The organism is Peribacillus phoenicis (assembly GCF_047238085.1).
Lineage (GTDB): Bacteria > Bacillota > Bacilli > Bacillales > DSM-1321 > Peribacillus.
The window spans coordinates 1,280,372-1,395,714 of record NZ_JBDFMF010000001.1; the positions used below are offsets into that span (position 1 = coordinate 1,280,372).

The 115,343-nt window shown below is 42.6% G+C and carries 117 protein-coding genes (2 of these 117 running past the window's edge); 109 read left to right on the plus strand and 8 right to left on the minus strand.

Annotated elements, in window-relative coordinates; genetic code table 11:
* The 5 genes from ctaD to ABC374_RS06215 form a co-directional block, all read left to right on the plus strand.
* A protein-coding gene (gene ctaD, locus ABC374_RS06195; protein WP_054396968.1) for a cytochrome c oxidase subunit I crosses the window boundary here: on the plus strand, positions 1-1,868 show its 3' portion. 4 nt of this gene lie to the left of the window's left edge; only the last 1,868 of its 1,872 coding nucleotides appear in the window; its start codon lies beyond the left edge, outside the window; the stop codon is at positions 1,866-1,868.
* Entirely contained in the window at positions 1,868-2,497 is a 630-nt protein-coding gene (locus tag ABC374_RS06200) for a cytochrome (ubi)quinol oxidase subunit III (RefSeq protein WP_048684533.1), read from the plus strand. The genes ctaD and ABC374_RS06200 overlap by 1 nt, the downstream gene beginning before the upstream one ends.
* Positions 2,498-2,500: 3 nt before the next feature.
* Complete coding sequence (gene ctaF, locus ABC374_RS06205) at positions 2,501-2,836, plus strand: cytochrome c oxidase subunit IVB (protein ID WP_048684534.1); 336 nt, start codon at positions 2,501-2,503, stop codon at positions 2,834-2,836.
* A 150-nt stretch (positions 2,837-2,986) separates the two neighbouring features.
* Positions 2,987-3,889 carry a cytochrome c oxidase assembly factor CtaG gene (ctaG, locus tag ABC374_RS06210; protein ID WP_413016513.1) on the plus strand — a complete coding sequence of 301 codons (903 nt, stop codon included), beginning with the start codon at positions 2,987-2,989 and terminating at the stop codon, positions 3,887-3,889.
* Between the two features lie 207 nt (positions 3,890-4,096).
* Entirely contained in the window at positions 4,097-4,558 is a 462-nt protein-coding gene (locus tag ABC374_RS06215) for a DUF420 domain-containing protein (protein ID WP_413016515.1), read from the plus strand.
* A 113-nt stretch (positions 4,559-4,671) separates the two neighbouring features.
* Here ABC374_RS06215 and ABC374_RS06220 read toward each other — a convergent pair whose 3' ends face one another.
* Positions 4,672-5,034 (minus strand): YugN family protein, encoded by a 363-nt coding sequence (locus ABC374_RS06220; RefSeq protein ID WP_350301931.1) that lies wholly within the window; start codon positions 5,032-5,034, stop codon positions 4,672-4,674.
* Positions 5,035-5,380: 346 nt separating this feature from the next.
* On the opposite strand from ABC374_RS06220, the gene ABC374_RS06225 reads away from it, so the two are divergent.
* The 5 genes from ABC374_RS06225 to ABC374_RS06245 all read left to right on the plus strand — a co-directional run bounded on the left by ABC374_RS06225 (position 5,381) and on the right by ABC374_RS06245 (position 8,598).
* Positions 5,381-6,415 carry a CAP domain-containing protein gene (locus tag ABC374_RS06225; protein ID WP_413016517.1) on the plus strand — a complete coding sequence of 345 codons (1,035 nt, stop codon included), beginning with the start codon at positions 5,381-5,383 and terminating at the stop codon, positions 6,413-6,415.
* Positions 6,416-6,915: 500 nt separating this feature from the next.
* Entirely contained in the window at positions 6,916-7,347 is a 432-nt protein-coding gene (locus tag ABC374_RS06230; protein WP_350301934.1) for a YlbD family protein, read from the plus strand.
* A gap of 12 nt (positions 7,348-7,359) precedes the next feature.
* Positions 7,360-7,602 (plus strand): YlbE-like family protein, encoded by a 243-nt coding sequence (locus ABC374_RS06235; protein WP_350301935.1) that lies wholly within the window; start codon positions 7,360-7,362, stop codon positions 7,600-7,602.
* A 60-nt stretch (positions 7,603-7,662) separates the two neighbouring features.
* On the plus strand, positions 7,663-8,088 hold the full coding sequence (locus ABC374_RS06240; protein ID WP_413016520.1) for a hypothetical protein: 426 nt from the start codon (positions 7,663-7,665) through the stop codon (positions 8,086-8,088).
* A gap of 60 nt (positions 8,089-8,148) precedes the next feature.
* Positions 8,149-8,598, plus strand: a complete 450-nt coding sequence (locus tag ABC374_RS06245; protein ID WP_063232132.1) for a YlbF/YmcA family competence regulator — start codon at positions 8,149-8,151, stop codon at positions 8,596-8,598.
* Positions 8,599-8,766: 168 nt separating this feature from the next.
* On the opposite strand, the gene ABC374_RS06250 is transcribed toward ABC374_RS06245, so the two are convergent.
* Positions 8,767-9,090 (minus strand): hypothetical protein, encoded by a 324-nt coding sequence (locus tag ABC374_RS06250; protein WP_350301937.1) that lies wholly within the window; start codon positions 9,088-9,090, stop codon positions 8,767-8,769.
* Between the two features lie 137 nt (positions 9,091-9,227).
* On the opposite strand from ABC374_RS06250, the gene ABC374_RS06255 reads away from it, so the two are divergent.
* Positions 9,228-9,503: a YlbG family protein gene (locus ABC374_RS06255; protein WP_048684554.1), complete on the plus strand. Its 276-nt coding sequence runs from the start codon at positions 9,228-9,230 to the stop codon at positions 9,501-9,503.
* Between the two features lie 49 nt (positions 9,504-9,552).
* On the opposite strand, the gene ABC374_RS06260 is transcribed toward ABC374_RS06255, so the two are convergent.
* Complete coding sequence (locus ABC374_RS06260) at positions 9,553-9,942, minus strand: DUF7147 family protein (protein WP_350301938.1); 390 nt, start codon at positions 9,940-9,942, stop codon at positions 9,553-9,555.
* Positions 9,943-10,400: 458 nt separating this feature from the next.
* Between ABC374_RS06260 and rsmD the strand changes: the two genes are divergently transcribed.
* Both rsmD and coaD read left to right on the plus strand, forming a co-directional pair.
* Positions 10,401-10,976, plus strand: coding sequence for a 16S rRNA (guanine(966)-N(2))-methyltransferase RsmD (gene rsmD, locus ABC374_RS06265; RefSeq protein WP_034313946.1), 576 nt, complete (start codon positions 10,401-10,403; stop codon positions 10,974-10,976).
* Positions 10,977-11,468: a pantetheine-phosphate adenylyltransferase gene (gene coaD, locus ABC374_RS06270; protein ID WP_350301939.1), complete on the plus strand. Its 492-nt coding sequence runs from the start codon at positions 10,977-10,979 to the stop codon at positions 11,466-11,468.
* A 42-nt stretch (positions 11,469-11,510) separates the two neighbouring features.
* On the opposite strand, the gene ylbJ is transcribed toward coaD, so the two are convergent.
* Positions 11,511-12,728, minus strand: coding sequence for a sporulation integral membrane protein YlbJ (gene ylbJ / locus ABC374_RS06275; protein WP_413016523.1), 1,218 nt, complete (start codon positions 12,726-12,728; stop codon positions 11,511-11,513).
* Between the two features lie 308 nt (positions 12,729-13,036).
* On the opposite strand from ylbJ, the gene ABC374_RS06280 reads away from it, so the two are divergent.
* Both ABC374_RS06280 and ABC374_RS06285 read left to right on the plus strand, forming a co-directional pair.
* Positions 13,037-13,834, plus strand: coding sequence for a patatin-like phospholipase family protein (locus ABC374_RS06280; RefSeq protein WP_137018809.1), 798 nt, complete (start codon positions 13,037-13,039; stop codon positions 13,832-13,834).
* Positions 13,824-14,849, plus strand: coding sequence for a SepM family pheromone-processing serine protease (locus tag ABC374_RS06285; protein WP_413016525.1), 1,026 nt, complete (start codon positions 13,824-13,826; stop codon positions 14,847-14,849). The genes ABC374_RS06280 and ABC374_RS06285 overlap by 11 nt, the downstream gene beginning before the upstream one ends.
* A gap of 91 nt (positions 14,850-14,940) precedes the next feature.
* On the opposite strand, the gene ABC374_RS06290 is transcribed toward ABC374_RS06285, so the two are convergent.
* Positions 14,941-16,146, minus strand: coding sequence for a nucleotidyltransferase (locus ABC374_RS06290; protein WP_413016527.1), 1,206 nt, complete (start codon positions 16,144-16,146; stop codon positions 14,941-14,943).
* Between the two features lie 219 nt (positions 16,147-16,365).
* Between ABC374_RS06290 and ABC374_RS06295 the strand changes: the two genes are divergently transcribed.
* The 4 genes from ABC374_RS06295 (at position 16,366) to ABC374_RS06310 (ending at position 18,739) form a co-directional block, all read left to right on the plus strand.
* Entirely contained in the window at positions 16,366-16,887 is a 522-nt protein-coding gene (locus ABC374_RS06295) for a YceD family protein (RefSeq protein WP_413016529.1), read from the plus strand.
* Between the two features lie 65 nt (positions 16,888-16,952).
* On the plus strand, positions 16,953-17,126 hold the full coding sequence (gene rpmF, locus ABC374_RS06300; protein ID WP_034313929.1) for a 50S ribosomal protein L32: 174 nt from the start codon (positions 16,953-16,955) through the stop codon (positions 17,124-17,126).
* A 148-nt stretch (positions 17,127-17,274) separates the two neighbouring features.
* Entirely contained in the window at positions 17,275-18,039 is a 765-nt protein-coding gene (locus ABC374_RS06305) for an enoyl-CoA hydratase/isomerase family protein (protein ID WP_350301943.1), read from the plus strand.
* 79 nt (positions 18,040-18,118) lie between these two features.
* Entirely contained in the window at positions 18,119-18,739 is a 621-nt protein-coding gene (locus ABC374_RS06310) for an RsfA family transcriptional regulator (protein ID WP_413016531.1), read from the plus strand.
* A 44-nt stretch (positions 18,740-18,783) separates the two neighbouring features.
* Here ABC374_RS06310 and ABC374_RS06315 read toward each other — a convergent pair whose 3' ends face one another.
* The gene (locus tag ABC374_RS06315; protein WP_101224571.1) at positions 18,784-19,272 is read right to left on the minus strand and encodes an N-acetyltransferase; all 489 of its coding nucleotides are present in this window, start codon (positions 19,270-19,272) and stop codon (positions 18,784-18,786) included.
* Between the two features lie 469 nt (positions 19,273-19,741).
* Here ABC374_RS06315 and ABC374_RS06320 point away from each other — a divergent pair, with 469 nt between their 5' ends.
* The 42 genes from ABC374_RS06320 to pyrE all read left to right on the plus strand — a co-directional run bounded on the left by ABC374_RS06320 (position 19,742) and on the right by pyrE (position 65,194).
* The gene (locus ABC374_RS06320) at positions 19,742-20,626 is read left to right on the plus strand and encodes a 2-dehydropantoate 2-reductase (RefSeq protein ID WP_413016534.1); all 885 of its coding nucleotides are present in this window, start codon (positions 19,742-19,744) and stop codon (positions 20,624-20,626) included.
* Positions 20,627-20,630: 4 nt separating this feature from the next.
* Positions 20,631-21,023 carry a DUF3397 domain-containing protein gene (locus ABC374_RS06325; RefSeq protein WP_350301946.1) on the plus strand — a complete coding sequence of 131 codons (393 nt, stop codon included), beginning with the start codon at positions 20,631-20,633 and terminating at the stop codon, positions 21,021-21,023.
* A 109-nt stretch (positions 21,024-21,132) separates the two neighbouring features.
* On the plus strand, positions 21,133-22,761 hold the full coding sequence (gene bshC / locus ABC374_RS06330; RefSeq protein WP_413016536.1) for a bacillithiol biosynthesis cysteine-adding enzyme BshC: 1,629 nt from the start codon (positions 21,133-21,135) through the stop codon (positions 22,759-22,761).
* 337 nt (positions 22,762-23,098) lie between these two features.
* Complete coding sequence (mraZ, locus tag ABC374_RS06335; protein WP_034313914.1) at positions 23,099-23,530, plus strand: division/cell wall cluster transcriptional repressor MraZ; 432 nt, start codon at positions 23,099-23,101, stop codon at positions 23,528-23,530.
* Between the two features lie 52 nt (positions 23,531-23,582).
* Positions 23,583-24,515, plus strand: coding sequence for a 16S rRNA (cytosine(1402)-N(4))-methyltransferase RsmH (gene rsmH / locus ABC374_RS06340; RefSeq protein ID WP_034313911.1), 933 nt, complete (start codon positions 23,583-23,585; stop codon positions 24,513-24,515).
* Positions 24,516-24,546: 31 nt separating this feature from the next.
* Positions 24,547-24,903 (plus strand): cell division protein FtsL, encoded by a 357-nt coding sequence (ftsL, locus tag ABC374_RS06345; protein ID WP_101224576.1) that lies wholly within the window; start codon positions 24,547-24,549, stop codon positions 24,901-24,903.
* A gap of 2 nt (positions 24,904-24,905) precedes the next feature.
* On the plus strand, positions 24,906-27,062 hold the full coding sequence (locus ABC374_RS06350; protein WP_413016539.1) for a penicillin-binding protein: 2,157 nt from the start codon (positions 24,906-24,908) through the stop codon (positions 27,060-27,062).
* A gap of 113 nt (positions 27,063-27,175) precedes the next feature.
* Positions 27,176-29,098 carry a stage V sporulation protein D gene (locus ABC374_RS06355; RefSeq protein WP_137018800.1) on the plus strand — a complete coding sequence of 641 codons (1,923 nt, stop codon included), beginning with the start codon at positions 27,176-27,178 and terminating at the stop codon, positions 29,096-29,098.
* 159 nt (positions 29,099-29,257) lie between these two features.
* Complete coding sequence (locus tag ABC374_RS06360) at positions 29,258-30,730, plus strand: UDP-N-acetylmuramoyl-L-alanyl-D-glutamate--2,6-diaminopimelate ligase (RefSeq protein ID WP_350301949.1); 1,473 nt, start codon at positions 29,258-29,260, stop codon at positions 30,728-30,730.
* Positions 30,731-30,818: 88 nt separating this feature from the next.
* Complete coding sequence (gene mraY, locus ABC374_RS06365; protein ID WP_101224579.1) at positions 30,819-31,796, plus strand: phospho-N-acetylmuramoyl-pentapeptide-transferase; 978 nt, start codon at positions 30,819-30,821, stop codon at positions 31,794-31,796.
* Complete coding sequence (gene murD / locus ABC374_RS06370; RefSeq protein WP_413016542.1) at positions 31,797-33,149, plus strand: UDP-N-acetylmuramoyl-L-alanine--D-glutamate ligase; 1,353 nt, start codon at positions 31,797-31,799, stop codon at positions 33,147-33,149.
* Between the two features lie 154 nt (positions 33,150-33,303).
* A complete protein-coding gene (gene spoVE / locus ABC374_RS06375; RefSeq protein WP_245406448.1) occupies positions 33,304-34,410 on the plus strand; it encodes a stage V sporulation protein E in 1,107 nt (368 codons plus the stop codon).
* Positions 34,411-34,765: 355 nt separating this feature from the next.
* Positions 34,766-35,674, plus strand: coding sequence for a UDP-N-acetylmuramate dehydrogenase (gene murB, locus ABC374_RS06380; RefSeq protein WP_260357038.1), 909 nt, complete (start codon positions 34,766-34,768; stop codon positions 35,672-35,674).
* 130 nt (positions 35,675-35,804) lie between these two features.
* Positions 35,805-36,587, plus strand: a complete 783-nt coding sequence (locus ABC374_RS06385) for a cell division protein FtsQ/DivIB (RefSeq protein ID WP_413016545.1) — start codon at positions 35,805-35,807, stop codon at positions 36,585-36,587.
* Positions 36,574-37,266 carry a DUF881 domain-containing protein gene (locus tag ABC374_RS06390; RefSeq protein ID WP_350301953.1) on the plus strand — a complete coding sequence of 231 codons (693 nt, stop codon included), beginning with the start codon at positions 36,574-36,576 and terminating at the stop codon, positions 37,264-37,266. The genes ABC374_RS06385 and ABC374_RS06390 overlap by 14 nt, the downstream gene beginning before the upstream one ends.
* Positions 37,267-37,308: 42 nt before the next feature.
* Positions 37,309-38,019 carry a DUF881 domain-containing protein gene (locus tag ABC374_RS06395; RefSeq protein WP_350301954.1) on the plus strand — a complete coding sequence of 237 codons (711 nt, stop codon included), beginning with the start codon at positions 37,309-37,311 and terminating at the stop codon, positions 38,017-38,019.
* Complete coding sequence (locus ABC374_RS06400; protein ID WP_137018793.1) at positions 38,019-38,384, plus strand: small basic family protein; 366 nt, start codon at positions 38,019-38,021, stop codon at positions 38,382-38,384. Before ABC374_RS06395 ends, ABC374_RS06400 begins: the two co-directional genes overlap by 1 nt.
* A 267-nt stretch (positions 38,385-38,651) precedes the next feature.
* Entirely contained in the window at positions 38,652-39,950 is a 1,299-nt protein-coding gene (gene ftsA / locus ABC374_RS06405; protein ID WP_137018792.1) for a cell division protein FtsA, read from the plus strand.
* 44 nt (positions 39,951-39,994) lie between these two features.
* The gene (gene ftsZ / locus ABC374_RS06410) at positions 39,995-41,152 is read left to right on the plus strand and encodes a cell division protein FtsZ (protein ID WP_101224586.1); all 1,158 of its coding nucleotides are present in this window, start codon (positions 39,995-39,997) and stop codon (positions 41,150-41,152) included.
* 449 nt (positions 41,153-41,601) lie between these two features.
* Positions 41,602-42,528 carry a sigma-E processing peptidase SpoIIGA gene (spoIIGA, locus tag ABC374_RS06415; protein WP_350301955.1) on the plus strand — a complete coding sequence of 309 codons (927 nt, stop codon included), beginning with the start codon at positions 41,602-41,604 and terminating at the stop codon, positions 42,526-42,528.
* Between the two features lie 58 nt (positions 42,529-42,586).
* On the plus strand, positions 42,587-43,306 hold the full coding sequence (gene sigE, locus ABC374_RS06420; protein WP_034313874.1) for an RNA polymerase sporulation sigma factor SigE: 720 nt from the start codon (positions 42,587-42,589) through the stop codon (positions 43,304-43,306).
* Positions 43,307-43,457: 151 nt separating this feature from the next.
* A complete protein-coding gene (gene sigG, locus ABC374_RS06425) occupies positions 43,458-44,237 on the plus strand; it encodes an RNA polymerase sporulation sigma factor SigG (RefSeq protein WP_034313871.1) in 780 nt (259 codons plus the stop codon).
* 220 nt (positions 44,238-44,457) lie between these two features.
* Positions 44,458-44,727, plus strand: a complete 270-nt coding sequence (locus ABC374_RS06430; RefSeq protein WP_137018790.1) for a YlmC/YmxH family sporulation protein — start codon at positions 44,458-44,460, stop codon at positions 44,725-44,727.
* Positions 44,728-44,781: 54 nt separating this feature from the next.
* Positions 44,782-45,609, plus strand: coding sequence for a peptidoglycan editing factor PgeF (pgeF, locus tag ABC374_RS06435; protein WP_413016549.1), 828 nt, complete (start codon positions 44,782-44,784; stop codon positions 45,607-45,609).
* 2 nt (positions 45,610-45,611) lie between these two features.
* Positions 45,612-46,283 carry a YggS family pyridoxal phosphate-dependent enzyme gene (locus ABC374_RS06440; RefSeq protein WP_413016551.1) on the plus strand — a complete coding sequence of 224 codons (672 nt, stop codon included), beginning with the start codon at positions 45,612-45,614 and terminating at the stop codon, positions 46,281-46,283.
* Between the two features lie 21 nt (positions 46,284-46,304).
* Positions 46,305-46,769: a cell division protein SepF gene (locus ABC374_RS06445; protein WP_137018787.1), complete on the plus strand. Its 465-nt coding sequence runs from the start codon at positions 46,305-46,307 to the stop codon at positions 46,767-46,769.
* A gap of 6 nt (positions 46,770-46,775) precedes the next feature.
* A complete protein-coding gene (locus ABC374_RS06450) occupies positions 46,776-47,042 on the plus strand; it encodes a YggT family protein (RefSeq protein WP_350301958.1) in 267 nt (88 codons plus the stop codon).
* Positions 47,043-47,175: 133 nt separating this feature from the next.
* Complete coding sequence (locus ABC374_RS06455; RefSeq protein ID WP_350301959.1) at positions 47,176-47,949, plus strand: YlmH family RNA-binding protein; 774 nt, start codon at positions 47,176-47,178, stop codon at positions 47,947-47,949.
* An 85-nt stretch (positions 47,950-48,034) separates the two neighbouring features.
* On the plus strand, positions 48,035-48,550 hold the full coding sequence (locus ABC374_RS06460) for a DivIVA domain-containing protein (RefSeq protein ID WP_034313857.1): 516 nt from the start codon (positions 48,035-48,037) through the stop codon (positions 48,548-48,550).
* A 394-nt stretch (positions 48,551-48,944) separates the two neighbouring features.
* Positions 48,945-51,713 carry an isoleucine--tRNA ligase gene (ileS, locus tag ABC374_RS06465; protein WP_413020284.1) on the plus strand — a complete coding sequence of 923 codons (2,769 nt, stop codon included), beginning with the start codon at positions 48,945-48,947 and terminating at the stop codon, positions 51,711-51,713.
* 194 nt (positions 51,714-51,907) lie between these two features.
* A complete protein-coding gene (gene lspA, locus ABC374_RS06470; RefSeq protein ID WP_350301960.1) occupies positions 51,908-52,378 on the plus strand; it encodes a signal peptidase II in 471 nt (156 codons plus the stop codon).
* The gene (locus tag ABC374_RS06475; protein WP_214750815.1) at positions 52,371-53,288 is read left to right on the plus strand and encodes an RluA family pseudouridine synthase; all 918 of its coding nucleotides are present in this window, start codon (positions 52,371-52,373) and stop codon (positions 53,286-53,288) included. The genes lspA and ABC374_RS06475 overlap by 8 nt, the downstream gene beginning before the upstream one ends.
* Positions 53,289-53,484: 196 nt before the next feature.
* Positions 53,485-54,027, plus strand: coding sequence for a bifunctional pyr operon transcriptional regulator/uracil phosphoribosyltransferase PyrR (gene pyrR, locus ABC374_RS06480; protein ID WP_241591299.1), 543 nt, complete (start codon positions 53,485-53,487; stop codon positions 54,025-54,027).
* Positions 54,028-54,203: 176 nt separating this feature from the next.
* Positions 54,204-55,493, plus strand: coding sequence for a solute carrier family 23 protein (locus ABC374_RS06485; protein ID WP_101224597.1), 1,290 nt, complete (start codon positions 54,204-54,206; stop codon positions 55,491-55,493).
* 197 nt (positions 55,494-55,690) lie between these two features.
* Complete coding sequence (locus ABC374_RS06490) at positions 55,691-56,626, plus strand: aspartate carbamoyltransferase catalytic subunit (RefSeq protein WP_413016555.1); 936 nt, start codon at positions 55,691-55,693, stop codon at positions 56,624-56,626.
* Positions 56,589-57,875: a dihydroorotase gene (locus tag ABC374_RS06495; RefSeq protein WP_413016557.1), complete on the plus strand. Its 1,287-nt coding sequence runs from the start codon at positions 56,589-56,591 to the stop codon at positions 57,873-57,875. Before ABC374_RS06490 ends, ABC374_RS06495 begins: the two co-directional genes overlap by 38 nt.
* Positions 57,872-58,978: a carbamoyl phosphate synthase small subunit gene (locus tag ABC374_RS06500; protein WP_289352246.1), complete on the plus strand. Its 1,107-nt coding sequence runs from the start codon at positions 57,872-57,874 to the stop codon at positions 58,976-58,978. The genes ABC374_RS06495 and ABC374_RS06500 overlap by 4 nt, the downstream gene beginning before the upstream one ends.
* Entirely contained in the window at positions 58,957-62,163 is a 3,207-nt protein-coding gene (gene carB / locus ABC374_RS06505; RefSeq protein ID WP_350301965.1) for a carbamoyl-phosphate synthase large subunit, read from the plus strand. The genes ABC374_RS06500 and carB overlap by 22 nt, the downstream gene beginning before the upstream one ends.
* Positions 62,160-62,939 (plus strand): dihydroorotate dehydrogenase electron transfer subunit, encoded by a 780-nt coding sequence (locus ABC374_RS06510; protein WP_352921538.1) that lies wholly within the window; start codon positions 62,160-62,162, stop codon positions 62,937-62,939. Before carB ends, ABC374_RS06510 begins: the two co-directional genes overlap by 4 nt.
* The gene (locus tag ABC374_RS06515) at positions 62,936-63,877 is read left to right on the plus strand and encodes a dihydroorotate dehydrogenase (protein ID WP_413016560.1); all 942 of its coding nucleotides are present in this window, start codon (positions 62,936-62,938) and stop codon (positions 63,875-63,877) included. Before ABC374_RS06510 ends, ABC374_RS06515 begins: the two co-directional genes overlap by 4 nt.
* Positions 63,849-64,565, plus strand: coding sequence for an orotidine-5'-phosphate decarboxylase (gene pyrF, locus ABC374_RS06520; RefSeq protein ID WP_413016562.1), 717 nt, complete (start codon positions 63,849-63,851; stop codon positions 64,563-64,565). Before ABC374_RS06515 ends, pyrF begins: the two co-directional genes overlap by 29 nt.
* Complete coding sequence (gene pyrE, locus ABC374_RS06525; RefSeq protein WP_101224604.1) at positions 64,559-65,194, plus strand: orotate phosphoribosyltransferase; 636 nt, start codon at positions 64,559-64,561, stop codon at positions 65,192-65,194. Before pyrF ends, pyrE begins: the two co-directional genes overlap by 7 nt.
* Before the next feature lie 46 nt (positions 65,195-65,240).
* Here pyrE and ABC374_RS06530 read toward each other — a convergent pair whose 3' ends face one another.
* Positions 65,241-66,962 carry an Rqc2 family fibronectin-binding protein gene (locus ABC374_RS06530; RefSeq protein WP_413016564.1) on the minus strand — a complete coding sequence of 574 codons (1,722 nt, stop codon included), beginning with the start codon at positions 66,960-66,962 and terminating at the stop codon, positions 65,241-65,243.
* A gap of 294 nt (positions 66,963-67,256) precedes the next feature.
* On the opposite strand from ABC374_RS06530, the gene ABC374_RS06535 reads away from it, so the two are divergent.
* The 18 genes from ABC374_RS06535 to spoVM all read left to right on the plus strand — a co-directional run bounded on the left by ABC374_RS06535 (position 67,257) and on the right by spoVM (position 85,407).
* On the plus strand, positions 67,257-67,385 hold the full coding sequence (locus ABC374_RS06535) for a hypothetical protein (protein WP_260357047.1): 129 nt from the start codon (positions 67,257-67,259) through the stop codon (positions 67,383-67,385).
* The gene (locus tag ABC374_RS06540; protein WP_413020285.1) at positions 67,385-70,063 is read left to right on the plus strand and encodes a calcium-translocating P-type ATPase, SERCA-type; all 2,679 of its coding nucleotides are present in this window, start codon (positions 67,385-67,387) and stop codon (positions 70,061-70,063) included. Before ABC374_RS06535 ends, ABC374_RS06540 begins: the two co-directional genes overlap by 1 nt.
* 155 nt (positions 70,064-70,218) lie before the next feature.
* A complete protein-coding gene (locus tag ABC374_RS06545) occupies positions 70,219-71,094 on the plus strand; it encodes a YicC/YloC family endoribonuclease (RefSeq protein WP_137018775.1) in 876 nt (291 codons plus the stop codon).
* A gap of 53 nt (positions 71,095-71,147) precedes the next feature.
* Entirely contained in the window at positions 71,148-71,411 is a 264-nt protein-coding gene (gene remA / locus ABC374_RS06550; RefSeq protein WP_034313813.1) for an extracellular matrix/biofilm regulator RemA, read from the plus strand.
* Positions 71,412-71,421: 10 nt separating this feature from the next.
* Positions 71,422-72,036, plus strand: a complete 615-nt coding sequence (gene gmk, locus ABC374_RS06555) for a guanylate kinase (protein WP_034313809.1) — start codon at positions 71,422-71,424, stop codon at positions 72,034-72,036.
* Positions 72,037-72,039: 3 nt separating this feature from the next.
* On the plus strand, positions 72,040-72,246 hold the full coding sequence (rpoZ, locus tag ABC374_RS06560) for a DNA-directed RNA polymerase subunit omega (RefSeq protein ID WP_098371057.1): 207 nt from the start codon (positions 72,040-72,042) through the stop codon (positions 72,244-72,246).
* 258 nt (positions 72,247-72,504) lie between these two features.
* Positions 72,505-73,713, plus strand: a complete 1,209-nt coding sequence (gene coaBC / locus ABC374_RS06565) for a bifunctional phosphopantothenoylcysteine decarboxylase/phosphopantothenate--cysteine ligase CoaBC (RefSeq protein ID WP_413016567.1) — start codon at positions 72,505-72,507, stop codon at positions 73,711-73,713.
* A 6-nt stretch (positions 73,714-73,719) separates the two neighbouring features.
* Complete coding sequence (gene priA, locus ABC374_RS06570; RefSeq protein WP_413016569.1) at positions 73,720-76,131, plus strand: primosomal protein N'; 2,412 nt, start codon at positions 73,720-73,722, stop codon at positions 76,129-76,131.
* Positions 76,132-76,226: 95 nt separating this feature from the next.
* Entirely contained in the window at positions 76,227-76,712 is a 486-nt protein-coding gene (gene def, locus ABC374_RS06575) for a peptide deformylase (RefSeq protein ID WP_413016571.1), read from the plus strand.
* Entirely contained in the window at positions 76,709-77,668 is a 960-nt protein-coding gene (gene fmt, locus ABC374_RS06580; RefSeq protein ID WP_413016573.1) for a methionyl-tRNA formyltransferase, read from the plus strand. Before def ends, fmt begins: the two co-directional genes overlap by 4 nt.
* Positions 77,655-79,007: a 16S rRNA (cytosine(967)-C(5))-methyltransferase RsmB gene (gene rsmB, locus ABC374_RS06585; RefSeq protein WP_413016575.1), complete on the plus strand. Its 1,353-nt coding sequence runs from the start codon at positions 77,655-77,657 to the stop codon at positions 79,005-79,007. The genes fmt and rsmB overlap by 14 nt, the downstream gene beginning before the upstream one ends.
* Positions 79,007-80,101, plus strand: a complete 1,095-nt coding sequence (gene rlmN, locus ABC374_RS06590; RefSeq protein WP_350301975.1) for a dual-specificity RNA methyltransferase RlmN — start codon at positions 79,007-79,009, stop codon at positions 80,099-80,101. Before rsmB ends, rlmN begins: the two co-directional genes overlap by 1 nt.
* 4 nt (positions 80,102-80,105) lie before the next feature.
* Complete coding sequence (locus tag ABC374_RS06595; protein ID WP_413016577.1) at positions 80,106-80,855, plus strand: Stp1/IreP family PP2C-type Ser/Thr phosphatase; 750 nt, start codon at positions 80,106-80,108, stop codon at positions 80,853-80,855.
* 5 nt (positions 80,856-80,860) lie between these two features.
* Positions 80,861-82,894: a Stk1 family PASTA domain-containing Ser/Thr kinase gene (gene pknB / locus ABC374_RS06600; RefSeq protein WP_413016579.1), complete on the plus strand. Its 2,034-nt coding sequence runs from the start codon at positions 80,861-80,863 to the stop codon at positions 82,892-82,894.
* Positions 82,895-82,917: 23 nt separating this feature from the next.
* A complete protein-coding gene (gene rsgA, locus ABC374_RS06605) occupies positions 82,918-83,799 on the plus strand; it encodes a ribosome small subunit-dependent GTPase A (protein ID WP_230177534.1) in 882 nt (293 codons plus the stop codon).
* 1 nt (position 83,800) lies between these two features.
* The gene (rpe, locus tag ABC374_RS06610; RefSeq protein WP_101224617.1) at positions 83,801-84,448 is read left to right on the plus strand and encodes a ribulose-phosphate 3-epimerase; all 648 of its coding nucleotides are present in this window, start codon (positions 83,801-83,803) and stop codon (positions 84,446-84,448) included.
* 102 nt (positions 84,449-84,550) lie between these two features.
* Positions 84,551-85,204, plus strand: coding sequence for a thiamine diphosphokinase (locus ABC374_RS06615; protein WP_413016582.1), 654 nt, complete (start codon positions 84,551-84,553; stop codon positions 85,202-85,204).
* A gap of 122 nt (positions 85,205-85,326) precedes the next feature.
* Positions 85,327-85,407 (plus strand): stage V sporulation protein SpoVM, encoded by an 81-nt coding sequence (gene spoVM, locus ABC374_RS06620; RefSeq protein ID WP_034313769.1) that lies wholly within the window; start codon positions 85,327-85,329, stop codon positions 85,405-85,407.
* 187 nt (positions 85,408-85,594) lie between these two features.
* On the opposite strand, the gene rpmB is transcribed toward spoVM, so the two are convergent.
* Complete coding sequence (gene rpmB, locus ABC374_RS06625) at positions 85,595-85,783, minus strand: 50S ribosomal protein L28 (RefSeq protein WP_034313767.1); 189 nt, start codon at positions 85,781-85,783, stop codon at positions 85,595-85,597.
* Positions 85,784-86,035: 252 nt separating this feature from the next.
* On the opposite strand from rpmB, the gene ABC374_RS06630 reads away from it, so the two are divergent.
* The 30 genes from ABC374_RS06630 to topA form a co-directional block, all read left to right on the plus strand.
* On the plus strand, positions 86,036-86,398 hold the full coding sequence (locus ABC374_RS06630) for an Asp23/Gls24 family envelope stress response protein (protein WP_034313762.1): 363 nt from the start codon (positions 86,036-86,038) through the stop codon (positions 86,396-86,398).
* Between the two features lie 18 nt (positions 86,399-86,416).
* Positions 86,417-88,087, plus strand: a complete 1,671-nt coding sequence (locus ABC374_RS06635; protein WP_350301979.1) for a DAK2 domain-containing protein — start codon at positions 86,417-86,419, stop codon at positions 88,085-88,087.
* A gap of 207 nt (positions 88,088-88,294) precedes the next feature.
* On the plus strand, positions 88,295-88,957 hold the full coding sequence (sdaAB, locus tag ABC374_RS06640; RefSeq protein ID WP_350301980.1) for an L-serine ammonia-lyase, iron-sulfur-dependent subunit beta: 663 nt from the start codon (positions 88,295-88,297) through the stop codon (positions 88,955-88,957).
* A gap of 37 nt (positions 88,958-88,994) precedes the next feature.
* Positions 88,995-89,879: an L-serine ammonia-lyase, iron-sulfur-dependent, subunit alpha gene (sdaAA, locus tag ABC374_RS06645; protein WP_101224621.1), complete on the plus strand. Its 885-nt coding sequence runs from the start codon at positions 88,995-88,997 to the stop codon at positions 89,877-89,879.
* The gene (gene recG, locus ABC374_RS06650; RefSeq protein ID WP_413016585.1) at positions 89,876-91,927 is read left to right on the plus strand and encodes an ATP-dependent DNA helicase RecG; all 2,052 of its coding nucleotides are present in this window, start codon (positions 89,876-89,878) and stop codon (positions 91,925-91,927) included. The genes sdaAA and recG overlap by 4 nt, the downstream gene beginning before the upstream one ends.
* A 119-nt stretch (positions 91,928-92,046) precedes the next feature.
* Entirely contained in the window at positions 92,047-92,604 is a 558-nt protein-coding gene (fapR, locus tag ABC374_RS06655) for a transcription factor FapR (protein ID WP_034313744.1), read from the plus strand.
* A gap of 24 nt (positions 92,605-92,628) precedes the next feature.
* Positions 92,629-93,615 carry a phosphate acyltransferase PlsX gene (plsX, locus tag ABC374_RS06660; protein ID WP_350301982.1) on the plus strand — a complete coding sequence of 329 codons (987 nt, stop codon included), beginning with the start codon at positions 92,629-92,631 and terminating at the stop codon, positions 93,613-93,615.
* 27 nt (positions 93,616-93,642) lie between these two features.
* Positions 93,643-94,590: an ACP S-malonyltransferase gene (gene fabD / locus ABC374_RS06665; RefSeq protein ID WP_350301983.1), complete on the plus strand. Its 948-nt coding sequence runs from the start codon at positions 93,643-93,645 to the stop codon at positions 94,588-94,590.
* The gene (gene fabG, locus ABC374_RS06670) at positions 94,587-95,330 is read left to right on the plus strand and encodes a 3-oxoacyl-[acyl-carrier-protein] reductase (RefSeq protein ID WP_413016588.1); all 744 of its coding nucleotides are present in this window, start codon (positions 94,587-94,589) and stop codon (positions 95,328-95,330) included. The genes fabD and fabG overlap by 4 nt, the downstream gene beginning before the upstream one ends.
* 57 nt (positions 95,331-95,387) lie before the next feature.
* Positions 95,388-95,621, plus strand: coding sequence for an acyl carrier protein (locus ABC374_RS06675; protein WP_034313729.1), 234 nt, complete (start codon positions 95,388-95,390; stop codon positions 95,619-95,621).
* Between the two features lie 264 nt (positions 95,622-95,885).
* The gene (gene rnc / locus ABC374_RS06680) at positions 95,886-96,626 is read left to right on the plus strand and encodes a ribonuclease III (protein ID WP_101224626.1); all 741 of its coding nucleotides are present in this window, start codon (positions 95,886-95,888) and stop codon (positions 96,624-96,626) included.
* 24 nt (positions 96,627-96,650) lie between these two features.
* On the plus strand, positions 96,651-100,214 hold the full coding sequence (smc, locus tag ABC374_RS06685; RefSeq protein ID WP_350301985.1) for a chromosome segregation protein SMC: 3,564 nt from the start codon (positions 96,651-96,653) through the stop codon (positions 100,212-100,214).
* Positions 100,215-100,241: 27 nt separating this feature from the next.
* Positions 100,242-101,258 (plus strand): signal recognition particle-docking protein FtsY, encoded by a 1,017-nt coding sequence (gene ftsY, locus ABC374_RS06690; RefSeq protein WP_350301986.1) that lies wholly within the window; start codon positions 100,242-100,244, stop codon positions 101,256-101,258.
* A 216-nt stretch (positions 101,259-101,474) separates the two neighbouring features.
* Positions 101,475-101,807, plus strand: coding sequence for a putative DNA-binding protein (locus ABC374_RS06695; protein WP_034313718.1), 333 nt, complete (start codon positions 101,475-101,477; stop codon positions 101,805-101,807).
* An 11-nt stretch (positions 101,808-101,818) separates the two neighbouring features.
* The gene (gene ffh / locus ABC374_RS06700) at positions 101,819-103,159 is read left to right on the plus strand and encodes a signal recognition particle protein (RefSeq protein WP_101224630.1); all 1,341 of its coding nucleotides are present in this window, start codon (positions 101,819-101,821) and stop codon (positions 103,157-103,159) included.
* Between the two features lie 153 nt (positions 103,160-103,312).
* Positions 103,313-103,585 (plus strand): 30S ribosomal protein S16, encoded by a 273-nt coding sequence (gene rpsP, locus ABC374_RS06705; protein WP_057913437.1) that lies wholly within the window; start codon positions 103,313-103,315, stop codon positions 103,583-103,585.
* 13 nt (positions 103,586-103,598) lie between these two features.
* Positions 103,599-103,829 (plus strand): KH domain-containing protein, encoded by a 231-nt coding sequence (locus ABC374_RS06710; RefSeq protein WP_048684915.1) that lies wholly within the window; start codon positions 103,599-103,601, stop codon positions 103,827-103,829.
* 209 nt (positions 103,830-104,038) lie between these two features.
* Positions 104,039-104,425 carry a YlqD family protein gene (locus ABC374_RS06715; RefSeq protein WP_034313711.1) on the plus strand — a complete coding sequence of 129 codons (387 nt, stop codon included), beginning with the start codon at positions 104,039-104,041 and terminating at the stop codon, positions 104,423-104,425.
* Between the two features lie 10 nt (positions 104,426-104,435).
* Positions 104,436-104,954 (plus strand): ribosome maturation factor RimM, encoded by a 519-nt coding sequence (gene rimM, locus ABC374_RS06720; protein WP_214750782.1) that lies wholly within the window; start codon positions 104,436-104,438, stop codon positions 104,952-104,954.
* Positions 104,954-105,688 carry a tRNA (guanosine(37)-N1)-methyltransferase TrmD gene (gene trmD / locus ABC374_RS06725; protein ID WP_413016592.1) on the plus strand — a complete coding sequence of 245 codons (735 nt, stop codon included), beginning with the start codon at positions 104,954-104,956 and terminating at the stop codon, positions 105,686-105,688. Before rimM ends, trmD begins: the two co-directional genes overlap by 1 nt.
* Positions 105,689-105,818: 130 nt before the next feature.
* On the plus strand, positions 105,819-106,166 hold the full coding sequence (gene rplS, locus ABC374_RS06730; RefSeq protein WP_034313702.1) for a 50S ribosomal protein L19: 348 nt from the start codon (positions 105,819-105,821) through the stop codon (positions 106,164-106,166).
* Positions 106,167-106,382: 216 nt separating this feature from the next.
* Positions 106,383-106,943 (plus strand): signal peptidase I, encoded by a 561-nt coding sequence (lepB, locus tag ABC374_RS06735; RefSeq protein ID WP_413016594.1) that lies wholly within the window; start codon positions 106,383-106,385, stop codon positions 106,941-106,943.
* Positions 106,944-106,960: 17 nt separating this feature from the next.
* Positions 106,961-107,833, plus strand: coding sequence for a ribosome biogenesis GTPase YlqF (gene ylqF, locus ABC374_RS06740; RefSeq protein ID WP_350301989.1), 873 nt, complete (start codon positions 106,961-106,963; stop codon positions 107,831-107,833).
* 175 nt (positions 107,834-108,008) lie between these two features.
* Positions 108,009-108,791, plus strand: a complete 783-nt coding sequence (rnhB, locus tag ABC374_RS06745; protein WP_413020286.1) for a ribonuclease HII — start codon at positions 108,009-108,011, stop codon at positions 108,789-108,791.
* A gap of 13 nt (positions 108,792-108,804) precedes the next feature.
* Positions 108,805-110,724 carry a hypothetical protein gene (locus ABC374_RS06750; RefSeq protein ID WP_413016596.1) on the plus strand — a complete coding sequence of 640 codons (1,920 nt, stop codon included), beginning with the start codon at positions 108,805-108,807 and terminating at the stop codon, positions 110,722-110,724.
* The gene (locus ABC374_RS06755) at positions 110,721-110,993 is read left to right on the plus strand and encodes an EscU/YscU/HrcU family type III secretion system export apparatus switch protein (RefSeq protein ID WP_413016598.1); all 273 of its coding nucleotides are present in this window, start codon (positions 110,721-110,723) and stop codon (positions 110,991-110,993) included. The genes ABC374_RS06750 and ABC374_RS06755 overlap by 4 nt, the downstream gene beginning before the upstream one ends.
* 492 nt (positions 110,994-111,485) lie before the next feature.
* Positions 111,486-112,646, plus strand: a complete 1,161-nt coding sequence (gene sucC / locus ABC374_RS06760; protein WP_101224636.1) for an ADP-forming succinate--CoA ligase subunit beta — start codon at positions 111,486-111,488, stop codon at positions 112,644-112,646.
* An 18-nt stretch (positions 112,647-112,664) separates the two neighbouring features.
* Positions 112,665-113,567 carry a succinate--CoA ligase subunit alpha gene (gene sucD / locus ABC374_RS06765; RefSeq protein WP_241591141.1) on the plus strand — a complete coding sequence of 301 codons (903 nt, stop codon included), beginning with the start codon at positions 112,665-112,667 and terminating at the stop codon, positions 113,565-113,567.
* A gap of 120 nt (positions 113,568-113,687) precedes the next feature.
* The gene (dprA, locus tag ABC374_RS06770; protein WP_413016600.1) at positions 113,688-114,554 is read left to right on the plus strand and encodes a DNA-processing protein DprA; all 867 of its coding nucleotides are present in this window, start codon (positions 113,688-113,690) and stop codon (positions 114,552-114,554) included.
* A gap of 267 nt (positions 114,555-114,821) precedes the next feature.
* On the plus strand, positions 114,822-115,343 hold the start of the coding sequence (gene topA, locus ABC374_RS06775; RefSeq protein ID WP_350301993.1) for a type I DNA topoisomerase. 1,554 nt of this gene lie beyond the right edge of the window; the window shows 522 of its 2,076 coding nt (coding positions 1-522); it begins with the start codon at positions 114,822-114,824; its stop codon lies off the right edge, out of view.

A 115,343-nucleotide genomic window follows, 5' to 3' on the forward strand; every position in this document is an offset into this window, starting at 1 on the left:
GTACGTACGCTAATAAAAAAGGATTTGGCGCTACGCTTTGGGATTATCTGACGACGGTGGACCATAAGAAAATCGCCATTTTATATCTTATCTCTGGCGGATTATTCTTTGTAATCGGCGGTTTGGAAGCGATGTTTATCCGTATCCAGCTTGCAATCCCAAATAATGACTTCGTAAGTGCCGGATTTTATAATGAAATATTGACCATGCACGGTACAACTATGATATTTCTGGCAGCCATGCCATTGGTGTTTGCTGTAATGAATGCGGTTGTACCCTTACAGATAGGGGCACGTGATGTCGCGTTCCCATTTTTGAACTCGTTAGGTTTTTGGTTGTTTTTCTTTGGAGGAGTCTTTCTGAATCTTTCATGGTTTTTAGGGGGGGCTCCTGATGCAGGCTGGACATCATATGCATCACTTTCCCTGCATTCCGAAGGCCACGGTATTGATTTTTACGTCCTGGGATTACAGATATCAGGATTGGGAACATTAATTGCGGGGATCAATTTCCTTGTAACCATTATTAATATGCGTACGCCTGGTATGACATATATGCGTATGCCGCTGTTCACATGGTCAACTTTCGTTGTTTCCGCATTGATATTATTCGCTTTTCCTCCGCTTACCGTAGGATTGGTGTTAATGATGTTCGACAGGATGTTCGGCTCGAATTTCTTTGATGTAGCAGCGGGCGGGAATACGATCATTTGGGAGCATTTATTCTGGATATTCGGTCACCCGGAAGTATATATCCTGATTCTTCCAGCTTTCGGTATTTTTTCCGAAATTTTCGCTACATTCTCCAGAAAAAGATTATTTGGTTATTCATCAATGGTATTTGCAACCGTTTTAATCGGTTTCTTAGGTTTCATGGTTTGGGCGCATCACATGTTTACGACTGGTTTAGGACCTATCGCGAATGCGATTTTTGCCGTTGCTACCATGGCTATTGCAGTGCCGACGGGTATTAAGATATTCAACTGGATTTTTACGATGTGGGGCGGAAGCGTCAAGTTCACGGTACCGATGCTTTATGCAGTTGCCTTTATCCCTACATTTACCATGGGCGGCGTGACAGGTATCATGCTCGCATCAGCACCAGCTGATTATCAATACCATGATAGTTATTTCGTTGTTGCCCATTTCCACTATGTAATCGTTGGCGGGGTTGTATTGGGCTTACTGGCTGGAATCAATTTTTATTGGCCAAAAATGTTTGGAACGATGTTAAGTGAAAAATTGGGACAAATCACATTTTGGACGTTCTTGATCGGTTTCCATTTAACATTCTTCATTCAACATTTCTTAGGTTTGATGGGGATGCCTCGTCGCGTATTTACATTCTTGGACGATCAAGGTCTCAATACAGGTAATATGATTAGTACAGTTGGAGCCTTCTTAATGGCATTTGGGGTCTTGGTTATGGTCATCAATATAATCATTACATCTGTGAAGAATGAGAAAGTCGGCAATGATCCATGGGGAGACGGCCGTACGCTGGAATGGGCCATCCCATCACCACCGCCGTTTTATAATTTCAAACAACTTCCGCTTGTCCGCGGATTAGATCCTTACTGGGTTGAAAAAATGGAAGGGAAAAAGGAAATGACTCCTGCAGAACCACTGGGGGATATCCATATGCCGAATTCATCCATACTTCCTTTAACGATTGCCTTGGGTTTATTTGTTGCCGCATTCGGAGCTTTATATAATATGGATGATAAGACATGGACCCTGCCTATAATGATTGTTGGACTTTTGATCACATTCGCTTCAATGTTTATCCGTTCCGTAAAAGACGATCATGGATACCACATTCATAAAGAAGAACTTATGGACGATAAAGACAAGGGAGGTAAGGCATAATGCAAACAGATGAAAGATTCACGGATGCCACTTGGCCTGCTTCTCCCGAGAAAGCGACTTTAGAAGGTAAAAATAAGTATTTGGGATTCTGGTTGTTTCTTGGTGGAGAGACGGTACTATTCGCCTCACTTTTTGCAACTTACCTTGCATTGAAGGATAAAGTTCCAAATGGTGATGCAGCCTTAGCTAAAGACTTGTTCGAATTACCGCTGACATTTGTAGCAACCATGCTGTTATTGACCAGTTCATTAACCAGTGTGTATGCGATGTACCATATGAAAAATAACCATTTTAAACAAATGCAAGCATGGCTTGTAATTACAGTTGCACTTGGTTTTGCTTTTCTAGGTCTTGAGATTTATGAATTTAATCACTATGTTCATGAATTCCATCATACCTTTACGAGCAGTGCATTCGGCTCCGCGTTTTATACGTTAGTCGGTTTTCATGGAGGACACGTTGCTTTCGGTCTGGTTTGGATCATATCTCTTATGGTTCGTAATGCAAGAAGGGGCTTGAATTTATATAACGCTCCTAAATTTTATGTTGCTAGTCTATATTGGCATTTCATTGACGTAGTCTGGGTGTTTATCTTTACTGTCGTATACTTAATGGGAATGGTGGGATAACTGATGGCGAATGAACAATCAAATTCAGCGAACCCGAATGTCGATTTAAAATATCGCCGTAAGAAAAATGCTGAAGAGATGAAACACCAAGTGATATCATTTACACTTATGATTTTCTTTACATTACTTGCTTTTGCAGCTGTAGGGATCGAGGGGTTTTCCCATTGGTTCATTAAACCAGTCATTTTGCTGCTGGCAGTTGTACAAGTGATTTTCCAATTGTATTATTTCATGCATATGAAGCATAAAGGGCATGGCACCATTGCATTGTTCTTATTTTCCGGCCTTGCAGTCGGCTTGATAACTGTCCTTGTGTTCACAACGATTGTTTGGTTATAAACCATAAAGGAAATCGGCTATTGAATGATAGCCGGTTTTCTTTATGTGTTGATTAGCTAGAAAAAGAATCCAAGTTTATCTATATTTGTTACCATGTTTCATTTTAGGTATAATGAAAGTAAGAAAAAGTTTATGAACGAGGTGATTTTTTTGTCTATTGATATTTTCGGATTTCGCGCTTTGTGGAGTCCTTATTATTTTGCCGTCCTCGTACTTATAACCGTTGGCTATTTTTGGCTGGTGACAAAAAAAAGGGAGAAGTTTTCGGGCAGTTCAGCGCTAACAGTAAAACAGGCAACTTATTTTTTGATAGCCATGTTCCTTCTATATGCAGTAAAAGGATCACCGCTGGATTTATTGAGCCATATCATGTTCAGTGCCCACATGTTTCAAATGGCACTGCTCTATCTCGTGATTCCGCCTTTATTTATCATAGCGATTCCGGATTGGCTTATGAGAACTTTCATAAACTCAAGGGGAGTGAAGCCGTTATTTCAATTTTTCACGAGACCTCTTATCGCCCTTTTAGTATTTAATGTTCTTTTCTCGTTGTACCATATCCCGTTAGTGTTCGACTTTATCAAAACGGGGATGTGGTTTCATGCCGGATACACGGTCCTTTTATTTACTACCGCTGTTTTGATGTGGTTCCCGCTTGTCAATCAACTTCCGGAACGTGAAAGTCTGTCAGGTGTGAAAAAAGTAGCTTATATTTTCGGCAGTGGCATTTTAATGACCCCTGCTTGCGCTTTGATCATTTTTGCTAATGATCCGATGTATGATACATTCACCAATGCAGAATCTTGGGCCAGTGCCATGGAACTTTGCGTCCCGGCTTCAGCGCTGTCCGGCTTAACGCTCAGTGGCCCGGAAATGTTCAATGGACTGCCATTGCTTGAGGATCAACAGCTTGGCGGGGTTCTGATGAAGGTAATCCAAGAAATCGTTTTAGGCTATGTATTGGGTGTCATTTTCTTTGCTTGGTTCAAAAAGGAGAATGGCGGCCAAAATGATATCGATCCGATACCTTCGGATTTTCAGACTGTAGAATAATTGTACGATAAAAGACTTGTCTTGGGGCGGACAAGTCTTTTATTTGCCTTTGCCTAATATTTGATTTTAAGCAAATAGCCAGTGATTCGACTTGGCTATTCTATAAAAGTGAGCATTCTGTTAATAATCCTTGATTTTATTGAATTTTATGATTGCCTCTTATAAAATGGTAGTTGATTAATAAATATAGAGAGGACTACAATACATATGTCTTTACCAATCCTTCCAACGATAAGTACAGCTTTCATTGTATTAAGTGCCATCACTGTTGCAATAGGCTGGTATCAAATTAAACAACGCAAAATCGAGACCCATAAGAAAACCATGATGGCAGCTGCGGTTTTTGCGGTAATCTTTTTCACCATATATCTTTCCCGGACGGTCTTCATTGGCAGTACGTCATTTGGCGGACCCGATGACATTAAGATTTATTATACGATTTTTTTGATCTTCCATATAACGCTTGCGACAACTGGAGCAGTTTTGGGGATCATCATGCTTACCACTGGTTTTAAAGGTGAATTCGCCATTCATAAAAAAATCGGACCTGCTACCAGCATCATTTGGTTTTTCACTGGGATTACAGGAGTAGCTGTTTACATCCTGCTTTATGTCATTTATCATGGCGGCGAAACAACATCTTTAATAAAGGCGATCCTAGGATTTTAAAATAACGAAAAAGCCTGGTGCAAAAAAGCATCAGGCTTTTGTAATGGATACGAAAAAGAGAGAGCATCACACATGATCCTCTCTCTTTGTACCTCACTTTTAACTTACGGCTTTTACAGGCCGTTGAATTGTGTAAGTTCTTCTTTGATTTGAGTGAGGATTTTTTCACTTTGTTTAACTAGTGATGCAGGGAAATCCTCTCCTTCACCATATTCAAGTCCGTGTGGATAATAGTGTTTTCCTAATAGAGGGACCATAAGCTTAATGACGGCCCTGTGAGAGCCTACATCGCCCTCTGTAGCATAGCCAAGTATTCTCAGGTAAAACGTGCCTTCTTTTAATTCGAACTTACGATCGTAACTGACTCTTTCGTAATCCCATTGTTCTGCACGTATTAAACCATATTGCGGCATTAGGTCATCTAATCGGTTTAAGTCGGCTGTGATGTTTTCGATTCCAAAGCGTTCAAATTTCACGAGTAGTACCTCCTATGTTTACTATTGAGAATTAAAATGACATACCGGGAAAATATTATGTACATGAATATATTAAAAATCTCCAAGTATGTTTATAATATACCATTTTATCCTATATTTTATAATAGTACGAAATGGTGGAAGTTGCAATGAACTCAACCATGGTATTTCAATCATTCACAAAAGTTCCATTTTTTAAATAAATTTAATGAAGGGGCAGTCTATCGTAAATTAGAAAATTATGATTGAACAGTGATATAATCAGGAAAGAAAGGTTTTTTGCATTGGATACATAAATTAGATAGAGAGAGGGAGTGTTCCTCTGCGCAATTTAGGTAAGGTGTTGGTGTTAATCGTTATTTTTTTCGTAATCGGTATTTATCTCAATATCGGCGATGAAGATGAAGGGAACCCTCTTATTGATGGTAACAAAGGTGTTAACCCCAATGGACATATAAATGATAAAAGCCCTTCCTCTGAAAAGGAAGGGGTTACTGAAGTGACAGAAGGTCTGGCAGTAACAATCGGGAAAAATGCAAAAGAGATAGAAAAGGAATACGGTAAGCCAGATCGAATTGATATGTCCGCCTATGGATATGAATGGTGGGTTTATAAAAAGAGTTATAATAATTATTTTCAATTAGCCGTTGAAAATGAAAAAGTGGTATCTGCTTATGGAATCGGTGATGAGGTGAATGTCGCTCCTTTTAAAATTGGACAATCGATTGATGCCATCTATTCCAGCTTATATGTGGAACCAACTGTTGATATTGAAGTTGGTGACAGTTCCTATCGTTTTGAATTGTCGGAGGAAGATATGAACATGAGACCGTTGATTGATTTAGGGAATATTAATGTTCAGCTTTATTTGGATAAATTCACAGGGACTGTTTCAAGCATCCGATTTTTGAATGATTCGACCCTATTGAAACAACAGCCGTATGAGTTAACCTATCATGGTGAGTTTGTGACAGTTAAGGATCTTTCAGAGGAAGACATGGCGAAAGTGGAAGATGGCAATGAGCAGCAAATATTCGATATTACGAATATAATGCGCAGCCGGTTTGATTTGGAGCCTTTAGAATGGGATGCTCCAACAGCAAGGGTTGCCTATCTTCATAGCCGGGAAATGACGGACGCACCTGAAGGAACCCATGTTTCCGAAACAAATGGGGATTTGGAAAAGCGTCTCGATTCAGGTCATGTAAAATACAGGACAGCAGGTGAAAATATAGCGGCTAATTATGTGGATGCAGCTGCAGTCATGGAAGGCTGGCTAAATAGCAAAGGTCATCGGGATGCGATGCTGAACGAGGAATTTACAGGTCTGGGCGTCGGGGTATATAAAAAGTATTACACTCAGAATTTCATAAAGAGATAAAAAAACGGATCCGATTTGGGTCCGTTTTCTTGTTCTGGATATAGCGAAAAGTTCCCCATCCATCATTACGGTGGACCTTCCCCTCAATGATGATCGTTTGCCTATGTATTAATTTGCGTGGCACGAAATCAGCCGATGAAGGGTTTTACGTAACGAACTTGGACATCTGCAGTAAAGGTAGCATACCCTTTTGGAACCGTTGAGCTTAAAGTCGAATCTTGTCCCTTGTTTGCTTCCATCTTTATTTAATTGCAGCAGGATTGAAAAATAAGAGCGGTTCCCTTGCTCTACTTTGGCTTTTAACCCTGAAACAATTCCCGATAAATCAGATAACTCTGTTTCATCTGCAGATTCAGCTAGGTTTTGGAGGTCTTTGATTGAAACACATTCATTACCTCCTTTTGGAAAATCCATTTGGATTTAAAATGAAATGTGATGCACTTTTTATTTACCTTGAGCATATGGTGCAATAGGCGATGTCTAAGTGTGAGGTGAGAGTAATGGCAAAAAGAAAACGGCCCTCCGTGGATCGATTTCGTGAGTTTGTAAAGGAGCATCCTCATTTAGTAAATGAAGTGAGAAGCAAACAAGCAACATGGCAGGAACTTTTTGAAGAGTGGTATTTACTCGGAGATGATCATCCACGCTGGCAGGCTGACGGCAGTGTGGGTGAGTCCAAAATGAATGCAGAATCCCCATCACCGCCGGTGGAAAAGGGAGACCAAAGCACTGAGTTGATCGGTTCGTTAATGAGTGCAGTTAAAAATATGGATATGGGGCAGATTCAACAATATATTACGAATGCCAATCAGGCTATCGGTGCAATCCAAGGAGTGCTATCTGCTTTCCAAGGGAATAAATCAGGTGATACAAGTCCTCCCCCAAAAGAAAAAGAGCAGAGAGCTAACCCTTTTTTATTCACAAAAGATTAAGGAGGGTTTTTCATGCGTCAGAATATATATGAATTCATCCAAACAAACGAAGATATGCGAAATTACTTGAGGGTTCAGCCTGGATGGTACAGAAGGTTAATGCGTAATCCCCATGAAGTGGATGTGTTTGAAACCGAGGCGAAATATTATTTTGAAAAGTCGATTCCGCATCGGGTCTCTAAATTTTCGGAAAGCGTTCAGGTAGCCTCCATGATGCTTCATATGTTTCAAGCGATGAATGTTTCAAGTGAATGAAGAAAAAAAGAGTAAATTACTCCTTTTGGCGAACAATAAAGGCAAAAGGGGGACGATGGAATGAGAAAGTTAATATTGGCTCTAACAGTGTTGATGGCAGTTTCGGGTTGTGGGAAGAAAATACCGGAACCTGAAAATTCAGGAGTAGCCATGCAGGGTGTTTCTACACATAAAGCTGCCACCACTGTATCGAGCATCCGAAATTCAGATGAGGACTTTAGGGTAAAAACTTTTGTAAAAGGCAACTCTGTCTATGTAGAGTGCTACTTGAAAAACTATGGTTTTTCTGAATCAAATCCAGAACAGTTGGCAACTGTGTCCGTATTTATTGATAATCAAAAGAAAGTCGATATGAAAACGGCAGCATTTATCTTAAAGGAAGTCCCGAATGGCAAGCATAAAATTAAGCTGGAGATTTTGAATGGTTCAGGAGAAAAAACAGGGCTGCAAAAAGAGATTGAGGTACATATCACTTCCTCGATTTAATCAAACCATTAGCATCTAAAAGGGAGAAATGGTAAAATGGTTGTGGAGGTGAGCTTGTTAATGCTTGCTACTATGGAAATCATCGACATTTTACAACAGGCTGATGGATTAGCTGAAATGATCCTTCATTCTGAAATAGGGGAAGAATACCTCCTTAGTTTATATAAATTACAAAGCGACAAAGAGGCCCAGCGGAAAATTTCCAAGTTTACTTCGCTAAAGGATCTATTTGAAGATGTTCAAAGGTTCGGTAAATATCATCCGGATTATAAACGCATCAATTTAGAAACCAGGCAAGCAAAACGAGACATGGATATGCACCCTGCCGTTGCTGAGTTTAAGCGGGCTGAGACCGAATTGCAATCCGTTCTTGATGAAATAAGCGGAAGGATTGGCCGAGCGGTTTCTGAACAAGTCAAAACTCCAGCGGGGAATCCATTTTTTGTTTCATCCGGTGGATGTTCAACGGGAAGCTGCGGAACCGGCGGAAGCTGCGGTTGCTCTGCTTAAGGTAATGGCCAGATTGTGAACAATAGGCCGGTATATTGAATGCAGCCATCGAAATTCGACATTACTACGGAGTTCGGTGGCTGTGTCATGTAAAGAACCTACGTCAAGACTTCGGTCAATGAACCGATGCATGTATAAAGATTATATTCCGGATACGTGATGAAGCGATTAACTGCGATATAAAATACAATCCGGACATAGGTTGCCGCAGCAAAACATCTTTTGCTGCGGCACATAAAAACGATGCCGGAATACATATAAATGTTCTTCCTGCCGTACGAAGATGGTTTCACAATGAAGCTGCTTGCCGCGCATGGAAAGGCTTGCGGCTTTTTTTATTAAAAAAGAAAGCTTACTATTATCATTTTGAGCCGGATGGTAATGGATATATAAAAATGGTATACCTGTGATCTTTTTTATCGAAGCTTGGGTAATTTCATCATTATCTAATAGATGAACAATAAATTGATGCCAAATTTGGTTTAAATCCATCGTTTGTTACGCTCCCTTCACAGTGTGTATATTCATAATAGTGAGAGAATTTCGTTTATAATCTTTTTTCTTGGTTGAAAGTAAAGATTCTGCTATGCTACACTTAGTTAAAACCTTTATAAAAGGGAGTTATTGATATGCTTGGAGCGAGACAGGGAATCATCGTCTATTTACATACATTAAAACAAGCCAAAATGCTTAGGAAATTTGGAAATATCCATTATGTTTCAAAAAAGTTGAAATATGTTGTGCTTTATACGAATATGGATGAAGTGGAACCACTAGTGGAAAAGCTGAATAATTATTCGTTCGTTAAAAAAGTGGACCTTTCTTACAAGCCTTTTTTGAAGGTGGAGTTCGAAAACTCCAAACCGGATAAAGCGAAAGAATATGATTATAAAATGGGAATTTAAAAAAAGCTGACTCATGCGGAGTCAGCTTTTTTCAATTCAGGGGGATCAATCAGCCTAATGGGGGCAGATACCTATTCATTCGCAAAATGCCGATTAAGTGTTGGTAGTACAACTCGATTTCTGCGAAGAGCACCGAAGGTTTCACGTCGATTTCAATAATCGGTCTATCCAGTTCCTCCGCCAAGTTCTCAAAAAGCTCATAGCGTTTGTTTTTTGTCTCATGAGGGTTAGGTATACCTTCACGGCAAATGTAAAGCGGCTGGAATTTCCCGGGATCTGTGGGCTGCATGACGATCACCAATGACGTGACCTTTTTATCATTTATAGTAGTATGCATGGCCATAAGTCTTGCAACTCGATGTTTCTGATTGCGTCCTACTTCCAGCAACTCATATATATCGGAATATCCTTGTCCAATTTCAATAAAACGTTGAATCAATTAAACCTCTCCTAACTAACTTATTATTCATTACTTTATCATTATCCCTCATAAAAGAGAAGGACAACTTCATTGACGAAGCATGACAAAGACACTTAGATATCAGAGATTTAACAATAAAAAAAGCCCTGCAAAAATATGCAGGGTCCTTCTATGTCTAACTAAGGACCAGAAGGCAAAGGGAGAGGAGAAACCGGAGGAAGAGCTTATGGGGAAACGTAAGCCTTCTCCGCGGTTGGCAACAACACCTAAAAAGGAATGTTGTTATTCACATTATTGCCAAAAACCACTTTATTATTCAAAATGTAAAAGATTTATAAAAAGAATCCATGGACCGAAATGATACGTTGGTTTTCATCTTGGAAATGAAGCCAAATGGGTTTAAATATTGGCTAGCTTTTTCTAATATGTTAGGATAGGAAAGTAACAGAAATTTGTCATAAAATGTGGTGAGGATTATGAGGGTCGTTTCCGGAATTTGCAAAGGAAGACCACTTAAGGCTGTACCGGGTACAGGAACCCGGCCGACTACTGATAAAGTCAAGGAATCCATTTTCAATATGATTGGTCCTTATTTCGAAGGAGGGCTGGTCCTCGACTTATTTGCCGGGAGCGGTGGACTGGGAATTGAAGCGTTAAGCAGAGGCATGGATAAAGCCATATTTGTCGACCGGGATTTTAAAGCAAATCAAACGGTTAAGGCCAATTTGGAACTATGCAAGTTTTCAGACCGGGCAGAAGTTTATAAAAATGATTCAGAGCGTGCACTGAAGGCTTTGGTGAAAAGGGAAATGACTTTTGAATTGATTTTTCTTGATCCACCTTATAAGAAACAAAAGCTAGTCGAGATTCTTGAAGAAATACATAAATACCGATTGCTGAACGATATGGGATACATTGTTTGTGAGCATGGCCATGATGTTACATTGCCAGAAAAAGTTGGTGACTTTACCGTTAAGAGAAAAGAAGTTTATGGCGTCATTGCCGTTACGATTTATCAATGGGGAAACGTACACGAACAGGGGGAACTATGAATGTCCAAAATAGCGATTTGTCCGGGGAGTTTTGATCCAATAACATTTGGTCATCTTGATATCATTCAAAGGGGAGCGAATGTTTTTGATGAGGTATATGTGGTCATCGTGAACAATTCAGCGAAAAATTCACTTTTTACAGTGGAGGAGAGACTGGAATTGATTACTGAGGCGACTGCCCATATGCCGAATGTTAAAGTGGATTTCTATCAGGGATTGACGGTCGACTATGCTGAAAGCGTTTCCGCGAATGCCATTATCAGGGGATTGAGGGCGACTTCCGACTTTGAATATGAAATGCAGGGAACTTCGATGAACCGATTCCTAAACAATAAAATAGAGTCATTCTTTATCATGACGAAAAATCAATATTCTTTCTTGAGTTCGAGTATCGTGAAAGAGGTAGCGAAGTATGGCGGGGATATCTCCGAACTAGTGCCAAGCGTCGTCCAGAAAGCCCTGGCCAAAAAGTACAAGGAACTGAAAGGATAGAAAAAAAGAGCATTGCCTACGCGCAATGCTCTTTTTTTCGGTTTAAGAAAGGCTTTTGAATAGCCTTTTGGTAAATATGATGATATATAGGATCAAAAACAAAAGTGTTAGAATGGGGCCGAAATCAAGCATGTTCTGATATAGGGAATTCGCGTGTTCACCGGATCCGCTGACTGGGAATGCGTTTAACGGGCTGCCACTGTACATATTGCCTTTATAGAATGGTTCCCAAAGCAAGATGGTAATAATGGATGCCAGAAGGCCATGTGCTATCCTAGCCAGAAAAAAGGGAGTGAAACGAATGTCTGTTGCGGCAATGATGCTGGCAACTTGCGCTTGGATGCTGAAACCGTTGAAAGCTAAGATGAAACTTGTCATCACAGTTTGCTGAAAGAGTGTCGCATCTTCGACCGTACTGGTTAATTTTGAACCAAGGGTCATTTCAAACATGCCTGATATGAAGGGGAGGCTTAAGGAATCCGGGAAATTAAAAATATGTAAAATTCCTCCGACCCACGATGCTAGCAATCCGGTAATGTTCATATGAAATAAAAGCTTGTTCACCACCGAAAAGAGAATGATGAACCCCCCGATCATTAATAGGGTTTGGATGGATGAGAGTACCGCATCTCCGAGTAAACTGCCAAATGGTCTTGTTTCTTTTATTCTGGTTCGATGCATTTGGCTAAAAGCTTGTCTTATGGAGGGGAGCTTGGTCATTACTTTAGTATGGGATTTTTCTTCTTTCCAACGGTAAAAACGCATGATGATGCCTACACAAAAATTTCCTAGGTAGTGGGAAAGTGCAAGGATGATCCCTAAATGAGGATTGTGGAAAAACCCGACGGCAACGGCAACGAACAGGAACAATGGATTAGATGAATTAGTAAAACAAACGAGTCTTTCAGCTTCAATGCGGGTCAATTGTTCTTCCTGACGAAGCCTCACAGTGTATTTCGCCCCGGCTGGAAATCCTGATGCAAGTCCCATCGCCCAAACGAAACCGCCCACTCCTGGTACACGGAATAAGGGGCGCATAAATGGTTCGAGCATGACGCCAATGAACCTGACAACCCCAAAACTGATTAATAACTCCGAGAAAATCAAGAAAGGTAGAAGCGAAGGGAACACAATTGTCCACCAAATATTGAGTCCGCCTTTGGAAGCTTCAAAGGATTCTTGGGGGAAGATGATCAAGCCAACTGCCATCATCGTGACGGAGGTAGCTAACAGTACTGTTTTAGATTTTGATTTTAGCAAAATTCAGCCTCCTCTTGAAGGTTACTAAATAAGGGCAGTCCGTTTCGTATATAATAAAATATGAACTTCCTTTTCTCGAAAAGTAAGCGCATGATGAAATGTGGATTGTTCCGACATTATAAATGAGGATGAGCCTCACGGTGGAATTTCAATGAAACCCTGCACTTTATTGGCTGGCATAGTTTATATCTGCCATGCTTGTTTCACTGTCAATATAAATAATATGCTTCTATAAATCCGTTTAAGACCATAACTTTGAATGAGTGTTATTTCAATATTTTGAACTAGTTATAGCGGGAGGGATATCTTTGTCGAAACCAAAGGTCGGGCTTGCACTTGGATCAGGAGGAGCTAGGGGGTTTGCACATATTGGCGTGATAAAGGTATTACAGCAAGAAGGCATTCCGATAGATATGATTGCTGGAAGCAGCATGGGAGCTATGGTTGCAGCCTTTTATGGAGCGGGTTCGGATATCGAGAGGCTTTATAAGTTGTCCCGTGCATTTAAGCGAAAGTATTATTTAGACTTCACCATACCTAAAATGGGCTTCATTTCGGGTAAACGAACAAAGGATTTAATCAGGGTATTTACATATGGCAAGAAATTTGAAGAACTTGATATTCCTGTGGCGGTGGTAGCCACTGATATAAAAACGGGGGAAAAAGTCATTTTTCAGGAAGGTCCCATCGCACCGGCTGTAAGGGCAAGCATTTCCATTCCTGGCATTTTCATTCCCGAAAAAATCGGAAACAGACTGCTTGTTGATGGCGGCGTTGTTGACAGGGTTCCTGTTTCAGTCGTGAAGGATATGGGAGCAGACATCATAATTGGTGTGGATGTAGCCCACGTGAAACAGGATATGGAGATAAACTCCATCTATGATGTCATCATGCAAAGCCTCGATATCCTGCAAATGGAACTGGTTAAAAGCAGGGAGTTTGCTTCAGACGTCATGATACGCCCCAGGGTTGAGAAATACAGCTCTAAATCATTTACAAACGTTCAGGAAATAATTAGTATTGGAGAAGAAGCTGCAAGAGGAAAGATAGATCAAATTAAGCAGAGCATTGTTACTTGGAAGGAGTCCTTTGAAGATGAGCCGTAAAATGTATGTACGCACTTTCCTGGTGGTGGCTATACTTCTCATAGCATCAGCCCTTTATTCCCTACCTTTTTATGTATCAAAACCAGGAATGGCTAAAGAATTGGAGCCAATCATTGAGGTATCCGGAGGAGATGAAGCAAAAGGAAGCTTTATGTTAACCACTGTAAGGATGGGCCGGGCGAATATATATTCCTACATGCTGGCGAAATGGAGCAAATATCAGGAGCTTTATCCGGAAACCTCCATTCGAAGCGAAGATGAAACGGATGAAGAATATAATATCAGGCAGCTGCACTTAATGGATGGTTCTAAAAATAATGCCATTCAGATCGCATATGAAAAAGCAGGGAAAGAAGTCGATTACGAGTACCTGGGTGTATATGTTTTGGACGTGCTAAAAGGAATGCCGGCAGCTAAAGAGCTGAAAGCGGGCGATCAAATCATTCAGGTCGATGACGTTAAATTCAAGTCTGCGCAGGAATTCATGGACTACATTAACGGAAAAAAGGCTGGAGATGAAGTGAAAATAGTGTATAAGCGGGAAGAGACGGATAAAACGGCCGTTCTTTCATTGCAGCCTTTTAAAAATGACCCAAATAGGGTCGGAATAGGCATTTCGCTGGATGACAATCGAAAAGTGACCACAATACCGGCGATTGCCATAGATTCAGAACAAATAGGCGGTCCTTCAGCTGGTTTAATGTTTTCATTGGAGATTTATAATCAATTAACAAAAGGCGATCTTACAAGTGGCTATGACATAGCGGGTACAGGAACGATGTCTGATGATGGGACAGTCGGTCCAATTGGCGGAATTCAACAGAAAATAGTTGCAGCCGATAAATCTGGAGCGGAAATATTCTTTGCCCCAAATGAAAACGGAGCAGCAGGTTCGAATTATGAAGATGCACTCATTGCAGCAAAGGATATCGACACGGACATGAAGATCGTACCGGTTGACAACTTCGATGATGCAATAGCCTATTTAGCGAAGCTGAAAGGAAAGGAAAAATGAAAAAAAGCGCAGGCAGTCATCTACTGTTTGCGCTTTTTTGATGATTGGATTTTTACTCTTAAAGATGGACGGGCCAAGCTTAAACCATTCTTCATTTGAAAATGATGGGAGATTCAAATTCCCGTTTCATCAAGGCAGCCTGATACGGTTCGGACAAGCCGAGTGCATACACCTGTGCCGCTCGCAAGTCCGTATCGATGTCCTGCTTCTGATAGGACGAAAGTTTAGAGATGAGCGGGAGGGGTAAACCTTTTTTTACAGTGCGAAGATATTCTTGTCCCCGGCCATTCATGCCAAGAAGTCTTATATAGGCTGGTTGATCATTGTGAATCATCTGTTCCTTTAATGTATGGGTCAATATGTGGACGCACATCCGCTGTAGTCGTGTCCATGTGTAGCGTTTTGTCTTCAGATCTGCCATGAATCCAGAAAAGCTCGAAGATTGTTTGGCCATCTCCTTTATTCGGTGTTCTATGCCTTCCTCGATTTCGTATATCCCTGCCAATTCGATTAAAGAGGAAGAAAGGATTCGGTATTTCAACAGGGGCCAATACATTTCCCAGTCATGCAAGGCATGGTAGCGCGTTAAATATTGCTCAAGACCATTCATTGTCGGCTGAGGAATATAACTGGAAACAGGATTTAATTCCCTGTGTTCATGGATGGCTTTACGTATCCCCGTTGCGCTGGCAATAGGGTCTTTGGACAATTTTGTTTCATGGTATCCGGCAGCGACCCTTTGAATCGTATAAGGGCGAATGGAGTAGCCATTTGATAGGGCAGCACTTACATACTCCTTTCCAAGAATATTATTTGGCTTCGTCAAATCCAATGCCGCATCATCATTGATGATCGATCGATAAGCCTGGGCAGCACTGGCCGGATAACTATTACCGGCATCCATAGCCGATTTAATTGCAGCATCGAATGCAGCGGAATTATCCGAAAGAATTCTGTGGGCGGTGATGAATGGTTCAATTCGGCCATCTTCGCTTCCGAAGCAAAAGGAGTCACAGCCAAGGGATTCCAAAAGGGAAATAGATCCTTTTGCAAATATCTCCGCCTTCTGTGTCGCGAAAGCATAGGGAAGTTCAATGACAAGATCTATGCCGCCATTCAAGGCCATTTCGGCACGGGTCCACTTGCTGACGATAGCGGGCTCGCCACGCTGTAAAAAGGGCCCGCTCATGACAGCGACCACAACATCTGCCCCTGTTTTTTCTCTACTTTCTCTTGCATGTAAAACATGTCCATTATGAAAAGGGTTATATTCGACTACTAAACCGCAAGCTTTCATTCGATCACCTCAGAGAAAAACTTTGTATTTTATCAACTTAGTGCTAAAATAGTATTTCAAGTAAAATTACTATAAGTAATCGTCCGGATTTTTTTGTTTGTAATGTTTCTTAAACCTAGACAATCAGTTAGGATGACTACATTATAGTGTAAAGAAAAAATATTGACAAACTTATAATTGAAAGCTATAATTATTTTTGTTGCCTTGAGGTGATTTCAATTGAAATGGACGATTAGTCAACTTCAAAAAATTCGGGACAAAGATTTACGGTTTGATGAACTGGTGGATGTCTTGGACATTAGAGAAAGAGACCCGCAAATTCGCGATGTTTCTCCGATCAGAGTAGCAGGAAGAGCTGATTTCAGCTCGACCGAGATTACTTTTCACTTGCATCTTTCAGGTGAATTAACATTACCTTGCTCCCGTACACTGGTAGACGTTAAATATCCGATTGATATTGATACAAAGGAAACCTTTCTTTTAAAGGCAGATGGCGCCGATTTCTACGGAGACGATGTCACTGTTGTGGAAGGTGACGTTGTAGACTTAATACCGGTAATTAAAGAAAATTTATTGCTAGAAATTCCGATGCAGGTTTTTTGTGAGGATGTCGATTCGAATGAAGCTGCTCCTCAATCCGGGAAAGACTGGGCTGTTATTTCTGAAGAGGAAAATGAGCATAAGGTTGATCCGAGATTTGCAAAGCTTGCCGACTTTTTTGACAACAATAAAGAATCTTGATTGGAACGAAAAATCGTTAATCCGATTTTTCCAGCTTTTTTATATTTTTTAAGGAGGTGGGAATAATGGCTGTACCTTTTAGAAGAACGTCGAAAACTGTAAAAAGAAAACGTCGTACACACTTCAAGCTTCAAGTACCTGGTATGGTAGAATGCCCGAGCTGTGGTGGAATGACTCTTTCACATCACGTTTGTAAAGAATGTGGAACATATAAAGGAAAAGAAGTTGTCGCAAAATAATTTCTTGACCTACTTGAGAGCTTTGCTTTCTTGATGCAACACGCTAATCAAAGCGCAGGGATTTTTCTCTGTGCTTTTTTTATAAATATATTTGGCAGAATATTTTGAATCATCTATGTTTGCCGATGGTTTCGGAGAAGGTGTTAACGTGGATCAAGTAATTAATGTTGAAAAAGATGAACGCGGTTTCATGAAGCTCCTGTTTAATAGACCGGAGAAAAGGAATGCCGTGAATTATCAATTGATGGACGAACTCGAGTCGATATTGTCAGAAGCTGCAGGCGATGCTGAAGTTAAGTTGCTGGTCCTGACAGGGGCGGGCTCCGAGGCATTCTGTTCAGGCGGGGATCTAAAGGAATTTCAGGATTTGCGCACAGAAGAAGAGGCCTTTGCTATGTTATCGAAAATGGGTGAAATTCTGTATAAACTAGCAGTTTTCCCAAAACCAACAATCGCGCTCATCAATGGAAGTGCTTTAGGCGGTGGGTGCGAAATTGCGACAGCTTGTGATTTCAGAATAGCAAAGAGGGAAGTTAAGCTGGGGTTTGTACAAGGTACTCTGGGAATAACGACAGGCTGGGGCGGGGCTTCACTTTTACTTGAAAAAATATCAGGGCAAAAAGCGCTAAAGCTATTATTGGATGCAAAAATACATAAAGCCGAGGAAGCAAAGGAATTGGGTTTCGTAGATGAGATAGTCGGAGAAGGTGCGGATGGATGGGAAAGATTCGCAGAAGATTTCCTTCGCCATGAGACAGGGGTATTGATGGCCTATAAGCGATTGCTGGTCCATAAATGGCAGGGTAGCGGGCTTAAAGGAAGAATGGATGCGGAAATCCGGGAATGTTCTAAACTGTGGGCGAGTGATGAGCATCATGCTGCAGTCGATCGTTTTTTAAATAAGAAAAAATAAATATTACACGCTCTATATATCTTCTATCTTTCCTAGCATGTGCATATTATGAATTAAAACTTGCTTAGGAGGTAGAGAGATGACGATTGCGAGACAAGATGCATGGACTCATGATGAGGATCTGTTGTTGGCTGAAGTGGTGCTGAGGCATATACGAGAAGGCAGTACACAATTAAAGGCGTTTGAAGAAGTGGGGAAACAGCTATCGAGGACATCTGCTGCTTGTGGGTTCCGTTGGAACTCATTTGTAAGGAAGCAATATAAATCAGGGATAGAGCTGGCGAAAAAACAAAGGAAAGAACAGGTGGTCAATAATCCTGAAATGGAAAGGGATTCGGTTGCGGCTGTGGAAAATGTCACGATTGAAGAAAAGTCCCCCCGGCTTGAAGAGAAAGAATCTATTACCCTTCAGGAAGTTATATTATATTTAACCAAAATGGATGAATTCTTTCAGCTTGATAATAAGGAAAAAGAACGGATTTCAGAGCGGTACCTAATTCTTGAACAGGAAAATGTCCGATTGCTGGAAGAGAATGCTTTGCTTAAAGAAAACCTGAAAGCTGTTGAGGAAGATTATCGTGCGTTAATGCAGATCATGGAGCGTGCAAGGAAGCTTAGTGTACAAGAGGACGAAAAGACGAATCCGAAGGTGAGTTTTCAAATGGATAAGAATGGCAATTTGGAAAGGGTCAATAAATGAAAAATGCGGGTGGGAAAATCCGCCCGCATTTTTCTTGGTATTCCTTATTCCTGCGTATCTATTTCTTTTTTATCTTGTATGTCAAATGGGCTCCAAATCAGCGGGTTTTCTCCAAGGTCCCTGTCCAAATCATAGGAAACAGCAGAAAAGCCCATCTTTTTCCAAAAGTCTTGTGAATGAACTCTTGGGTTGGTTTTGATAGGCATGTTCAGGCTTTTGGCGAATTCAACCAAGGCTCTTCCATAACCTTTTTTCTGATAGTTAGGCAGGACTTCAAGTTTCCAGAGAACAAGGAAGTCCCTAGAATTGTCAAAATACCGGTCAAATTTAGCGCTTCTTTTATACAGGCTCATGCGGGCTACAAGTTTGTCGCCATAAAAGATTCCGTAAAAAGGTGATTGGCTGTCATTTTCAATGATGTTAGCCTCTAAATCATCGAGCATGGACAGTTCCTGTATCCCGTATTCTTTGAATTTTTTGAATTCCTCAAGCGTTTTAAAATTTACAAGTAATCGTTCAACCTTGTATTCCATAAAAAAGCTCCCCCTTAATTCTGATAAACCTCTTCCGATAGTACCCTTTGAAAGTCATCCCACTGATCTTTAACATGTGGAATTCCAGCTTAGGTTATATCTAGTATGACATCATCGATTTATCCTAGCTGATTAAATGCTTATAGCCTTTTATCCCCCGCCCTTTTCCCTCCAATATTTCGTAGGTAGAGATTGGAGTTATCTTTTGTTCCTATAAAGTCTATAAAATGGCTAAGCTTTTCGTATCTAATATACCATTAAATTAACGCTTAAAGAAGAGAATATATCTTCAATGGCGTATTAATAATTCTTTCCATTGATATTTTATGGCGAGCCTTGTTGTTGGCGGGTAAACTCCATGCAATCAGGTTGACGGCGTTTCCAAAGTTGTTGATGTGAAATTGATGCAGGATAAAAAAGATAATGTGATAAAATAGTAAATATATTTCAAAAAGTAAGGAAGGGTATTATGAGAATTGGAATCATTGGGGGAGGGGCCATCGGGCTGCTGTTTGCGTCTCATTTAAGTGAAAAACATAGTGTGGCTCTTTATACCCATACTGCGGATCAGGCGTCCATCATCCAACGTGATGGAATCCGTCTTATTGCGGATGGTGAAAGCCGGCTGCAGACAGGCATCATTTCTATGGGTCTGGATGAAGGGATATCGGATGTAGATCTTCTAATATTGGCCGTCAAGCAATATCACCTGCCGCTAATACTGCCTAGAATCAAAGGTATACAGGTTCCGTTGCTATTCTTGCAGAATGGCTATGGGCATATTTCTTATTTAAAGCAGCTTCAATCCCCTATCATATATGTGGGGGTAGTGGAGCATGGGGCATTGAAACATGACGGGAATACCGTCGAGCATACAGGGCTCGGCATTACAAGGATCGCTTCCTTTAAAGGGGAACTTGAGCAACTATCGTTAGTGGATGAAAGGATCGATCATTTTCCTTTTACGAAGAGTGAGGATTTTCACTCGATGCTGATGGATAAGCTTGTCGTCAATGCAGTGATAAATCCATTAACGGCGATACTTGGCGTGGAAAATGGCGGTTTGATCACTAACCCCTTTTATTACCAAATGTTTCAAGACCTTTTTGAAGAAGTCTCCGATATTTTGGAAGTTCAAAATAAGGATGAGTCATTCGAAAATGTGAGGTCCGTTTGTATGGCAACAGCTGAAAATCGATCATCGATGCTAAAAGATTTAGAAAATGGCCGTCAAACGGAAATTGATGCCATTTTGGGTCATATCCTCTTGGAGGCAAAGAGCAAAGGGAAAAGTCATTGCCTGACGTCTTCTCTATATAAGATGGTCAAAGGAAAAGAGTCTCAGGGGGGATGAGGATGTGCCGTACGTAGTTTCAAACCTTGCCGCGATATTTATTACCTTGCCTTTCGCAGGGTATATACTTTTTTTTATTAGTGCCAAACAATTCACTGGGAACCATAGGCGCTCCGTTCAATTTGCAATGGACATGAGTACGTTGCTATTCGTATTGTCCGTCCATTATTTGATCATTACGATTTGGGATAAGCAAATTCTTTGGGTGATCATGCTCATCATGATTCTTAATGCATTCTTGGTGGTCCTTGTCCATTACAAGGTAAAAGAAGAAATCATATTCCATAAGGTATTAAAGGGTTTTTGGAGAGTGAACTTCGCCTTCTTTTTCGTGGCTTACCTTCTATTATTTTCCATCGGTATAATTACAAGTATTACGAAGATATTGACTACATAACATAGAACATCGCATCAATTTTCTGCTGCTGGGCAACTTCTTTTGTTTTCTTAAACCGGAATGTTATACTCTAAAAAGAATTGTAGTTGCAGAGAAAGGGAGAACAGAAATGGAGATGAAAGATCTCGCGTTACCATCTTTAAACCGTTTTGCATCGGACTATTTACAAAACCGTCTTGAAACGGAGGATTATTTTCACTATGACTTAGCAAAGCCTGACATTTATCTCAATAGATATAGTGAATTGATGAACCGCTCTTTTTCACGTGATGAATTGTCGGATTACATACAACAATACATGTCTCGTCTTTCATTCAGTGAGGCAGTTAAGGGGAATATTGAAAGGTTGCGCAGGGATGATTCCGTGGTTGTGATTGGAGGACAGCAGGCTGGGTTATTATCAGGGCCGCTGTATACCATTCATAAAGTGATTTCGATCATTAAGCTTGCGGAAGAACAGGAAAAAGAATTGGGGCAGCCAGTCATTCCTGTTTTTTGGATAGCTGGAGAAGATCATGATTTAGCTGAAGTCAATCATGTTTATGTCATGAAAAACGGTAAACCCGATAAAAAAACCTACCCTTCCTATCAACCGTATAAAACAATGGTTTCTGACGTGGAGCTGGAAACGGAAAAGGCAGAGAAGTGGCTTGAGGAAATCATTGAAACATATGGAGAAACGGCCTTTACGAATAAACTCCTGATTGATATGAAGGAAACCATTAAGCAATCGAATACCTTCGTCGACTTCTTCGCCAGGCTGATTCATGAATGGTTCAAAGAATATGGCCTTTTACTAGTCGATGCCGGAGATCAGGAATTAAGGCGAATTGAGAAGGCATACTTTGAATCGATGGTCAATGAAAGTGGACGGATTGCTGAAATGGTCGAGGACCAGCAATCATTCATGCATGCGAAAGGGTATGCGAAAATGATTGAAATGGATAAACATGCTGCTAATTTATTTTATTATGATCCAGAAAAAAAAGATCGATGTTTACTCGAGCGTGTAGAAGGCGGTTTCAGCGGAAAAAACGGTGAGGTATCATTTACCGAGCTGGAACTCTTGCAAATAGCCAAAAACCATCCAGAACGATTAAGCAATAATGTCATTACACGCCCGCTTATGCAGGAAATGCTTTTCCCTGTATTGGCTTTCGTTTCAGGGCCAGGGGAAATAGCTTATTGGGCCGAATTAAAAAAGGTATTTGAGTTGTTTTCCATGAAGATGCCGCCAATCATCCCTAGGTTAAACATCACGCTGGTGGAGCGCAGTATCCATAGCGATCTTGAAGAAATGGAACTCAGTTTGGAAACTGTTCTGACTGAAGGAACCGCTAATGCAGTGAAAAGTTACCTTGATTCCGTGAAGGATGAGACGATTGACAATCTGTTTGGGACGCTGAAATCACAGCTTGAAGAGAACCATGAAAAGCTATTTGTCCACGCTGTCTCTTTAGATAGAGGACTTGAGCCGATGTTGAACAAAAACATCGAATTCATCCAAAAACAATTGAATTTCATGTATGGCAAAATCGATGACCGTACAAAGGAACGGCATTCGGTCATATTGAAGAAATATGAACGGATAGCAAATTCACTGTACCCTCTTGAATCACCTCAGGAGCGGATTTGGAACGTGTTTTATTACTTGAATCAATATGGGCCAGAGTTCGTTCGGGATATGATGAAACTGGAATACCGGTTCAATAATCAGCATAAATTGATTTTCATTTAGAAACCGTTTTGGGGAATAGTGGCGGACTAATCATTTTTTAATAGGGTTGCCACTTACCAATCCTGACGGAGAGAATAAAAGTAAAAAAAAGACAGGTGCTAAAGCCTGTCTTTTTTTCTGTTTCCCGGGCACTTGTCAGGTGGGGCTTCGACAGTAATAGTGGGACTGCGTCTTAGTCTGAGTGCATTCGAGGGAAATGCACGTTTCTTTGAATAATTTGGCTAAATAAACTTAAGAAGAAAAGAAGGGAATTTTTACTTGGAAGGAGAAAGTAAAAACAAGTGGAGAAAGGTGGGGGAATGTGGTACATTGAGATTAGAATGTGGGGGTAGTGGGTATGTTCATGGGAGAGTACCATCATAACATCGATATAAAGGGCCGTTTGATAGTCCCTGTGAAATTCAGGGAAAATCTCGGGGAGCAATTTGTCCTTACCCGCGGACTCGATCAATGTTTATTTGGTTATCCTATGGAAGAGTGGAAGCTGCTTGAAGAAAAGCTGAAAGCCCTGCCCTTAACAAAAAAAGATGCCCGAGCCTTTACCCGTTTTTTCTTTTCTGCAGCTACAGAATGCGAAATTGATAAACAAGGGCGAATTAATATCCCCACGCCGCTTACTTCATATGGCCAATTGGAAAAAGAATGTGTAATTCTTGGTGTTACCAATCGTATTGAGATTTGGAGCAAATCCCTTTGGGAAAACTATTTTTCAGCTTCGGAGGATTCTTTCGCTGAGATAGCAGAAAATATGATTGGCTTTGATATTTAAGGCTGCCCTCAGAAATAGAGTCACTCAATAACCGATTGGAAGGATGTCTAGCATGTTTCAACATACAACAGTGTTATTAAAAGAGACGGTTGATGGATTGAACATCAAACCTGATGGAATTTATGTGGATTGTACTTTAGGAGGAGCCGGTCACAGCGAATACTTGCTTTCACAGCTCTCTGACAAAGGCAGGCTTTATGCTTTTGATCAGGACGAAACGGCAATTCGGAATGCTAAGGAAAAATTGGAAAGCTATGGCGAACGTATTGTTCTTGTTCCTAATAATTTTAAATACTTAAAAGAAGAGTTGAATGCCCGGGGAATCGAGAAAGTGGACGGGATCCTTTATGATTTAGGCGTGTCATCCCCACAATTGGATACACCAGAGCGTGGTTTCAGCTATAACCATGATGCACCTTTGGATATGAGGATGGACCAAAGTGCTGCCATTTCTGCCTATGATGTCGTGAATACTTGGTCATTCCATGATTTGCTGAGAATTTTCTTCCAATATGGAGAAGAAAAGTTTTCGAAACAAATTGCCAGGAAAATTGAAGCAGCACGTGAAATAAAACCGATTGAAACGACGTTCGAGCTTGTGGAGCTAATAAAGGATGGGATACCGGCCCCGGCAAGACGTAAAGGCGGACACCCTGCGAAACGAGTGTTCCAAGCAATAAGAATCGCTGTGAATGACGAACTTGGTGTCTTTGAGGATTCCTTGGAGCAAGCCATATCGCTTTTGGATAAAGAGGGAAGAATATCTGTCATTACATTCCATTCACTTGAAGATAGAATTTGTAAAACGGTATTTAAAAAGGCCAGTAGCATGCCTGACCTTCCGCCTGGACTTCCAGTTATCCCGGATGAATTCAAGCCAACCATGAAAATAATTACGAGAAAACCGATTTTACCTTCGGAAGAAGAATTGGAAGGGAATAATCGTTCCCGGTCGGCCAAGCTAAGAATTGCCGAAAAGCAATAATTACAGAAAAAAACAGTAAGGGGGAACATGAATGAGTTCCATAGCCAAAAAAATACAAGAACAGCAATATGAAGATCAACAGCAGCAACAGACACATCAAACGGTGGTCATCCGTAAAGCGAAGATATCCATTGGTGAAGTTTTCTTACTATGTGCCCTTGCTATCATGGTTACCTTTATGGGAGTGAAAATTGTCTCAAATCAAGCGGCCATCTATGAAACGAATAAAGAGATCCAGCTAGTGGAAACGTCGATTGAAGAACAGGGTAAAGTGAATGATGATTTGAAAGTGCAGGTTGCTGAACTTAGTACATACGAAAGAATTTGGAAAAAAGCTGCAGCGCTAGGGTTCAAGTTAAATGAGAATAATGTGAAGGGTGTGCAGTGATAATGCAGAAACAAAAAAATATGAAGCATGGGGCAGCCGGATTATTCTTCTTATTCGGCCTGCTCTTTTTTGTATTAGTCTGCCGCTTTTTGTATATTCAGGTGACAGGAACAGCAGGCGGGGAGGTACTGGCTGCGAAAATCGACAAGAAATATGAAAAAAAACAGGTCATAGAAGCCAAAAGGGGAAGCATACTCGATACAAAAGGTGAAGTCATCGCCGAGGATACTTCCTCCTATATCTTAAGGGCTGTACTCAGTGAAAAGGAGCCCGAGCATGTCAAGGATCCGGAGATGACCGCTAGTAAGCTTGCAAAATATATCGACATGGATGAACAGGACATTTATGAAAGACTTACGAAAAAAGGGGCATACCAGGTGGAATTTGGCAGTGCCGGCAAGGATTTGACTCAGGTCGTCAAGCAGAAAATAGAAAAACTGGAACTGCCGGGAATTACATTCGGAAGAACCAATAAACGTTTCTATCCTAATGGGATTTTCGCCTCCCATCTGATTGGCTATGTAGAAAAGGATGAAGAAACGGAGGAAATGGCTGGTAAGTTCGGCATTGAAAGGTACCTCAATAAAGAATTGCAGGAAACGGATGGGAAGCTGACATATGACAGTGACTCATGGGGCTTCCTTTTACCAGATAAGAAGGAAAAGGTGGTTGCCCCGGATAATGGCAATGATGTCATGCTGACCATCGATAAGAAAATACAAACGTTCTTGGAAGATTCAATGAGCAAAGTACAGGAAAAATACGATCCCGAACAAATCATAGCGATTGTCTCCAATCCAAAAACGGGGGAGATAGTGGCGATGGGGCAAAGGCCTACCTTCCATCCGACAACGAAAGTCGGGTTAACGGATACATGGCGTAACCTGGCTATTGAAGAATCCTTCGAACCGGGTTCAACCATGAAAACATTCACTCTTGCCGCTGCTGTTGAGGAAGGGGTCTTTAATCCGAATGAAAGTTTTGTTGCAGGAACCTACAAAGCCGGATCGGGGAAAATCGGAGATCATAGCGGAATCGAAAGAGGGAAGAGCATGACCTTTCTTGAAGGGGTTCAGCGTTCCTCCAACGTCGCTTTTGCTACACTTGCAATGGATAAGATAGGAGCGGATACTTTTCGTGAGTATTTGACCAAGTTCGGATTTGATAAAAAAACGGGAATTGACCTGCCGAACGAGATAACCGGTAAAATTCAATACAAGTATAAGCTTGAAAAAGTGACTACTTCCTTTGGACAGGGTTCGACCGTTACACCGATTCAACAAATCCAAGCTGCATCCGCAATAGCCAATGACGGAAAAATGATGCGGCCATACGTGATAAAAAGCATTTCCGATCAAGATACCGGAAAAATTTTAAAAACGACAAAGCCGAAAGTGACAGGGCAACCGATTTCGGAAGAAACTGCAAAACAGGTACGAGATTATTTGGAAACGGTAATTTCCGCGAAAAAAGGAACCGGGAAAAAATATGCCATTGATGGTTATGAAGTAGCGGGAAAAACCGGTACCGCACAAATTCCAGGTCCGACAGGTAGATATTTAGAAGGGAAAAATAACTATGTATTCTCCTTTTTAGGCATGGCTCCAAAAGATGATCCGCAGTTGGTCATGTATGTGGCGGTCAAGCAGCCGAAGTTAGGTGCATCTTATGTTGGGGCTGATCCATTGTCAGAGATATTTAATCCTGTCATGCAAAATAGCCTGCAATATCTAAACATCAAACCTTCTGATGTTAAAAAACAAAAAGCAAATAAAATCAAAGACTATACGAATCAAACCGAGAGTTCAGCTGTCAAAGAACTGAAGGAACTTGGCTATGATGTAAGTACGATCGGAAGTGGGCGTAAAGTGCTCGATCAATCCCCAAAAGCCGAGAGTATACTTTTACAGGGTGAAAAGATAATACTGCGTACTGAAGGAGAAATGAAAGTTCCTGACATGAAGGGATGGTCCCTGCGCGATGTTATGAAATTGGCTAAGGTTGCAAAACTGGATCTGAAAACTGAAGGTACTGGATATGTGAGTAAACAAAGTCTTGAGGCCGGGAAAAAAGTAAAGGAAGGAGAAACCATCAATATTGAATTATCCCAGCCTGAAGGGGCTGGTGTAGATAAACCGACTAAAGAGAAAACAGAGTGAAGATAAAGAGGGGATCCCAAATGGATTCCCTCTTTATTTCTTTTAAGGTTTCTAGTCTAGCATCGAGTAGACAAGCATATATTGAAGCATGTATGAAATGGAGGTGCCTGTTTTTGCGTGTTTCGAATGTTACTGTCCGAAAACGGCTGGCAATCGCATTGGCGATCGGTATCGTTGTTTTTTTTATCATTGATATCCGATTGGGAATTGTACAATTTTATCTTGGGGATAAGTTGACGGGGCTGGCTAAAGATTCCTGGAGCAGGAATATTCCTTTTGAAGCCAAACGAGGAGAAATTCTCGATCGGAATGGTGTCGAGCTGGCAACGAATATATCTGCACCAACGGTCTATGTCATCCCAAGGCAAATTGAGAATCCAGGGGAGACGGCGGAACAGCTTGCTTCAATATTGGATATGACAAAGGAAAAGGCTTATCAATGGTTAACGAAACAGGCGATGAGCGTCAGGATTCCGGAAGGCAGAAAGATATCTCATGAAAAAGCGAAGGAAATTAAAGCATTAGGGATAAAGGGTGTTTATATCGCTGAAGATTCAAAGCGGCATTACCCATTTGGTGAATACCTTTCGCATGTTCTTGGCTTTACGGGCTCCGATAATCAAGGGTTGATGGGTATTGAATTGTCTTATGATAAGGAACTGAGCGGGGAAAAAGGATTCGTTAAATTTTACTCGGATGCGAAAGGGAAAAGGCTCGAGAATATGGCTGATGACTATAAGCCCCCTGTTGATGGCGATAACCTGAAGCTAACCATCGATAGCAAAATCCAGACAATCGTGGAGAGGGAGCTCGATAATGCGGAGGCGACATATGATCCCGATGGTATAATTGCCATTGCAATGAACCCGAATACCGGGGAAATATTGGCAATGTCCAGCAGGCCAACCTTCGACCCAGCCAATTTCCAAAATGTACCTTCAGAAGTGTATAATCGTAATTTACCAGTTTGGAGTATATATGAACCAGGTTCGACTTTTAAGATCATCACGCTTGCTGCGGCGCTTGAGGAAGGGAAGGTCGACTTAGAAAAGGAACATTTTTATGATTCCGGACATGTGGAAGTGTCAGGGTCTACACTGCACTGCTGGAAAAGCGGAGGACATGGGGACCAAACTTTTCTTGAAGTCGTCGAGAACTCGTGTAACCCAGGGTTTGTAGAATTAGGGAACCGGCTTGGTAAAGACAAGCTGTTTAAATATATAAATGATTTCGGGTTTGGGCAAAAGACGGGGATAGATTTAACCGGAGAAGGAAAAGGAATCATGTTCAACATGGATCAAGTGGGTCCGGTTGAGCAGGCAACGACTGCGTTTGGACAAGGTGTAGCCGTAACGCCCATTCAGCAGGTGACAGCCGTATCGGCTGCTGTGAATGGCGGAACTTTGTATACACCTTATATCGCGAAGGAACTGGTGAACCCAAAAAATGGGGAAGTGCTGATGCGAAAGACCCCACAGGCGAAGAAAAAGGTGATTTCAGAAGCAACCTCGAAGAAAGTCCGTAAAGCACTTGAATCCGTTGTCGCCCAAGGCAGCGGTAAAGGAGCTTTCGTGGAGTCGTACCGGGTCGGCGGGAAAACGGGTACTGCCCAAAAAGCTGAAAATGGCCGATACCTTGAAAATAATTATATTCTCTCATTCATAGGTGTCGCTCCAGCGGATGATCCGCAAATCGTCGTTTATATAGCTGTGGATAATCCGAAAGGGACGGTGCAATTCGGCGGGGTAGTAGCCGCACCGATCGTTGGGAACATCATGGAGGATTCACTTAGGGCCATGGGCGTCAAGCCAAGGAAAAACCAGATTGAGAAGGAAACGGTCTGGACGGATCCCGTCATGGTCGAGGTACCTGACGTTGTGGGTCTCAGCAAAAAAGAGTTGCAAACCCAGCTCATCGATCTTAAGCTTGATATTGCCGGAAATGGGGATAAAGTCATAAATCAAGCCCCGGATCCAGGCGTTAAAGTAAAACAAGGCTCTACAATAAGAATTTATCTTGGCGAAAATACAGAATAAGTATAATATAATATATGAATAGTTAAAGCGGCTGAAGAATCATCAGCCGCTTTGTTTACGGAGTCGGGATAACACCGTATAATTGAAATTGGTTTTCTCGACAAGCCGAGGCTAATCACATATAATGAATCCTCAAATTAAGTTGAGAGGGATGGAAAAATGAAGCTTCACAAATTACTATCTTATTTACACTCCTTATTTCCGTATGAAGGAGAGAATCCTGAAATCACCTCCATTGAAAATGATAACCGTAAAGTCATAGACGGAAGTTTATTTGTTTGTATAAAAGGTTATACAGTCGATGGTCATGATTTTGCCCGACTTGCTGTAGAACATGGAGCTGCAGCAGTCATTGCCGAAAGGCCACTTGACCTCGATGTTCCCGTGATCGTAGTCAGGGATTCGAGCAGGGCGATGGCGGTGCTTGCCGATGCATTTTATGGCCATCCGACTCAAAAGATGCGCTTGATCGGAATTACAGGTACGAATGGAAAGACGACGACAAGTCACTTATTGGAAAAGATTTTCGAGGATCGACAAGAAAAAACCGGCTTGATTGGCACGATGTATACGAAAATTGCCGATACGGTATATGAAACCAAGAATACGACGCCAGATAGCGTTACGCTGCAGAAGGCTTTTCATGAAATGGCCGAAGCATCTGTTACCACGGCCATTATGGAAGTTTCATCTCATGCACTTGAGCTGGGACGTGTCCATGGCTGTGATTATGATATTGCCGTCTTTACGAATCTTACCCAGGATCATTTGGATTTTCATAAAACCATGGACAGATACAGGCAAGCAAAATCCTTGTTTTTCTCACAGCTCGGCAATGCTTACATAGAAAATCGTCCTAAATATGCTGTGCTTAATGCTGATGATGAGGCAACAGCCGAGTTCATTAAAGCGACTGCTGCGACAGTGGTTACATACGGCATAGACAAAGATGCGGATATCAGGGCCACGGATATAAAAATTGATGCAAATGGCACCTCTTTCACCTTGACAGCAGGTAAAGAAGAGCGTTACATTCAGCTGAAGCTGATTGGTAAATTCAGTGTTTATAATGTACTCTCTGCCATCTCTGCCGCTCTGTGCGCCGGTAACGATCTGGATGAGACAATTAAATCCATCGAGGAAATAAAAGGTGTTGCAGGCCGTTTTGAGCTCATTACAGCGAATCAGGACTTCCCGGTCATTGTTGATTATGCCCATACTCCGGACAGCTTAGAAAATGTTCTCAAGACTGTTGGTGAGTTTGCTAGAAAGAAAATCTTTGTGATAGTGGGCTGCGGCGGGGACCGAGACAAGACAAAGCGTCCCATCATGGCTGAAATTGCTTGCAGCTTGGCGACTGACCCGATCTTCACTTCGGATAATCCGCGCAGTGAAGATGCTGCCCAGATCCTCCGGGATATGGAAGCTGGTGTAGCAGGCAAAGAATATACGGTTATCGAAGACCGCAGGCAGGCGATAGCTTACGCTGTTTCCAAGGCGGAAGAGGGCGACGTTATATTAATAGCTGGAAAAGGTCATGAAACCTATCAATTGGTCGGTGACGAAGTGCTTCACTTCGATGACCGTGAAGAAGCGGAAAAGGCGATTCAAAGTCGTTTGGGTTCAGTTTGAACCGACGCTAAATTGCCCTGGAGCAAATAAGAAAAGACATTAAGCAGAATTTTATATTTGAATTGTGTTAGGAATGAGGGAGTAAGGAATGTTGGAACAAGTGATTTTTTATACGATTTTGGTGGCGTTTTTAGTAACCGTTCTTCTTTCGCCGATTTTCATCCCGTTTTTAAGAAGATTGAAATTCGGGCAAAGTATCAGGGAAGAAGGCCCACAATCGCATCTGAAGAAAACGGGAACACCCACCATGGGCGGTTTGGTCATATTATTATCTGTTACCATCGCTACACTGATCATGACTTTGAAATTCTCGGCACCTTCAACCGAAACGTATTTATTACTATTCGTTACTTTAGGTTTTGGTTTATTAGGTTTCCTGGATGATTTCATCAAAGTGGTCATGAAGCGAAACCTGGGACTGACCTCCAAGCAAAAACTGCTTGGACAAATTGTGATTTCGGTCATCTTTTACTTCGTCTTTAAGCAGACTGACCGTTTTAATCCTGAATTGACGATTCCGGGCACTGACTTTGCTTTTGATTTTGGCTGGTTTTATCTGTTTATCGTTATTTTCTGGCTTGTAGGTTTTTCGAATGCCGTCAATTTGACGGATGGGCTTGATGGACTTGTCTCAGGAACATCAGCCATTGCCTTTGGTGCTTTTGCCATTTTGGCCTGGAGTCAGTCGCAATATGATGTCGCTATTTTTTCGGTGGCGGTTGTCGGTGCAGTACTCGGATTTTTGGTATTCAATGCACATCCAGCAAAGGTTTTCATGGGGGATACGGGTTCCTTGGCCCTTGGAGGAGCAATCGCAACCATCGCTTTGTTAACGAAGCTTGAAATCCTCCTGGTAATCATTGGCGGAGTCTTCGTCATAGAGACGCTCTCGGTCATCCTGCAGGTAGGATCTTTTAAAACGACTGGTAAACGTATTTTTAAAATGAGTCCGCTTCACCACCATTATGAGCTTTCCGGCTGGTCGGAATGGCGCGTCGTCGTGACTTTCTGGACAGTGGGGCTGCTGTGTGCGGTACTCGGAATCTATTTAGAGGTGTGGATATAATTGAAAGAGACTGCAAAATATTCAGAGAAAAAGATATTAGTATTGGGTTTGGCAAAAAGCGGAGTGATGGCAGCTTCGCTTCTACATAAATTAGGTGCATTCGTGACAGTTAATGACATGAAGCCATTATCGGAAAATCCTGAGGCTCAAGGACTTCTTGAACAGGGAATCAAAGTCATCTGCGGCAGTCATCCGATCGAGCTCCTTCATGAAGGTTTCGAGCTGATCGTGAAAAACCCGGGAATCCCCTATCGGAACCCTATTATAAAAGGCGCATTGGAAAAAGGGATTCCAGTTATAACGGAAGTGGAACTAGCCTATCAGATAAGTGAGGCACCTTTCATAGGAATCACTGGTACAAATGGGAAAACGACCACGACAACATTGATATACGAAATGTTGAAGATCGGTGAAAAATCCCCGCTGATTGCCGGTAATATCGGTACAGTGGCTTCTGGTGTTGCCCAAAAAGCAAAACCCGATGACTCGATCGTCATTGAATTGTCGTCGTTTCAGTTAATGGGAATAGACGAATTTCGTCCTGAAATCTCAATCGTGACAAATTTGTATGATGCACATTTGGATTATCACAGTTCCAAACAGGAATATGTCGAAGCAAAAGCTGCCATTACGAAAAATCAAATAGCCTCAGATTTCATGATTTATAATGCAGATCAAGATCTTGTTTTATCCATGGCGAAAAAGACCATGGCTGAACTTGTTCCTTTTTCAGCTGAAGTGAAACATGAAAATGGAGCCTATGTGGAAAATGGAGCCGCCTGTTTCCGAGGGGAAAAAATCATTGAAGTTTCAGAGATAGCCCTTCCTGGTAAGCATAATTTGGAAAATGTGCTCGCGGCCATCTCGGCGGCAAAACTGAAGGGTGTAGCTAACGAAGCCATTCAGACTGTACTGAAAACATTTTATGGTGTGGAGCACCGTCTGCAGTTTGTCGCAGCGATCGATAACCGTAAATTTTATAATGATTCGAAAGCGACGAACATTCTTGCAGCATCCAAAGCATTAACATCCTTTACGGAACCTGTCATCTTATTGGCAGGCGGTTTGGATCGCGGAAATGAATTCGATGAGTTGAAACCGGCGATGAAAAATGTCAAAGCCGTGATAACTTTTGGTGAAACGGCAGAAAAAATTGAACGGGTAGCCAAAGAAATAGGAATAGCGAATATAAAACGTGTCGATAATGTAGAAAAGGCCGTGCCGGCTGCATTTGAATTATCAAATGAAGGCGACTGCATTCTTCTCTCCCCGGCTTGTGCAAGCTGGGATCAATATAAAACTTTTGAGCAAAGAGGAGACATGTTTATGGAGGCCGTGCATAAACTTAAGTAAGAGCTTTCGCAAAAGAGAAGTGAACCTGCTTCTACGTTGACACCTTGGAAAAAAGCGATAATGAGCCGTTATCGCTTTTTTTTTGACTAAAGTGCTGACAAGCAATCAGCATTGATGTTTATATTCGCAGGCTCGAAAAACTTCCTAGAGGTGGATGTCCGTGCCATTAAAAAAATCGAATCCTGATCTCATTCTTATTATCGTCACCTTAAGTCTTTTGACTGTTGGATTAATCATGGTTTACAGCGCGAGTGCCATATGGGCAACATATAAATTTGATGATTCGTTTTATTTTGCTAAAAGACAGTTGCTGTTTGCCTGCGTTGGTGTCATAGCCATGTTTTTCATCATGAATGTGGATTACTGGACGTGGCGGACATGGGCCAAGATCCTTATCATCATTTGTTTCATTATGTTACTGGCTGTGCTTGTACCGGGTATAGGGATGGCGAGAAATGGTTCGAGGAGCTGGATTGGGGTAGGTGCCTTTTCGGTCCAACCCTCTGAGTTCATGAAGCTGGCAATGATCGCTTTTTTAGCTAAGTTTTTATCGGAACGGCAAAAGCTGATCACCTCCTTTAAAAAAGGGATGCTTCCATCCTTGGGTTTAGTGTTTTTGGCATTTGGATTGATCATGTTACAGCCGGACCTAGGAACGGGAACGGTAATGGTTGGAACGTGCATCGTCATGATTTTTATTTCCGGGGCAAAGATCAGTCACTTTGTCGGCTTGGGGCTAATCGGGGTAGCAGGTTTTATCGGTCTGATTTTGTCAGCGCCCTACCGGATAAAAAGGATCACGTCTTTTCTGGATCCTTGGGAAGACCCTTTAGGCAGCGGATTTCAAATGATTCAATCGTTTTATGCAATCGGGCCCGGTGGATTGTTCGGCCTGGGACTCGGGCAAAGCCGCCAAAAGTTTTTCTATTTACCAGAACCGCAGACTGATTTCATTTTTGCCATCCTCTCAGAGGAACTTGGCTTCATCGGGGGCTCTCTCGTCATTTTATTATTTGCGCTCATGCTTTGGCGGGGAATTCGGATCGCACTTGGTGCCCCTGATTTATATGGGAGCCTTGTAGCGGTGGGAATCATTGCGATGGTCGCCATTCAAGTGATGATCAATATAGGGGTGGTAACGGGACTGATGCCAGTTACGGGGATCACCTTGCCCCTCTTAAGTTATGGCGGTTCATCACTGACGCTCATGTTGATGGCGATTGGGGTGCTCCTGAATATTAGCCGGTATTCAAGGTTCTGAAATAAGTAAAATATAGGGTTTGGCAAAAGGGAAGTCCTGTTGAACGCAGGGCTTCCCTTTTTTTAAGTCAAAAACCCCTGCAGGAAAACGATTTTGGAGGGTCCCTTGCCGAAATTTAGTAATAAATGAAATGCCGCTTAAATATTACCATGTATGAATGTTGGGGAATCCACAATAAATATTGGCAATACGGCTTTGTTTAGACTATAGTATAAGAGGGTTAGGCCGTACTGGGGCTTGCTTCTGTTCATTTTTCTGCTAAAATGCGTTATTAATCTTGTAATATAAGGGACCTCATGGAAGAGGAAATGAAAATTTATAACTTGGAATTTTTGGAACAACAAGGAGGTTTATCATGGATAATGTGATAAAGCAATTAACTGAAATGAAAATCGGCAAAGTTCTTGAACAGGAACCGCTTGCGAATCATACAACTATGAAAATTGGGGGGCCGGCAGATTTATTCATCGTGCCGTCATCCATTGAAAATATAGAAAAAACGATGCAGGTCATTAAAGATCATGGGATGCCATGGAGGGTGATCGGCAGGGGCTCGAACCTACTTGTCAGTGATGGCGGAATTGAAGGTGCCGTTCTTAAATTGGGTAAAGGACTTGATCATCTCGAGATAAATGGGACGGAGATAAAAGCAGGAGCTGGGGTATCACTTGTCAGCCTGTCCGTGCAAATCAGTAAAAAAGGGTATGCAGGATTGGAATTTGCCAGTGGGATTCCTGGTTCCGTCGGCGGAGCTGTCTATATGAACGCTGGTGCACACGGTTCCGATATGAGTGAAATTCTCAAGGAGGCACATGTTCTTTTCGAAGATGGAACTTTAGCTTGGCTTTCGAAGGAAGAAATGGAGTTTTCTTATCGAACTTCTCTGCTTCAGAAGAAAAGACCGGGTATCGTGCTGGAAGCAATTTTTCAATTGACAGAGGGCGATAAAACCGAAATCGTAGAAAGAATGCAGAATAACAAGAATTACCGTAAAGATACCCAGCCGTATAATCTTCCATGTGCCGGGAGCATATTTAGGAATCCACTTCCACATCATGCTGGTAAATTGGTCGAGAATGCAGGCCTGAAGGGACATTCTATTGGCGGAGCCCAAATTTCACCGATGCACGGGAACTTTATCGTTAACACAGGTAATGGAAGTGCAGCGGATGTTCAAGCCTTGATACAGCATGTGAAGGATACTGTGTATGATAAATTTGAAATTGAAATGGAAACAGAAGTGGAAATTATCGGCAGAAAATAGTGGATTCATTATATCCAAATATTGTGATATAATGTGTTACCTTTTAAAGTTTGTAAATAGCCAAATATTGAGTTTGTCTTGATTTCACACTTTCAAGAACCATCCATTTTTACAGGAAGAGGTGAAGGGGATGGAAAAGGGGAAAATCGTTTCCATTGAGGACCGCATCCCGAAATTAAAACAATTAAGAAAAAGCAAAGCAAACAGGCGGCTTGTTCTTTTGCTTTCCCTTTTCTTCATTCTGGTTGCTTGTGTGCTATATTTCTTATCCCCGTTGAGCTATGTGAAATCCGTGCAGGTAGAGGGGAATCGTTATATTACTTCCAAACAGATCATTAAATTGAGTAAAGTGAAGAAGGATCGAAGCATCTGGAAGGTTGATACAGGGGCAGCAGCAGCCAATATCAAAAAAAATCAAGAAATAAAAAGCGTTAAGGTGACTCCGGTATTTCCTAATTCCATTAAAATTACGGTTTCGGAACACAACAGGATGGCATATCTGTCCAATAATGGGAAGTTTGCACCCATTTTGGAAAACGGGTCCGTTTTAGAGGAGTTAGCAACAGGCGAAATTCCAGTATTTGCCCCTGTTTTAATTGGTTTCAAAGAGGGTAAAGCATTAAAGTTGCTTTTAGAAGAGCTGGACAAGCTTCCTGTCGAGATCCAGAATGCCATTTCGGAAATTCATTACGCTCCAACCAAAACCGATGACTACCATATCGTCATGTTTATGAACGATGGGTTTGAAGTAAGTGCGACGAGCCGTACTTTATACGAGAAAATGATTCACTACCCATCGATAGTCAGCCAGCTGGATCCAGAGGTAAAGGGAGTCATCGATCTGGAAGTGGGTTCTTATTTTAAAGCATATGATGACGATGAACAAAAGGAAGAAACCAATGAGGAAAATTAATGGCAAACGGGTGGTTTTACCCCTGGTTTGCGTGGTTCTCGGATTCATGATTGCCTTCTCTTACAATCTGACCAAAGAAGGTGAAGGTGCAGGGAAGGACAAAGCCTGGGATCAGGAATATGAACTCAGGCAGCAGCTGATCGAACAAGAGAAACAGAACCGGGAACTTCAGAAGGAACTCCTTCAGAAGCAGGAAAATGTGTCCCAAATAGAAAAGGACCTAGCGCAGGAAAAACAGCTTTTTTTCAATTTGGCAAGAGATACGGAAAAATACCGGATGTTTCTCGGAAAAGTGAAGGTGAAAGGCTCAGGCCTTCAGGTGACGCTTGAAGATGGTACAGATATGGAGTCGGAAGCCAATGTTAATAACTATCTCGTTCATGAACAGCATGTCTTCAAGGTCGTCAATGAACTATACATATCAGGTGCAGAGGCTGTTGCGATTAACGGTCAAAGGTTAAATCATGATTCATACATAATCTGTAATGGGCCTGTGATTACAATCGATGGCCATCAGCATCCTGCTCCCTTCATCATTTCTGCGATTGGGGACCCGGATGTCCTGGCTGCTTCACTAGACCTGCCCGGTGGCATCAAGGAACAGCTGGTTAATGAGAATATTATCTTTACAGTGGAAAAGCAAAAGAATATCATTTTTGATCCAATTATTGGAGGGTGATCAGACCGCCGGAGTCGATGAAAGATTGGTGAGAAACTGGAAATGAATAAAAAGCTTTCTTTTAGTTTGGTTACGTTGATTGCTGGCTTCATGCTCGCAATTCAATTCAATTTGGTGAATCAGCCTGTCGTATCCGATACAAGGGATATGTGGGAGCTGAAAAATGATTTATTGAAAGAACAGCAGACCCAGGCGGAGTTAATAGAGGGTATCAGTAAGCTTGAGGGAAAAATAGCATCCTATGAAACAAAGAAAAATGAGAGTAAAGAAGAAGTATTGCGTGACACCCTGACCGAATTAAAGACTGACGCAGGTTTGACCGAAATAAAAGGTAATGGGGTCATCGTTTCCATACAGCCTATCAAAGCGGATATCCTTCTTGGTGAGAAGGTCGAATATATTTCACCTGTTTTGATCATTCGGCTCATTAATGAAATGTATAGGTATGGCGCTGACGAAATTTCCATTTCAGGACAAAGGTATATATCAACATCGGTTATTCGTGATATTAATGGGCAGCCGAAAATGGACGGATATCCTCTTGTTCATTACCCGGTCGAACTGCAGGCAATAACCGTTAATCCAAAGAAACTGAAGCAGCGCATAGAAGGTTCCGAACTTATGGATGATTTCTTTATAGATAATTTTGAAGTGCAGATTAAGGTGCCTTCCGGTGAGTTGACATTGCCGGCCTACCAAAATGCTATTGATGTAAAACACATGGAACCCATTATGGATGGGGGGGGATCGTAATGTGGCTTCCGGTTTTCGGACTATTGATTGGAATCACGCTTGGTTTTTTGGTGGACTTTGATATTCCCCATGAATATTCAAATTATCTCTCCATTGCCGTGCTTGCTGCTTTTGATACCTTATTTGGGGGCATACGGGCTCATCTGCAAAACCTTTATGATGAAGTAGTATTTGTAACAGGATTCTTCTTTAATATTGTTTTAGCCGCAGGTTTGGCTTTTCTAGGTGTACATCTTGGTGTAGACTTATATTTAGCCGCAATCTTTGTGTTCGGCGTAAGGCTGTTTCAAAATATTGCCCTGATTAGAAGGATCCTAATTGAAAAATGGTCCATTTCCCGGAAAAAGCAGAAAAAAAATCGATAATTTTAAAGGGAATTAAGTCATAAATGACGAATAGTTTATGGCAGTATCTAGTTTATTAATGATATCAGACTCGTTAAAGAAGCGAACAATAAGCATCATAAAGAGAGAAATTTACGAGTTTTGTTCGGGAAATACAAATTGAACCGCTTATTATGAAAAAATTTGCGAGTTGTTGTAATCAGTTCTGTTATCCTATAATGTATAAGTCTTCGATATAAAAATGTTATTCTACTAATACATGTATAAAACTGAAGGAGGTGCCATGGAATGAACAGCAACGAAATATACGTAAGTCTTGACATCGGTACATCCAGTGTAAAAGTTATCATTGGGGAAATGGTCAATGACACATTAAATATAATCGGCGTGGGAAATGTTAAATCAGAGGGGCTCAAAAAGGGTTCGATCGTCGGCATAGATGAAACCGTCCAATCCATTCAAAAGGCTATAGAGCAAGCAGAACGGATGATAGGGATGGAGATAAAAAAGGTAATCGTCGGCATAAGCGGAAATCATGTGACGCTTCAGCCGTGTCATGGGGTAGTAGCGGTATCCAGTGACAATAAAGAGATTACCGAGCATGACGTTTTCCGTGTCAGGGAAGCCGCGGAGTTAATAACGATACCATCCGACAGGGAAATCATCGACGTGGTGCCGATCCATTACAAAGTTGATGAACTTGATGAAATCAGTGATCCAAGGGGCATGATAGGTGTCCGGTTGGAAATGAGAGGGATATTAATCACAGGTCTTCGGACAATTTTACATAATACGCTGCGCTGTGTGGAAAGGGCAGGGTTAGAAATAACCGATATCGCCCTTCAGCCCTTAGCCGCAGGTTCCCTTGTATTATCCAAGGATGAAAAAGAACTTGGTGTGGCACTTGTCGATATTGGCGGAGGTTCCACGACTCTGGCAATTTTCGAACAAGGCTATTTACAATATACGTCTGTGATACCTATAGGCGGGGAAACACTTACGAAGGATCTTTCCATCGTTCTAAGGACAACGATGGAAGAAGCTGAGAAAATAAAAGTGAAGCATGGACATGCCTTTTATGATGACGCGTCTGAAGATGAAGTATTCCAAATACCGATCATCGGCAGCGATCAGCAGCAAACCTGCAACCAGTTAATGCTTTCGGATATCATTGAAGCGCGGGTGACCGAAATATTCGAGTTGATTCAAGATGATTTGAGGAGACTTGGCTTCCAGGATATACCGGGTGGTTTCGTGTTGACCGGGGGCGTCGTCAAGATGCCGGGAGTCCTGGAGCTTGCTCAATATGTGTTCCAAAACCGGGTAAGGACAGCTGAACCGAATTACATCGGTGTCAGGGAACCTCAATACACGACAGCTGTTGGTTTGATTAAACACGCATGCAAGAAAGAGAGAATGCAAAAAAACACCGCTAATAAAACTCCTGTAGCAGCTGGACAAGCACAAGAAGATAACGACCAGCGCAGCCAGAAGGTTTCTCAGAAAAACAAAGAGAACACGGCTAAAAAACAAGGTGAAAAAGGTGAATCTAAATTCAAAAAAATCCTGGGTTACTTTTTTGAATAACAATCATTAAGAATCGGGAATTTCGTCAAAATAGGAGGATTGTCATGTTGGAGTTTGATTCTAATCTAGAACAATTAGCAACGATAAAAGTAATAGGTGTTGGCGGCGGCGGCAACAATGCGGTAAACAGAATGATCGAGCATGGTGTACAGGGTGTTGAGTTTATTTCTGTCAATACGGATGCACAGGCTCTTAATCTATCAAAAGCAGAAATCAAAATGCAAATCGGTGGAAAGCTTACACGCGGTTTGGGTGCAGGTGCCAATCCCGAGGTAGGAAAAAAAGCTGCAGAAGAAAGCAAAGAGCAGATCGAAGAAGCGCTTAAAGGTGCCGATATGGTATTCGTAACGGCTGGAATGGGCGGCGGTACGGGAACGGGGGCTGCTCCTGTCATAGCTGGCATTGCTAAAGATCTAGGAGCACTTACAGTGGGTGTAGTTACGCGTCCATTTACCTTCGAAGGCCGAAAACGTGCAACACAGGCACAAGGCGGCATTTCATCCATGAAGGAATCGGTTGACACACTGATCGTCATTCCGAACGACCGCCTCCTTGAAATCGTCGATAAAAGCACGCCAATGCTTGAAGCATTCCGTGAAGCAGATAATGTGCTTCGTCAAGGTGTACAAGGGATTTCAGATCTAATTGCTGTTCCAGGTCTAATTAACTTGGACTTTGCCGATGTGAAGACCATCATGTCAAACAAAGGTTCCGCACTTATGGGAATCGGGATTTCCTCAGGGGAAAACCGTGCGGCGGAAGCGGCGAAAAAAGCCATTTCCAGTCCGCTGCTTGAAACATCGATTGATGGTGCCCAAGGTGTACTGATGAATATTACAGGTGGTACGAACCTAAGTCTTTTTGAAGTCCAGGAAGCGGCCGATATCGTGGCTACTGCATCCGATCAAGACGTAAACATGATCTTTGGTTCGGTTATCAATGAAAACTTAAAAGATGAAATCGTCGTTACGGTAATTGCAACAGGCTTTAACGAGGTTGAAGCTTCAATACGGCCTACTGGACGTCCAACACTCGGACAACAGCAGCAATCAAGACCTCAGACACAACAAACGCCACAGCAAAACGTGAAGCGGGAAGTGAAGAGGGAAGAAGTCAATGAACAGCCTGCACGTAATGCCAATCAAGGTGACGAGGCCTTGGATATTCCAACATTCCTCCGTAACCGCAATAGACGCCGTTAATATCGACGTCACATGCCGTCCCCATTTGGGGACGGTTTTTTGACGTTAATAAATGAATTCCTTAAAAGCAGTAGTGTCCAATCATAATGGGGCATTCTTCAGCTTTATCACTCTGACCGATGTGCAGAACGAAATCTGCATAATAGTATCTTTGTTCTTGCCTGCATGTCCCTCAGCGGTATCTGACGGATCGCCTTGGCAGAAGGAATCCAAAAAGATGAGAGCAATAAATTATTAAACTTTTATAACATAAATCGACAGAAGTAAAAGGGAGCAGGATAGTCTCTATGACAGTAATGAAAATATCAATAGCTGTTTTTCTACAAAAAGGGTAAAAATGACTGAAAAACTCTTAAGTTTTCAGTACAAAAAGTGACACACTTTCTAAGGGCAGGTACGCTATACTTTTTGCTAGTGGAAGGTTAGTTCATAAAAGGAGGGGAGGGTGTTTGACTTTATATTTAGATGTGATCTGGTTGTTGAATTGGTTATTTGACTGCCTCCTTTTATATTGGACCGCAATCATTCTCAAACGAAGGGTAGCTCTTTGGCGGGTATGCATCGGCGGGCTGATTGGTTCCTTCATTATCGTATTGGCATTCACTCCTTTTTATGCAATTGCCGACCGAGTGTACATGAAGATTTTAGTATCCCTGGTCATGGTGCTGGCAACCTTTGGGTTCAATAGGTTAAAACTTTTCATGAAATCGGTGGCCACTTTATATTTCGTGACGTTTTTATCGGGAGGTATCCTTCTAGGACTACATTACCTATTTGAATTCCAAATCGTGTCCAAGGACCCTGGTCAATATGCAGGAATCAACCGTTTTGGGGACCCTGTCAGCTGGATATTCATAATGATCGGGTTCCCGCTCGCATGGCAATTTTCCAAGCGAACACTTGAAGGAATGGAGATGACAAAACTTACACATGAACAAATGGTTTCGGTCTCGGTTAAAATTTCTGACTTCGAAGGGAAATTTCATGGATTGGTGGATAGCGGCAATCAACTATATGACCCCATTACACGTTCCCCAGTAATGATCATCGCACTTTCTGGCGGGGAAACAGGAATTCCGGACGATATGCTGGAGCTTTTTAAAAACCCTGATAACCTGATTAGTCAGGAAGAGCAGCCCGAATATTCATGGACAGGAAGAATGCGTGTAATCCCTTATAAAGTTGTGGGTCATGAACATCAGCTGTTAACCGCAATCAAACCGGATTACATCAAAATCGTTCAAGGAGAAAAAGAATTTCACGTCAAGCAGGGTCTCGTTTCGTTTACCTTTCAGCAACTCTCTCCCGACAATAGCTATCAATCTATCGTTCACCCGAAAATGTTAACCGGGATACCGGTGCAAAATGCCTCCTGAACCATCGATTCACTCTTAAATTTGACCCATAATCCGTTTATTAGAAGGGAGAATTATTTTGAAGAAATTCATTCTTCGGCTCACTTATTTTTGGTACAAACTATTGTTCAAGCTCGGATTGAAAACGGACGAAATATTTTATATAGGAGGGAGTGAGGCACTGCCGCCTCCCCTTTCAAAGGAAGAAGAAGCTATACTGATCAATAAATTACCCAATGGCGATGAAGCTGCACGCTCGATCTTGATTGAACGTAATTTAAGGCTGGTGGTTTATATTGCCAGGAAATTTGAAAATACCGGCATCAATATTGAAGATTTAATCAGCATTGGTACCATAGGTTTAATCAAAGCTGTGAATACATTCAATCCTGAGAAGAAAATAAAACTGGCTACATATGCTTCAAGATGCATCGAGAATGAAATATTAATGTATTTACGCAGAAATAACAAAATCCGTTCTGAAGTTTCTTTTGATGAACCTCTGAATATTGATTGGGATGGAAACGAACTTCTGTTATCCGATGTACTTGGAACGGACGATGACATTATCACGAAAGATCTTGAAGCAAACGTTGACCGTAAGCTGCTGACAAAAGCACTTACACAGTTATCTGAACGTGAAAAACAGATAATGGAACTCCGTTTTGGACTTGCAGGCGGAGAAGAAAAAACCCAAAAGGATGTTGCCGACATGCTGGGGATTTCCCAATCTTACATTTCTCGTTTGGAAAAAAGGATTATTAAGAGGCTTCGTAAAGAATTTAATAAAATGGTGTAAAAAAATAATTTTGCTTAAATGTCAATCAAATCAATACTTTGGTAGCTATATTGAAAAATAATGGCGGATTTCTGTTCTAGCCATGTGCATATTTTTTCCTCCCGCGGAGATACTGTTTTTTGTACAGCGCTCCTGTGAGGAGGGAATAATTTTGTCTCGTAATAAGGTTGAAATCTGCGGTGTGGATACATCAAAATTACCGGTTTTAAAGAATGAAGAAATGAGAAAACTCTTTAAAGAACTGCAAGATGGCGATATTTCAGCAAGAGAAAAACTGGTAAACGGGAATCTTCGACTCGTTCTAAGCGTCATTCAACGCTTCAACAATCGGGGAGAGTATGTAGATGATCTATTTCAGGTAGGCTGTATAGGGTTGATGAAGTCGATAGATAACTTTGACCTAGGTCAAAATGTTAAGTTTTCAACGTATGCTGTACCGATGATTATTGGAGAAATAAGAAGATATCTTCGTGACAATAATCCAATTCGGGTATCCCGTTCTTTAAGAGACATCGCTTACAAAGCTTTGCAGGTAAAAGAGAAGCTCATAAGCCAGACCCTTCGTGAGCCGACAGCTGAAGAAATCGCCAAGGTGTTGGAAGTACCTCATGAAGAAATTGTTTTTGCACTAGATGCTATACAAGATCCAGTTTCACTTTTTGAACCGATTTATAATGATGGCGGGGATCCGATTTATGTACTCGACCAACTGAGTGATGAAAAAAATAAAGATAGTACCTGGATTGATGAGATAGCTATAAATGAAGGTATGAGACGGTTGAATGACCGGGAAAAAATGATCCTTCGTAAACGGTTTTTCCAAGGAAAGACGCAAATGGAGGTAGCCGAGGAAATCGGCATTTCACAAGCACAGGTCTCCCGATTGGAAAAAGCGGCAATCAAGCAAATGAATAAAAATATCCAACAGTAGAAGCTGAGCATGAGAAGTAGTTAGCTGAAGCGGGTAGGGCAAAAATGTCGATACCCGCTTAGCAGCTACTTATCCATAGCGGCTTTTTTATTTTGTAGAAAAGCCCTTCCGTGAATCGAATGGACGTTTATTTATCGTATTCTTCATCCTTGAGCGCATCATGTCATATACATAGGAATAGGACCTTCATCTATGATGAAATTTTGAGGAGCTGAGTGATGTGACCAGGATTTCCGAATTTCAAATTAAGGATATCGTCAATATAGCGGATGGCAAGAAATTAGGTAATATGTCAGATCTTGAAATCAATACGGCCACGGGGAAAATAGAGGCCATTGTCGTTTCGAATGGAACCAGATTAATGGGTTTTTTTGGCAAGGAGCAGGATATTGTGATTCCGTGGCGCAAAATAAAAAAAATCGGTGCAGATGTCATACTTGTTGAACATCAGACGGTATTTCAAGCAGAACTGAAAGATGAACGGTTTTAAGGTGCATGGCGCAAATATATGATACACTAGACTAAAAATAAAGAGGTTTATAGCATGAAAGAGCCATTTGTTTTAATAAAAGATCAATACATGCTCATTGACAGCTGGAGACAAAAAAATCTCCAGCTCGTAGCGGGCTTCACCACAAAAAATGGGGGAGTCAGTACAGGTGATTTTCAAACATTGAATACCGGTTTTCATGTCGGTGATGAACTTGAAGATGTCCAGGAAAACCGCAGGGTTATAGCCGATAAGCTGATGTTTCCGCTTAATGAATGGATAGGCGCCGAGCAGACACATGAAACGAAAATCCGTCAAGTTACCAGCCATGATGGCGGGAGAGGTGCTGCAGATTATGATTCGGCCTTTAAAGCGACTGACGGATTCTATACGAAGGACAAAAACGCTCTATTGACCCTTTGCTATGCAGACTGCGTGCCCTTATACTTTCTTGCTCCGGCACATGGTATGATTGGGGTGGCACATGCTGGCTGGAAGGGTACCGTTAATGGAATTGCACGAAAAATGGTTGAGGCTTGGCTGAGTGAGGGTATAAAAGCAAATGAGATATTTGCCGTTGTTGGACCGTCAATTTGTTCGAAGTGCTATGTAGTTGATGATTATGTCATGGATTTAGTGCAGAATTTGCTGGTAGATATTGACGAAAAGCCCTATAATTTAATCAGTGAAGGACAATATCAGTTGGACCTTAAGCAACTTAATGCATTGATTCTTCAAAAATCAGGAATTCCACAAAGTCAGATCGACGTTACATCATACTGTACAAGCTGTGATCATGAATTGTTTTTTTCACATCGCCGTGATAACGGGAAGACAGGCAGATTGATGAGCTTTATCGGTTGGAAGGAGGATTTAGAGTAATAGTGAAAGTAGTGGACAATTTAAAAAACATCGAAGAAAAAATAAATAGAGCATGTGAAAATAGTGGAAGGGACCGTGAAACGATAAAGTTGATCGCAGTGACGAAATATGTTTCGGTCGAGAGAGCGAATGAAGCATTGGAAGCGGGAATACTCGATTTGGGTGAAAACCGTGACGAAGGGCTTTTGACTAAATATGAAGTGCTCAAGGACAAGCCCACCTGGCATTATATTGGTTCCATGCAAACACGCAAAGTAAAGAATGTCATCGATAAAATTTCGTATATCCATTCATTGGACCGCATTTCTTTGGCAGAAGAAATTCAAAAACGCGCAAAAGAGCCGATAAACTGTTTAGTGCAGGTGAATGTTTCTGGTGAGGAATCAAAACATGGTCTGGATCCTGACGCGACAATGGATTTCATAAAAGGGTTATCCGATTTTGATAAGGTGAATGTTGCAGGATTGATGACGATGGCTCCATTGACCGATGATGAACAGGTTTTGCGGGAATGCTTCCGGAAACTGAAGGGCATCCAGGTTGAAATACAAAATTTAGAGTTGAAGCATGCCCCCTGCACTGAATTGTCCATGGGTATGTCCAATGATTTCATGATTGCCATTGAAGAAGGCGCTACAATGATCAGGATTGGTACAGCACTTGTAGGCGAATAATTTTAAGGAGGTACGCTATAGATGTCGTTCGTATCAAAATTTAAATCTTATTTCGCGCTGGATGATGAGTATGAGTACAGGGATGAAGTGATGGAAGAAGAGGAGGCTGAACCAAAAGTCGTGAAGTCAGCTAAACAGCAGCAGTCAGCTTCTGCAGGGAATAATACAAATCAGAATATCGTAAGTTTGCAAAGCGTACAGAAATCTTCTAAAGTAGTATTATTGGAGCCTCGTGCTTATGCAGAAGCCCAGGAGGTAGCTGACCATTTAAAAAACAGGCGCGCTGTAGTCGTGAACCTTCAACGAATCCAGCATGACCAAGGAAAGCGAATCATTGATTTTCTAAGTGGGACTGTCTATGCAATCAGCGGGGATATCCAAAAAATTGGAACAGATATATTCTTATGTACCCCGGACAACGTCGATGTTTCCGGTAATATTACCGGCTTCGCCGCCGAAGAGGAGTACGAAGAAGCGAGGTGGTAATGGTTAATGGGTTTAGTGCTTCAGGGTTTATATTATTTAATTGAATTTTATTCAATGGCATTAATCGTTTACATATTGATGTCATGGTTCCCCAATGCAAGGGAGACATCGATTGGTCAATTTCTGGAAAAGATTTGCGAACCGTATTTAGAACCGTTCAGAAAGTTCATTCCGCCACTTGGCATGATTGATCTTTCACCTCTTGTTGCTTTGCTGGTACTTAATTTTGCCAGCGGTTATGGAATTAATTACTTACAGACTTTGATAGGATGATCAACAATTAACCTGACATGCATTTTACTACACAGTCGGAAGATTCTCCGCTGTGTAGTTGCAACGCAGAATGAGTTTAATCAATTCCTATGATAAACCATTAATTTAATAACTAAGGAGCATTTATTCAATCATGAGCATTTATCAGCATTTCAGGCCGGAGGAAAAAGATTTTATTGACCAGGCCATGAATTGGATTGATCAGGTTAAAAATTCCTACGCTCCGAAACTATCTGATTTTCTTGATCCGCGTCAGCAGGAAATCCTTACTTCCTTAATGGGGAATGATCCGGATGTGAAACTGCAATTCAATGGCGGGAGCGATTTCGTAGAGCGAAAACGTGTGCTCATTTACCCTGATTATTACTCTCCTGAACCATCGGATTTCAATATCTCCTTATACGATATCTCCTATCCAAAAAAATTTGTAACGCTTGAACATAGGCAAATACTTGGAACCTTGATGTCACTGGGGGTAAAGCGTGAAAAATTTGGTGATATAATAGTGACGGAGGAGCATATTCAATTTATAGCTGCCGAAGAGATGGATTCATATCTCACTGGGAATCTGGAGAAAATAGGTAATGCTTCCGTTTCCATGAAACGGCTTCCGATCGAGAATATCGTCCAAGTTAAGGAAAAATGGGAAGAGCATGTAACCACCGTCAGTTCCCTTAGGCTTGACAGTGTGCTATCGTCCGTCCTGAATATGTCCCGTCAAAAGACGCAGGCCTTGATAACGTCAGGAAAAGTAAAGGTGAATTTCAAGCAAACGGAAAACGTCTCGGAAGAATGCCGTGAAGGTGATACACTTTCCATCAGAGGTTTTGGCAGATGTAAAATAGCTTCCATTGATGGGAAAACCAAGAAGGATAAGTGGAGAATCTCGTTAGGCAGACAAAAATAATTCAATAAAAAGCAGGATTTATAAATTTATTGTCGAATATAGAGTTTTAACATACTAGAGTAGAAACCGTTCTGGAGGTGCCGTAATGCCCTTAACCCCGATAGATATACATAACAAGGAATTTAACAAAGTATTTCGAGGGTATGATGAAGATGAAGTAAATGAATTTCTCGACCAGGTCATTAAAGATTATGAACTGATTTTGAGGGAGAAGAAAGAACTTGAAGATAAACTGAACGAGACTTTTGATCGTTTGGGACATTTTACGACAATTGAGGGTACACTTAACAAGTCGATTATTGTCGCTCAGGAAGCAGCCGAAGAATTAAGGCGCAATGCCCAAAAAGAAGCGAAACTGATCATAAAGGAAGCAGAGAAAAATGCTGACAGGATCGTCAATGAGTCACTTGTGAAAGCAAGGAAAATAGCGATGGATATTGAGGATTTGAAAAAGCAATCGAAAGTATTCCGGACGCGTTTCAAAATGCTTGTCGGTGCACAGCTGGATTTGCTGGACAATGACGATTGGGATCATCTTCTGGATTATGAAGTGGATGCGACTGAAATAGAATTAAATGAGAGAGTGGAAGAGGAAATTTAAACGATTCCTTGACTTTGAACACTTTTTTCGCATATAATTTTTTAACAATACTATTCATTATGAAATTAGACGATGACAGGGAAAGTAAATTCTTCACACACTTATTTTTAGCGAACCGGGGATGGTGAAAGCCCGGAATAAGCGAAGATATTGAAGATCACCCTTGAGTTCTGAGTTGAACCTGCTTGTGCAGTAAGTAAATGAAGCGTTTCATTCACGTTACGAATGCTCGAGAGGTTGGATTCACTATGTGGATCTTTCTAGCCAGGGTGGTACCGCGGGAAGCAAAGCTTTCTCGTCCCTTTTTTAGGGATGAGAGGGCTTTTTATTTTGGCCGGATATCAAGTCATCGGATCGAATGAATTTTTTTAAAAGACGGATGGAGGATTTTATGATGGAATACAAAGATACCTTATTGATGCCTAAAACTGAATTTCCAATGCGGGGGAATTTACCGAAACGTGAACCGGAAATCCAAGAAAAATGGAAAGAAATGAACATCTATAAAAAAGTGCAAGAACAAACGGAAGGACGTCCTTTATTCATTTTGCATGATGGACCTCCATATGCCAACGGCGATATCCATATGGGCCATGCAATGAATAAGGTTTTAAAGGATTTCATTGTCCGATTTAAATCGATGAGCGGTTTTCAAGCACCGTATGTACCTGGCTGGGATACGCATGGGCTTCCAATCGAAACGGCATTGACGAAAAAAGGCGTGAAACGGAAAGAAATGAGCGTTGCCGAATTCAGAAAGCTTTGTGAAGAGTATGCTTATGGTCAGATTGACAATCAACGTGAGCAGTTTAAGAGAATAGGGGTCCGTGGTGATTGGGAAAATCCTTATATCACATTAAAGCCTGAATATGAAGCACAGCAAATCAAGGTATTCGGTGAAATGGCGAAAAAAGGCTACATTTATAAAGGGAAAAAACCTGTTTACTGGTCCCCATCAAGTGAATCAGCGCTAGCCGAAGCTGAAATTGAATATCAAGACAAACGCTCTGCGTCCATCTATGTTGCTTTTGAAGTCACTGATGGCAAAGGCGTAATCGATGAAGGCGTCAAAATCATCATCTGGACGACAACTCCATGGACGATTCCTGCCAATCTTGGTATCTCATTGCATCCGCAATTAAATTACGTAGTAGTGGCTGTCGAAAATGAAAAATTCTTACTTGCTGAGGCACTGCTTGAATCGGTAACGGAAACATTAGGCTGGGAAAACCCGTCTATCGAAAAAACGGTAAAAGGTAGCGAGTTGGACCGTGCTGTTGCCAAACATCCTCTTTATGACCGCGAATCTTTAGTGATGTTAGGTGAGCACGTAACGACTGAAGCTGGAACGGGCTGTGTTCATACGGCGCCTGGCCATGGTGAAGATGACTTTATCATTGGGCAAAAATATGGCTTGGACGTACTTTGTCCTGTAGATGAAAAAGGAGTCATGACGGAAGAGGCAGGGGAGTTTGCCGGATTATTTTATGATCAAGCGAATAAACCAATTACCGAAAAATTAACTGAAGCAGGCGCGTTATTGAACTTGACGTTCATTACGCACTCTTACCCACATGACTGGCGGACGAAGAAGCCGACGATTTTCCGTGCAACAGCACAATGGTTCGCGTCAATCAAAGACTTCCGCAGTGAGCTTCTGGAAGCGATTGAAGAAACCAAATGGGTACCGGCTTGGGGCGAAACTCGCCTATTCAATATGGTCCGTGACCGCGGGGATTGGTGTATTTCCCGCCAACGCGCTTGGGGCGTGCCAATTCCAGTGTTTTATGCAGAAAATGGCGAGCCGATCATTACGGATGAAACCATCGACCATATTTCAAACCTATTCCGTGAACACGGTTCAAACATCTGGTTTGAGCGTGAAGCGAAAGAACTTCTGCCTGAAGGCTATACACATGAAGGCAGCCCGAATGGTATCTTCACGAAAGAAACGGATATCATGGACGTATGGTTCGATTCCGGTTCTTCCCATCAAGCGGTACTTGAAGAAAGAGAAGACTTGCAGCGTCCTGCTGACCTTTATTTAGAAGGTTCCGATCAATATCGCGGCTGGTTTAACTCATCACTTTCAACAAGTGTTGCGGTTACAGGCAAAGCGCCATATAAAGGTGTACTTAGCCACGGGTTCGCATTGGATGGCGAAGGCCGTAAAATGAGTAAGTCGATTGGGAACGTCGTACTGCCATCCAAAGTCATGAACCAACTTGGAGCAGATATCTTACGCCTTTGGGTAGCTTCGGTGGATTACCAATCGGATGTCAGGGTTTCCGATCCTATTTTAAAACAAGTTTCGGAAGTTTACCGTAAAATCCGTAATACATTCCGCTTCTTGTTAGGGAACTTGGATGGATTCAATCCAAAAACCGATAAAGTGGCAGTTCAAGAATTGCCTGAAGTCGATCGATACATGCTGGTTAAATTGAATAAACTGATCAAACAGTCGAAGCTAAGTTATGAAAATTATGAGTTTGCTACAATTTATAATATGGTCAATAATTTCTGTACACAGGATTTAAGTTCGTTCTACCTCGATTATGCAAAAGACATTCTTTATTGTGAAGCGCCAAATGGTAAAGAGCGTTTGGCCATTCAAACGGTCCTTTACGAATCATTGGTCAGCTTAACGAAATTGGTGTCACCGATCCTTTCTCATACAGCTGATGAAGTATGGGCGTTCATTCCGGGTGTAACGGAAGAAAGTGTACAGTTGACATTGATGCCTGAAGAAATTTCAATTGATGATGCTGAAGTCATTGAAGAAAAATGGACGGCGTTCATGGATGTCCGTGATAATGTTCTGAAAGCATTAGAAGAAGCCCGTAACCAGAAGGTCATTGGAAAATCACTGAACGCTAAAGTGATGGTCTATGTTAATGAAGAAACGAAGAATTTGCTTGATGGCATCAAGGAAAGCTTTGAACAGCTATTCATCGTATCTGAATTCGAAATCGCTGGCGATGTGGCAAGTGCCCCAGCAGAAGCGGTTAAACTTGAGGATATAGCGATCCTTGTTACAAAAGCAGAAGGTGAAACGTGTGAACGTTGCTGGAATGTTTCGAAGGAAGTAGGTCAAGTGGAAGAACATCCAACACTTTGCCCGCGTTGTGCTACAGTCGTGAAAGAGCATTACGTGAATCAATAATTCAAAAAAGGAAAGCCGGTCCCTTTATGAAGGGCCGGCTTTTTTGTGTAAAACCCCCAGAGGGAATTGCCTTTATCCAATCTCCCCTATATTCTTCAAGTACCGACAGCAGATTCTGTTTTTCGGATTAGTCATTATTTCTAGTTTATGCTACAATTCAAAAGTGAAGATTTGATTAGTTTGGGGGAAAAAATGTGTTTTATTATTTGATTGCCCTTTTGGTCATAGCTCTCGATCAGCTGACAAAATGGATGATTGTGAAAAAAATGGAGTACGGAGAAAGCATTGAAATTATTGAAAACCTTCTATATATCACCTCGCATCGTAATCGTGGGGCAGCATGGGGAATTCTACAAGGTCAAATGTGGTTTTTCTACATCATCACCATCGCTGTCATTATTGGACTTGTCTATTATATTCAGAAAATGGCGAAGGAAAGCGTTTTGCTTGGAGCTGCACTTGGTCTCATGCTAGGCGGTGCGATTGGTAATTTCATCGATCGTGTTGTTCGTCAGGAAGTGGTGGATTTCGTTCATACCTATATTTTCAGCTACAGTTTCCCGGTATTCAATGTTGCTGATGCTGCGCTTTCAATTGGTGTCGGACTGCTCGTGATTCATATGTTTTTAGAAGAAAAAAACGCTAAGGAGAAAGATAATGGATAAAAGGTTATACAGCATCGATGAAACACTAAAAGGAGTCAGGATTGATAAGGCTCTTTCCACTTTGAATGAGGAATGGTCACGTACTCAGGTCCAGCAATGGATTAAGGATGATCATGTTTTGGTAAATGGCACGGCGATAAAGACGAATTACAAAGCTGTTCCTGGCGATACAATCGAAGTGACGATTCCGGATCTTGAGGAATTGGATGCGGTAGCAGAGGAAATGGATTTGGATATCTATTATGAAGATGCAGATGTACTTGTGGTTAATAAACCGAGCGGTATGGTCGTCCATCCGGCACCTGGACATGTATCCGGCACGCTTGTAAATGGATTGATGGCTCACTGCAAGGATCTTTCTGGAATCAACGGTGTCATGCGGCCTGGAATCGTCCATCGAATCGATAAAGATACATCAGGTCTATTGATGGTTGCCAAAAATGATATGGCACACGAAAAGCTGGTACAGCAGCTTGTTGACAAAACGGTTACCCGTAAGTATCAAGCTGTAGTTCATGGTGTGATCCCACATGACTTCGGAACGATCGATGCACCGATCGGCCGCGATAAAAAAGATCGCCAAAGCATGACTGTCACAGATTCGAATGCCAAAAATGCTGTCACGCATTTCCGGGTCATCGAACGCTTCAAGGATTTCACTTTAGTGGAATGCCAGCTTGAAACAGGAAGGACACATCAAATTCGTGTTCACATGAAATACATTGGCTTCCCGCTAGCGGGTGATCCGAAATACGGTCCGAAAAAGACCCTGAAATTAGATGGACAAGCATTGCACGCCGGTCTTCTAGGTTTCATTCATCCTCGTACAAATGAGTATATGGAATTCGAAGCTCCGATTCCGGAAGAGTTTGAAAATCTAATTAATCAATTGCGTAGAAGTAAGGATTGACAAATTCGTTTTTCTGATATATTATAATAACAACTTAATAAGAACCTTTAACACAGTTCAGAGAGACTGAGAAGGAAACGGATACGCAAAATGGGATAATTATGCCCATGGCGATAAAATCCTCATGCCTTCTTGGCATGAGGATTTTTTGTTGAAATTGACCTATCAGAAAAATGGAATCGGGGTGGCCGACGTGTTGAATGAGAAAGCCATAGTACTTGATGAGAAGGCCATTAGCAGAGCCTTGACGAGAATTGCCCATGAAATTATTGAGAAAAATAAGGGTATAGAAGATTGCGTCTTAATCGGGATACGTACACGCGGGATTTTCCTCGCAGACCGACTTGCAAAGCGCATCAATCAAATAGAAGGCAAGGAAATAGAACTGGGTGAACTGGATATTACACTTTATCGCGATGACCTTTCGAAAAAGACCAATGATGGGGAACCCATCGTAAAAGGTTCAGATATTCCGGTCAATATCACCGACAAGAAAGTGATTTTAGTGGATGATGTTCTTTTCACAGGCAGAACCGTTAGAGCGGCAATGGATGCTCTGGTGGATTTGGGAAGACCTTCGCAAATTCAGCTTGCCGTATTAGTGGATAGGGGACATAGGGAATTGCCGATTCGAGCGGATTTCGTCGGAAAAAACGTTCCGACTTCCCAATCTGAAAAAATTACCGTTACGTTAACAGAAGTAGATGAAGTAGATCAAGTTACTATATTAGAAAACTAAACAACATGAAAATTTCATATTACCCTTTTAAAGACAGTCCAGAGAGGCTGGCAAAGGGGAGTCAATCGGGAGAGCTATGCTTATGCATAGGCATTCGCCTTCTGAGAAACCCTCTTTGTATACTGCAAAGAGGGTTTTTGCAGTTTTGATGGAATTTTCATGAGGGGGATACGGAAATGGAAGAAACAAAAAGGGATATCGTACTGGATGTCGAGGACGTACCAAAGGCTGGCCAGTGGATTACGTTAAGCATCCAGCATTTGTTCGCCATGTTCGGTGCAACGGTGCTGGTGCCATTCTTGGTAGGGTTAAGCCCGGCGGTAGCGTTGGTTTCAAGCGGGTTGGGCACACTTTCATACTTATTGATAACCAAAGGTCAGATACCAGCTTATCTCGGGTCATCTTTCGCTTTCATTACGCCAATCATCGCTGCAAAGGCATTAGGTGGTCCGGAGGCGGCCATGATCGGCTGTTTTGCAGCAGGGTTCATATATGGGATAGTAGCATTGATTATCCAAAAAGTCGGATTGCGCTGGTTAATGAATATACTTCCTCCGGTTGTGGTAGGCCCGGTCATCATCGTAATCGGATTAAGCCTTGCCGGAACGGCCGTGGACATGGCAATGTATGATCCTCAAGATAAATACAGCGTCACTTATATAGTTATAGCGCTGATCACTTTAGCGGTAACCATCATCTGTAACGTGTTCTTTAAAGGATTCATTAACTTAATCCCGATTTTAATGGGAATCATAGTGGGCTACGCCTGTTCGGCTGTTGCAGGAATAATAGATTATGAACCGATCAAGTCAGCACAATGGTGGGAAATGCCTGACTTCATGTTGCCATATGTAACCTATACACCGACCTTCTCATGGGAGGTCATTGCCATCATGGTACCCGTCGCCATCGTAACTTTATCAGAACATATTGGTCACCAGATGGTACTGAGCAAAGTAGTCGGCAGAAACTTTTTGGAAAAGCCCGGTTTGCATCGCTCGATTTTAGGAGATGGAGCAGGAATCATGATTGGTTCCTTCATCGGTGGTCCGCCGCTGACATCATATGGTGAAAATATTGGGGTCCTGACGATGACAAAGGCGTACAGTGTGTATATCATCGGCGGGGCAGCATTGACTGCCATCATCTTTGGCTTTAACGGTAAGATTTCAGCAGTGATCAGCTCGATACCCAGCGCGGTGATGGGCGGCATTTCCATCTTGCTCTTCGGTATCATCGCATCAAGCGGATTAAGGATGCTGATTGATAATAAGGTCGATTTTGACAAGAAAAGAAACCTGATGATAGCTTCAGTCATCCTGGTGTTAGGAATCGGAGGAGCGTTCGTACAACTATCGGAAACGGTTTCGCTTTCCGGAATGGCACTTTCAGCCATCGTCGGAATCCTTCTTAACTTGATTCTTCCGGACCGGGAAAAAATATCCGGAGATATATTTGAAAAATAAGATACTGCATCAAAAAAATAAATCACCTTTTAAAAGAAGTCCAGAGAGGCTTAAAAGGGTGTTGCTGTAAAGATGAATGAGAACGGGATAAAGTGTAAACCATTCCGTGTCCTCACAATCTTTATGACCTACACCCTGTCCTTAATGGCGGGGTGTTTTTTATGCCCCGCATCACAAATGTGAAAGGAGCAGGATCAATGAAAAGATTATTGACCATGAAAGAATTGACTTTACCTGATATTGAAAGGATTTTACATGAGGCAGAGGGTTTTGCCAATGGCTCCAGCTGGAATCCAAAGCAGCAGACTACAGTTGCCAATCTCTTCTTTGAACCAAGCACGCGTACAAAATCAAGCTTTGAAATGGCTGAAAGAAAACTGGGACTTGAGGTCATTCCTTTTGATGCGGGTACTTCATCCGTGTTAAAAGGCGAAACCTTATATGACACTGTTAAAACGTTGGAAGCAATAGGTGTAAATGCCTTGATCATCCGTCATGAACAGGATAATTATTTTGACGAATTGAATGAGAAGATCGGGATTCCAATAATCAATGCAGGGGATGGCTGCGGAAATCACCCAACCCAATCATTACTGGACTTATTGACGATAAAACAAGAGTTTAAAAGTTTCAAAGGTCTGAAGATTGCGATAATCGGTGATGTGATGCATAGTCGGGTTGCAAAATCCAATGCAGAAGCATTAACCCGTTTAGGAGCGAATGTCGTATTTTCGGGTCCGCCTGAATGGTTTGACACAACAAACAGTTTAGGAAGGTATGAAGACATCGATCATGCGGTAGCTACAGCGGATGTGGTCATGCTGCTCAGAATACAGCATGAAAGGCATGTTGAAAAATACGATCAGGCAAATGGAGATTATCTGGAAAGTTTCGGCCTGACCAAACAACGTGAAAAAAATATGAAACCGGATGCGATCATCATGCATCCTGCACCAATAAACCGCGGTGTTGAAATAGACAGTGATTTAGTCGAATGCAGCCGCTCAAGAATTTTCAAACAAATGGAGAATGGCGTGTTCATTAGAATGGCCGTATTAAAAAATGTGCTTGAACAATCCGAAGGGGGAAACATTCATGAAAACAGTAATCAAAAATGGAGTATTGCTAGATAATCAAAACTCATTCAAAAAAGCGGACATTGAAATGGAAGGCAAGGTCATCACAAAAATCGGCGAGAACTTGGCAACGGAAAATTGTAAGGTAGTTGACGCTGAAGGGTTACTTATTTCATCAGGATTTGTTGACCTGCATGTCCATCTACGTGAACCGGGCGGTGAACATAAAGAAACAATCGCAAGCGGGACGCTTGCAGCGGCAAGAGGAGGTTTCACTACGGTAGCGGCGATGCCGAATACAAGGCCAGTTCCTGATACAGTGGAGAACCTTGAGGCGCTTAACAGGAAAATTGAAGAAACGGCTCATGTCAGGGTACTCCCATATGCATCCATTACGATTAGGGAAGCAGGCAAGGAGCTGACCGACTTTTCTTCATTAAAACAAACGGGTGCTTTCGCCTTTACGGACGATGGTGTAGGAATTCAACAAGCCGGGATGATGCTGGAAGCGATGAAACGGGCAGCCGCTCAAGATATGGCCATAGTTGCTCATTGTGAAGACAATAGCTTAATCAATAAAGGCTCCGTCCATGAAGGAAGATTCTCAAAAGAACAGGGAATCAATGGAATTCCGTCCGTATGTGAAGCTGTACATATTGCCCGGGATATCCTTCTTGCCGAAGCGGCGGACTGCCATTATCACGTGTGCCATATATCCACGAAGGAATCGGTAAGGACGGTAAGGGATGCAAAACGTGCAGGTATCCGAGTTACAGCCGAAGTTACACCGCATCACTTATTATTGTGTGAAGATGATATACCGGGACTTGATACGAATTATAAAATGAACCCGCCATTAAGGGGCCGTGAAGATCGCGACGCGTTGATTGAAGGACTGCTTGACGGAACCATCGATTTTATAGCAACAGACCATGCCCCGCATGCGGCAGAGGAAAAGGCGCAGGGGATGCAGCTGGCTCCTTTCGGAATAGTAGGATTGGAAACGGCCTTCCCGCTGCTTTACACCGAATTGGTTAAAAAGGGCGTCATAACATTAAAGCAATTGATCGATTTCATGACAATCAAACCATGTGAAAGTTTCTCCCTTCCTTATGGAGAGCTAAAGGAAGGTGCTACTGCGGATATCGTGCTCATCGATTTGGAAACGGAAAAAGAAATCAATGCTGAAGAGTTTGCTTCAAAAGGGAAAAATACACCTTTTAATGAAAAGAAATGTTATGGCTGGCCAGTCATGACGATTGCAGAAGGAAAAATAGCTTGGGAAAAAGGACGTGTTCAAGGATGAAAAGACAGCTAATTTTAGAAGATGGGACAGTATTCCTTGGGGAAGCATTCGGAGGGGACGTAGAAAAAATCGGTGAAGTCGTTTTTAACACAGGAATGACGGGGTACCAGGAGATTCTATCCGATCCATCGTATTGCGGTCAAATCGTTACACTTACGTATCCATTAATCGGGAACTACGGGATAAACCGGGATGACTTTGAATCCATCAATCCAGCCATAGCAGGATTCGTCGTTAAGGAAACAGCAGAACTTCCTTCCAACTGGCGAAACCAATTATCACTAGATGAATATCTGAAAATGAAGAACATACCTGGAATAAGCGGAATAGATACGAGAAAGCTGACAAGAATCATCAGGAAATCAGGTGCACTTAAAGGGGCGCTTTGCAATATCAATAAAGATGCAAATGAAGTGGTTTCCCAATTGAAAGCAACGGTGATTCCTTCTAATCAGGTAAAACAGGTTTCAACAAAAGCACCTTATTCCAGCCCGGGCAGAGGCCCGCGGGTAGTTCTTGTAGACTACGGCATGAAGCACGGGATTTTACGTGAGTTGACGAAGCGCGGCTGTGATGTCGTGGTTGTGCCTTATAACGTCACGGCCGAAGAAGTGATGCAATATCATCCGGATGGCGTGATGCTTTCAAACGGTCCTGGAGATCCGAAAAGTGTTCATGAGACGCTCGAAATGATCCGTACAATCCAAACGCAAGTGCCGTTATTCGGAATCTGTTTAGGACATCAATTATTCGCACTTGCAAACGGGGCGGATACAGCAAAATTAAAATTCGGCCATCGAGGTTCGAATCATCCGGTTAGGGACCTTCGTACCGGAAAAGTATCCATCACATCTCAAAATCATGGATATACAGTTGAAGAGCTTTCCATAGAAAGTACAGATCTTATTGTGACACATACAGCATTGAATGACGATACGATTGAAGGTCTGCGCCATAAAAAGTATCCGGCTTTCACCGTACAATATCACCCGGAAGCATCACCAGGTCCGGAAGATGCCAACTACTTATTCAATGAATTCTTACAAATGATTGAAGCTGCAACCAACAAGGGGGAAAAAACATGCCAAAACGCACTGATATAAAAAGCATCCTAGTAATTGGTTCCGGTCCGATCGTCATCGGACAGGCCGCCGAGTTCGATTATGCAGGAACCCAAGCGTGTATAGCCTTAAAAGAAGAAGGTTATCGAGTGATCCTGATTAACTCTAACCCTGCTACAATCATGACAGACACTGAAATGGCTGACGCGGTTTATATCGAACCGATCACATTGGAATTTGTCAGCAAAATCATTCGTAAAGAGCGCCCGGATGCACTGTTACCTACCTTGGGCGGACAGACTGGCTTGAACATGGCCGTTGAGCTTGCCGAATCAGGAATCCTGGAGGAATGCAATGTCCAGATTCTTGGTACCAAACTTTCGGCTATCCAACAAGCGGAAGACCGTGACCTTTTCCGTACGCTAATGAACGATCTTGGGGAACCAGTGCCTGACAGCGACATTATTCATAACTTGGAAGAAGCTTATACATTCGTTGAACGAGTCGGCTATCCGGTCATTGTTCGTCCAGCCTTCACGCTTGGCGGAACAGGCGGTGGGATTTGTGATAACGAAGAGCAGCTTATCGAGATCGTTGAGGGTGGCCTGAAAAGCAGTCCGGTTCACCAATGTCTGCTTGAGAAGAGCATTGCCGGTTTCAAAGAAGTGGAATATGAAGTGATGCGTGATTCCAATGATAATGCAATAGTCGTTTGTAATATGGAAAACTTCGATCCTGTCGGTGTCCATACAGGCGATTCAATAGTTGCGGCACCAAGCCAAACATTAAGTGACAGAGAGTATCAAATGCTTCGAAATACGTCTTTGAAGATTATCCGCGCCTTGAAAATTGAAGGTGGATGTAATGTTCAGCTTGCGCTAGACCCAAACAGCTATCAATATTATGTCATTGAAGTGAACCCAAGGGTCAGCCGTTCTTCGGCACTTGCTTCAAAAGCTACTGGGTATCCAATTGCAAAGCTAGCAGCAAAGATAGCCGTTGGTTTGACGCTAGATGAAATGATGAACCCTGTCACAGGCAAAACCTATGCCAGCTTTGAACCGGCACTGGACTATGTCGTTACGAAAATTCCGCGCTGGCCTTTCGATAAGTTCGAAAGCGCCAACCGTAGACTTGGGACCCAAATGAAAGCGACCGGAGAAGTCATGGCAATTGGCCGTACATTCGAGGAATCCATCTTAAAAGCTGTCCGTTCCCTTGAAGCGGGTATATACCATCTTAACTTGAATGACGAGTTTGAGGATGAAAAAATAGAGAAACGGATCCGAAAAGCCGGAGATGAACGGTTATTCTATATCGGTGAAGCTATAAGAAGGGGCAAAACGATCGAAACCATTCATGAATGGAGCCAGATCGATTTATTCTTCTTGCATAAGTTGAAAAAGATAATCGACTTTGAAAAGCAGCTTAAAGAACATTCATTTGATTGTGAAGTATTGCAAAAGGCTAAAGAACTAGGGTTTTCTGACAAAACGATCGCGGAAATATGGGAAGTTCCCGAAATTGACGTCTATGAGTACCGGAAACAGCAAGGAATCATCCCTGTTTACAAAATGGTTGATACATGTGCTGCCGAATTCGAATCGGAAACACCGTATTTTTATGGGACATATGAAGATGAGAATGAATCCATCGTTACCGACAAGAAAAGTGTCATTGTTCTGGGATCAGGTCCAATTCGGATCGGGCAAGGAGTAGAGTTTGATTATGCGACCGTACATTCGGTATGGGCCATTAAAGAAGCGGGATATGAAGCGATCATCATCAACAACAATCCCGAAACAGTTTCGACGGATTTCAGTATCTCCGACAAACTTTATTTCGAACCATTGACTATTGAAGATGTCATGCATGTCATCGATTTGGAAAAACCGGAAGGGGTCATCGTCCAGTTTGGCGGACAGACAGCAATCAACCTTGCAGATGGACTAGTTGAAAGAGGAGTGAAAATCCTAGGTACTTCACTTGAAGACCTGGATAGGGCGGAAAATCGCAATAAATTTGAAAAAGCACTTAAGGATTTAGGCATTCCGCAGCCAAAGGGTAAAACCGCAACATCGGTTGATGAAGCGATCGTCATCGCTGAAGATATTGGTTACCCTGTTTTAGTAAGGCCATCGTATGTTCTCGGAGGAAGAGCGATGGAAATCGTCTATAAACAAGAAGAATTGCTGCATTACATGAAAAATGCCGTGAAAATAAATCCGGACCATCCTGTCCTGATAGACCGCTACTTAACGGGTAAGGAAATCGAAGTCGATGGTATTTCCGATGGTGAAACGGTCGTTATCCCTGGAATCATGGAGCATATCGAACGTGCCGGCGTCCATTCAGGTGATTCGATTGCAGTTTATCCGCCGCAAAATTTAACTGAAAAACAAAAAGAAGTAATCATCGACTATACGACCCGATTGGCAAAAGGATTGAATATAATTGGTCTTTTGAACATTCAATATGTCATCAGCAACGAAGAAGTGTATGTAATTGAAGTAAATCCACGTTCGAGCCGGACCGTTCCATTCTTAAGTAAAATTACGAATGTGCCGATGGCTAACTTAGCCACGAAGGTCATCTTGGGCCACACACTAGAAAGCCAAGGTTACAAATCTGGGTTAGTGCCAGAACAAACTGGGGTCTTTGTGAAAGTGCCGGTCTTCTCTTTTGCAAAATTAAGAGGCGTGGACATTTCTCTCGGACCTGAAATGAAATCGACTGGTGAAGTAATGGGGAAAGATAGCACCCTTGAAAAGGCTTTATATAAAGGATTGGTTGCTTCCGGCTTCAAAATTAAGGGGCATGGTTCGGTGTTATTGACGATATCGGATAAAGATAAGCAAGAAGCGCTACTTTTAGCAAGACGTTTCCACAATATCGGTTTCAAGCTGATAGCCACCAGCGGAACTGCGGCCCTATTGCAGCAATCGGGCATCCCGACTGCGATTGTCGGTAAAATTGGCGAAGAAGGTACAAACCTGCTGGATGTTATCCGGAACGGGGAAGCGCAATTTGTCATAAATACTTTGACAAAAGGCAAGCAGCCGGCCCGGGATGGTTTCAGAATCCGACGTGAATCGGTTGAAAATGGAGTGACATGCTTAACATCACTTGATACGGCAGAAGCTATTTTAAGAGTGATAGAATCCATGACCTTCTCGGCAGAAGCAATGGGAAAAACGGAAAAAAGTCGTGAGGTGAGCTATATATGATCAAGAAGGAACGAATGAAGGTGTTAAATCATAAGGAGCTGGCCCCATCCATCTTTGAACTTACTCTGCAAGGTGAATTGGTTTCAGAGATGAAGCAACCAGGCCAGTTTGTCCAGGTCAAGACTACAGAAGGCACTGAGCCATTGTTAAGACGCCCGATTTCAATTTCTTCTTACAACAGCAGTGAAAAACAGTTCACGATGATATACCGGGCTGAAGGGAAAGGAACGACGCTGTTATCACAGCGTAAAGAGGCGGAAGCGGTCGATATTCTTGGACCCCTTGGCAACGGATTTCCCGTTCATGAGGCCAAAAAGGGAGAAACGGCATTATTGGTTGGCGGCGGGATTGGTGTCCCGCCCCTGTATCAACTATCACAGATGTTGGTTGCGAAAGGTGTTAAGGTAATCCATGTATTGGGCTTCCAGACCAAGTCAGCCATCTTTTACGAAAAAGAATTCAGTGAATTAGGTGATACCCATATTGCCACGGTGGATGGTTCATATGGGACAAAAGGATTTGTTACGACTGTAATAGACAACCTGGAGCAAGAGTTTGCAACGATCTTTTCCTGCGGGCCTACACCAATGTTAAGAGCGTTGGAAGCGGGCTATCGTGAGAAAAAGCTTTACCTGTCCCTCGAGGAAAGGATGGGATGCGGCATCGGTGCATGCTTTGCCTGCGTGTGTCATACAGGGGATGATCCAACTGGTTTCAGTTATAAAAAGGTATGCAGCGATGGACCCGTATTCCGGGCAGGAGAGGTGGTACTATGAGCAGGCTTTCAGTTGAATTACCAGGATTACATTTGAAAAATCCAGTCATGCCAGCATCTGGATGCTTTGGATTCGGCCGTGAATACAGTCAATTTTTCAACTTGGATATTCTTGGGGCGATCATGATCAAAGCGACCACTCCTGAGCCGAGGTTCGGTAACCCGACTCCGCGTGTTGCGGAAACCTCTTCGGGAATGCTGAACGCCATCGGTCTGCAGAATCCAGGTTTAGAAAAGGTCATCAGTGAAGAACTGGCCTGGCTAGGTGGGTATGATGTTCCCATCATCGCCAACATTGCAGGTTCGCAAATAGCTGACTATGTAAAGGTTGCCAGGGAAATAAGTAAGGTGGGGAATGTAAAAGCACTTGAATTGAATATCTCTTGTCCGAATGTAAAAGAAGGAGGCATAGCTTTCGGTACTGTACCGGAAGTTGCCAAAGAGGTAACCAAGGCGGTAAAGGAAGTATCTTCCGTTCCTGTATATGTGAAGCTTTCTCCGAATGTCAGTAATATTGTGGAAATGGCCAAAGCTGTAGAAGAAGGCGGGGCAGACGGGCTGACAATGATAAATACATTAGTCGGCATGCGATTGGATTTAAAGACAGGCAAACCGATTCTTTCGAACAGAACGGGAGGTTTATCTGGCCCTGCAATAAAACCTGTTGCGCTCCGGATGATTTATGAGGTAAGCCAGCAAGTGTCGATTCCAATAATCGGAATGGGCGGCATCGCTACAGCGGAAGACGTCATTGAATTTTTCTATGCGGGTGCCAGTGCTGTTGCGGTGGGAACCGCGAACTTCGTGGATCCCTTTGTATGCCCGACCATCATTGAAGAATTACCGAAATTGTTGGATGAGCTGGGATTTGACCATATTTCAGAATGTACCGGAAGGAGCTGGAAGCAGAATGAAACAGTCACTAATTATCGCTCTTGATTTCCCTGACTTCATTAAAACGGAGAAATTCCTAAAACAGTTCCACTCGGAAAAACTGGCTGTAAAAGTGGGGATGGAATTATTTTATCAGAATGGACCATCAATAATCTCTTTCGTAAAAGAGCAAGGCCACGATGTGTTTTTGGACTTGAAGCTTCATGATATTCCGAATACGGTAAAAATGGCCATGACAGGATTGGCAACTTTAGGTGCCGACTTGGTCAATGTTCATGCGGCGGGTGGCCAAAAGATGATGGAGGCAGCTATCGAAGGCCTGGATAAGGGAACATCTGCTGGTAAAAAGCGTCCATTATGCATAGGGGTTACCCAACTGACGAGCACGTCACAAGAACAAATGAATGTTGAGCAAAACATTGCCGGATCTCTGGAGGATTCGGTCCTCCACTATGCAAAACTTACTAAACAGGCAGGTTTGGATGGCGTCGTATGTTCCACCCATGAAGTAAAGAACATACATGAACGCATCGGTCATGAATTTTTAACGGTCACACCTGGAATCCGAAATGCAGGAGGACAGACGCATGATCAAAAGAGAATTGCCACGCCTGAACAGGCTAGGGAATTTGGAGCGGATGCCATCGTTGTAGGAAGAGCCATAACGGGGGCAGAAGATCCATTAAGGGCTTATTTGGATATGAAAGCAGCTTGGGAGGGAATATCATGTTAAATAATAAGATAGCTGAACATCTATTGGAAATAAAAGCAGTGTACTTACAGCCGAATGACCCATTTACTTGGGCATCTGGAATTCAATCACCCATTTATTGTGACAACCGCTTAACCCTTTCGTACCCAGAGGTTCGCAATGAAATAGCGGAAGGATTGAAAGGATTGATTGAACAGCACTTCCCTGAGGCTGAACTGATTGCAGGCACAGCAACTGCCGGCATTCCGCATGCAGCTTGGGTGAGTGAAAAATTAAATGCACCGATGTGCTATGTTCGATCCAAAGCCAAGGAGCACGGAAAGGGCAATCAAATCGAAGGCCGCGCTGTTCCAGGACAAAAAGTGGTGGTTGTGGAAGACTTGATTTCAACTGGCGGAAGTGTAATTACTGCTGTTAACGCGCTGAAGGAAGCAGGCTGTGATGTTCTAGGAGTCGTTTCGATCTTTACTTATGAATTGGAAAAGGGAAAAGAAAAATTCGATGCTGAGGGCATTATTAACCATTCGTTGAGTGACTACTCGACTTTGATAAAAGTCGCTAATGAAAAAGGGTACATCACGGCAGATGAATTGGAAAAGCTAAAAAAATGGCGGGAGAATCCGGCTGATACAGCTTGGATTTCAGCATGAAAATAGAGGTGGCCCAATCACGGAGGATTGGGCCACCTCTATTTTTTTACTCCTTTACCGCTTCCTTTAAGCGTATGACGGTATCGGCATCAGGTGTAATATATACGGTCTGCTGCTGCTCATAGATCACGAACCCGGGCTTGGAACCATTCGGTTTCTTAACATGGCGAACTTGTGTGAAGTCAACGGGCACTGAGCTCGATTGCTTAGCTTTACTGAAGAAAGCTGCTAATACGGCTGCCTCTTTTATCGTTTCTTCACTTGGCGATTCATTTCGAATCACAACATGTGAGCCAGGTATATCTTTGGTATGAAGCCATATTTCATCACGGCGTGCAAACTTATTGGTTAGGTAATCATTTTGTTTATTATTCTTTCCGACAAAAATGAGATCTCCATCTGTAGCATAATATGTTTCAAGCTGCGGTTTTGCATTTGCAGGCTTTTTCATGCCTTTTTTCTTTTTTTGCCGAATGTATCCTTCTTCCTGAAGTTCTTCGCGAATCTCCTCTATATCTCTGGGTGACGCTGATTGAAGCTGCTGATGCAAGGCTTCAAAGTAGGCCAATTCCAATTTTGTTTTTTCGATTTGTTCTTGGACGACTCCGACTGCATTTTTGGACTTTTGGTATCTGGAGAAGTACTTTTGTGCATTATCTGATGGATTTTTTAATGGGTCAAGCGGGATGGTGACCATACTTTGATCTTCATCATAATAATTGACGACTTCTATTTCCTTCATACCTTTTTTCATTTGATATAGATTAGCTGTAAGCAGCTCACCGAACAACTGATACTGTTCCCCGCGTTCCGTATCTTTTAATGTACGTTCGAGCTTCCCGATTTTTTTTGAGTTCTTTTCAATTTCATTCGTAATGAAACGTTCTACATCCTGGCTCTTTTGCTTAACCCGATCTCTTTCTGCCTTTCCGAAGTAATAGCGGTCGAGCATCTCGCTCAATGAAGAAAACGTACGTTGATTGCCAGTCAGGTGCTCTAGTGAAAGCATATAAAAAACTTCTTTATTTCCATCTTGTTTGATCGTGGCGGAATACTTCTGCTCCGAGATTTCCTGGATAATACTTAAAAATGCTGAAGGAAGGGTCGTGCTGTTGGCAAGTCCAGCCCGGTAGACGGCTTCCTTTGCAACTAATGGTGAAACTCCGGAAAAATGGGCAACAAGCTGTCGATCCAGCTTTCCTGCATTGAAGTCGATATTCTTCCTGATATTGTCCTCGGTAGCATCGAAGGGATTATTCTTTTCTTGTGCGGGTGGAGCCTTATATTCCTGGCCGGGCAATATCGCCCGATAACTGTTTACTGCATGTGAAACATGCTTAATGCTGTCCAAAATCATATTCCGTTCTTTATCGACTAAAACAATGTTGCTGTGACGCCCCATGATTTCGATGATTAACTGCTTTTGGGAGACATCACCAAGCTCATTGCGGCCCTTCACTTCAAAAATGATCATCCTATCAAGTTCATATTGATAAATATTTTCTATCGTGTAGCCTTCGAGGTGCTTCCTAAGAAGCATGCAGAACATGGGTGCTTCTTTGGGATTTTCATAGCTTTCCTCGGTCATTTGCACCCTCGAATAACTTGGGTGGGCTGACAATAAGAGCTTATGGTTCTTACCTCCAGCACGAATAACCAGTATTACTTCATTTTTATAAGGCTGATGTACCTTATTGATTCGTCCACCTTTTAATATAGAAGCGATTTCTTCCGTCATCGCTTTCGTAAATAATCCATCAAATGACATTCTATTTTTACTTCCTTTACATAAGATTTTCTAAGATACTCATTTTGCTAGGCGTTATCAGTGCATCAGGACTCCCCATTTTAGCTAATCACAAATTTAACCGAACTGGGTGAAAAGCTGAAGCTGCCGTTCGGGAATATTGAATGGATGCTATTTTTATAGGTTCCTGAGACTAATCCTAAATTTGACCATCCATCATGATTAGCTCTCGTTCATTCATTATATTATCCGCATCGTTCTTCTTTCCGCAATTCTGTTTAATTATAGCATTATTTTGGACGAGTCTGAATAATCATGGAAGAAGAGCAGGTTGTTTTATGTATCGGTAAGCAGGCAGGTGTTGGATGGGTAAAGCAAAAAGCGCCTGTTGAGATGTATACAGGAGCCTATTTCATTCTATTCAAAGGGATGTGTGATACTTGATGGAGTTCAAGGAAATGAATAATCAAGAAATGGAGAAAGCGCTTCAAACAAACGTTACACACGGTTTGGACGATGATGAAGTAAAGGACAGGCTGCGAAAGCATGGCTTTAACGAATTGAAGGAAGGAGAAAAACAGTCTGCCATTCTTTTATTCTTCGCCCAATTCAAAGATTTCATGGTCATAGTTTTACTTGCCGCGACATTGGTCTCCGGGATATTGGGTGAATATATCGATGCGATTGCCATCATGGCGATTGTTTTTTTGAATGGATTACTTGGTTTTTTTCAAGAACGGAAGGCAGAAAAATCCTTGGATGCCCTAAAGGAAATGGCCGCGCCGCAAGTTAACGTGCTTCGTGGGGGACAGTGGTTGAAAATCCCATCGAAAGAAGTCGTTGTGGGGGATATCCTGAAGTTTTCGAGCGGTGACCGAATTGGTGCCGATTTACGGATCGTCGACCATTCAAGCCTTGAAATAGAAGAGTCGGCACTTACTGGCGAGTCACTCCCGGCCGTTAAATGTTCCGATCCATTGATGAATGAAGTCGAAGGTATCGGTGATCAGGAAAATATGGCTTTTATGGGAACGATGGTGACAAGAGGAAATGGAGTCGGAATCGTAACCGCTACAGGTATGGATACGGCGATGGGCAAGATTGCGGATCTCCTGCAGACTGCAGAAACAAAAGAAACACCGCTACAGCGGAGGTTGGAGCAGCTAGGCAAAATTTTGATCGTCACGGCTTTAATATTAACTGTAATCGTGGTCCTGACTGGTGTCATTCAAGGGCATGACCTTTATACGATGTTTTTGGCCGGGGTATCATTGGCTGTTGCGGCGATTCCCGAAGGCTTGCCAGCCATTGTGACCGTAGCCTTGTCTTTAGGCGTTCAGCGAATGATCAAACAAAAAGCGATTGTCCGCAAACTTCCTGCCGTAGAAACGCTAGGCTGCGCAACGGTGATTTGCTCAGATAAGACAGGAACACTGACCCAAAACAAAATGACGGTGACGAAGGTTTGGAGTGGAGGGAAAACTTGGGATGTCAGCGGTACTGGTTATAAACCTGTCGGAGAGTTTTCTTTAGAGGGAGTTTCCGTTGCCCCGAGAAACCATAATGCATTGTTGCAAATAATTACATTTGGCATGCTCTGTAACAAGGCTGAGTTAAAGGAGAATGGTAAACAATATATTTTAGACGGTGATCCGACAGAAGGGGCGATGTTGGTTGCGGCAATGAAAGCGGGATTGACGAGGGAACACCTGTCTAAGAGGTTTACGATAGTCAAGGAGTTTCCGTTTGACTCGAGCCGCAAAATGATGAGTGTCATAGTGAAGGATGATAAAGATAATCATTTTGTAATCGCAAAAGGGGCCCCTGACGTATTGATCGCCCAGTCCGATACGATTCTTTGGGAAGGAAGGTCGGAAATATTAAATCGGGAGAGTAAGGAAAGGGTACAGCAGGACATGAATGAGCTTGCCTCGCAGGCACTTAGAATGATTGCTGTTGGTTATAAACCCCTTTCAAAAGGAACGATTTTGCTTCAAGAAACCGAAGCTGAGCGCAATTTGACTTTCATGGGACTGCAGGGCATGATCGATCCCCCGCGTCCGGAGGTGAAGCAGGCAGTTAAGGAATGCCGGGATGCCGGGATCAAAACTGTCATGATTACTGGCGACCATGTAATAACCGCAAAGGCAATAGCTAAAGAACTTGGTATTTTAAAAGGAAAAGAACGTGTACTTGAAGGACGGCAATTGGCGGACATGGATGTCGGGGAACTTGAGGAAGTTGTTGAAAGTGTTTCGGTATTTGCCCGCGTTTCCCCGGAACATAAGTTGAAAATCGTAAAAGCCTTGCAAAATAAAGGACATGTCGTTGCAATGACAGGGGATGGAGTCAATGATGCCCCTGCAATAAAATCAGCGGATATTGGTATATCCATGGGCATCACGGGTACTGATGTCGCGAAGGAAGCTTCTTCCTTGATATTGGTTGATGATAATTTTGCCACAATTAAATCGGCCATCAAAGAAGGCAGGAATATTTATGAAAACATCAGGAAGTTCATCCGTTATCTGCTTGCTTCCAATGTGGGGGAGATCTTGGTCATGTTTTTTGCGATGCTATGTGCCTTGCCTTTACCTTTGATACCAATCCAGATCTTATTCGTGAACCTTGTAACTGACGGACTGCCCGCGATGGCGTTGGGCCTGGATGCCGCCGAAGAAGATGTAATGAAAAGAAATCCAAGAAATGCCAATGAAGGTGTTTTTGGAAGAGGGCTTGGTTGGAAGATCATCTCACGCGGTTTTCTGATCGGGGTTTCTACATTGATCGCATTTTATGTTGTATATCGTGCAAATCCGGAAAACCTTGCTTATGCACAAACGATTGCTTTCGCTACCTTGGTACTGGCTCAGCTTATACATGTATTCGATTGCCGAAGTGAACGTTCGATCTTCTCGAGAAATCCATTCGGTAACCTTTATCTAGTGGGGGCGGTATTATCCTCCCTATTATTGATGGTAGCCGTCATGTATGTGCAGCCTTTACAAACAATCTTTCATACGGTACCGATTTCGGGAAGGGATTGGCTATTAGTAATAGGAATGGCATCCATTCCAACTTTTTTACTGGCTGGAACCTTTTTAGCAAGAAAAGCACAATGATATATGATATAATCTTTAAGGTGGTAGAGTCTTGCTCTATTGCCTTTTTATTTTTGTAGTATTTTATTTGTGAGCTAAAGTTTTCGTGCTGTAGCTAATATATAATGAATGTTAAAGGCTAAATTACTACATTATGTTTGATAGGATGTGGAACCATGGTTACCAGTATGACGGGCTATGGAAGAGAAGAAGCGGAAAACGAACAGGTCAAGGTTTTTGCTGAAATTAAGACCGTGAACCATCGTTTTTGTGAATATACGATTCGAATGCCGCGCCAGCTTTTGGTTTTGGAAGAAAAGGTGAAGAAGAAGGCGAATCAATACATAAGAAGGGGACGGGTGGAAATCTTCATTACAGTTGAAGGTGAGAGCCTGGTTTCCAAAAAGGTGAAGATCGATTGGGATCTTGCTGATCAGTATGTGGGATTGATGGAAGAAGTCAAGGGAAAATACAATCTGGAAAGTTCCATTACATTACAGGATATGCTGCAACTTGAATCGATTTTCATAACCGAGGAAGTACCTGCGGTTCCTGCCGATTTGGAATCCCTTTTATTGAAGGCTGTCACGGGAGCATTGGAAAACCTGAAAAAAATGCGGAATTTGGAAGGTCAGGAACTGGCCTTGGACATGAAACGCCAGCTTGAAAAGTTTGGTGAGATTGTAGCAGGTGTCAAAATGCATGCACCTTCAGTCGTCGAAAAATATAAAGCCCGCTTGGAAATCAAACTGGCAGAGTTGACTGAAGGATTGATCGAAGATAGCCGCATTGTGACAGAAGCGGCCATTTTTGCTGATAAATGTGATATAAATGAAGAACTGACCAGACTCGATAGCCATGTACAGCAATTTTCAAGGACGCTTACCCATAGTGAACCAATTGGAAGGAAACTCGACTTCCTTGTCCAGGAAATGAATAGGGAAGTCAATACGATTGGATCAAAGGCAAATGATTCAGCCATTACCAAAGAAGTGGTGGAAATGAAAAGTCTGCTTGAAAAATTAAAGGAACAGGTTCAAAATATCGAGTAGTCGGTTTATGATGAACCTAACAAGGTGACAATAGATATGAATGGGGGACAAAAATGTCAATTAAGCTCATTAATATTGGTTTTGGGAATATCGTTTCCGCAAACCGGATCGTATCCATCGTGAGCCCTGAATCGGCTCCGATCAAAAGGATCATCCAAGATGCCCGGGACCGCGGATCCTTAATAGATGCTACATATGGTAGAAGGACTAGGGCCGTTATAATTACAGACAGCGACCATGTTATCTTATCTGCCGTTCAACCGGAAACGGTTGCCGCACGGCTTCAAGATAGAGATGACAGCGTAGAAGAGGGGTAACTGAAACAATATGAGAGAAAAAGGTTTATTAATCGTTTTGTCCGGTCCATCCGGCGTTGGTAAAGGAACTGTAAGAAAGGCGATTTTTTCTCAGCCAGGAACGGCATTCGAATATTCGATTTCGATGACCACACGGCTGCCTCGCCATGGTGAAGTGGACGGAGTGGACTATTTCTTCAAAAAACGCGAGGAATTCGAAGCACTGATCGAAGAAGGCAAATTGCTGGAATATGCTGAGTTCGTCGGTAATTATTATGGAACACCCGTGGATTATGTCCGTGAAACAATCGATTCCGGAAAAGATGTATTTCTGGAAATTGAAGTTCAAGGAGCTAAACAGGTCCGGGAGAAATTCCCTGAAGGACTTTTCATTTTCCTTGCTCCTCCGAGTTTGACCGAACTCGAAAGCCGCATCGTTACTCGCGGAACCGAGACGGAGGAAGCGATAAAAGGCCGGATGAAAGTGGCCAAGGAAGAAATAGAACTTATGGATCTGTATGATTATGTTGTTGAAAATGATCATGTGGATGCCGCATGTGCTAGAATTAATGCAATTGTAATAGCCGAGCATTGCCGTCGGGAAAGAGTTGCTGTTCTATATAAAAAAATGTTGGAGGCGGAATAAATTATGTTATATCCATCAATTGATTCTCTATTACTTAAAATCGATTCAAAATACTCACTTGTATCAGTGGCAGCTAAGCGTGCCAGGGAAATGCAAATTAAAGATAATTGCCTCGTAACGAAACCGGTTTCCCATAAATCAGTAGGTCGTGCCCTTGAAGAGATTCATTCCGGTAAATTGACTTACGATAATTCTTACGAGGAAAACTAAAAGAACACATAGCTTGACCTATCGGGCCTGACACCCTAAAGCAAACAGGAGCGTTACATTTGGAAAGTGCTTCCTTCCTGCGGCCAAGGTGTCAGGCCTGTTTGTTTTGGTTTTAAAAAGTCCGGAAGTCATGATGAAAGCAGGCAGAGATATGGAATGTTTAGGGAAATTCATATGGTATGCGCATTTCAAATGAAATTTTTTCGGTTTTCCGTCATAATTAGAAGAAAATAGAATGTATAGTTAGGGGAAATTTGCATGCTTATCGATAAAAAAGTACTTCTTTGTGTCACCGGCGGGATTGCTGTATATAAGGCTGCTGCCCTGACAAGTAAATTAACTCAGGAAGGTGCACATGTTAAAGTGATCATGAGTGAATCGGCACGTAAATTCGTGACGCCGCTCACCTTTCAAGCACTTTCGAGAAATGATGTGTATACAGATACTTTTGATGAGAAGGATTCATCAGTCATTGCCCACATCGACTTGGCTGATTGGGCTGATATCATCCTGTTGGCTCCAGCTACAGCCAATGTCATCGGAAAGGTAGCCAATGGAATCGCGGATGATATGATTACGACCACACTTCTGGCAACGGAAGCGCCTGTCTGGGTTGCGCCGGCAATGAACGTGCACATGTACGCCCACCCAGCGGTTCAAAAAAATATGGAGACACTTCGGTCGTTTGGATATCAATTCATTGAACCGGGTGAAGGGTATTTGGCCTGCGGTTATGTAGGGAAAGGGCGATTGGAGGAACCGGAAACAATCGTAGAACATCTTAATCGATATTTCGATGAACGCAAATCACACCAACAGCCTCTTAAAGGAAAGAAATATTTGATAACGGCAGGACCGACTCGTGAAGCAATCGATCCCGTGCGTTACATGACGAATCATTCCAGCGGCAAAATGGGCTATGCCCTAGCCGAAAAGGCAATCGAAATGGGCGCTGAGGTGACATTGATCACTGGCCCAGTGAATTTGACACCACCTTCCAATGCCAAAGTAATGCCAGTGGTATCAGCAGCAGATATGTATGATGCGGTATTCGATCAGTTCGATTCCAGTGACGTCGTAATCATGACAGCTGCAGTGGCGGACTATAAACCGAAGATTTATCATGCTCAAAAGATGAAAAAGCAACCAGGGGAAAATGTGATTGAATTTGAACGGACAAAGGATATCCTCATGGAACTCGGTGAAAATAAAACCCATCAGTTCTTGGTAGGCTTTGCGGCTGAAACGAACAATGTTGAAGAATACGCAAGAGGGAAATTAGCCAAAAAGAATGCAGATATGATCGTTGCCAATAATGTTACCGCCCCAGGGGCAGGATTTGGAACGGATACGAACATCGTGACTATTTACGATAAAGATGGAAGTGCGACCGAACTTCCAAAAATGAGTAAAGCGGATATAGCTAAAAGCATCCTCGCAGAAGTATCTCGCATGCAAAAGGAATGATGTCATATGGATATAGCATCCGTCATCGTGGATGTACCTGCAAAACAAACAGATCGAGAATTCGACTATCGCATACCTGAAAAGTGGAACCAAGTCATCAAACCCGGAATGCGGGTCATCGTCCCATTCGGTCCAAGAATGGTTCAGGGATTCGTTACAGGCTTAAAAGCTAAAAGCGACTTTGCGAAATTACGCTATATAAAAGAACCAATGGATTTGGAGCCCATCCTTAATGATGAATTGCTTCAGCTTGGTGACTGGTTGACCAAAGAGGCGATGTGTTTTAAAATTTCAGCGCTACAGGCCATGCTTCCGGCAGCGATGAAAGCAAAGTATGAAAAAGTGATCAAAGTCGTTGAAGATAAAAAGGATCAGCTGCCTCCCTTCATTCAAAACCTTTTCGGTAAAAATGATTCAATATCTTGGAAAGACGTGATTGAAGGGGAGAACGCCTCCTTTTTCCAAAAGGAAATGCAAAATGGCAATCTTGAGCTCGTATATAATGTGAAAAACCGACTTAATAAGAAGACAGTCCGTGTCATAAAATCTTTGCTTTCCCCTAAGGAACTGAAAGAAATGGCATCAGCCATGTCAAGCAATGCAAAAAAACAACAGGAACTCCTTCAATACTTTATTGAACATCAAGAACCCATCCCGTTAAAAGAATTGCTTGAATTGATGAACACATCAAGCGGTACCGTCAAATCCCTAGTGTCAAAAGGGGCCTTGGCGGAAATGGATCAAGAAATATACCGTGATCCTTATGAAAACCGTGTGTTCGAAAAATCCACTCCCTTTACACTTACAGCTGAACAAGCAGCTGCATTGAAGCCCATCCACAAGAAAATACATCAAGATGAACATGATGTCTTCCTTTTGTATGGTGTAACCGGCAGCGGGAAGACGGAAGTGTATCTACAGGCAATAGCCTCTGTCATTGAAAAAGGGAAGGAGGCCATCATGCTTGTACCTGAAATCTCCTTAACGCCACAGACGGTGAAGAGGTTTAAGGAACGGTTTGGGGAGCAGGTAGCTGTCATGCATAGCGGTTTATCCGTAGGTGAAAAATATGATGAATGGCGGAAAATCCACCGTAAAGAAGTAAAAGTTGTGGTGGGCGCGCGTTCCGCCGTGTTTGCCCCTTTTGAAAACCTGGGGCTGGTCATCATTGATGAAGAGCATGAATCCAGTTATAAGCAAGAAGAAACGCCAAGGTACCACGCCAGGGACGTAGCCATTGAAAGAGCAAAATCATATGGGTGTCCGGTTATTCTTGGCAGCGCGACACCTACACTTGAATCTTTTGCGCGAGCCAAGAAAAATGTCTATAAATTATTGACACTTAGCCAGAGGATGAATAAAAATGCGTTGCCAGCAGTGGATATTGTAGATATGCGCGAAGAACTAAGAACAGGAAATCGTTCCATGTTTTCGGAGCTGCTCTTTACCAAGCTGAAAGACCGGCTTGAGAAGGGGGAGCAAACAGTTCTGATGCTAAATAAAAGGGGGCATTCTTCCTTTGTGATGTGCCGAAGCTGCGGATTGGTCATCAACTGCCCTAATTGTGACATTTCACTCACATATCATCGCTTTAATGATATAATGAAATGCCATTATTGCGGTTTTGAAGAGGGAATGCCTTCCGCTTGCCCTGAATGTGAAAGTGAACATATAAGGTTTTTCGGTACAGGCACTCAAAAGGTTGAAGAAGAGCTTGCGAAAATCCTCCCTGAAGCACGGGTCATACGGATGGATGTTGACACGACGAGTAAGAAGGGTTCACATGAGCGGTTGCTGAATGCCTTTGGTGAAGGGAAGGCCGATATATTGTTAGGCACCCAAATGATTGCCAAGGGCCTTGATTTTCCTAATATCACCCTTGTTGGAGTCCTTTCAGCTGATACGATGCTGCATCTGCCTGATTTCCGTTCTTCGGAAAAGACATTCCAGCTGCTGACACAGGTCAGCGGAAGGGCAGGACGTCATCAGCTTCCGGGAGAAGTGGTCATCCAAACCTATACACCTGAGCACTATAGCATCGAGCTTTCTGCCTTTCAGGATTATGATGCTTTTTATGAACGGGAGATGCTTCTAAGGAGGCAAAGTCATTACCCTCCCTATTATTATGTTGTCCTTATAACTGTTTCACATGAAGATTTAATGAAGACAGTGAGTGTTACTGAGAAAATCACGAATTATTTAGGCTCACGATTGAATCGGGATTCTATCGTACTAGGTCCGGTTGCTTCGCCCATTAGTCGAATCAACAATAGATATCGCTATCAATGTCTGATAAAATACAAACGAGAGCCGGACCTGAATCTGCATTTACGCACACTTTTGGAGCATTACCAAAAAGAAACCGCTCAGAATCAGCTGCAGATTTCAATAGATTTAAATCCACAGATCATGATGTAATTGTTTAAGAGATGGATGATTACCGCGAGCTGTTACAGCTTGCGTTTTTATATAATGAAGTGCTGTTTTTCATATCTAGGAGGTTACCTTTAATTTTGGCTATTTTACCGATTGTCTTGTTTCCTGAAAAAATTTTACAACAAAAATGCGATAAAGTAACAAGTTTTGATAAAAAGTTGGCAAAGCTGTTAAATAACATGTATGAAACGATGGTGGAGGCGGATGGCGTTGGACTTGCAGCACCTCAGGTTGGTGTGAAAAAGCAAGTGGCCGTCGTTGAAATAGAGGAAGGATCAGGTGCAATCGAACTGATTAATCCGGAAGTGCTGGAAATGGAAGGCGAACAGACAGGTGTTGAAGGATGCTTGAGCTTCCCGAGTTTATATGGCGAAGTAACGCGTCCATACCGTGTCATAGTCCGGGCACAAGACCGAAAAGGCTCTTTTTTCGAGATAGAAGCGGAAGATTTCCTTGCAAGGGCCCTTCAGCACGAAATCGATCATCTGCAAGGAGTTTTATTTACAAGTAAGGTTTCCCGGTATATTTCGGAAGAAGAGTTAGAAAGGTATGGAGAAGAATGACGAAAATAATATTTATGGGTACACCGGACTTTTCAGTGCCGGTATTGAGAAGAATCATTGATGAAGGGTATGATGTGATCGCTGTTGTCACACAGCCCGATCGTCCAGTAGGCCGCAAAAAGGTGCTAACGCCGCCTCCAGTTAAGGTCGAAGCCGAAAAGCATGGGATTCCCGTTTATCAGCCCGAAAAAATCCGTGAAAAAGAAGAACTTGAAAAGATCATCGCATTGAATGCTGACTTGGTGGTGACGGCGGCTTTCGGACAAATCCTTCCGAATGAATTGCTGGATGCCCCTAAGTACGGATGTATTAATGTACATGCCTCCCTGCTTCCAGAACTGCGTGGAGGGGCGCCCATTCATTATTCCATTTTACAGGGGAAAGAAAAGACTGGGATAACCATCATGTATATGGCGGAAAAATTGGATGCCGGTGATATATTGACTCAGGCGGAAGTTGCTATAGAGGAACAAGATAATGTCGGAACGCTGCATGATAAATTAAGCAAGATAGGGTCGGATTTACTTGCAGAGACACTTCCGAAACTAATTAATGAGGAGTTACAGCCGATCAAGCAGGATGAGGCTAAAGCGTCTTTTGCACCTAACATCAAGCGGTCAGAGGAAAGGATCGACTGGTCGAAATCAGGGGAAGACATCTATAACCATGTACGCGGCCTGAATCCTTGGCCTGTTGCTTATACAACCTTAGACGGGTCCATTTTGAAGATTTGGCAGGTAAAGAAACTTGAAGATGGCAATCAGGCTGTGCCGGGCACGGTCATTGATGTACAAAATGATGGTTTCATCGTTTCGACAGGCAATGAGACGGCAATACTGGTTACAGAACTGCAGCCTTCAGGAAAGAAAAAAATGCCGGCGAAAGATTACTTGCGCGGAGCCGGATCGTTCATTAAAGCAGGCATGAAGTTAGGAGAACAGAATGAAGCAAACTAAAAAGGGAGTACGTGAAATCGCTCTCGATATTTTGGAATCTGTGGAGAAAAACCAATCCTACAGTAACCTATTATTGAACAACTTGATTAAAAAGCACCAGTTATCCGTCGTGGACAGCGGTTTGCTTACAGAAATAAGCTACGGTACCATACAGCGTAAGATGACTTTGGATTATTATTTGAACCCATATATTAAACAACCTAAAAAAACGCAAAGCTGGGTCATCAATTTACTTAGGCTTTCCGTTTACCAAATGGTCTATTTAGATAAAGTGCCTGATCATGCAATCATTTTCGAGGCTGTCGAAATTTCCAAAAAACGCGGACACAAGGGTACATCTTCGATGGTCAATGGCGTGCTTCGCAACATCCAAAGGAATGGTGTTCCTTCTTTAGATGAAATTAAAGATGATCTGGAACGGCTTTCCATAGAAGTAAGTCATCCAATTTGGCTTGTAAAGCGCTGGGTAGAGCAATTTGGCTATGAAAAAACCAAGGAAATGTGTGAAATCAACTTAACTGCGCCATTACAGACGGGGCGGGTTAATTTAAAGAAGATTTCACGCAGTGAACTGATCAGCATATTAACGGAAGAAGGATATGATGTTGAAGCAAGTGAAGTCGTTCCCGAAGCAATTGTCAGCTATAAAGGGAATCTTGCTCATTCAGAAAGCTATAAGTTGGGTTATTTATCGATTCAGGACGAGAGTTCAATGCTTGTTGCCCATGCATTGGGTGCGAATGAAAATGATGCTGTACTCGATTGCTGTGCCGCACCTGGAGGGAAAACGACACATATCGCAGAAGGCTTGACCACTGGACAAGTATATGCGCTCGACCTTCATGAGCATAAGGTCAAGCTCATTAAAGAGCAGGCGGAGCGCCTAAAGCTCAGAAACAATATTAAGACAATGGCCCTTGATAGCAGAAAAGTGCAAGAACACTTCAATAAGGAAGGTTTTGACAGGGTCCTGATCGATGCACCATGTTCCGGGTTGGGAGTCATGCGCCGGAAGCCTGATGTAAAGTACACTAAAACAAAAGATGATATAATGAAACTCTCAAGTATACAAAAACAATTATTGGAATCGGCTGCCCCGCTTGTTAAGCAAGGCGGACGGTTAGTATATAGTACCTGTACGGTGGATAAAGAAGAAAATGACAAAGTCGCTGCAGCATTTTTGGAAAGCCACCCGGATTTTGAAAGCGATGCAACCTTGTCCGCAAGAATGCCTGAAAGCGTTCAGCCATTCATCGAGGGTCATACGCTGCAAGTTTTTCCGCAATATTTTAGCAGTGACGGATTCTTTATTGCGAGTTTTAGAAAGAAGGTGCTGTAATGGCAGAAATCACTAAATCATCTAGAGTAAGAAAAGATACGACACCAGAAAAACCGTCGATTTACTCATTGGAGCTACACCAAATTAAAGAATGGCTTGTTCAAAATGGAGAAAAGGCATTCCGGGCCGATCAAGTATATGACTGGCTTTATAAAAAACGTGTCTCCAGTTTTGAAGACATGTCCAACCTTTCGAAATCATTGCGGGATAAGCTGGAATCGCAATTCACCTTCACAACTTTGAAAACTTTGATTCAGCAAACGTCCAATGACGGAACGATGAAGTTTTTATTTGAACTCCAAGATGGTTATTCGATAGAAACGGTGCTTATGCGCCATGAATACGGAAACTCCATTTGCGTGACAACGCAGGTAGGATGTAGAATTGGCTGTACATTCTGTGCGTCGACATTAGGCGGTTTAAAGCGGAATCTTGAATCAGGGGAAATAGTTGCCCAGGTCGTAAAGGTTCAGCAAGCACTTGACGAATCGGAAGAACGTGTTAGTTCTGTCGTAATCATGGGTATAGGTGAACCGTTTGATAACTACGATAATATGATGTCATTCTTGAAGAATATAAACCATGAAAAGGGCTTGAACATCGGGGCACGTCATATTACCGTTTCCACAAGTGGAATCATTCCTAAGATTTATAAGTTTGCCGAAGAAAGCATGCAAATAAACTTTGCTGTTTCCCTTCATGCACCGAATACGGAATTGAGAAGTAAATTGATGCCAATCAATAAGGCCTACAAACTTCCAGACTTGATCGAAGCAATCAAGTACTATACAGAAAAAACAGGTCGCCGTGTAAGTTTTGAATATGGTCTATTCGGTGGCGAGAATGATACAGTGGAGCACGCTGAAGAATTAGCAACTTTAATAAAAGGGATAAAATGCCATGTTAACTTAATACCGGTTAACTATGTACCTGAACGCAACTATGTACGAACACCTCGGGACCAAATTTTTGAGTTTGAAAAAACATTGAAGAAGCGCGGCATTAATGTAACGATCCGAAGGGAACAAGGCAGTGATATTGACGCAGCCTGCGGCCAGCTTCGGGCCAAGGAGCGCAAAGAAGAGACGAGGTGACCCTATGAGGGCAATATTTAAGACAGACCGTGGAAAAGTCCGCCAGCATAATGAAGATAATGGCGGAATCTTTAAGAACTCGGAAGGCGTTCGCCTTGCCATCGTTGCAGATGGCATGGGCGGCCACCGTGCCGGGGATGTAGCCAGTGCAATGACGATAGACCTTCTGAAAAAGGGCTGGGAAGTATCAACCGGAATCGAAACGGCAAATGATGCCGAGGATTGGCTGAAGCAGCAAATCTTCTCGGTCAATCAGTTGCTTTTTGAACATGCAGAAGCGAATACGGAATGTAAAGGCATGGGGACCACCATTGTTGCAGCCATTTGCACCGACAAGTTTGCTACGATTGCCAACATCGGGGACAGCCGGTGTTATTTGTATAATGATAGCGGTTTTAAGCAGGTCACGGAAGATCATTCACTCGTTAACGAATTGGTCCGTTCCGGGCAGATATCGAAGGAAGATGCCGAAAACCATCCACGGAAAAATGTTTTATTACGAGCCTTGGGGACAGAAATGCAAGTGGAAATGGACATTATGACGGTCATCTTCGAAGAAAATGATTTACTATTGCTTTGTTCGGATGGATTGACGAATAAAGTGAGTGAACAGGAACTGGAAGAAACGGTAACCAATGGACAGTCACTTGAAGAAAAGGCGAATTCATTAATAGATAAGGCCAATCACTACGGTGGGGAAGATAATATCACACTTGTACTTGTTCAATTTACTGAAGAAAGTGAAAGCAGGTGAATTGAATGTTGATTGGTAGAAGAATCAACGGCCGTTATAAACTGATCGAGATGGTCGGCGGCGGCGGTATGGCGAATGTTTACCTTGCAAGGGATATGATCTTAGATAGGGATGTCGCATTGAAAATCCTTCGCATGGACTTTAATAATGACGAGGAGTTCATCAAGCGCTTCAATCGGGAAGCCCAATCGGCAACCAGTTTGGCCCATCCCAATATCGTAAGCATTTATGATGTTGGTGAAGAAGATTCCATCTATTATATTGTAATGGAATACGTTGACGGGTTTACACTTAAGCAATACATACAAAAATATTATCCAATTCCAGTTGATGAAGCCTTGGATATCATGAGGCAAATCACGGCAGCGATTTCCCATGCCCATCATAATGGGATCATTCATCGTGATATCAAGCCACAGAACATTTTGATTGATAAAGAAGGAACCGTCAAGATTACGGACTTCGGCATTGCATTGGCACTAAGTGCAACAAACATCACGCAGACCAACGCAGTCTTGGGCTCGGTTCATTATTTATCTCCGGAACAGGCCAGAGGCGGTATGGCCAATAAGAAGTCGGACATTTATTCACTTGGCATCGTCATGTTTGAATTGTTGACGGGAAGATTGCCATTTTCGGGTGAATCAGCCGTGTCGATAGCTCTTAAACATTTACAATCGGAAACTCCGTCTCCAAAACGCTGGAACTCTGAAATACCACAGAGTGTGGAAAATATTATCTTGAAAGCGACAGCCAAAGATTCATATTACCGCTATGAGAGCGTAGACTCGATGGAAGATGACATACGGACGTCGCTTAATCCTGAGCGTTCAAATGAACTGCCTTTTGCCATTCCCGAAGATCATGATGCAACAAAAGCCATCCCCGTCATAACGGATGATCAGCTTTCCAGCGTCGATGAGACAATCATAAGGGGTCCTGAAAAAAATACTTTAGTTTATGCGGATGATGAGGAAAGTGATTCTGTAGCAGAGAGTAAATCGAAAAAGAAACAGAAGAAACAAAAGAAACAGAAAAAACAAAAAAACAAGTCGGAACATAAAGGTAAAAAACGAAAGAACATGCCTGCAATCCTGGTGACCACCTTTTTAGTTCTCGCCCTGCTTGCTGTTTTATCTGTCACTGTTTTACCTCCCCTCCTTGTCTCGAAGGAAGTGACGATCCCGGACCTTAAAGGGGAAGAATTGGATGATGCCATTACTGAATTGCTTGAATTGGATTTGAAAGTTGGAGAAACGATCGAGATTGAAGATGAAGAGGTGGAAGCTGGTCTTGTGATCAAAACCAACCCTAAGGAAGGTAAGACGGTCAAGGAAGGTGCAGTGATCGATATTTATCAAAGCATTGGTAAAGAGACGATTTCATTGTCCAGCTATGAAGGTCGAGACTACTCTGATGTTAAATCCCTGCTTGATAAAATGGGATTCAAAAACATAAGCGTTACCGAAAAATATGATGACAGTGCAGCCGGCACGATCATTGAACAATCGCCCTCGGGTGCCACTGAGGTCGTACCATCCGAAACGGAGCTCGAGTTAACGGTCAGTAAAGGGGCAGATCTCCTGAGCTTGAAGAACTTAACGGGGTTCAATAAAGCTGGCCTTGATGATTATTCCAGTGAAAGTGGAATAAAGATCGATGTCGAAGAAGAAATCTATGATGATTCCGTAGCGGAGGGGCTTGTCATTTCCCAGTCACCGGAACCTGCTACGAAGGTGGAAAAGGGCAGTACTGTGAAAGTGGTCATTTCAAAAGGGAAAGAAGAGATTCCTCCGAAGAGTGTAACGGAGGAAATCAAAATCGAGTATGATCCGGTTGAGCCAGGCAAAACGCAAAAAATACAAATTTTCATCGAGGATATCGACAATAGCATGACTGAGCCTCAAGAAACATTCTATATAAGGGAAGATGCGAAGAGAACGATCGAATTAATGGTTTCCCCGGATAAGAAAGCAGGATATAAAGTCATGCGGGACAATCAGGTCATCATTGACGAATCCGTCTCATATCCAGAATAAATTTAATAATTAGGAGTGTGGTTATGCCCGAAGGAAAAATTATCAAAGCACTAAGTGGATTTTATTATGTCCTTGATGGTGAAGAGGTCTATCAATGCCGTGGAAGGGGCCTGTTCAGGAAGAATAAGGTAACCCCGCTCGTGGGTGATTATGTTGTGTTTGAAGCGGAAAATAAAACGGACGGGACCGTGACCGAAATAAAACCGCGAAAGAATGAATTGATACGTCCGCAAATCTCGAATGTAGACCAGGCAATCCTTGTCTTTTCGGCAGTAGAACCTGATTTCAGTCCGGCATTGCTTGATCGATTCCTCGTACTGATTGAAGATAACGAAATCGAACCGATTATCGTCGTGACGAAACTGGACTTGGTTACAGCTGAAAACCAAAAGAAATTGTCTCAGTATATCAAGGACTATCAGAAACTTGGCTATACTGTACTGGAAACATCTTCTGTTACCGCTGGAGGAATTGAAGAACTAGTGCCGTATTTAGAAGGAAAAACCAGTGTATTTGCCGGGCAGTCAGGTGTTGGGAAATCGTCTTTGCTGAATGCAATCAATCCTGAATTGGCTTTAAAGACGGATGATATTTCTTCACACTTGGGACGTGGGAAGCATACCACCCGCCACGTTGAATTGATTCATATCGGCTCTGGACTTGTCGCGGATACTCCAGGGTTCAGTTCACTTGAATTCATGGAAATGGAAGCTGAACGGTTATCCTATTGCTTCCCGGAAATGCATAAGCATGGGGAAGACTGTAAATTCAGGGCCTGCCTGCACGATAAAGAACCAAAGTGTGCAGTGAAGGAAGCGGTTGATGCCGGGGAAATTCCACGTTATCGATATGAACATTATATGCAATTCTTAGAAGAAATCAGAGATAGAAAGCCGAGGTATTAAAATGGTTAAAATCGCACCATCCATTTTATCAGCTGACTTTGCAAAATTGGGAGAAGAAATTCTTGATGTGGAAAGGGGCGGAGCGGATTTAATCCATGTAGATGTCATGGATGGGCATTTCGTGCCGAATATAACGATAGGCTCGCTGATTGTCGATGCCATCCGTCCCATAACAAAGCTTCCGCTTGATGTTCATTTAATGATCGAACAACCAGATCGTTATATCGAGGCCTTTGCGAAAGCAGGAGCCGATTATATAACTGTACATGTAGAGGCATGCACACATTTGCATCGGACGATCCAATTGATTAAATCTTTTGGTGTAAAGGCAGGCGTGGTGCTTAATCCAGCCACTCCAGCTTCCTTGATCCAACCAATAATCGAAGATATTGACATGGTATTGTTGATGACGGTCAATCCTGGTTTTGGCGGACAAAAGTTCATTAAATCCGTTCTTCCCAAAATTGCCGAAGTGAAGGCGATGGCGGAAATGTATAATCAAAATCTGGAAATAGAGATTGATGGTGGAGTAAATGAAGAAACGGCTAAACTATGTATTGAACAAGGGGCGACAATCCTTGTGGCAGGCTCGGCAATATATAATCAAGAAGATCGAAACGCAGCGATTCAAAAGATTCGGGGAAAGTGATATAAGCCGACACTATCATATTCGTATGATGGTGATCGGCTTTTTTTATCAATCAAACATAGGAATCTTTAATATGAATATGTAAAGAAAAGGATGATTTCGATGATTATTAGTATTATGGCTGGAGGTCCGGAATGTTTTTGGCCGGATCTGACATCGTATAAGGAGAAGACTGACCTTTGGGTCGGGGTTGACAGGGGAGTATGGTCTTTGCTTGAAAAAGGTATCGAACCTAGATACGGTTTTGGGGATTTTGATTCAGTTTCGGAAGGTGAATACAGGAAAATTGAGCAAAGGCTGGAACAAATCAATCTATATTCTTCGGAAAAGGATGAAACGGATTTAGAAATCGCTTTTAAATGGGCAATAGGGCAAAAGCCAAGTGAAATTCACATTCTGGGCGCAACAGGGGGAAGAATGGACCATTTTCTTGGGAATATCCAGCTGCTCCAAAAAGAAAGTGTCCTCCCTCATCATGGCGATATGGATATATACATAGTCGATCGGCAAAATATATTCACAGTAAAGACAGCAGGTTCATATGAGGTCACTGCTTTGAAAGATAAGAAATACTTGTCATTGCTCCCCGTAACGGCTGAAGTCACCGGCATTACACTTTCGGGTTTCAAATACCCGCTGGATGATGCAAGCTTGGAAATAGGTTCGACGCTTTGCATCAGCAATGAACTAATTTCCGAATCTGGGAATGTTTCATTTGAGAAAGGCATATTAATGGTGATAAGAAGCAGTGATTAAAATTCATGCTTAGAGCAGATTCGGATATAATTACGATCATCCTATATCCGCTTAAAAGCTTATGTTGTAATAGAAAAATTCCACTTCATCTTTAATTGTGGGATGCAAAGAGGAGGGGCATGATGAAATTTTATACGATTAAATTGCCAAAAGTTCTGGGCAGTTTGGTAAGGGCTATGCTCGGAGCGTTTAAAAAAGGCTGATACTTATCTCCATGACACCTCTCAAATTAAGGGAGGTGTTATTTTTTCGGTAAAAAGGGGCGGCCATCCATTAATGGGTGAAGGCTCCCTCCTTGATGCAGGAAAGACCTGATCAACGAATTGAAACCCTCCCCATTAAATACCGGCCATTACAAGTAAAAAGGCATCCTAAGAGGATGCCGTAACATTATACGCGTTCTACTTTGCCCGATTTAAGAGCTCTTGCAGAAACGTATACACGTTTAGGTTTACCGTCAACTAAAATACGTACTTTTTGAAGGTTAGCGCCCCATGTACGCTTGCTAGCGTTCATTGCGTGAGAGCGGCTGTTACCAGAACGAGTTCTTCTTCCAGTGATTACACATTTACGTGCCATGTCAAATTCCCTCCTAACTACAACAAGCTTAAGTTTTTCGCAGTCGTCTTAAGTCTTTGTAAAATACTTTAATAATTTATCATACCTACCGTTAGAATGCAATACTTCAGTTAATTACTTTCAAGAAAAAAACCTTGACATACATACTTCAAAATTGAATTATATATAGTACCGTAAGACATTTACTTTTAAAACCATAGACATTATAGTAAAATGTCTTTAGTTGATTTGATTTTTGGGAGGGAAAAGAAAATGTCTATCGAATTACAAACGAAGTATGGACAAATTGATATCTCTAATGAGGTTATCGCTACTGTAGCAGGCGGCGCAGCCGTGGATTGCTACGGAATTATAGGAATGTCTTCCAAAAAACAATTTAAAGACGGCATTGCCGAAATTTTAAGAAAAGAAAACTTTACTAAGGGTGTAATTGTCCGTCAAGAAGAGGAAGAAGTTCATATCGATATGTATATTATCGTAAGTTATGGAACGAAAATCTCGGAAGTTGCACATAATGTGCAATCAAAGGTAAAGTACACCCTGGACAAAACTGTAGGATTAGCTGTTGATTCCGTCAACATTTTTGTACAGGGAGTTCGTGTGACGAACCCTTAAGTATAGGAGGAAAGTTTTGTGTCAATTACAAGTTTGAACGGAAAGCGCTTTGCAGAAATGATCATTCAAGGTGCCAACCATTTAGCGGCTAATGCCCAAATGGTTGATGCGTTGAATGTTTTCCCTGTTCCAGATGGGGATACAGGAACGAATATGAATTTATCGATGACTTCGGGTGCGAAGGAAGTGCAAAATAACGTCCAGGAACACATCGGGAAAGTGGGTGCGTCACTTTCAAGAGGACTGCTAATGGGCGCACGCGGCAATTCGGGAGTTATCCTTTCGCAACTGTTCCGCGGTTTTGCTAAAGCGATTGAACATAAATCGGAAATCAATAGTGAAGAATTTGCCCAAGCTTTTGAAGCGGGGGTTCAGACAGCTTATAAAGCCGTCATGAAACCTGTTGAAGGAACCATTTTAACGGTTGCAAAAGATGCAGCCAAGCAAGCGGTTTCATCAGCAGCAAATCATATAGACCTTATTCAGGTGATGGAAGAAATCGTTACGGAGGCCAATGCTTCTTTAAAACGCACACCGGATCTTCTTCCAGTCTTAAAAGAAGTGGGAGTCGTTGATAGCGGCGGGCAAGGGTTGGTGTTCGTTTATGAAGGTTTCCTTGCTGAGCTGAAAGGTGAGGCCCTTCCATCCCGACCTGCAAATGGCCCAAGCATGGATGACATGATCAATGCCGAACATCACATGAATGTACAAGGGCATATGAACACGGAAGATATCGTGTATGGCTACTGCACGGAATTCATGGTCCGATTGGAAAGTGAAAAACTTGCCAATGAATCATTTGATGAAGAAAAATTCAGAAATGATTTAAGTGAATACGGAGATTCTTTATTAGTCATCTCAGATGATGAAGTCGTCAAGGTACATATTCACTCTGAACAGCCTGGCACGTGCCTGAATTATGGACAGCAATATGGTAGCTTAATAAAAATGAAAATCGATAATATGCGTGAACAGCATACTGCGATTGTAGGTCAGACGAATACACCGCTTCAAACTAAACCGTCCACCAAAGAGAAGTACGCTGTAGTGTCAGTGGCGATGGGTGCTGGCATCAGCGAATTATTCAAAAGCATCGGTGCTAAGTCCGTCATCGAAGGCGGACAAACGATGAATCCTAGCACGGAAGATATCGTTAAAGCTGTCGAAGAGGCATATGCAGATCATGTGATCATCTTGCCTAACAATAAAAATATCATCATGGCGGCCAATCAGGCTGCAGATGTACTTGGGGATCATGTGACTGTCATCCCAACGAAAACAGTACCACAGGGAATGGCTGCATTGCTGGCTTTCAACCCTTCAATTGATGCTGAAGAGAATAAAAAAGCGATGATCGAAGCCCTTTCGCATGTGAAAACGGGCCAGATTACTTATGCTGTCCGGGATACCAACATTGACGGTCTTGCAATCGAGACCGGGGACTTCATGGGAATTGCTGAAGGCACCATCAAAGTGAAGGATAAAGACATGACCCAAGCGGCAAAAGATCTTCTTTCCGATATGATTGACGAAGATTCAGAAATCCTTACCATTTTATATGGAGAAGATGCCACTGCTGAAAATGTCGAAAGTCTTGTTGCGTTTTGTAATGAGAATTACGAAGACGTTGAAGTTGAAGTCCATAATGGGAAACAACCTTTATATTCTTTCATTTTTTCAATTGAATAAGTAGAGAACCATGAAGATGAGGGAGACTTATTCGTCACGATGTTTGAGGATCCTGAAAAAAATAAAAGGCAATAAACTGCATATGTCATTAGGCTATGCAGTTTTATTTTTTATGAAAAGAAGGATTACGGACAGAGTAATTGTAATTACAATATATCAGCCTTTATTATTAAACTGACTCCCAGTGTATAGAAGGAGGAGCAAGTCATGAAATTTAGAAGTGTATTCGATATAATTGGTCCTGTTATGATCGGCCCCTCTAGTTCCCATACGGCAGGAGCTGCAAGGATCGGCAGGGTTGCCAGGAATTTATTCGACCGGGAACCAAAATGGGTCCATATTTCTTTTTACGGATCATTTGCCAAAACCTATAAAGGCCATGGAACGGATGTAGCCATTGTAGGAGGCTTACTTGATTTTGATACATTTGATGAGAGAATCAAAGAATCGCTGGAAATAGCCCGTAAAAAAAAGATGAAAATTACTTTTCGGGAAGAAGAAGCCGTACCGGAGCATCCCAATACAGCAAAAATAACGGTTGGTGATGATGATGGTGAACTGGAACTTGTCGGAATATCGATAGGCGGGGGAAAAATCGAAATCGTCGAACTGAACGGGTTTAAATTGAGGCTCTCCGGGCACAACCCTGCCATACTCGTCGTTCATGATGATCGATTTGGTGCCATCGCAAATGTTTCAAACATATTAGCCAAGCATCAAATCAATATTGGCCAGATGGAAGTCTCCCGAAAAGAAAAAGGGAAGATGGCCTTGATGACGATTGAAGTGGATCAAAACCTGGAGGATCACGTCATCGCTGAAATTACAGCACTCCCCAACATCACTCAAGTAGCGAGGATTGTGGATTGATAGGGCAATCGTCTCCACTTAGGAAGGAGAAGAAATCATGTTTCGAAATGTAGCGGAATTAGTAGAATTAGCTGAATCAAAGCAAAAGAAAATTTCAACGCTGATGATAGAACAGGAAATGGAAGTTACGGGAAAAAGCCGTGAAGAAATCATCCGCCAGATGGGGGTCAACCTGGATGTAATGGAACAGGCAGTTGAAAAAGGACTTCAAGGTGTCCGGTCCGTTTCCGGCCTGACGGGAGGGGATGCAGTCCTTCTTCAGACTTACATTAAATCAGGAAATTCCTTATCCGGTGAACTGCTGCTGGATGCGGTAAGCAAAGCGGTGGCAACAAACGAAGTGAACGCAGCCATGGGAACGATTTGTGCGACACCGACTGCCGGATCTGCCGGTGTTGTGCCTGGAACACTTTTTGCTTTGCAAAATAAATTAAAGCCGAATCGGGAACAGAAAATTGAGTTCCTATTTACAGCAGGGGCGTTTGGTTTTGTTGTAGCGAATAATGCTTCGATCTCTGGAGCCGCAGGGGGCTGTCAGGCTGAAGTCGGTTCTGCTTCGGGCATGGCGGCGGCAGCCATCGTTGAAATGGCAGGAGGGACACCTGCACAAAGTGCAGAAGCGATGGCAATCACATTAAAGAACATGCTTGGCCTTGTGTGTGACCCTGTTGCTGGGCTTGTGGAGGTGCCTTGTGTAAAGCGTAATGCCATGGGGGCAGCCAATGCTATGGTTGCCGCTGATATGGCGCTAGCGGGGATCACAAGCCGCATACCGTGTGATGAAGTGATTGATGCGATGTACAAAATCGGGCAAACAATGCCATCGGCTCTTAGGGAAACTGCACAAGGAGGTTTAGCGGCAACACCGACTGGACGGGAGTTGGAAGCCAAAATCTTTGGCTTGCCGCTGAATAAGAAGTGAACCCCGCTTTACAGGAACCCATAACAGCAGTAAAGGGCATTGGGGCCGAAACGGGGGCAGCTTTGGGGGAAATGGAGATCCATACCGTCGCGGATCTCCTTGAGCATCTCCCATATCGCTATGAAGATTACCGATTGAGGGATTTAGAAACGGTCGAGCATGATGAGCGGGTTACCATAGAAGGCAAAGTTCATACGGTGCCTACATTAGGATACTTCGGAAAGAAAAAATCCAGGCTTACGATTAAAGTGTTAACGGGGAGATATTTAATAAATGTGATTTTTTTTAACCAGCCATATCTGAAGCCGAAGCTTGCGATAGGCGAAACCGTAACGGTAACGGGAAAGTGGGATCGTCATCGCCAAACCATTACAGGCTCGGAATGCCACGTTGGCGATCGTAGCCGGGAGAAAGAGTTCGAACCGGTGTACTCAGTGAAGGGCAGCATTACTGTCAAAGGGCTCCGCCGCTTTATCTCCAATGCATTTTCTGAATATGGGGCCATGATAGAAGAAAATCTGCCCCCGCAATTATTGTCGGCATACAAACTGATGCCGCGTAACGACGCTCTTCGTACCATGCATTTCCCTCAATCGGCCAATGAGGTGAAAAAGGCTCGCCGCCGTTTTGTCTATGAAGAATTTTTATTGTTTCAACTTAAAATGCAGGCACTTCGTAAAGTGCAGCGGGAGCAGTCAAAAGGAATTGGCCAGGAGTTTGACATGGAGCAGCTGGAAGCCTTTGTAGGAACTCTCCCTTTTCCTTTGACGAACGCCCAGAATAGGGTCGTCGAGGAAATAATGAATGACATGAAATCTCCCTACAGGATGAATCGCCTGCTTCAAGGTGATGTCGGGTCTGGAAAAACGGTGGTTGCCGCCATATGCCTGAAGGCGACGATTACAGCAGGTTTCCAAGGTGCTCTAATGGTCCCGACGGAAATCTTGGCTGAGCAGCATACTCAATCGCTGAAGGTGATGTTGGAACCGAGTGGAGTGAAGGTCGCATTGTTGACAAGTTCGGTAAAAGGCAAAAAGCGCAAGGAACTATTGCAAATGCTGGAATCCGGCGAGCTAGATCTTTTGATAGGAACACATGCATTGATACAGGATGAAGTGAATTTTCGGAACCTGGGACTTGTCATAACGGACGAACAACATCGTTTCGGAGTGGAGCAGCGCCGGATCCTTCGTGAAAAGGGTACAAATCCAGATGTACTTTTCATGACGGCTACACCGATTCCGCGAACGCTTGCAATTACAGTGTTTGGGGAAATGGACGTCTCGACGATCGATGAAATGCCTGCCGGGCGTAAAGCGATAGAAACCTATTGGGCGAAACACCAAATGCTTGATCGGATCTTAACATTTGTCGAAAAGGAACTAAAGAAAGGGAGACAGGCTTACGTTATCTGTCCATTGATTGAGGAGTCGGAGAAACTCGATTCTTTACAGAATGTTCTCGATGTTCATGCAATGCTGACTCAATACTTTGCGAACAGGTACAAAGTGGGACTTATGCATGGCCGGCTGCCCGCGGATGAAAAAGACGAAGTGATGCAGCAGTTTAGTGCCAATGAAGCACAAATCCTTGTTTCCACGACGGTTGTCGAGGTTGGGGTGAATGTTCCAAATGCAACGGTAATGGTCATTTATGATGCGGAGCGCTTTGGGCTTTCACAGTTGCATCAGCTGCGCGGAAGGGTTGGACGTGGAAGCGATCAGTCCTTTTGCATCCTGCTGGCTGATCCGAAAACGGAAGTCGGCAAAGAACGGATGAAAATCATGACCGAGACAAACGATGGATTCGCCCTTTCCGAAAAAGATTTGGAACTACGCGGCCCCGGGGACTTCTTCGGTAAAAAACAAAGCGGCCTTCCCGAGTTCAAGGTAGCCGACATGGTCCATGATTACAGGACCCTGGAAGTTGCAAGGGAAGATGCTGCAAAATTGATTGCCTCCCAAAGCTTTTGGCATTCCCCTGAGTATGCACCGCTGCGGAACTATTTAGCGGGAACGGGAGTATTCACGGGAGAAAAGCTGGACTGAACTGAATAAAAAACCCAATAGCAGATTGTGAGATTTTACTCAATATCTTGCAATCTGTTTTTAAAATATATATACTACTATTAGTACCTAGTCATAATACTACGGATGGTGACCTTCAAATGCGAAGAAATAAGAAGGAACGCCAGCAATTATTAATCGAAACGATTAAACAGAATCCTTTTGTAACGGATGAGGAGCTGGCTGAAAAATATTCGGTGAGCGTCCAGACCATTAGGCTTGACCGTCTTGAATTATCGATACCGGAACTGCGTGAACGTATTAAAAGCGTGGCCGAGAAAAAATTCAGTGACGAAATCAGGGCATTGCCTTTGGATGAAATCATCGGGGAAGTAATTGATCTTAATTTAGATGACAATGCAATTTCGATTTTGGATATAAATAAGGAGCATGTCTTTAAGAGGAATGGAATTGCAAGGGGACATCACCTTTTTGCCCAAGCAAATTCATTGGCTGTAGCAGTCATAAATGATGAATTGGCATTAACTGCGAAAGCATCCATTTTATTTACTCGTTCTGTTAAGGAAAATGAAAGAGTGGTAGCTAAAGCTAGGGTTAAAAACGTGGACCACACCAACGATCGTTCCGTGGTGGAGGTTAGAAGCTACGTGGGTAATGAACTGGTTTTTAAAGGCGAGTTCGAAATGTATCGCTCTTAACTTGCTAGTAAAGGATGAAAGAAAATGAAGATAACGATAGATGCAATGGGTGGCGATAATGCTCCCAAGGCACAGGTTTTGGGAGCGATGAAAGCTGTCGAGACTTTTTCCGATGTGGAAATCACCTTGATAGGCAATGAATCGGAGATCAACCAATACTTAGCGAAACATGGCCGTATAAAGGTCATACATACTGATGAAAAAATATTAAGCACCGATGAACCTGTTCGTGCGGTTCGCCGCAAGAAAAGCGCCTCGATGGTATTGGCTGCACAGCAAGTGGCTGACGGAGAAGCGGATGCATGCATTTCTTCAGGCAATACGGGGGCGCTAATGGCTGCAGGCTTGTTTGTGGTCGGAAGGATAGAAGGCATTGAACGTCCGGCGTTGGCTCCAACCCTTCCGACAATCGATGGCAAAGGTTTTGTACTACTGGATGTAGGCGCAAACTCCGATGCGAAACCGGAGCATCTCCTTCAATTCGCCATAATGGGGTCTGTTTATGCTCAAAAAGTGCGGGGAATCGAAAAGCCCCGTGTCGGATTACTTAATATCGGAACAGAAGAAAAAAAGGGGAATGAACTGACTAAGCATGCCTTTACATTACTGCAGCAATCATCGGAGATATCCTTTATAGGCAATGTAGAGGCAAGGGACCTCCTAAGCGGGCCGGCAGATGTTGTCGTAACGGACGGCTTCACGGGAAATATGGTGTTAAAGACGCTTGAAGGCACTGCTATGAGTGTATTTAAAATGGTGAAAACGGCCTTGATGAGCAACCTAAAGAGTAAGCTGGCTGCAGCAATGGTAAAGCCTGAACTAAAAGGCATAAAAAATAAAATGGATTACTCGGAGTATGGTGGTGCCGGCCTCTTCGGTTTGAAGGCCCCTGTCATTAAGGCTCATGGTTCTTCAGATGCGAATGCAGTCTATAATGCAATCCGCCAGACTCGCGATATGGTTGGAAATGACGTCATATCGACAATTGCGGAGACGATAGAAAAACAATAATAAATCAAAGAGGCAGGGGAGTAACATATGGGTAAAATTGCATTTGTCTTTCCAGGACAAGGATCACAATCAATAGGAATGGGGCATGGCTTATTTCAGGAAAACGAGCGTGCTCAGCAAATTTTTCGATCAGCAGATGAAAAACTTGATTTTCCACTTTCCGAATTGATCTTTAATGGCACACAACAAGAATTAACGGTGACTTATAATGCACAGCCTGCTTTATTGACCACGAGTTATGCTTTTGTCAAGGAACTGGAAGAAGCGGGGATCAAACCCGATTATACAGCCGGGCACAGCTTAGGCGAATATACCGCATTAGTGGCATCTGGCGCAATTTCTTTTGAAGATGCCGTATATACAGTGCGTAAACGTGGTGAATTCATGGAAGCTGCGGTACCGAATGGCCAAGGCTCTATGGCTGCGATATTGGGAATGGACCGTGAAGCTCTATCTGAAGTCACTTCTGAAATTACGGCCACTGGTGAATCCGTTCAATTGGCCAATATTAATTGTCCAGGGCAAATCGTCATTTCAGGCACCTCTGAAGGGGTTAAACTTGCAAGTGTAAAAGCCAAGGAAAATGGGGCTAAACGGGCTCTTCCTCTTGAAGTGAGTGGACCGTTCCATTCGGAATTAATGAAACCGGCAGCAGAAAAGTTACAGGGTGTCCTCGATGAAGTAAGCTTCAAACAGGCAGAAATTCCTGTCATTTCAAACGTAACTGCTAAGCCGATTACAGCACCTGCTGAAATTAAAGAAAAATTAATCGAACAGCTGTATTCACCGGTCCTTTGGGAAGACAGCGTGAAAAATCTGCTTGAATTGGGCGTGGATACGTTCATCGAGGTGGGCCCTGGGAAAGTATTGGGCGGTTTGATAAAGAAAATCGATCGTTCCGTTCAAATTCATTCGGTTTCCGATATAGATACTCTAACTAAAACAATTGAAACATTGAAGGGGGTACAAGCATGATCCTCGAAGGTAAAAAAGCACTTGTAACGGGAGCTTCACGAGGTATTGGCAGGGAAGTTGCATTGGAACTTGCCCGTCAGGGAGCAGACGTTGCCATCAACTATTCCGGCAGTGAAGCTAAAGCGAATGAAGTGGTTGAAGAAATCAAGGCATTGGGCCGTAAGGCATTCGCCGTCCAATGCGATGTTGCAAATAGTGAATCGGTGACAAGCATGATCAAAGAGGTCATCGAACAGTTTGACAGAGTGGATATCCTGGTTAATAATGCAGGTATCACACGTGATAACCTATTGATGCGTATGAAAGAAGATGAATGGGATTCTGTTATCAATACGAATCTTAAAGGCGTGTTCCTATGCACAAAGGCGGTTACAAGGCAAATGATGAAGCAGCGCAGCGGCAGGATCATCAATATGGCATCGATCGTCGGCGTCAGCGGAAATGCAGGGCAGGCTAATTATGTAGCGGCTAAAGCTGGCGTGATCGGTTTGACTAAAACCACGGCAAAGGAACTTGCTTCAAGAGGCATTACGGTCAATGCGATTGCCCCAGGTTTCATCTCTACGGATATGACTGGGGAATTGCCTGAAGACGTCCGAAAAGCCATGCTGGACCAAATTCCGCTTGCACGGTTCGGTGACCCTAAAGATATTGCTGCAGTGGCGTCTTTCCTCGCTTCCGATGCCAGCAAATATATGACTGGGCAAACACTTCATGTGGATGGCGGAATGGTCATGTAAGTTTTCTTTGATTTTTTTCGAAATTAATTTATAATGTCTTGAGGGGAGGTGAACACATTGGCAGATGTATTAGAAAGAGTAACTAAAATCGTTGTAGATCGTTTGAACGTAGAAGAATCAGAAGTAAAACTTGAAGCTTCTTTCAAAGAAGATCTTGGTGCCGATTCCCTGGATGTAGTTGAACTAGTCATGGAATTCGAAGACGAGTTTGATATGGAAATTTCGGACGATGACGCTGAAAAAATCGCCACAGTAGGTGATGCTGTGAATTACATACAAAGCACTATGTAATGAATTGTCATTTGACTAAAAGCTCCGTTTTTTAACGGGGCTTTCTCTTATTACTAAAGAAGTTTGATGCCGCGTCAGATATGGGAATGAGCATGTACGCGGGTAAGCACCGCCTGAATGGCAGCGGTCTTTTGCCATTAGTTTTCTTTAAGCGGATAATAATGTATGATGGTACATAGGAAAGCTTGACAGGAATTCCTGCCAGGTTTCTTTTTATATATTGGAAAAATATGCTTTTTGAACCGTTGTGGAGGGTTTTTTGTGATGCGTAGGAACGGAAATAATCGTAAACCATCAATCAAGGATAATAAATTTAAACAGTTGCAAGAAAATCTGGGTTTTCATTTTAAAGATGAAAATTTATTGAAACAAGCTTTTACACATTCATCTTATGTGAATGAGCATCGCCGTAAGCCTTATGAAGATAATGAAAGGCTTGAATTCTTGGGGGACGCTGTACTTGAACTGACCATCTCTAAATACTTATATCAAAAATATCCGATGATGAGCGAAGGTGAACTTACCAAACTGAGGGCAGCCATTGTATGTGAGCCTTCACTTGTTGCTTTTGCCAATAGTCTTTCTTACGGGGAATATGTATTGCTCGGAAAAGGGGAAGAAATGACAGGCGGAAGAGAACGCCCTGCCATGCTTGCGGATGTATTCGAAGCCTATATTGGTGCTTTGTACCTTGATCAAGGATTAGAGCCAGTGGTGCAGTTTTTGACTAATGTCGTGTTTCCGAAGATAGACGAGGGTGCTTTTTCTCATGTGATGGATTATAAGAGCCAGCTTCAGGAGCTGATCCAGCGTGATGCCATCGGTGTCCTGCAATATAAGATTTTACAGGAAAAAGGACCTGCTCATAATCGGGAGTTTGTTTCGACCGTCTCCTTGAATGGGGAAGAGCTGGGCTCTGGAATAGGAAAATCCAAAAAAGAAGCGGAGCAGCATGCTGCCGAGCATGCATTGATCGTTTTAAAAGAAAAAAAATCAACAAGATAGTTGAACAGTAGAGGGGGAAAGGTCATGTTCCTCAAACGTTTGGACGTTGTAGGATTTAAATCTTTCGCAGAGAAAATTTCGATTGATTTTGTACCTGGTGTCACGGCAGTGGTTGGACCAAACGGAAGCGGTAAAAGTAATGTGACCGATGCAGTCCGATGGGTACTTGGAGAGCAGTCTGCGAAATCACTGCGTGGAGCAAAAATGGAAGATATCATCTTTTCGGGAAGTGACACGAGGAAAGCGTTGAATTTTGCGGAAGTATCATTGACCCTTGATAACGAGACCAATTCCCTGCCAATTGACTTTCATGAAGTCAGTGTGACAAGACGTGTATATCGATCGGGAGAAAGTGAATTTTTCATTAATAATCAAGGTTGCCGTCTGAAAGACATCATAGACCTTTTCATGGATTCTGGTCTTGGGAGAGAAGCGTTTTCCATCATCAGCCAAGGGAAAGTGGAAGAAATCCTTAGCAGTAAGGCTGAAGAAAGACGAGTGATTTTTGAAGAAGCAGCCGGTGTCCTGAAGTATAAAACGAGAAAACGAAAAGCGGAATCGAAGCTGACGGAAACACAGGATAACTTAAACCGTGTCCATGATATCCTCCATGAATTGGAGGGGCAGGTGGAGCCGTTAAAAATTCAGTCTTCCCTCGCCAAGGAATTTTTGGCGAAGAAAGACGAGCTTGAGCAAATAGAAGTGGCTTTAACCGTTTTTGAAATAGAAGAACTTTATGAAAAATGGGAAAAACTTTCACAGGAACTTGAAAAACATAATGAAATGGAACAGCAAATGGCAGGACAGCTTCATGATAGGGAAGCGCATCTCAAAAAGCTAAGGGATAGTCTTGCGACGCTTGAGACATCGATCAATGGTCTTCAGGAAATTCTCCTGAATGCCAGCGAAGAACTTGAAAAGCTTGAAGGCCGTAAAGAAGTTTTGAAAGAACGGAAGAAAAATGCCGCCCAAAACAAGTCACAGCTGGAAAAAGCGATTGTGGAAGGTGAGGCTGCTGTCGAGCGTCTGTCTTTGCAAAAGGAAAGAGAAACGGAAATCCTGAATGCACTGAACTTGGAAGTGAAAGGGATTTCTGAAACCTTACATGAAAAACAAAAAAGCCTGGGCCTATTCAATAGTGATATCGAGGCGATGATCGAAGCGAAAAAGAGTGACTATATCGAGTGGTTGAACAAGCAGGCATCGGCTAAAAACGAAAAACAATACCTGCTCCAGCAGCTAACACAGCAGGAACATAAAAATGCTAAACTTGACATGGAAAATGAAAAGTTCTTAACCGAAAGAATGGATATCACTGCTAAAAAAGTGGAATATTCAAAGCTGATGGACAATATGACCAAGCAGCTTGAAGAGCATGTCACTTATTTCCGAAATCAGCAGAATAAATTGAATGCGGCAAAAGATACGTATCAAAAACAAGAAACCACCCTTTACAAGGCCTATCAATTCCTTCAACAGGCAAAATCACGTAAGGAACTGCTTGAAGAAATGGAAGATGATTATGCAGGCTTCTTTCAGGGTGTAAAAGAGGTTTTAAAAGCGAAAGAAACCCTTCCAGGCATTGAAGGGGCAGTTGCGGAATTGATTAAGGTTCCAAAGGAATATGAAACGGCCATCGAAACGGCTCTGGGCGGAGCGATGCAGCATGTTGTCGTGGAACGCGAAGAGCATGCACGGGAAGCCATTTCCTTCTTGAAGAAAAATAGGTATGGGCGTGCGACGTTCTTGCCTTTATCAGTCATAAAGGCAAGAGAGATATCAGCTAACCAATTATCGATGCTGAAGAGCCATTCAGCTTTTGTAGGGACTGGTTCCTCATTGATCCAATATGATGATAGGCATGCAGCGATTGCAGAAAACCTATTGGGAACCGTGATGATCACTACAGATTTAAAAGGTGCAAATGACCTGGCGAAAATGATGCAGCACCGTTTCCGCTTCGTAACACTTGAGGGGGATATCGTCAATCCAGGCGGTTCAATGACTGGCGGAGCCTTAAAGCAAAAAACGACCTCCCTGCTTTCAAGGAAAACGGAATTGGAAGAGCTCCAACAAAAACTTGCTGCCATGGAAGCTAAAACGAATCAGCTAGAAAAGCAAGTCAAACAGCTCAAAGTGGATGTGGGTGTTCAAGAGCAAACGCTTGAACAAACCAGAAAAACTGGAGAGAGACTTCGATTACAAGAACAAACCCTTAAGGGCGAACTCCGTGAAGTGGAGCTGCAGGAAAGAAATGTGAATGAGCGGCTGCATCTTTATGATTTGGATAAAAATTCATATTTAGAAGAACAACAGCAAAAAACAGCAAGACTTGAAGAGCTGGAAGAACTTTTGGACTCATGTAAATCGGAAATTGAAGGGCTTGACAGGTTGATTTCCGAAATGACCGAACAAAAGCAATCCCAACAATCCTCAAAAGAGAGCCTTGCTGAAGAAACGAATGAACTGAGGGTAATGCTTGCCTCTAAGCGTGGCCAGCTGCAAAACCAAAAAGAGAAGATGGAACGCATTGAATCGGATCTTTCAAAGGAAACAAGCAGGCTTGCCGAAAACAAAGATGATTTAGGGCTCCTGACCAATGAAATGACAGACAGTTCAAGCGGGGAAGAGTCACTGGAAGATATGGCTCAGCAGAAATTGCTCGACAAAAATGGGGCAATTGAAGGGATCACCATAAAAAAACAGGAAAAAAACGAGCTTCTAAAGGAAGTTGAATCGCTTGAACTGTCCTTGAAAGAAGAAAATCGACTTTATAGAGGCATTGTCGAAGTGATGAAGGATGAAGAAGTGAAATTAACTCGTCTGGATGTCGAACTGGAAAATCGTCTCGACCACTTGAGAGAAGAATATACCCTTTCCTTTGAAGGTGCTAAAGAACAGTATCCATTGATGATGCCTTCAGAAGAAGCTCAAAAAAGGGTGAAGCTCATCAAGCTTGCAATCGAGGAACTGGGGACGGTGAATCTAGGTGCAATTGATGAATACGCACGTGTAGCTGAACGCTATGAATTCCTTCTAAGTCAAAAGGAAGACCTTCAACAGGCGAAGGATACATTATTCCAAGTCATCGATGAAATGGATGATGAAATGAAGCGGCGCTTTGCGGATACCTTCTATTCGATCCGTGAAGAATTCGAACAAGTCTTCAAAGCTTTATTTGGCGGAGGCAGAGCCGAGCTGAAACTGACAAATCCGGATGATTTACTAAATACAGGGGTGGATATCATTGCACAGCCTCCCGGGAAAAAACTGCAAAATTTGAGCCTCTTATCGGGTGGGGAACGAGCATTGACAGCCATAGCCCTTTTATTCTCCATTCTAAAAGTGCGTCCGGTGCCTTTCTGTATCCTTGATGAAGTCGAGGCAGCGCTTGATGAGGCGAATGTTGTCCGGTTCAGTCAATTTTTAAGGAAGTTCAGCAGGGAAACGCAGTTCATCGTGATTACTCACCGCAAAGGCACGATGGAAGAAGCAGATGTCCTATATGGCATTACGATGCAGGAGTCAGGCGTCTCCAAACTTGTTTCCGTCCGGATGGAAGAATCAGAAAACTTTATTGAAGTTTAAAATTCATGAATTAGAGGAAGTGGGACAATGAGTTTTTTCAAAAAGCTAAAAGAGAAATTTACGACCCAGGAAGAAAAAGAAAAATCAGTTGAAGCAGAAGTATCCATTGGGGAAAAATTCAAGCAAGGTTTGACAAAGACAAGGAATTCCTTTACTGGAAGGGTTAATGAACTTGTTGCCCGTTATCGGAAAGTGGATGAGGACTTTTTTGAAGAACTTGAAGAAATCCTGATACAGGCTGATGTAGGCTTCGATACTGTGATGGAACTGATTGATCAATTGAAAAGGGAAGTCAAGCTTCGCAATATCTCTGATACGAGGGAAGTGCAGTCCGTCATTTCCGAAAAGCTAGTGGAAATCTACCAAGGTGATGATGAAGCGACTTCAAGCCTGAATATACAAGAAGAAGGTTTGACGGTCATTTTGTTTGTAGGGGTTAATGGGGTAGGGAAAACGACGACCATTGGTAAACTTGCCCATAAATTTAAAATGGAAGGTAAATCTGTCGTATTGGCTGCCGGGGATACCTTCCGTGCCGGTGCGATTGAACAGCTTGAGGTTTGGGGAGAGCGTGTCGGCGTCAGTGTAATCAAACAGGGTGAAGGCTCTGACCCTGCTGCGGTCATGTTCGACGCCATTCAGGCCGCCAAAGCACGAAAAGCGGATATCCTGATCTGTGACACTGCCGGTCGCTTACAGAATAAAGTGAACTTAATGAAGGAATTGGAAAAGGTGAAACGTGTAATTGAACGTGAAGTACCTGGTGCACCACACGAGGTGTTGCTTGCCCTTGACGCAACAACTGGACAAAATGCCCTCATTCAGGCCAAGACATTCAAGGAAGCGACCAATGTGTCCGGTATTGTTTTAACAAAGCTTGATGGCACCGCAAAAGGCGGAATTGTATTGGCAATTCGCAATGAATTGGCCATTCCCGTTAAATTTGTCGGGCTAGGTGAAAAGATGGACGATCTACAGGAATTCGATGCTGAGAAATATGTTTATGGCCTTTTTGCTGATATCATCGATAAAGAAGAGGTTTAAGAAAAATTGTAAGCCGGAAGAGATAATTCTCTTCTGGTTTTTTTACAGAGATAATTGAAGGAACAATTGCAGAAATGTCCAAAAAAGAGGCGGGAAAAGAAATAAATAATGCTTTGCAAACAAGTGGTAAGGAGTTTAACTTGACATCAAATAAACAAGGCTTTACAATATAAACTTGTAAAGGGTTTTCACTTAACAGCAGGGAGGCTTGCTAAGATGCTTGAAAAGACAACGCGGATTAATTATTTGTATGACTTTTACCAATCGTTGTTAACAGAGAAGCAGCAGAGCTATATGTCCCTCTACTATCTGGATGATTACTCTCTTGGCGAGATTGCCGATGAATACGAAGTCAGTAGGCAGGCAGTCTATGATAATATAAAAAGAACAGAAGCGATGCTTGAGGAATATGAAGCAAAGCTATTGTTATTTCAAAAATTTCAAGAGCGTAACCAGTGGATTGCGAATATGAAGGGACTCATAGAAAAGGAATCCTTTTCAAAAGAGAAGCTGCTAGACGCAATCACAACGCTTGAGAAGTTGGATTAGGAGGCGGCAATATGGCATTTGAAGGATTGGCCGACCGACTGCAGAGCACGATGCAAAAGATCCGTGGAAAAGGGAAAGTCAACGAAGCGGACGTTAAAGAAATGATGCGTGAAGTTCGATTGGCCCTGCTTGAAGCGGATGTTAACTTTAAAGTCGTGAAGGATTTTGTAAAACGTGTCAGTGAACGTTCGGTAGGTCAGGAAGTGCTGAAAAGCTTAACCCCCGGTCAACAGGTAATAAAGGTAGTCAAGGAAGAATTGACGGAGCTGATGGGCGGCGAACAAAGCAAGATCGCCGTTGCCTCGAAACCACCGACTGTCATCATGATGGTAGGTCTTCAAGGTGCAGGTAAAACGACGACCACCGGAAAGCTTGCCAATCTTCTAAGGAAAAAATACAACCGCAAGCCATTGCTCGTTGCGGCTGATATTTACCGTCCGGCGGCGATTAAGCAGCTTGAAACACTTGGCAAACAATTAAGCATGCCTGTTTTCTCCCTTGGGGACCAGGTCAGTCCTGTTGAAATTGCCAAACAGGCAATTGAAAAAGCTAAGGAAGAACATCATGATTATGTGTTGATTGATACCGCAGGCCGCCTTCATGTTGATGAAAACTTGATGGGCGAACTGAAGGATATCAAAGAGTTGACAAAACCAGATGAAATCTTCCTGGTTGTCGATGCGATGACCGGTCAGGATGCGGTCAATGTAGCCCAAAGCTTCAATGAACAGCTGGGCCTGACAGGAGCCGTATTAACGAAACTTGATGGGGATACACGTGGTGGTGCGGCACTTTCAATTCGTTCAGTCACCAACACGCCGATTAAATTCGTCGGTATGGGTGAAAAATTGGATGCACTTGAAGCGTTCCATCCAGAACGGATGGCGTCAAGGATCCTCGGCATGGGTGATGTATTGACCCTTATCGAAAAAGCACAGGCCAATGTAGATGAAGAAAAAGCGAAAGAATTAGAGAAAAAGATGCGTACAGCCACTTTTACCTTTGATGATTTCCTTGATCAGCTCGGTCAGGTGCGGAATATGGGACCGCTTGATGATATTCTGAAAATGATTCCCGGTGCGAATAAAATGAAAGGGATGGACAACCTTCAGATCGATGAAAAACAAATCGGTCATGTTGAAGCTATCATCCGATCAATGACAACGCATGAAAAGGAACATCCGGAAACCATGAATGCATCCCGCAAGAAACGGATTGCCAAAGGAAGCGGCAGATCGATTCAAGAAGTGAACCGTCTACTGAAGCAATTCGAAGAAATGAAAAAGATGATGAAACAGGTTACGAACATGCAAAAAGGAAAGAAAAAGGGATTCAAATTCCCGTTCATGTAAGGTTTATTTCAGCTCGGAACTAAGGTGAAATACGGGTCGAAGCCATGTATTTCAACACTTTTTTTACCTGTTAAGAAAAAAACCTTTACAAACATACAAGACATTTGATATTATACTATCTTGTGTGAAACTATTCGGAGGTGCTTATTTAAAATGGCAGTAAAAATTCGCTTAAAACGTATGGGAGCTAAAAAATCTCCTTTCTATCGTATTGTAGTTGCAGATTCTCGTTCACCACGTGACGGACGTTACATTGAAGTGGTAGGAACTTATAACCCGGTGGCTCAACCAGCAAAAGTTGATATCAACGAAGAGCTTGCTCTTAAATGGTTACAAGATGGAGCTAAACCATCTGATACAGTTCGTAACTTATTCTCAACACAAGGCATCATGGAAAAATTCCATGTTGCAAAAAACAGCAAGTAATCGACGGTAGTTGATGAAAGCACTGATTGAAACGATTGTTTCAGCACTTGTGGATTATCCGGAAGAGGTCATCGTGACCTCCAAGGAAGAATCCGACCGGATTGTTTATATCCTCTCCGTTCATAAAGAGGATATGGGCAAGGTGATCGGTAAACAAGGGCGTGTTGCTAAGGCGATTCGGACTGTGGTATATGCAGCAGGATCTTCACAGCAGAAGAAAATCTATTTGGAGATTTCCGAATAAGGAGGGTTAATACCCCTCCTTTTTTTGTACTTCAAGAAAGCTTAGATCCCAATTGATCAAATTCGGGCTTTAAACTTTACGCCTTTTAAGACGCATCTTTTACCGATTTACGTTATACTTAAGAGAATGACCCCCATTTCAAAAAGATTACCCCATCATACATATTTTTAGAAGGAAATACGAAATCATAGATAATAGGAGGTGCTGGAATGAAAATTCTCCAAAATGTAATCGTTAACCAAGTATTAACGGAATCCAGCAAGAATCAGCTCCTCGAGAAATACAAGTCAAAACGCCTTCAGCTTCAAAAAGAGAGTGAACAGCTTCGCTTTGAACTGAAAAAACTTGAAAAAACAAGAACTCTCCAACCTGCTAGTCTCCGTGCTCATTTCGAAAAAGAAATTAACCAGAGGCAAGAAAAAATTAAACTGCTTGAATTTCAAATGGAGCAGCTGGAGATCCTTCCCGCCGGAAGTGAATTGAAGGAACGGGAAGTTCAAAGTATCATTGATGTGGAAATTGGGGCAGATTGGGACGAAATCATGGCAACGAAGACCATTGTCATTAAAGATGGAATCGTCTCGGAAATTCGTTAGAGGTGAAAGAATGGAAAAATGGTTTAATGTAGGTAAAATTGTCAACACACATGGTCTTTTAGGAGAAGTCCGTGTTATTTCTTCAACAGACTTTCCGGAAAAACGATACAAAGTGGGAAATACTCTGTATTTGTTTAGGGACACTGAGAAAAAACCTTTGCCGCTTGTCATCAGGTCGCATCGCACCCATAAAAACTTTAACCTATTGACGTTCGAGAACTATTATAACGTCGGACAGGTCGAGGCTTTTAAAAACGGGGTCCTTAAAGTCAAGGAAGCACAGCTTGGTAAATTGGACGAAGGTGAGTTCTACTTCCATGAAATCATCGGCTGTTCGGTATTTACGGATGAAGGCATGGAAGTTGGGGAGATCATTGAGGTTCTTACGCCTGGTGCAAATGATGTTTGGGTCATTAAGAAAGCTGGCAGTAAGGACATTCTGATTCCGTATATTGAACAAATTGTAAAAGAAGTGGATATATCCGCTAAAAAGGTCATTATTACACCGATGGAAGGACTTTTAGACTGATGAAAATCGATGTGCTTTCGCTTTTTCCAGAAATGTTCGAAGGGGTACTTGGCTCGTCAATCTTAAAAAAGGCAGCGGAAAAGCAGGCTGTCAGCTATAAGGTGACCAATTTCCGAGATTATGCAGATAATAAGCATTCGACGGTAGACGATTATCCGTATGGCGGCGGTGCCGGAATGGTATTGAAGGCACAGCCGATCTTTGATGCCGTGGAAGCTCTTAAAGGGCAAGCTGAGCTAATCCCAAGGGTAGTCCTGCTTTGTCCCCAGGGAGAGCGTTACACGCAGAAAAAAGCCGAAGAGTTAGCTGGAGAGGAACATCTCATTTTCATTTGCGGGCATTATGAAGGGTATGATGAGCGGATCCGGGAGCATGTCGTCACTGATGAAATATCGATAGGTGACTTTGTGCTTACAGGCGGGGAATTGGGAGCAATGGTCATTATTGACAGCGTTGTGCGCTTGCTGCCTGGCGTTCTTGGAAATGTTGACTCCCCGATTCTTGATTCCTATTCTTCTGGTTTGTTAGAGCATCCACATTATACTAGACCTGCAGATTTCCGGGGGATGAAAGTTCCCGATCCGCTAATATCCGGGAATCATAAAAAAATCGATGAATGGCGGATGAAGGAATCCCTGCGCAGAACTTGGATTCGACGTCCGGACTTGCTCGATAGTTATGAACTATCGGAAGTTGAAGAAAAATTATTGTCCGAGATTAAAAAAGAAGACTGATCTCTATTGCATCGACGTTTATAGTATGATAGGATATACCTTGTGACTTGGGCAAAATGCTCAGTCTTATAACGATGTTCCGCTGCAAACAATAAGTATTTGCAAGAGCGTCCAGGAGGAGTTGAAATCGATGCAAAATCTTATTAACGAAATCACAAAAGAACAACTTCGCTCAGATCTTCCATCATTCAGACCTGGTGACACAGTACGTGTACACGTAAAGGTTATTGAAGGAACTCGCGAACGTATCCAGTTGTTTGAAGGCGTTGTAATCAAACGTCGTGGCGGCGGAGTTAGTGAAACTTTCACAGTACGTAAGATTTCTTACGGCGTTGGAGTAGAACGTGCTTTCCCTGTTCACACACCAAAAATTGCGAAATTAGAAGTTATCCGTCACGGTAAAGTACGTCGTGCGAAACTTTATTACCTACGCGAACTTCGTGGTAAAAAAGCACGTATTAAAGAAATTCGTCGTTAATTCTTCGAATATCTTCATGCGGGTTTACCATGATCCACATAAGGTGAATAACCAAAGAGTATCATGCAAAAAGGGAGCTTGTTTATCAGGCTCCCTTTTTGCACTTTAAGAAACGATGAATACACTTACGGTGAAAACTATATAGAATCCTGCTCGCTATAGCGTCCGCAACATGTTAAAATAATTGTTGATATGCTTCAAAAAGGGTGGGTAAGGATGGCGAAAAAGAAAAATGAATTGTGGGAATGGACAAAGGCGGTCATAATCGCAGTTATAGCGGCGACGCTGATTCGTTATTTCCTGCTGGCTCCTATTGTTGTGGACGGTAATTCCATGATGCCGACATTAAAGGATACGGACCGCATGATCGTTAATAAAATCTCCTATTCGATTGGCGAACCGAAAAGATTCGACATTATCGTTTTCAAAGCTCCAGAAGGCAAGGATTACATAAAGCGTGTCATCGGATTGCCAGGGGAAAAAGTCGAATATAAAAATGATACTCTTTACGTGAATGGAAAAGCTTATGATGAGCCATACTTGGATGAATATAAAGAACAATTGATAGATGGCGGGGACTTGACGGAACCTTTTACATTAAGTGATGTCATAGAACAAGAAACGGTGCCTGAAGGCCACCTATTTGTCCTGGGGGATAATCGCCGTTTTAGTAAGGACAGCCGTCATAGCGGCGTAGGTGTCGTTCCTTACGATAAAGTGTTAGGAAAAACTAAATTAGTTTATTGGCCGATCGAAGACTTTCGATTGGCGGAATAGTAGGAAGGTGCATTCCATTGACAATACAGTGGTTCCCTGGCCATATGGCCAAAGCAAGACGGGAAGTAACAGAGAAATTAAAACTGATCGACATCATCTTTGAACTTGTGGATGCCCGGATACCGGCATCTTCACGAAACCCGATGATCGATGAAATCATTCAGCATAAACCAAGGGTCATCCTTTTGAATAAAGCTGATATGGCCGATCCGGTAAAAACGAATATGTGGCTTGAACATTATAAATCGCAGGGGAAAACGGCGATTGCCATTAACTCACAGGCGGGAAACGGTTTAAACCAGATTACTGCTGCTTCCAAAAAACTTTTAAAAGAGAAGTATGAGCGGATGGAATCAAGAGGAATAAAGCCGAGAGCGATCCGTGCCATGATAGTCGGCATTCCGAACGTGGGGAAATCGACCTTAATCAATCGACTTGCCAAAAAGAACATTGCCAAAACAGGGAATACGCCTGGCGTCACTAAAGCGCAGCAATGGATAAAAGTTGGCAAGGAATTGGAATTGCTCGACACGCCGGGGATTCTCTGGCCGAAATTCGAGGATCAAGAAGTAGGCTTGAAGCTTGCGTTGACAGGTGCGATTAAAGATACGATTTTAAACTTGCATGAAGTCTCATTATACGGCCTTCGCTTTTTGGAAAAAGAATATCCCGATAGGTTGAAATCCCGTTATAACCTGGATGTAATTCCGCAGGAAACGCTCGAATTGTTTGATGCTGTCGGAAAGTTCAGGGGCTGTTTAGCATCTGGGGGCTTCATCGATTATGACAAAACGGCAGAGTTGGTCGTACGTGAAATCCGTTCAGAAAAGATGGGTCCGCTTACGTTTGAGGTCCCTTTGGATGATGAAGAGAATGATATCCCCGAATAACATTAACATTGACCTGATTGTTGAAGACAATCAATGAAAAGGATTGATACGGAGCTGGAGTTGGATGTCGAAAAGGCTTACTCTTTTTGATGTCTCTTTTCCGCTCCGTATTTTCGTCTGAACTGTAGAAAGGGAGCAAGGCTGCCGATAATTAATATGATGGGTGATAAAGATGATAACTGAAATGAGCATTAAGGAAATCTCCTCAAAGTTAAAGACAATAAGAGAGCCCGAAGATTTATTTTTACAGAAATGCCGGGAGGACGGACGAAAGGGAGTAACCGACTTAGTAAGCAAATGGCAAAGAGCTTATGAAAAAGAACAACAGGTAAGGGATGCTTTCACGGAAATGACGGAGTTTGAACGTCAATTGCGAAAACAGGGGTTTTCCATTCTGGCTGGTATCGATGAAGTTGGAAGAGGACCTCTGGCAGGACCAGTTGTGACCAGTGCAGTCATCTTGCCTGAATCTTTTTATTTGCCAGGGCTTAATGATTCCAAAAAGATTCCAGAAGCAAAAAGGGAACTGTTTTATGAAATGATTTTTAAGGAAGCACTATCCATAGGTGTAGGTGTTGTACATAGTGAAGTAATTGATGAAATCAATATATATCAAGCTACGAAAAAGGCAATGGTGGCTGCATTGAACGATCTGTCGGAACTTCCTGATCATTTGTTGATCGATGCAATGGAACTGGATGTGCCGATTCCGCAGCTTTCGCTCATAAAGGGGGACGCAAGAAGCATTAGCATCTCTGCGGCATCCATAATAGCGAAAGTGACCCGTGATAGAATGATGAAGGATTATGGTGAGAAATATCCGGAATATGGTTTTGAAAAGCACATGGGTTACGGGACAAGCCAACATTTAGAAGCGCTCGACACGCACGGGCTTACACCTTGGCATAGAAGAAGTTTTGCACCAGTTAAGGAAATAGCTGCACGAACGAAGGATTAAGGGGGGATGAGTGATGCAATCCATAACAAGCGGTCAACCGTTATCTTCACCCATTGAAATAAAAGGAACTGCGAGTTGGAAAAACGGGCAAATCCTTTTCGGGAAGGTGAATAAGGTTTTTCCTAACCAAACGGCCGAGGTCCAGATTGGCCATCAAAAAATGATTGCCACTCTCGATATCCCGCTTCGAACAGGAGAAAAGCATTGGTTTCAAGTGCAGCACCCAATTGAGGGGGGGCTCGTGTTAAAAGCTTTAAATTCTCCCGATTTGAACGATTCCAGCATAAAGGGAACGGCTGCAAAATTAATCGCTCATCTCGGCATAACGCCCGATCCGTCCGCAACGAAGCTTGCCGAATATCTCCTGACAAATCGCCTCCCGATAACCAAGGAAACTTTTCAGCCCGCCATGCAATGGTTAAAAGCTGCTGATGCTGCAGAAGTCGGTCTGCCTGTAATAAAAACGATGTTCATTCAGCAACTGCCTTTTGTAAAAGATGTATTTGATGCTTTATTTACACAGTCCAAAGGTGAACCTTTCCATAAACTCCTCAGTGGCTTCAAGCAAAAGCTGGAGGATGGTGGGGCAGTAACGAGGACTGCCGTCAAGCTGATGGAAGTATTGAACTCCTTACATGTTACTAAACAGCACCAGTTTCAACAAATCGGTTTGCAAAAACTAGTGACCACTTGGCTGGATTCCGATTCAAAGCCAGAAATGAAATCCGGTGCATTTTCCCTGCTTCAAAAGACGGGTTTCATACCAAAGGGAATGACGGAATCTGTCTTTCTGGAAAATTTAATTGATGGAGCTGAGACTAGGGCAAGTATTGCTAAGAATTCAGCGGTTGATAAACTACACCAAGGATTGCAGCTGCTTTCCGAGGCAAAAAGCGGAGCATTTACAAAAGTTGAAGAGATCGATACTGCTATTGATCGCATATTGAATGGTCATGAACATGTGGGGGCAAAACTGCCAAATGATATCCACTCGATGCCGAGAAAAAACATTACTGCAGAAAAACTTTCCTCTCTTGCCTTCCATTTACTCCAGAGTTCTTTTACCGAAGCAACAGCTAATAAGGCAGTAGGCGGAAAAATGGAAGTGAATGACCTAATAGGCTACTTGAATAAGGACACAGATCAAGTGGCTGAGTCGAAGGGTAAGGCGGCTGAATTATTGTTCCAGTCGCTTAATAGGCTTCCTGAGGCCCAATACACTAGGAATAATGAGAAGCTGGTCCTTTCACTTGTATTGGAAGCTGAGTTTCAAACAATCGATTTCACCGATGGACCTTCTGTTGCACATCAACTGAAAGAAATGACCAAGATCCTTGGTCTTCAGCTGGAACATGCACTCATTAATCTTTCTGGAAATGATGTGGCGGAGTTCCCGAAGGATTTGGAGACACTTAAACCGCTGCTGCTTAAATTGCTGAATGAACAAATGCCGGCATCTATGAAGGAGATGGCAGAACAAATCCTAAATCGGATTACTGCGCAACAGATCCTTTCACAGGAAAATGGACCGATTCAGAATTTACTCCTTACACTTCCACTCAATCTGGGACCTGCTCAAACGGATCTGACTTTACAATGGAGCGGAAGAAAGACAAAAGATGGAAAAATCGACCCGGATTACTGCCGTGTCCTATTTTATTTAGAATTGGAACGCCTTAAAGAGACGGTCATCGACATGCAGGTTCAAAACCGAATCATCAAAGTGACGGTCATCAATGGGAAAGGTGCGGTCCTTGAAGAGGCAGCCGGTCAATATCTTGACATCCTGAGGGAGAATCTCGAAAAAATGGATTACAGATTGTCAGGGGTTTCCTTTGTAAATCCCGTGAATGAAAAAGAGCGGGACCAAGGGGTGAAACCGATTCCTTTTTCAGAAGCCGGTTCGTATAGTGGAGTGGATATTCGAATATGATGAATGATAAACGAAAAGAAGCGATTGCCTTAAAGTATGATCAAAAGACATCTAAAGCGCCCGTCATATTGGCGAAGGGAAAAGGTAAAACGGCTGAAAATATTCTGGAAAAGGCGATGAAACTGGATATACCGGTCCAAAGGGACGAATCGCTAGCTGCACTTTTAGGTCAATTGGATATAAATCAAACGATTCCGGAAGAATTGTATGGAGCTGTTGCGGAGGTATTCGCATTCATTTACAAAGTTGACAAGGACATGAGTCGGTAGTTTCCTAATTTATCCAGGTTATATCGCTAACTGGAATACTGTTGGTTTATGTAGAATACTAGGGAAATCACTGACGAATTTTCATTATATTAAAAAAATACTAAAGTATTTGCAAAAGGACAAGGCCATGGCTTTGTCCTTTTGCTTTTCCTTTGAATCAAGACAAGGATAATTGTAATTTATCAATGAATCGACCTCTGGTTTAATATATTGAAAAGGCTTTCATAGAGGCGTTTTTAGAAGATTTAAAACTGTAATGACTTTTTTGAAAATAGATTTTCAGAACCAAAATATATGAATTTAATAAGAAAAAAACACAATGGTGAAGAAGGTTTTCTCCATTTTAAACATGGGTTTAGAAGTATATTATAATAATATTTTAAAAATTATGTGAAAGAAAATTATGCACGAAGGAGAATTTTGTTGTAATATGGTAGAGAAAACACGCATTAAATTTCAAAGTTGTTTTTTAGTAGATAAGGAGGATGGGAAATGAATATCCATGAGTATCAGGGGAAAGAGATATTGCGACAATACGGGGTATCCGTTCCAAATGGCCGGGTTGCCTTTACTGTTGATGAAGCAGTGGAAGCAGCGAAGGAGTTAGGTACGGAAGTTGTTGTCGTCAAAGCTCAAATTCATGCGGGTGGCCGCGGGAAAGCCGGCGGAGTCAAGGTAGCGAAGAATCTTGATGAAGCGCGTACATATGCAGAAGAGATTCTTGGCAAGACATTGGTGACCCATCAAACAGGTCCTGCAGGCAAGGAAGTTAAGCGTTTACTTATTGAAGAAGGCTGCGACATTACAAAAGAATATTATATCGGGCTGGTCCTTGACCGTGCTACGGACAGTGTCGTATTGATGGCTTCTGAAGAAGGCGGAACGGAAATTGAGGAAGTGGCTGAAAAGACACCAGAGAAAATTTTCAAAGAAGTAATCGATCCGGTTGTCGGCCTGACTGGTTTCCAGGCACGGAGGATTGCATTCAATATCAATATTCCGGCTTCACTTATAAATAAAGCATCCAAACTGATGGTTAACTTATATACAGCTTTCGTTGATAAAGATTGCTCAATCGCAGAAATCAACCCATTAGTGGTAACTGGCGACGGCGATGTAATGGCGCTTGATGCTAAATTGAACTTCGATGATAATGCGATTTACCGCCATAAAGACATCGCGGAGTACCGTGATTTGGATGAAGAGGATGCGAAAGAGATTGAAGCATCAAAACATGGCCTTAGTTACATATCGCTTGACGGAAATATCGGATGCATGGTTAATGGTGCCGGTCTTGCTATGGCGACGATGGACATCATTAAACATTATATGGGAGATCCGGCTAACTTCCTTGACGTTGGTGGCGGCGCCACTGAGGAAAAAGTGAAAGAGGCTTTCAAAATCATCCTATCCGATCAAAATGTTAAAGGCATCTTCGTTAATATCTTCGGAGGAATCATGAAATGTGACATCATCGCTACAGGCGTCGTGGCTGCTGCTAAAGAGCTTGGCCTGGATGTCCCTCTTGTTGTTCGTCTTGAAGGAACGAATGTGGACCTTGGCAAAAAGATTCTAAAAGAGTCAGGTTTAAATATTACGTCTGCTGAATCAATGGCAGATGGAGCACAAAAAATAGTATCACTTGTAGGATAATAGGCAGGGGGGAACATAATGAGCGTTTATATTAATAAAGATACGAAAGTGATCGTTCAGGGAATCACTGGTGCAACAGCATTATTTCATACAAAACAAATGTTGGAATACGGCACGAAAATCGTTGGAGGAGTCACTCCGGGTAAAGGTGGAACAGAAGTGGAAGGGGTACCTGTATTCAATACAGTTTCCGAAGCTGTCACTGAAACCGGCGCGAATGCATCTGTTATCTATGTACCGGCTCCATTTGCTGCCGATGCAATTCTAGAAGCCGTCGACGCAGAACTTGATCTTGTCATTTGTATCACGGAACATATTCCTGTCCTGGATATGGTCAAGGTTAAACGCTACATGGAAGGCAAAAAAACTCGCTTGATCGGACCGAACTGCCCAGGTGTCATTACTCCTGAAGAGTGTAAGATTGGTATCATGCCAGGGTATATCCACAAAAAAGGCCATGTAGGTGTAGTTTCACGTTCTGGAACTTTGACGTATGAAGCCGTTCACCAATTATCGCAAGCAGGCATTGGGCAATCTTCGGCTGTCGGCATCGGTGGAGATCCCGTTAACGGAACGGATTTCATTGATGTTTTGAAAGCGTTCAATGAAGATCCGGAAACACATGCGGTGATCATGATTGGGGAAATCGGTGGAACGGCAGAAGAAGAAGCAGCAATCTGGGTGAAGGAAAATATGACTAAGCCAGTTGTTGGTTTCATTGGTGGCCGTACGGCTCCAGCCGGTAAACGCATGGGTCATGCTGGTGCCATTATCTCAGGAGGAAAAGGGACTGCTGACGAGAAAATCCGCGTTATGAACGAATGTGGAATTAAAGTTGCCGAAACTCCATCCGTAATGGGTGAAACATTGATCTCCGTCTTGAAAGAAAAAGATATTTACGAACCTTGTAAAACACATTGATTCAAGCTGGGCCGACCTTTTTTTTGGGTCGGCCTTTTTTTCCTCCACTTTCCTCGGGAGACACCAAGTGTATCACTATCAACCTACTTTTAAAAAATATCCAATTAGGGGCGTTTCCAATTGAATAACAAAGAAAAGTTAATCCATCTCCATCATTGCCGCGGAGCAGGATGGAAAACAATCCAAATAATCATGTCCAAAGACCCGTCATTATCTTCCCTGTTCACGACGAATCACGCTGAATGGGCAAAAATGCTCCCTATCCCTTCAAATAAGCTCAACCTCTTTCTCAAAGATTTACATTCACTAAATACCATCGATAAACTTAAATTATACGAAGATAGCCAAATTCATTGTTTGACGATCTTCGATGATGAATACCCTTTTTTGCTGAAGCAAATATTCGATCCTCCGTGGGTTCTTTATTTTAAAGGCGATAAGAGGCTTTTAACAAGGAAGAATACGCTAGGTGTTGTTGGAACGCGTAAGCCAACCTCGTATGGTCTGGAGGCCTTAAAAACGATTCTATTACCGCTTGTAAAGAAAAAGTTCGTGATCATAAGTGGAGTGGCGGCTGGAATCGATGCAGAGTCACATAAGATCACATTAAGCGAAGGCGGAGATACGATTGGGATTTTAGGAGGGGGGCTTATGCAAATATATCCAAAATCTAATGTCCCCCTTGCTGAAGAAATCATCAAAAAAGGCTTGCTTATATCTGAGACTCCACCGGAAATGAGGGCGGAACCTTGGATGTTTCCGCTTCGGAATCGAATCATCAGTGGATTATCACAGGGAGTATTCGTGGTCGAGGCAAAAGAAAGAAGCGGATCCCTTATTACGGCACAAGCTGCATTGGAACACGGCAGGGATGTGTTTGCACTTCCTGGTAATGTTACGAGCCCTGAATCGCTGGGGACCAATCAATTGATTTCTGATGGTGCCAAACTTGTTTTGAGTGCCAGGCAGATCGAGGAAGAGTTTTGAACAATATAATATAGAAGATAGACGGAGATTCAAACGGGAAAATAAAGAAAAAAAGGTGGTTTTTTAAAAGGATGGGTTGAATTATTAGACAAAAAGGTTGAAAATATTGTAAAACTGTTATAAGTTTTGCAAATGGCACCTCTTGTCAAAATACCTATAAATAAATGAATCAGCATGCTTTGAAAAGTAAAGAGGTGTTGACAAATGATTTTTGAATGATTAATAATAGTGAAGATTTATATTACCTCTTTGAGGAGGATTTATTGGATGTCAGAATACTTAGTGATTGTGGAATCGCCCGCAAAGGCGAAAACAATAGAACGTTACTTGGGAAAAAAATATAAAGTAAAGGCTTCCATGGGGCATGTACGCGATTTGCCTAAAAGTCAAATGGGTGTCGATGTTGAACATGAATATGAACCTAAATATATAACTATCCGCGGCAAAGGCCCGGTTTTAAAAGAATTGAAAACCGCTGCAAAAAAAGCGAAAAAAATCTATCTCGCGGCTGACCCCGACAGGGAAGGGGAAGCCATTGCTTGGCACTTGGCCCACAGTCTTGATGTTGACGTTAACTCAGATTGCCGCGTGGTATTCAATGAGATCACGAAAGAGGCTATCAAAGAATCATTTAAATCACCGAGGCCAATAAATATGAAATTGGTTGATGCCCAGCAGGCAAGAAGGGTCTTGGATCGTTTGGTCGGATACAATATAAGCCCGCTTTTGTGGAAAAAGGTGAAAAAAGGCTTAAGCGCGGGACGGGTCCAATCGGTTGCTGTACGGATG

Coding starts and splice junctions, on each gene's coding strand:
- fabG (WP_413016588.1), top strand. CDS start 94,587: ATGATCCTCGAAGGTAAAAAAGCACTTGTAACGGGAGCTTCACGAGGT.
- pgeF (WP_413016549.1), top strand. CDS start 44,782: ATGAAAGAGCCATTTGTTTTAATAAAAGATCAATACATGCTCATTGAC.
- ABC374_RS06290 (WP_413016527.1), bottom strand. CDS start 16,146: ATGAAAGCTTGCGGTTTAGTAGTCGAATATAACCCTTTTCATAATGGA.
- ABC374_RS06510 (WP_352921538.1), top strand. CDS start 62,160: ATGATCAAGAAGGAACGAATGAAGGTGTTAAATCATAAGGAGCTGGCC.
- ABC374_RS06500 (WP_289352246.1), top strand. CDS start 57,872: ATGAAAAGACAGCTAATTTTAGAAGATGGGACAGTATTCCTTGGGGAA.
- ABC374_RS06400 (WP_137018793.1), top strand. CDS start 38,019: ATGTGGCTTCCGGTTTTCGGACTATTGATTGGAATCACGCTTGGTTTT.
- priA (WP_413016569.1), top strand. CDS start 73,720: ATGGATATAGCATCCGTCATCGTGGATGTACCTGCAAAACAAACAGAT.
- ABC374_RS06390 (WP_350301953.1), top strand. CDS start 36,574: ATGAGGAAAATTAATGGCAAACGGGTGGTTTTACCCCTGGTTTGCGTG.
- ABC374_RS06475 (WP_214750815.1), top strand. CDS start 52,371: ATGGATAAAAGGTTATACAGCATCGATGAAACACTAAAAGGAGTCAGG.
- sucC (WP_101224636.1), top strand. CDS start 111,486: ATGAATATCCATGAGTATCAGGGGAAAGAGATATTGCGACAATACGGG.
- ctaF (WP_048684534.1), top strand. CDS start 2,501: ATGGCGAATGAACAATCAAATTCAGCGAACCCGAATGTCGATTTAAAA.
- sdaAB (WP_350301980.1), top strand. CDS start 88,295: ATGAAATTTAGAAGTGTATTCGATATAATTGGTCCTGTTATGATCGGC.
- rimM (WP_214750782.1), top strand. CDS start 104,436: ATGGAAAAATGGTTTAATGTAGGTAAAATTGTCAACACACATGGTCTT.
- ABC374_RS06230 (WP_350301934.1), top strand. CDS start 6,916: ATGGCAAAAAGAAAACGGCCCTCCGTGGATCGATTTCGTGAGTTTGTA.
- ABC374_RS06695 (WP_034313718.1), top strand. CDS start 101,475: ATGCTTGAAAAGACAACGCGGATTAATTATTTGTATGACTTTTACCAA.
- pknB (WP_413016579.1), top strand. CDS start 80,861: ATGTTGATTGGTAGAAGAATCAACGGCCGTTATAAACTGATCGAGATG.
- fapR (WP_034313744.1), top strand. CDS start 92,047: ATGCGAAGAAATAAGAAGGAACGCCAGCAATTATTAATCGAAACGATT.
- mraY (WP_101224579.1), top strand. CDS start 30,819: ATGTTGGAACAAGTGATTTTTTATACGATTTTGGTGGCGTTTTTAGTA.
- ileS (WP_413020284.1), top strand. CDS start 48,945: ATGGAATACAAAGATACCTTATTGATGCCTAAAACTGAATTTCCAATG.
- ABC374_RS06495 (WP_413016557.1), top strand. CDS start 56,589: ATGAAAACAGTAATCAAAAATGGAGTATTGCTAGATAATCAAAACTCA.
- ABC374_RS06215 (WP_413016515.1), top strand. CDS start 4,097: ATGTCTTTACCAATCCTTCCAACGATAAGTACAGCTTTCATTGTATTA.
- rplS (WP_034313702.1), top strand. CDS start 105,819: ATGCAAAATCTTATTAACGAAATCACAAAAGAACAACTTCGCTCAGAT.
- ABC374_RS06530 (WP_413016564.1), bottom strand. CDS start 66,962: ATGTCATTTGATGGATTATTTACGAAAGCGATGACGGAAGAAATCGCT.
- ABC374_RS06240 (WP_413016520.1), top strand. CDS start 7,663: ATGAGAAAGTTAATATTGGCTCTAACAGTGTTGATGGCAGTTTCGGGT.
- fmt (WP_413016573.1), top strand. CDS start 76,709: ATGACGAAAATAATATTTATGGGTACACCGGACTTTTCAGTGCCGGTA.
- ftsY (WP_350301986.1), top strand. CDS start 100,242: ATGAGTTTTTTCAAAAAGCTAAAAGAGAAATTTACGACCCAGGAAGAA.
- rpmB (WP_034313767.1), bottom strand. CDS start 85,783: ATGGCACGTAAATGTGTAATCACTGGAAGAAGAACTCGTTCTGGTAAC.
- ftsA (WP_137018792.1), top strand. CDS start 38,652: ATGAACAGCAACGAAATATACGTAAGTCTTGACATCGGTACATCCAGT.
- carB (WP_350301965.1), top strand. CDS start 58,957: ATGCCAAAACGCACTGATATAAAAAGCATCCTAGTAATTGGTTCCGGT.
- trmD (WP_413016592.1), top strand. CDS start 104,954: ATGAAAATCGATGTGCTTTCGCTTTTTCCAGAAATGTTCGAAGGGGTA.
- ABC374_RS06310 (WP_413016531.1), top strand. CDS start 18,119: ATGACGATTGCGAGACAAGATGCATGGACTCATGATGAGGATCTGTTG.
- pyrE (WP_101224604.1), top strand. CDS start 64,559: ATGTTAAATAATAAGATAGCTGAACATCTATTGGAAATAAAAGCAGTG.
- rnc (WP_101224626.1), top strand. CDS start 95,886: ATGCGTAGGAACGGAAATAATCGTAAACCATCAATCAAGGATAATAAA.
- ftsZ (WP_101224586.1), top strand. CDS start 39,995: ATGTTGGAGTTTGATTCTAATCTAGAACAATTAGCAACGATAAAAGTA.
- mraZ (WP_034313914.1), top strand. CDS start 23,099: ATGTTCATGGGAGAGTACCATCATAACATCGATATAAAGGGCCGTTTG.
- ABC374_RS06245 (WP_063232132.1), top strand. CDS start 8,149: ATGCTTGCTACTATGGAAATCATCGACATTTTACAACAGGCTGATGGA.
- ABC374_RS06360 (WP_350301949.1), top strand. CDS start 29,258: ATGAAGCTTCACAAATTACTATCTTATTTACACTCCTTATTTCCGTAT.
- sucD (WP_241591141.1), top strand. CDS start 112,665: ATGAGCGTTTATATTAATAAAGATACGAAAGTGATCGTTCAGGGAATC.
- ffh (WP_101224630.1), top strand. CDS start 101,819: ATGGCATTTGAAGGATTGGCCGACCGACTGCAGAGCACGATGCAAAAG.
- fabD (WP_350301983.1), top strand. CDS start 93,643: ATGGGTAAAATTGCATTTGTCTTTCCAGGACAAGGATCACAATCAATA.
- ABC374_RS06460 (WP_034313857.1), top strand. CDS start 48,035: ATGCCCTTAACCCCGATAGATATACATAACAAGGAATTTAACAAAGTA.
- murB (WP_260357038.1), top strand. CDS start 34,766: ATGGATAATGTGATAAAGCAATTAACTGAAATGAAAATCGGCAAAGTT.
- rsmB (WP_413016575.1), top strand. CDS start 77,655: ATGAAGCAAACTAAAAAGGGAGTACGTGAAATCGCTCTCGATATTTTG.
- coaBC (WP_413016567.1), top strand. CDS start 72,505: ATGCTTATCGATAAAAAAGTACTTCTTTGTGTCACCGGCGGGATTGCT.
- ABC374_RS06535 (WP_260357047.1), top strand. CDS start 67,257: ATGGAAGAAGAGCAGGTTGTTTTATGTATCGGTAAGCAGGCAGGTGTT.
- pyrF (WP_413016562.1), top strand. CDS start 63,849: ATGAAACAGTCACTAATTATCGCTCTTGATTTCCCTGACTTCATTAAA.
- ABC374_RS06200 (WP_048684533.1), top strand. CDS start 1,868: ATGCAAACAGATGAAAGATTCACGGATGCCACTTGGCCTGCTTCTCCC.
- ABC374_RS06445 (WP_137018787.1), top strand. CDS start 46,305: ATGTCGTTCGTATCAAAATTTAAATCTTATTTCGCGCTGGATGATGAG.
- ftsL (WP_101224576.1), top strand. CDS start 24,547: ATGAGTTCCATAGCCAAAAAAATACAAGAACAGCAATATGAAGATCAA.
- ABC374_RS06630 (WP_034313762.1), top strand. CDS start 86,036: ATGTCTATCGAATTACAAACGAAGTATGGACAAATTGATATCTCTAAT.
- ABC374_RS06235 (WP_350301935.1), top strand. CDS start 7,360: ATGCGTCAGAATATATATGAATTCATCCAAACAAACGAAGATATGCGA.
- rpoZ (WP_098371057.1), top strand. CDS start 72,040: ATGTTATATCCATCAATTGATTCTCTATTACTTAAAATCGATTCAAAA.
- bshC (WP_413016536.1), top strand. CDS start 21,133: ATGGAGATGAAAGATCTCGCGTTACCATCTTTAAACCGTTTTGCATCG.
- rlmN (WP_350301975.1), top strand. CDS start 79,007: ATGGCAGAAATCACTAAATCATCTAGAGTAAGAAAAGATACGACACCA.
- ABC374_RS06285 (WP_413016525.1), top strand. CDS start 13,824: ATGAGCCGTAAAATGTATGTACGCACTTTCCTGGTGGTGGCTATACTT.
- ABC374_RS06315 (WP_101224571.1), bottom strand. CDS start 19,272: ATGGAATACAAGGTTGAACGATTACTTGTAAATTTTAAAACGCTTGAG.
- ABC374_RS06540 (WP_413020285.1), top strand. CDS start 67,385: ATGGAGTTCAAGGAAATGAATAATCAAGAAATGGAGAAAGCGCTTCAA.
- smc (WP_350301985.1), top strand. CDS start 96,651: ATGTTCCTCAAACGTTTGGACGTTGTAGGATTTAAATCTTTCGCAGAG.
- ABC374_RS06350 (WP_413016539.1), top strand. CDS start 24,906: ATGCAGAAACAAAAAAATATGAAGCATGGGGCAGCCGGATTATTCTTC.
- ABC374_RS06750 (WP_413016596.1), top strand. CDS start 108,805: ATGCAATCCATAACAAGCGGTCAACCGTTATCTTCACCCATTGAAATA.
- plsX (WP_350301982.1), top strand. CDS start 92,629: ATGAAGATAACGATAGATGCAATGGGTGGCGATAATGCTCCCAAGGCA.
- rpsP (WP_057913437.1), top strand. CDS start 103,313: ATGGCAGTAAAAATTCGCTTAAAACGTATGGGAGCTAAAAAATCTCCT.
- ABC374_RS06395 (WP_350301954.1), top strand. CDS start 37,309: ATGAATAAAAAGCTTTCTTTTAGTTTGGTTACGTTGATTGCTGGCTTC.
- gmk (WP_034313809.1), top strand. CDS start 71,422: ATGAGAGAAAAAGGTTTATTAATCGTTTTGTCCGGTCCATCCGGCGTT.
- spoVE (WP_245406448.1), top strand. CDS start 33,304: ATGTCCGTGCCATTAAAAAAATCGAATCCTGATCTCATTCTTATTATC.
- remA (WP_034313813.1), top strand. CDS start 71,148: ATGTCAATTAAGCTCATTAATATTGGTTTTGGGAATATCGTTTCCGCA.
- ABC374_RS06485 (WP_101224597.1), top strand. CDS start 54,204: ATGGAAGAAACAAAAAGGGATATCGTACTGGATGTCGAGGACGTACCA.
- ABC374_RS06490 (WP_413016555.1), top strand. CDS start 55,691: ATGAAAAGATTATTGACCATGAAAGAATTGACTTTACCTGATATTGAA.
- ABC374_RS06545 (WP_137018775.1), top strand. CDS start 70,219: ATGGTTACCAGTATGACGGGCTATGGAAGAGAAGAAGCGGAAAACGAA.
- ABC374_RS06755 (WP_413016598.1), top strand. CDS start 110,721: ATGATGAATGATAAACGAAAAGAAGCGATTGCCTTAAAGTATGATCAA.
- sdaAA (WP_101224621.1), top strand. CDS start 88,995: ATGTTTCGAAATGTAGCGGAATTAGTAGAATTAGCTGAATCAAAGCAA.
- ABC374_RS06250 (WP_350301937.1), bottom strand. CDS start 9,090: ATGGATTTAAACCAAATTTGGCATCAATTTATTGTTCATCTATTAGAT.
- ABC374_RS06595 (WP_413016577.1), top strand. CDS start 80,106: ATGAGGGCAATATTTAAGACAGACCGTGGAAAAGTCCGCCAGCATAAT.
- rsgA (WP_230177534.1), top strand. CDS start 82,918: ATGCCCGAAGGAAAAATTATCAAAGCACTAAGTGGATTTTATTATGTC.
- lepB (WP_413016594.1), top strand. CDS start 106,383: ATGGCGAAAAAGAAAAATGAATTGTGGGAATGGACAAAGGCGGTCATA.
- ABC374_RS06455 (WP_350301959.1), top strand. CDS start 47,176: ATGAGCATTTATCAGCATTTCAGGCCGGAGGAAAAAGATTTTATTGAC.
- rpe (WP_101224617.1), top strand. CDS start 83,801: ATGGTTAAAATCGCACCATCCATTTTATCAGCTGACTTTGCAAAATTG.
- ABC374_RS06715 (WP_034313711.1), top strand. CDS start 104,039: ATGAAAATTCTCCAAAATGTAATCGTTAACCAAGTATTAACGGAATCC.
- rsmD (WP_034313946.1), top strand. CDS start 10,401: ATGAGGGTCGTTTCCGGAATTTGCAAAGGAAGACCACTTAAGGCTGTA.
- spoVM (WP_034313769.1), top strand. CDS start 85,327: ATGAAATTTTATACGATTAAATTGCCAAAAGTTCTGGGCAGTTTGGTA.
- ABC374_RS06385 (WP_413016545.1), top strand. CDS start 35,805: ATGGAAAAGGGGAAAATCGTTTCCATTGAGGACCGCATCCCGAAATTA.
- ABC374_RS06255 (WP_048684554.1), top strand. CDS start 9,228: ATGCTTGGAGCGAGACAGGGAATCATCGTCTATTTACATACATTAAAA.
- ABC374_RS06320 (WP_413016534.1), top strand. CDS start 19,742: ATGAGAATTGGAATCATTGGGGGAGGGGCCATCGGGCTGCTGTTTGCG.
- rsmH (WP_034313911.1), top strand. CDS start 23,583: ATGTTTCAACATACAACAGTGTTATTAAAAGAGACGGTTGATGGATTG.
- ABC374_RS06450 (WP_350301958.1), top strand. CDS start 46,776: ATGGGTTTAGTGCTTCAGGGTTTATATTATTTAATTGAATTTTATTCA.
- ABC374_RS06515 (WP_413016560.1), top strand. CDS start 62,936: ATGAGCAGGCTTTCAGTTGAATTACCAGGATTACATTTGAAAAATCCA.
- coaD (WP_350301939.1), top strand. CDS start 10,977: ATGTCCAAAATAGCGATTTGTCCGGGGAGTTTTGATCCAATAACATTT.
- rpmF (WP_034313929.1), top strand. CDS start 16,953: ATGGCTGTACCTTTTAGAAGAACGTCGAAAACTGTAAAAAGAAAACGT.
- ABC374_RS06710 (WP_048684915.1), top strand. CDS start 103,599: ATGAAAGCACTGATTGAAACGATTGTTTCAGCACTTGTGGATTATCCG.
- ABC374_RS06615 (WP_413016582.1), top strand. CDS start 84,551: ATGATTATTAGTATTATGGCTGGAGGTCCGGAATGTTTTTGGCCGGAT.